Annotated in this window: 101 protein-coding genes (2 of these 101 cut by a window edge); 55 read left to right on the forward strand and 46 right to left on the reverse strand. The window is 61.9% G+C overall.

Translation table 11 applies throughout. The features are described 5' to 3' along the window. A protein-coding gene (locus TERRO_RS00460) for an LssY C-terminal domain-containing protein (RefSeq protein WP_014784016.1) crosses the window boundary here: on the forward strand, positions 1 to 662 show its 3' portion. It extends 1717 nt beyond the left edge of the window; only the last 662 of its 2379 coding nucleotides appear in the window; its start codon lies beyond the left edge, outside the window; it ends in the stop codon at positions 660 to 662. A 54-nt stretch (positions 663 to 716) separates the two neighbouring features. Here the strand turns inward: TERRO_RS00460 and TERRO_RS00465 are convergent, their stop codons facing one another. The 7 genes from TERRO_RS00465 to TERRO_RS00500 form a co-directional block, all read right to left on the reverse strand. Next, positions 717 to 1553, reverse strand: coding sequence for a TIGR03435 family protein (locus tag TERRO_RS00465; RefSeq protein WP_014784017.1), 837 nt, complete (start codon positions 1551 to 1553; stop codon positions 717 to 719). Between the two features lie 3 nt (positions 1554 to 1556). Continuing rightward, positions 1557 to 2330, reverse strand: a complete 774-nt coding sequence (locus TERRO_RS22970; protein WP_014784018.1) for a hypothetical protein — start codon at positions 2328 to 2330, stop codon at positions 1557 to 1559. Next, positions 2327 to 2677: a PadR family transcriptional regulator gene (locus TERRO_RS00480; protein ID WP_014784019.1), complete on the reverse strand. Its 351-nt coding sequence runs from the start codon at positions 2675 to 2677 to the stop codon at positions 2327 to 2329. Before TERRO_RS00480 ends, TERRO_RS22970 begins: the two co-directional genes overlap by 4 nt. Positions 2678 to 2863: 186 nt before the next feature. Continuing rightward, positions 2864 to 3643 (reverse strand): hypothetical protein, encoded by a 780-nt coding sequence (locus tag TERRO_RS00485; RefSeq protein WP_157178207.1) that lies wholly within the window; start codon positions 3641 to 3643, stop codon positions 2864 to 2866. A 125-nt stretch (positions 3644 to 3768) separates the two neighbouring features. Continuing rightward, positions 3769 to 4497 (reverse strand): LutC/YkgG family protein, encoded by a 729-nt coding sequence (locus TERRO_RS00490; RefSeq protein WP_014784021.1) that lies wholly within the window; start codon positions 4495 to 4497, stop codon positions 3769 to 3771. Further along, a complete protein-coding gene (locus TERRO_RS00495) occupies positions 4494 to 6023 on the reverse strand; it encodes a lactate utilization protein B (RefSeq protein WP_014784022.1) in 1530 nt (509 codons plus the stop codon). Before TERRO_RS00495 ends, TERRO_RS00490 begins: the two co-directional genes overlap by 4 nt. Next, positions 6020 to 6814, reverse strand: coding sequence for a (Fe-S)-binding protein (locus tag TERRO_RS00500; RefSeq protein WP_014784023.1), 795 nt, complete (start codon positions 6812 to 6814; stop codon positions 6020 to 6022). The genes TERRO_RS00495 and TERRO_RS00500 overlap by 4 nt, the downstream gene beginning before the upstream one ends. A gap of 157 nt (positions 6815 to 6971) precedes the next feature. On the opposite strand from TERRO_RS00500, the gene TERRO_RS00505 reads away from it, so the two are divergent. From TERRO_RS00505 to TERRO_RS00530, 6 genes are all read left to right on the forward strand, one after another. Beyond that, positions 6972 to 7739 (forward strand): SDR family NAD(P)-dependent oxidoreductase, encoded by a 768-nt coding sequence (locus TERRO_RS00505; RefSeq protein WP_014784024.1) that lies wholly within the window; start codon positions 6972 to 6974, stop codon positions 7737 to 7739. Between the two features lie 106 nt (positions 7740 to 7845). Then, complete coding sequence (locus tag TERRO_RS00510) at positions 7846 to 8697, forward strand: acyl-CoA desaturase (protein ID WP_014784025.1); 852 nt, start codon at positions 7846 to 7848, stop codon at positions 8695 to 8697. 150 nt (positions 8698 to 8847) lie between these two features. Then, entirely contained in the window at positions 8848 to 10470 is a 1623-nt protein-coding gene (locus TERRO_RS00515) for a TIGR03435 family protein (protein ID WP_014784026.1), read from the forward strand. Positions 10471 to 10926: 456 nt separating this feature from the next. Then, on the forward strand, positions 10927 to 11277 hold the full coding sequence (locus tag TERRO_RS00520) for a response regulator (protein WP_245536178.1): 351 nt from the start codon (positions 10927 to 10929) through the stop codon (positions 11275 to 11277). A 126-nt stretch (positions 11278 to 11403) separates the two neighbouring features. Continuing rightward, the gene (locus tag TERRO_RS00525) at positions 11404 to 12222 is read left to right on the forward strand and encodes a hypothetical protein (protein ID WP_174277922.1); all 819 of its coding nucleotides are present in this window, start codon (positions 11404 to 11406) and stop codon (positions 12220 to 12222) included. Between the two features lie 88 nt (positions 12223 to 12310). Then, entirely contained in the window at positions 12311 to 13276 is a 966-nt protein-coding gene (locus TERRO_RS00530) for a 3-keto-disaccharide hydrolase (protein ID WP_014784029.1), read from the forward strand. Positions 13277 to 13335: 59 nt separating this feature from the next. On the opposite strand, the gene TERRO_RS00535 is transcribed toward TERRO_RS00530, so the two are convergent. Beyond that, entirely contained in the window at positions 13336 to 14850 is a 1515-nt protein-coding gene (locus TERRO_RS00535) for a SulP family inorganic anion transporter (protein WP_014784030.1), read from the reverse strand. A gap of 311 nt (positions 14851 to 15161) precedes the next feature. Further along, positions 15162 to 16016, reverse strand: a complete 855-nt coding sequence (locus TERRO_RS00540; RefSeq protein WP_014784031.1) for a fumarylacetoacetate hydrolase family protein — start codon at positions 16014 to 16016, stop codon at positions 15162 to 15164. A 261-nt stretch (positions 16017 to 16277) separates the two neighbouring features. Between TERRO_RS00540 and TERRO_RS00545 the strand changes: the two genes are divergently transcribed. The 4 genes from TERRO_RS00545 to TERRO_RS21680 all read left to right on the forward strand — a co-directional run bounded on the left by TERRO_RS00545 (position 16278) and on the right by TERRO_RS21680 (position 22398). Beyond that, complete coding sequence (locus tag TERRO_RS00545) at positions 16278 to 18485, forward strand: bifunctional rhamnulose-1-phosphate aldolase/short-chain dehydrogenase (RefSeq protein ID WP_014784032.1); 2208 nt, start codon at positions 16278 to 16280, stop codon at positions 18483 to 18485. 478 nt (positions 18486 to 18963) lie between these two features. Then, positions 18964 to 20382 (forward strand): rhamnulokinase, encoded by a 1419-nt coding sequence (locus tag TERRO_RS00550; RefSeq protein WP_014784033.1) that lies wholly within the window; start codon positions 18964 to 18966, stop codon positions 20380 to 20382. 206 nt (positions 20383 to 20588) lie between these two features. After that, positions 20589 to 21653 (forward strand): LacI family DNA-binding transcriptional regulator, encoded by a 1065-nt coding sequence (locus tag TERRO_RS00555; protein WP_014784034.1) that lies wholly within the window; start codon positions 20589 to 20591, stop codon positions 21651 to 21653. A 181-nt stretch (positions 21654 to 21834) separates the two neighbouring features. Beyond that, positions 21835 to 22398 carry a helix-hairpin-helix domain-containing protein gene (locus TERRO_RS21680; RefSeq protein WP_014784035.1) on the forward strand — a complete coding sequence of 188 codons (564 nt, stop codon included), beginning with the start codon at positions 21835 to 21837 and terminating at the stop codon, positions 22396 to 22398. A 68-nt stretch (positions 22399 to 22466) separates the two neighbouring features. On the opposite strand, the gene TERRO_RS00565 is transcribed toward TERRO_RS21680, so the two are convergent. From TERRO_RS00565 to TERRO_RS00585, 5 genes are all read right to left on the reverse strand, one after another. Then, positions 22467 to 23522 (reverse strand): aldose epimerase family protein, encoded by a 1056-nt coding sequence (locus tag TERRO_RS00565; RefSeq protein WP_014784036.1) that lies wholly within the window; start codon positions 23520 to 23522, stop codon positions 22467 to 22469. Positions 23523 to 23614: 92 nt separating this feature from the next. Then, positions 23615 to 24535 carry a 3-keto-disaccharide hydrolase gene (locus tag TERRO_RS00570; RefSeq protein WP_014784037.1) on the reverse strand — a complete coding sequence of 307 codons (921 nt, stop codon included), beginning with the start codon at positions 24533 to 24535 and terminating at the stop codon, positions 23615 to 23617. A gap of 39 nt (positions 24536 to 24574) precedes the next feature. After that, a complete protein-coding gene (locus TERRO_RS00575; protein WP_014784038.1) occupies positions 24575 to 25720 on the reverse strand; it encodes a Gfo/Idh/MocA family protein in 1146 nt (381 codons plus the stop codon). Between the two features lie 358 nt (positions 25721 to 26078). Beyond that, a complete protein-coding gene (locus TERRO_RS00580; protein WP_014784039.1) occupies positions 26079 to 27116 on the reverse strand; it encodes a sugar phosphate isomerase/epimerase family protein in 1038 nt (345 codons plus the stop codon). A 168-nt stretch (positions 27117 to 27284) separates the two neighbouring features. Next, positions 27285 to 28517: a cupin domain-containing protein gene (locus tag TERRO_RS00585; protein ID WP_014784040.1), complete on the reverse strand. Its 1233-nt coding sequence runs from the start codon at positions 28515 to 28517 to the stop codon at positions 27285 to 27287. 257 nt (positions 28518 to 28774) lie between these two features. Between TERRO_RS00585 and TERRO_RS00590 the strand changes: the two genes are divergently transcribed. Then, positions 28775 to 29395 carry an HAD family hydrolase gene (locus tag TERRO_RS00590; RefSeq protein ID WP_014784041.1) on the forward strand — a complete coding sequence of 207 codons (621 nt, stop codon included), beginning with the start codon at positions 28775 to 28777 and terminating at the stop codon, positions 29393 to 29395. 38 nt (positions 29396 to 29433) lie between these two features. On the opposite strand, the gene TERRO_RS21685 is transcribed toward TERRO_RS00590, so the two are convergent. Continuing rightward, positions 29434 to 30315: a sugar transferase gene (locus TERRO_RS21685; protein ID WP_052313243.1), complete on the reverse strand. Its 882-nt coding sequence runs from the start codon at positions 30313 to 30315 to the stop codon at positions 29434 to 29436. A gap of 164 nt (positions 30316 to 30479) precedes the next feature. Between TERRO_RS21685 and TERRO_RS00600 the strand changes: the two genes are divergently transcribed. Then, positions 30480 to 32591, forward strand: a complete 2112-nt coding sequence (locus tag TERRO_RS00600; RefSeq protein ID WP_014784043.1) for an alpha-glucuronidase family glycosyl hydrolase — start codon at positions 30480 to 30482, stop codon at positions 32589 to 32591. A 159-nt stretch (positions 32592 to 32750) separates the two neighbouring features. Further along, complete coding sequence (locus tag TERRO_RS21690; RefSeq protein WP_014784044.1) at positions 32751 to 33341, forward strand: hypothetical protein; 591 nt, start codon at positions 32751 to 32753, stop codon at positions 33339 to 33341. A 40-nt stretch (positions 33342 to 33381) separates the two neighbouring features. Here TERRO_RS21690 and TERRO_RS00610 read toward each other — a convergent pair whose 3' ends face one another. The 3 genes from TERRO_RS00610 to mltG all read right to left on the reverse strand — a co-directional run bounded on the left by TERRO_RS00610 (position 33382) and on the right by mltG (position 36417). Beyond that, complete coding sequence (locus TERRO_RS00610; RefSeq protein ID WP_014784045.1) at positions 33382 to 34125, reverse strand: Crp/Fnr family transcriptional regulator; 744 nt, start codon at positions 34123 to 34125, stop codon at positions 33382 to 33384. 121 nt (positions 34126 to 34246) lie between these two features. After that, entirely contained in the window at positions 34247 to 35146 is a 900-nt protein-coding gene (locus tag TERRO_RS00615) for a hypothetical protein (RefSeq protein WP_014784046.1), read from the reverse strand. A 296-nt stretch (positions 35147 to 35442) separates the two neighbouring features. After that, complete coding sequence (gene mltG, locus TERRO_RS00620; protein WP_014784047.1) at positions 35443 to 36417, reverse strand: endolytic transglycosylase MltG; 975 nt, start codon at positions 36415 to 36417, stop codon at positions 35443 to 35445. Positions 36418 to 37218: 801 nt separating this feature from the next. Here mltG and TERRO_RS23550 point away from each other — a divergent pair. The 21 genes from TERRO_RS23550 (at position 37219) to TERRO_RS00725 (ending at position 58343) form a co-directional block, all read left to right on the forward strand. Beyond that, positions 37219 to 37923 (forward strand): sigma factor-like helix-turn-helix DNA-binding protein, encoded by a 705-nt coding sequence (locus TERRO_RS23550; protein ID WP_014784048.1) that lies wholly within the window; start codon positions 37219 to 37221, stop codon positions 37921 to 37923. 341 nt (positions 37924 to 38264) lie between these two features. Further along, entirely contained in the window at positions 38265 to 38579 is a 315-nt protein-coding gene (locus TERRO_RS22980; RefSeq protein ID WP_157178208.1) for a hypothetical protein, read from the forward strand. 99 nt (positions 38580 to 38678) lie between these two features. After that, on the forward strand, positions 38679 to 41978 hold the full coding sequence (locus tag TERRO_RS00635; protein WP_157178209.1) for a hypothetical protein: 3300 nt from the start codon (positions 38679 to 38681) through the stop codon (positions 41976 to 41978). Then, positions 41971 to 42960: a hypothetical protein gene (locus TERRO_RS00640; RefSeq protein ID WP_014784051.1), complete on the forward strand. Its 990-nt coding sequence runs from the start codon at positions 41971 to 41973 to the stop codon at positions 42958 to 42960. The genes TERRO_RS00635 and TERRO_RS00640 overlap by 8 nt, the downstream gene beginning before the upstream one ends. A gap of 47 nt (positions 42961 to 43007) precedes the next feature. Next, a complete protein-coding gene (locus tag TERRO_RS00645) occupies positions 43008 to 44420 on the forward strand; it encodes a phage terminase large subunit family protein (protein ID WP_157178210.1) in 1413 nt (470 codons plus the stop codon). 62 nt (positions 44421 to 44482) lie between these two features. Continuing rightward, positions 44483 to 45349 carry a HipA domain-containing protein gene (locus TERRO_RS00650; RefSeq protein WP_245536179.1) on the forward strand — a complete coding sequence of 289 codons (867 nt, stop codon included), beginning with the start codon at positions 44483 to 44485 and terminating at the stop codon, positions 45347 to 45349. A 67-nt stretch (positions 45350 to 45416) separates the two neighbouring features. Continuing rightward, positions 45417 to 46244, forward strand: coding sequence for a DUF3037 domain-containing protein (locus tag TERRO_RS00655; RefSeq protein ID WP_014784054.1), 828 nt, complete (start codon positions 45417 to 45419; stop codon positions 46242 to 46244). A gap of 143 nt (positions 46245 to 46387) precedes the next feature. Further along, a complete protein-coding gene (locus TERRO_RS00660) occupies positions 46388 to 47770 on the forward strand; it encodes a phage portal protein (protein WP_014784055.1) in 1383 nt (460 codons plus the stop codon). Continuing rightward, positions 47718 to 48311: a hypothetical protein gene (locus tag TERRO_RS00665; RefSeq protein WP_014784056.1), complete on the forward strand. Its 594-nt coding sequence runs from the start codon at positions 47718 to 47720 to the stop codon at positions 48309 to 48311. Before TERRO_RS00660 ends, TERRO_RS00665 begins: the two co-directional genes overlap by 53 nt. Positions 48312 to 48322: 11 nt before the next feature. Further along, complete coding sequence (locus TERRO_RS00670; RefSeq protein ID WP_014784057.1) at positions 48323 to 48619, forward strand: hypothetical protein; 297 nt, start codon at positions 48323 to 48325, stop codon at positions 48617 to 48619. Positions 48620 to 48939: 320 nt separating this feature from the next. Then, positions 48940 to 49911: a hypothetical protein gene (locus TERRO_RS00675; protein WP_014784058.1), complete on the forward strand. Its 972-nt coding sequence runs from the start codon at positions 48940 to 48942 to the stop codon at positions 49909 to 49911. Positions 49912 to 50062: 151 nt separating this feature from the next. Further along, positions 50063 to 50665, forward strand: a complete 603-nt coding sequence (locus TERRO_RS00680) for a hypothetical protein (RefSeq protein ID WP_014784059.1) — start codon at positions 50063 to 50065, stop codon at positions 50663 to 50665. Position 50666: 1 nt separating this feature from the next. Then, on the forward strand, positions 50667 to 51068 hold the full coding sequence (locus tag TERRO_RS00685) for a hypothetical protein (protein WP_014784060.1): 402 nt from the start codon (positions 50667 to 50669) through the stop codon (positions 51066 to 51068). 2 nt (positions 51069 to 51070) lie between these two features. After that, the gene (locus TERRO_RS00690) at positions 51071 to 51562 is read left to right on the forward strand and encodes a hypothetical protein (protein ID WP_014784061.1); all 492 of its coding nucleotides are present in this window, start codon (positions 51071 to 51073) and stop codon (positions 51560 to 51562) included. Then, entirely contained in the window at positions 51559 to 52524 is a 966-nt protein-coding gene (locus tag TERRO_RS00695) for a hypothetical protein (RefSeq protein WP_014784062.1), read from the forward strand. The genes TERRO_RS00690 and TERRO_RS00695 overlap by 4 nt, the downstream gene beginning before the upstream one ends. Before the next feature lie 9 nt (positions 52525 to 52533). Then, complete coding sequence (locus TERRO_RS00700; protein ID WP_014784063.1) at positions 52534 to 54639, forward strand: hypothetical protein; 2106 nt, start codon at positions 52534 to 52536, stop codon at positions 54637 to 54639. A gap of 32 nt (positions 54640 to 54671) precedes the next feature. Further along, positions 54672 to 54887 carry a hypothetical protein gene (locus tag TERRO_RS00705; protein ID WP_014784064.1) on the forward strand — a complete coding sequence of 72 codons (216 nt, stop codon included), beginning with the start codon at positions 54672 to 54674 and terminating at the stop codon, positions 54885 to 54887. Between the two features lie 155 nt (positions 54888 to 55042). Next, positions 55043 to 55300 (forward strand): hypothetical protein, encoded by a 258-nt coding sequence (locus TERRO_RS00710; RefSeq protein WP_014784065.1) that lies wholly within the window; start codon positions 55043 to 55045, stop codon positions 55298 to 55300. A gap of 48 nt (positions 55301 to 55348) precedes the next feature. Further along, positions 55349 to 55852, forward strand: a complete 504-nt coding sequence (gene purE, locus TERRO_RS00715; protein WP_014784066.1) for a 5-(carboxyamino)imidazole ribonucleotide mutase — start codon at positions 55349 to 55351, stop codon at positions 55850 to 55852. Then, entirely contained in the window at positions 55849 to 57045 is a 1197-nt protein-coding gene (gene purK / locus TERRO_RS00720) for a 5-(carboxyamino)imidazole ribonucleotide synthase (protein ID WP_014784067.1), read from the forward strand. The genes purE and purK overlap by 4 nt, the downstream gene beginning before the upstream one ends. Positions 57046 to 57050: 5 nt before the next feature. Further along, the gene (locus TERRO_RS00725; RefSeq protein ID WP_014784068.1) at positions 57051 to 58343 is read left to right on the forward strand and encodes an Hsp70 family protein; all 1293 of its coding nucleotides are present in this window, start codon (positions 57051 to 57053) and stop codon (positions 58341 to 58343) included. A 49-nt stretch (positions 58344 to 58392) separates the two neighbouring features. On the opposite strand, the gene TERRO_RS23480 is transcribed toward TERRO_RS00725, so the two are convergent. Continuing rightward, entirely contained in the window at positions 58393 to 58695 is a 303-nt protein-coding gene (locus TERRO_RS23480) for a hypothetical protein (RefSeq protein ID WP_014784069.1), read from the reverse strand. Positions 58696 to 58932: 237 nt separating this feature from the next. On the opposite strand from TERRO_RS23480, the gene TERRO_RS00735 reads away from it, so the two are divergent. Beyond that, positions 58933 to 59688 (forward strand): bestrophin-like domain, encoded by a 756-nt coding sequence (locus TERRO_RS00735; RefSeq protein ID WP_014784070.1) that lies wholly within the window; start codon positions 58933 to 58935, stop codon positions 59686 to 59688. 167 nt (positions 59689 to 59855) lie between these two features. On the opposite strand, the gene TERRO_RS00740 is transcribed toward TERRO_RS00735, so the two are convergent. From TERRO_RS00740 to hemB, 7 genes are all read right to left on the reverse strand, one after another. Continuing rightward, a complete protein-coding gene (locus tag TERRO_RS00740) occupies positions 59856 to 61829 on the reverse strand; it encodes a 2-oxo acid dehydrogenase subunit E2 (protein WP_014784071.1) in 1974 nt (657 codons plus the stop codon). Positions 61830 to 61978: 149 nt separating this feature from the next. Beyond that, positions 61979 to 62731 carry a lipoyl(octanoyl) transferase LipB gene (lipB, locus tag TERRO_RS00745; RefSeq protein ID WP_014784072.1) on the reverse strand — a complete coding sequence of 251 codons (753 nt, stop codon included), beginning with the start codon at positions 62729 to 62731 and terminating at the stop codon, positions 61979 to 61981. After that, a complete protein-coding gene (locus TERRO_RS00750; RefSeq protein ID WP_014784073.1) occupies positions 62728 to 62940 on the reverse strand; it encodes a type II toxin-antitoxin system HicA family toxin in 213 nt (70 codons plus the stop codon). The genes lipB and TERRO_RS00750 overlap by 4 nt, the downstream gene beginning before the upstream one ends. Next, positions 62940 to 63140 (reverse strand): type II toxin-antitoxin system HicB family antitoxin, encoded by a 201-nt coding sequence (locus TERRO_RS00755; RefSeq protein ID WP_014784074.1) that lies wholly within the window; start codon positions 63138 to 63140, stop codon positions 62940 to 62942. Before TERRO_RS00755 ends, TERRO_RS00750 begins: the two co-directional genes overlap by 1 nt. 51 nt (positions 63141 to 63191) lie before the next feature. Next, positions 63192 to 64613, reverse strand: coding sequence for a dihydrolipoyl dehydrogenase (lpdA, locus tag TERRO_RS00760; RefSeq protein WP_041592384.1), 1422 nt, complete (start codon positions 64611 to 64613; stop codon positions 63192 to 63194). A 150-nt stretch (positions 64614 to 64763) separates the two neighbouring features. Continuing rightward, positions 64764 to 67241: a putative bifunctional diguanylate cyclase/phosphodiesterase gene (locus tag TERRO_RS21695; protein WP_169315268.1), complete on the reverse strand. Its 2478-nt coding sequence runs from the start codon at positions 67239 to 67241 to the stop codon at positions 64764 to 64766. Positions 67242 to 67423: 182 nt separating this feature from the next. Then, positions 67424 to 68413 (reverse strand): porphobilinogen synthase, encoded by a 990-nt coding sequence (gene hemB, locus TERRO_RS00770; RefSeq protein ID WP_014784077.1) that lies wholly within the window; start codon positions 68411 to 68413, stop codon positions 67424 to 67426. 96 nt (positions 68414 to 68509) lie between these two features. Between hemB and TERRO_RS00775 the strand changes: the two genes are divergently transcribed. Further along, positions 68510 to 70966 carry an endonuclease MutS2 gene (locus TERRO_RS00775; protein ID WP_014784078.1) on the forward strand — a complete coding sequence of 819 codons (2457 nt, stop codon included), beginning with the start codon at positions 68510 to 68512 and terminating at the stop codon, positions 70964 to 70966. Here TERRO_RS00775 and TERRO_RS00780 read toward each other — a convergent pair. Further along, positions 70963 to 72024 carry a DUF2235 domain-containing protein gene (locus TERRO_RS00780; RefSeq protein WP_014784079.1) on the reverse strand — a complete coding sequence of 354 codons (1062 nt, stop codon included), beginning with the start codon at positions 72022 to 72024 and terminating at the stop codon, positions 70963 to 70965. The genes TERRO_RS00775 and TERRO_RS00780 overlap by 4 nt on opposite strands. Positions 72025 to 72183: 159 nt before the next feature. Between TERRO_RS00780 and TERRO_RS00785 the strand changes: the two genes are divergently transcribed. From TERRO_RS00785 to TERRO_RS00800, 4 genes are all read left to right on the forward strand, one after another. Continuing rightward, on the forward strand, positions 72184 to 72447 hold the full coding sequence (locus tag TERRO_RS00785) for a UBP-type zinc finger domain-containing protein (RefSeq protein ID WP_014784080.1): 264 nt from the start codon (positions 72184 to 72186) through the stop codon (positions 72445 to 72447). 84 nt (positions 72448 to 72531) lie between these two features. Next, positions 72532 to 72936 (forward strand): hypothetical protein, encoded by a 405-nt coding sequence (locus tag TERRO_RS00790; RefSeq protein WP_014784081.1) that lies wholly within the window; start codon positions 72532 to 72534, stop codon positions 72934 to 72936. A 67-nt stretch (positions 72937 to 73003) separates the two neighbouring features. Beyond that, entirely contained in the window at positions 73004 to 73411 is a 408-nt protein-coding gene (locus tag TERRO_RS00795; protein WP_014784082.1) for a MarR family winged helix-turn-helix transcriptional regulator, read from the forward strand. A 28-nt stretch (positions 73412 to 73439) separates the two neighbouring features. Continuing rightward, positions 73440 to 74606 carry a pyridoxal phosphate-dependent aminotransferase gene (locus TERRO_RS00800; protein ID WP_014784083.1) on the forward strand — a complete coding sequence of 389 codons (1167 nt, stop codon included), beginning with the start codon at positions 73440 to 73442 and terminating at the stop codon, positions 74604 to 74606. Positions 74607 to 74623: 17 nt separating this feature from the next. Here the strand turns inward: TERRO_RS00800 and TERRO_RS00805 are convergent, their stop codons facing one another. Both TERRO_RS00805 and TERRO_RS00810 read right to left on the reverse strand, forming a co-directional pair. After that, the gene (locus TERRO_RS00805; RefSeq protein WP_014784084.1) at positions 74624 to 76018 is read right to left on the reverse strand and encodes a hypothetical protein; all 1395 of its coding nucleotides are present in this window, start codon (positions 76016 to 76018) and stop codon (positions 74624 to 74626) included. Positions 76019 to 76492: 474 nt separating this feature from the next. Next, positions 76493 to 77551 (reverse strand): M20/M25/M40 family metallo-hydrolase, encoded by a 1059-nt coding sequence (locus tag TERRO_RS00810; protein ID WP_014784085.1) that lies wholly within the window; start codon positions 77549 to 77551, stop codon positions 76493 to 76495. A 247-nt stretch (positions 77552 to 77798) separates the two neighbouring features. Here TERRO_RS00810 and TERRO_RS00815 point away from each other — a divergent pair, with 247 nt between their 5' ends. From TERRO_RS00815 to cobO, 7 genes are read left to right on the forward strand one after another with little or no spacing between them, the layout of a single operon-like run. Further along, positions 77799 to 78665 carry an STAS domain-containing protein gene (locus tag TERRO_RS00815; RefSeq protein WP_041592386.1) on the forward strand — a complete coding sequence of 289 codons (867 nt, stop codon included), beginning with the start codon at positions 77799 to 77801 and terminating at the stop codon, positions 78663 to 78665. Positions 78666 to 78669: 4 nt separating this feature from the next. Then, complete coding sequence (locus TERRO_RS00820) at positions 78670 to 79065, forward strand: STAS domain-containing protein (RefSeq protein ID WP_014784087.1); 396 nt, start codon at positions 78670 to 78672, stop codon at positions 79063 to 79065. After that, a complete protein-coding gene (locus TERRO_RS00825; RefSeq protein WP_014784088.1) occupies positions 79049 to 79450 on the forward strand; it encodes an anti-sigma regulatory factor in 402 nt (133 codons plus the stop codon). The genes TERRO_RS00820 and TERRO_RS00825 overlap by 17 nt, the downstream gene beginning before the upstream one ends. Positions 79451 to 79461: 11 nt before the next feature. After that, a complete protein-coding gene (locus TERRO_RS00830; protein ID WP_157178211.1) occupies positions 79462 to 80484 on the forward strand; it encodes an ATP-binding SpoIIE family protein phosphatase in 1023 nt (340 codons plus the stop codon). Next, entirely contained in the window at positions 80481 to 82619 is a 2139-nt protein-coding gene (locus tag TERRO_RS00835; RefSeq protein ID WP_014784090.1) for an ATP-binding protein, read from the forward strand. The genes TERRO_RS00830 and TERRO_RS00835 overlap by 4 nt, the downstream gene beginning before the upstream one ends. Further along, positions 82612 to 84081: an ATP-binding response regulator gene (locus TERRO_RS21700; RefSeq protein ID WP_014784091.1), complete on the forward strand. Its 1470-nt coding sequence runs from the start codon at positions 82612 to 82614 to the stop codon at positions 84079 to 84081. The genes TERRO_RS00835 and TERRO_RS21700 overlap by 8 nt, the downstream gene beginning before the upstream one ends. Positions 84082 to 84090: 9 nt before the next feature. After that, entirely contained in the window at positions 84091 to 84645 is a 555-nt protein-coding gene (gene cobO, locus TERRO_RS00845; RefSeq protein WP_014784092.1) for a cob(I)yrinic acid a,c-diamide adenosyltransferase, read from the forward strand. Between the two features lie 7 nt (positions 84646 to 84652). On the opposite strand, the gene TERRO_RS00850 is transcribed toward cobO, so the two are convergent. After that, positions 84653 to 85105 (reverse strand): 23S rRNA (pseudouridine(1915)-N(3))-methyltransferase RlmH, encoded by a 453-nt coding sequence (locus TERRO_RS00850; protein ID WP_014784093.1) that lies wholly within the window; start codon positions 85103 to 85105, stop codon positions 84653 to 84655. A gap of 270 nt (positions 85106 to 85375) precedes the next feature. On the opposite strand from TERRO_RS00850, the gene TERRO_RS00855 reads away from it, so the two are divergent. Together TERRO_RS00855 and TERRO_RS21705 are read left to right on the forward strand one after the other, a co-directional pair. Next, on the forward strand, positions 85376 to 88792 hold the full coding sequence (locus TERRO_RS00855; RefSeq protein ID WP_014784094.1) for a TonB-dependent receptor: 3417 nt from the start codon (positions 85376 to 85378) through the stop codon (positions 88790 to 88792). Positions 88793 to 88916: 124 nt separating this feature from the next. Continuing rightward, positions 88917 to 90980: a GWxTD domain-containing protein gene (locus TERRO_RS21705; protein ID WP_014784095.1), complete on the forward strand. Its 2064-nt coding sequence runs from the start codon at positions 88917 to 88919 to the stop codon at positions 90978 to 90980. Positions 90981 to 91047: 67 nt separating this feature from the next. On the opposite strand, the gene rsfS is transcribed toward TERRO_RS21705, so the two are convergent. The 5 genes from rsfS to TERRO_RS00885 form a co-directional block, all read right to left on the reverse strand. Next, entirely contained in the window at positions 91048 to 91815 is a 768-nt protein-coding gene (gene rsfS / locus TERRO_RS00865) for a ribosome silencing factor (protein WP_014784096.1), read from the reverse strand. 122 nt (positions 91816 to 91937) lie between these two features. After that, complete coding sequence (locus tag TERRO_RS00870) at positions 91938 to 92429, reverse strand: carboxymuconolactone decarboxylase family protein (protein WP_014784097.1); 492 nt, start codon at positions 92427 to 92429, stop codon at positions 91938 to 91940. A 21-nt stretch (positions 92430 to 92450) separates the two neighbouring features. Beyond that, positions 92451 to 93083: a nicotinate (nicotinamide) nucleotide adenylyltransferase gene (gene nadD / locus TERRO_RS00875; RefSeq protein WP_014784098.1), complete on the reverse strand. Its 633-nt coding sequence runs from the start codon at positions 93081 to 93083 to the stop codon at positions 92451 to 92453. Between the two features lie 23 nt (positions 93084 to 93106). Continuing rightward, positions 93107 to 93493 carry a DoxX family protein gene (locus TERRO_RS00880; RefSeq protein ID WP_014784099.1) on the reverse strand — a complete coding sequence of 129 codons (387 nt, stop codon included), beginning with the start codon at positions 93491 to 93493 and terminating at the stop codon, positions 93107 to 93109. Positions 93494 to 93650: 157 nt separating this feature from the next. Then, entirely contained in the window at positions 93651 to 94247 is a 597-nt protein-coding gene (locus tag TERRO_RS00885) for a TetR/AcrR family transcriptional regulator (protein ID WP_014784100.1), read from the reverse strand. Positions 94248 to 94356: 109 nt separating this feature from the next. Here TERRO_RS00885 and TERRO_RS00890 point away from each other — a divergent pair, with 109 nt between their 5' ends. Further along, the gene (locus TERRO_RS00890) at positions 94357 to 94992 is read left to right on the forward strand and encodes an FMN-dependent NADH-azoreductase (RefSeq protein ID WP_014784101.1); all 636 of its coding nucleotides are present in this window, start codon (positions 94357 to 94359) and stop codon (positions 94990 to 94992) included. A gap of 74 nt (positions 94993 to 95066) precedes the next feature. On the opposite strand, the gene TERRO_RS00895 is transcribed toward TERRO_RS00890, so the two are convergent. The 5 genes from TERRO_RS00895 to TERRO_RS00915 form a co-directional block, all read right to left on the reverse strand. After that, positions 95067 to 96515: a serine hydrolase domain-containing protein gene (locus tag TERRO_RS00895; protein WP_157178212.1), complete on the reverse strand. Its 1449-nt coding sequence runs from the start codon at positions 96513 to 96515 to the stop codon at positions 95067 to 95069. 150 nt (positions 96516 to 96665) lie between these two features. After that, positions 96666 to 97430, reverse strand: coding sequence for a TIGR00266 family protein (locus tag TERRO_RS00900; RefSeq protein WP_014784103.1), 765 nt, complete (start codon positions 97428 to 97430; stop codon positions 96666 to 96668). A gap of 515 nt (positions 97431 to 97945) precedes the next feature. After that, on the reverse strand, positions 97946 to 98671 hold the full coding sequence (locus TERRO_RS00905; protein WP_081490564.1) for an SOS response-associated peptidase: 726 nt from the start codon (positions 98669 to 98671) through the stop codon (positions 97946 to 97948). Positions 98672 to 98686: 15 nt separating this feature from the next. Beyond that, a complete protein-coding gene (locus tag TERRO_RS00910) occupies positions 98687 to 99664 on the reverse strand; it encodes a VWA domain-containing protein (RefSeq protein WP_014784105.1) in 978 nt (325 codons plus the stop codon). An 81-nt stretch (positions 99665 to 99745) separates the two neighbouring features. Beyond that, positions 99746 to 101998 carry a molybdopterin-containing oxidoreductase family protein gene (locus tag TERRO_RS00915; RefSeq protein ID WP_245536180.1) on the reverse strand — a complete coding sequence of 751 codons (2253 nt, stop codon included), beginning with the start codon at positions 101996 to 101998 and terminating at the stop codon, positions 99746 to 99748. Positions 101999 to 102061: 63 nt separating this feature from the next. Between TERRO_RS00915 and TERRO_RS00920 the strand changes: the two genes are divergently transcribed. After that, positions 102062 to 102550, forward strand: a complete 489-nt coding sequence (locus TERRO_RS00920; RefSeq protein ID WP_014784107.1) for a YybH family protein — start codon at positions 102062 to 102064, stop codon at positions 102548 to 102550. A 23-nt stretch (positions 102551 to 102573) separates the two neighbouring features. On the opposite strand, the gene TERRO_RS00925 is transcribed toward TERRO_RS00920, so the two are convergent. Beyond that, positions 102574 to 104796: a DUF4139 domain-containing protein gene (locus tag TERRO_RS00925; RefSeq protein WP_014784108.1), complete on the reverse strand. Its 2223-nt coding sequence runs from the start codon at positions 104794 to 104796 to the stop codon at positions 102574 to 102576. Between the two features lie 150 nt (positions 104797 to 104946). Here TERRO_RS00925 and TERRO_RS00930 point away from each other — a divergent pair, with 150 nt between their 5' ends. Then, on the forward strand, positions 104947 to 105969 hold the full coding sequence (locus tag TERRO_RS00930) for a DsbA family protein (RefSeq protein ID WP_014784109.1): 1023 nt from the start codon (positions 104947 to 104949) through the stop codon (positions 105967 to 105969). 64 nt (positions 105970 to 106033) lie between these two features. After that, complete coding sequence (locus TERRO_RS00935) at positions 106034 to 107119, forward strand: SurA N-terminal domain-containing protein (RefSeq protein WP_014784110.1); 1086 nt, start codon at positions 106034 to 106036, stop codon at positions 107117 to 107119. Positions 107120 to 107151: 32 nt separating this feature from the next. On the opposite strand, the gene hpnI is transcribed toward TERRO_RS00935, so the two are convergent. The 3 genes from hpnI to TERRO_RS00950 are packed head-to-tail and all read right to left on the reverse strand — an operon-like array spanning position 107152 to position 110872. Beyond that, a complete protein-coding gene (hpnI, locus tag TERRO_RS00940; RefSeq protein ID WP_014784111.1) occupies positions 107152 to 108312 on the reverse strand; it encodes a bacteriohopanetetrol glucosamine biosynthesis glycosyltransferase HpnI in 1161 nt (386 codons plus the stop codon). A 29-nt stretch (positions 108313 to 108341) separates the two neighbouring features. Then, positions 108342 to 109592, reverse strand: a complete 1251-nt coding sequence (locus TERRO_RS00945; RefSeq protein WP_014784112.1) for an ABC transporter permease — start codon at positions 109590 to 109592, stop codon at positions 108342 to 108344. 56 nt (positions 109593 to 109648) lie between these two features. Continuing rightward, a complete protein-coding gene (locus TERRO_RS00950; RefSeq protein ID WP_014784113.1) occupies positions 109649 to 110872 on the reverse strand; it encodes an ABC transporter permease in 1224 nt (407 codons plus the stop codon). 103 nt (positions 110873 to 110975) lie between these two features. Between TERRO_RS00950 and TERRO_RS00955 the strand changes: the two genes are divergently transcribed. Then, positions 110976 to 112049 (forward strand): MBL fold metallo-hydrolase, encoded by a 1074-nt coding sequence (locus TERRO_RS00955; protein ID WP_052313246.1) that lies wholly within the window; start codon positions 110976 to 110978, stop codon positions 112047 to 112049. 28 nt (positions 112050 to 112077) lie between these two features. Here TERRO_RS00955 and TERRO_RS00960 read toward each other — a convergent pair whose 3' ends face one another. Beyond that, positions 112078 to 114696 (reverse strand): M1 family metallopeptidase, encoded by a 2619-nt coding sequence (locus tag TERRO_RS00960; protein WP_014784115.1) that lies wholly within the window; start codon positions 114694 to 114696, stop codon positions 112078 to 112080. Between the two features lie 59 nt (positions 114697 to 114755). Next, positions 114756 to 115343: the end of an ABC transporter permease gene (locus tag TERRO_RS00965; protein WP_014784116.1), read on the reverse strand. It continues 648 nt past the right edge of the window; only the last 588 of its 1236 coding nucleotides appear in the window; the start codon falls outside the window, past its right edge — the gene reads right to left on this strand; it ends in the stop codon at positions 114756 to 114758.

Genomic DNA, 115343 nt, shown 5'->3' on the forward strand with positions numbered 1-115343 from the left:
TGGTTCTGGGCAATGAGCACAACAACGGCTTCAACCTCGGCGGGTCCGTCACGCTCAACTCGCATCAGCACCTCTCGCACGAGTTCTCCTTCGACTACAACCGCACCGGCTTCATGCTGGGCTTTGCCGATCTCAACCTGTTGCCCGGTCCGGACACCGACCCCACCACGCAATCCGACTTCGCATTTGAAGAGGCCACGCTCTCCACAACCGAGGTCGCCTACAACCTGCAATACCTGCCCCTGCGTCGCGAGTCGCGCTGGCGCCCCTATGTTTCGGCAGGCCCATCGCTGCGGCTCATGCACCTCACCGAAGCACCCATCACCCGCGCCTCGCCATGGTTCAAACTCGGCCTCAGCACCGTCGGCGCCATCACTGCTGCCTACCGGTTTGCATCCATACCGCCGCTCGAAGGTGGCGGCATCTTTCAGGTCGGCCTCCAGTACGGTGGCGGAGTGAAATACCGCGCATCCCGCCGCATCCTCCTGCGCGCCGATTACAAAGAAACACTCTCTGCCCAGCCGGACTTCTGGTCAAAGTCAAAGGATGACATCTTCGACGCAGCCGATCTGCCGGGCTACGGCCTCACCGTCATCGGACCCATCATGGACGGAGTCATGCGCCAGCAACGCGCCACCATGGGCATCTCTTTCGTCTTCTAACGACGTTCGAGATCGCTGGCGGATGTAGCGACCTACCTCTGTGCCTTCTTGCGATCAGTTGGCCGAGGGGCGCTCAAGACGGTCGATCACAAGAACCTGCACGGGCGCCTTCGTACGTTCCAGCTTCAATCCAAGCTGCTCCTGCAGCGCTGTAAAGATGGAAGGCGCAGCATTTTCTTCCAGAGCACTATTCGTTGGTGTCGCACCTTCATCTGGAGTCCATCGCAACGTGAAGTTATAGAAGCCTGTCAGTTCGGTCCTGTCGACCACGGCACGCTTAAGTTCGATGGTGAGTTGATTGATCAGCGGCTTCATCGGCTGACCCATGCTCCGGATCTGCCCGCGCCTCACCTCTCTTGTACCGCCATCCTTCATTCCATTCGGGCCAATCGCAGGCTCGATCTCCGTCATGCGACTGCCGCCCTTGGACACCACCAGCGCGTACACTGGCAACTCTTTTGTCTCGTAGTGGAACTTCATCGCAAAGCGGTCGATCAGTATCTTCTGCAACATCGGTGCGCGTCGGATGGGGTCAGTAACATTGCGATAGGTCTCAAGCTCCGCATCGTCAACCTTCGCCGTCACATCGAAACGCTCCTGCTTCGCCCAGTTCGGCAGTCCTGCAATCTGATCACTTAGGAAGATACCGAATGCCCACTGAACGATATTTTCTGGCGGCATATTCGTTATCTCGAAGCCGCCGCTCATCAGCGGAGAACCGATCCTCATACCGGTGGCGCCGGGATTGCTCGGCTTCACCGAAACCACATCAAACTCCAACGGCTTGCCGTCCAACGCCATCAATCGTGGCGTCGTGTACTGCGCACACATGCTAAGTGGATACGCAAACATCGTCAACCCTGAGAAAAGCAGGCTGTAAGTAAGTCGCATAAACTATCGCTCGCTCATTGTGAAAAGTAGCAAAGACTTCGTGGCCGTTTCATGTGGCCTGCGAATCGCCCTAGGCACATCCGGAGGGGCCATTGACCCAAAGCGTCTTGCAATGCGTTGCACCATAGATCGCATCGCGACATGCGAAGGTTTGCGGCGACGTGGTTGATCCGTGCGCGGCAATATCAGCACAGCACCAAACAAACTCAGAAACAGCAGCACACTGAATCGGCCATGTACCAGCGGATAGTAGAAATCTGCACGCGACAGAAGGCGGAGATCATTGTGCAGCACATGCAGCCGTACCAGCATTGCTACAAACAGCAGGCATGCGCCGACATTTAACGAAAGCAATGTTGCAACGGGATGGGATTGCAACGAACGATGCCGCAGAAGCGAATAAACAAAAACTCCCACATACAGGAACAAAAATGCTGGCAACAGACCTGCGATCATCTCCAGCACCGCCGAACCCGGCCATTGGATCGCGCCGCGGTATTTCGTGAGCAGGCCGGCAACAGAGGGCGTGTAGAGTTGCTGCCAAAGCGGATGCAGAAGGACAAAGACGGCACAGTAGCAAAGTGGAACCAGCGAAGCCCGGAGGCGTTGCTCGGTGACAGATCCGCTGCGAAGGAGCGCTTGCCGCAGGCACCACCAACGGCTGCATCCCGCGTGAAATAACTCCAGCAGATCGCCTGCAAATGCCTCCGCATCTCGACCGGAAGAGCTAACAGTCAGCAGCCAAAGCGCAACGCCCAACACCGGATCTTGTCTCATCGCGACTTCTCCTTCTGCGCAATGGAGCCGTAAACCGGGACGTCTCTCCAAAGGTCATTCAACGCTGCTCTGGTTTCATCGATCGCGCGCAAACCCTTCGCTGTGACGCGGACTAGCCGCTTGGCGCGGCCTCCGCGCTCTGGACTTGGCTCACCCATGCGACTCACCACCAATCCGGACTGCTCAAGACGATCGAGCGCCTTGTAAACGCTGGCCAGGGCAGCGCCCGTTCCTGTAATCGACCCAATCTCCTTGCACAGCGACACACCGTACGCTTCGTCGCCCAACCGAAGAATCGCGAGCAGTGTTACCAGGTCGGAATCGTTGAGAGGAAGGCGTTCGCTCATTTCCTCCACACAGTAGAAGAAATCATGCTGGTTTGTAAAGCCTGAGTTTTTCCGCCATTTGTGGTGTCGTTTCACAGCGCGCGCCAAATGGATAGCTGCCCTGCATGGGCATCCACATCTCGTGCATCGGGCGCGAACGTTACAAGAAGGATGGGCAGCAAGTGCCTTGGACACGGTGGCAAGGAATCAGTGGAAACCGACAAGCGACACCGACACCAGCACGACCTCGCTGTAGGGCCTGCCAACGCCCATACCAAATCCCGTCTGCACCGACCCGTTCAATGAGCCGCCCATCATCCTGCGCAGGCCGCGTCCGTAGCTGACGGTTGTTGTTGATGACAGACTGTTGCGGTTCGCCTCGTCCACCCGAAGGTTCACGTCTCCGTTGATCCACCAGCGTTGGCTGGCCGAACTGTACACGCCATACAGGTCCAGATCCGTTCGGTTGATCCGGTCCCGGTCAGCCGCGCCCGCAAACGAAAACTCCTGTTGCACAAACTGTGCCAGCAGAAAACGCGGTCCCCAGAAGCGCGCATACGCTCCGCTCGGAGTGCATCTCCACTTGCCAGACCCTCCACTCTTGCCGCCGGTCGGCATCGTGAACGTTCCCGTCAGAAGCACACCGTCATGGAGCGTCTCATACGGAATCCATTGGCCTCGTACGCTCATGTCACCCAGGCCAAACGATTCGCCTGCTGGCCCGATCACGCTCTTCGCAATCGGTACCGAGACGCCAACCGCCGTGGCCGCATCGTGGAAGGGTTCCGTATATTCAACGCTCGTCGTCAGCGTATCGTCCGCTGCATGATCCCACTCCTCACTGACGGAGACAGACCGGAACAAATACGTCGGGTTCTTCGACACCGCGGGTCGTTCCGCCACCGACTCCCGCTGCGCGGCGGAAGGACGCTGAGCGCAGGCAGGCGTCAAAGCCGGCAACAAAAGGATCGGCAAAAGCAGCTTCAAGGCGCTCACAGTAAAACAAGGATTATCGACATGCCGCACGCATGGATCATAATGCGAGATCCACCTAACAAGGCCGCCAGAGAACCTGGCGGCCTTGCTGGTTGCTCTTATACGTTCTATAGCCGCTACAGAATAATCGCAGTTAAACGTCGCGGACCATGCACGCCACGAATCCGCGTCATCTCGATATCACTCGTAGCCGATGGACCGGCGATCGTCGTGATGGGCGCGGTCCGCTTGGTGATGCGCTGCATCGCTTCGCTCAACGTCTCTACCACCTGGTCCCGCCAGAGTACACACAGGTGATGATCCGGCAGCAGCGTTGCCGCACGTCGGCCTTGCTCGTCACCATGCTCCAGGATGATCGTGCCACTCATCGCCACACACGCAGTGCAGCCAGTCAGCACAACACGCGGCTGATCCAGCGCTGATGTCGTAAGCTGCTCGTCCCGCAGAATACTGATGCCCGAGGAGGGAAGCCATGCATCCGGCACGCCCGTAGGCACCAGCAGCAGTGTCTCGTTTGCCTCGCTCATCGCCTGCAGAACGGCATCCGCAATGCCCGCTTCGTCCGTAAAGATCAGCTCGGAATCATAGTCGCGCAGACGATCGTAGAAGAGTTCCAAAATCTCCTCACGATCAAGCTGCGCCGAGCGCTGGTACGTCCGCTGAATCCGCGCGTACGCTGCCTCCGGCGATTCAATCAGCTCGTCCTTGATATCCGGATCGGCTGCAAGCTGACGGCGAATCGTATCAAGCACCGTGAAGCGGGCATCCTCCCGTTGGCGGTCTTCCTCGTGCCAACGTGCATCCTCGTGAAAACGGGCATCATCATGCAAACGAGATTCGCTCATGCGTCCCCGCCCTTCTGACCGTTCGCGCGATTCTTCTTCCACCACTCACGGAACGTCTGTTCCGGCAGTGCGCGCAGGTCGCGGAACTGCGTCCATCCGCCGGCCATACCGGGCAGGTTAACCAGCTTGCCGTCCTTCTCAAAGATGCCTTGGCCCGTGCGCGCCATGCGCTGCGCCGCCTCGTACTGGCGTGGATGTTCGAACAGGTGCGCGGCCATCTTCATGCCCATGCTCTCCTGCGAGAACTTGCCGGTGATGCTGTTCTGATCAGCCGCCACAATCTTGCCGCGCAGATGGATCAGCGTCTCCGGAATGTTGATCTTCACCGGGCAAACTTCATAGCAGGCACCGCACAACGACGATGCATAAGGCAGCGATCGCGAATGCTTCATGCCGTTCAACTGCGGTGAAAGGATCGCGCCGATCGGGCCGCTGTAGATCGAGCCATACGCATGGCCGCCCGTCTCGCGATACACAGGGCAGGCATTCAGGCACGCGCCGCAACGAATGCAGTTCAACGTCTCACGTTCGCGCACGTTCGCCATCATGCGTGTCCGGCCGTTATCCAGCAGGATCACGTGGAACTCGGCCGGGCCGTCGTTCGCCGTGGTGCCCGTCCAGATGCTGTTGTACGGATTCATGCGCTCGCCGGTAGCAGAGCGGGGGAGCAGTTGCAGAAAGACCTCAAGGTCATCGAACTTCGGGATGACCTTCTCAATGCCCACCAGAGTGATCAGAGTCTTCGGCATCGTCACACACATGCGGCCATTGCCTTCGGACTCCACGACAACCACGCCGCCCGTCTCGGCAATCGCAAAGTTCGCACCGCTCACGCCGATGCCCACTTCCAGAAACTTCTTTCGCAGATAGTGACGCGCTGCCTGCGTCAGGTCTTCGGCCTCGGTGCCAAGCTCCGTGAGCTTCATGTTCTCGAGGAACAGCTCACGCACCTGGTGCCGGTTCTTGTGCAACGCAGGCACCACGATGTGTGACGGCTCGTCATGGCCCATCTGCACAATCATGTCCGCCAGGTCCGTCTCCCACGGCGTGATGTTGTTCTTCTCCAGCGCGGCATTCATGCCGATCTCATCGCTGGTCATTGTCTTCACTTTGATGACCTCAGGACGAAGCGGAACATGCGTCCCTGCCGTTTCGCTCTTCACTTTGATGACTTCAGGATGAGCATTCGCCTGTTGCTTCGCGGCGGCATTGATCAAACGAATCGCAATCGCATTCGCTTCATCGGCATCGCGAGCCCAATGCACCTGCCCGCCCGCCGCAACGCAGTTGCGCTCAAACATCTCCAGGTAATGCGGCAGATGTAGCAGGGTATGCGTCTTGATGGCATGGCCAGCCGTGCGCAAATCCTGCCAGTCCGGCATCTCTTCCACGCGCAACGCGCGCTTGTTGCGGATGACGTCCGTCGCGTGCCGCACATTGCGCCGCGTCTGGTCGTCCTGCAGAATGTCGTGCGCCAGGATAGGGAACGAAGCCTTCTCAGCCGTATGGCCTACGCGAACGCTCATGCCGTTGCCCCTTCCCACGCCAGCGACTCGGCAGTCAGCGGTTTCTCCCTCGTACTGTTCAGAATCTCCGCAAGATGCACCGGCCGTATGCGACCCTCGGCACCCTTGCCATTCGACTCACGATGCAGCCCGCCATCGATCTGCATCAGGCACGAGTTATCCAGCGCCGCAACAAACTCCGCGCTCGTCTTCCGAACGCAGCCAATCTTGTCTGCCAGCATGGCCGACGAGACCTCGGCATTCTTCACGGCAAACGTCCCGCCGAAGCCGCAGCACTGGTCCGCGCCTTCCATGGGCGTGTAATCCAGACCTTCCACACCCTGCAGCAGTCGGATCGGCCGGTCACCCACATGCAACAGCCGCAGCGAGTGGCAGCTCGGGTGGTACGTCACCTTGTGCGGGAAGTAGGCACCCACGTCCGTAAGGCCAAGCTTGTCCGTAATCAGCTCACTGAACTCGAAGACACGCGGCAGAAACTCTTTCACGTCCTCCATCATGCGAAGGTCGTTGGCGTTGTGCGCCATCAGCTCATAGTGGTCGCGCATCATCGCAACGCAGCTCGCACTCGGGACGACGATCGTCTCGGCGTCGCGGAACTCGTCGATCAGCCGCTTCACCAGGGGCATCGCCTCTTGGTGGTAGCCGGTGTTGTAGTGCATCTGGCCGCAGCAGGTCTGCGCCATGGGAAACACAACGTCGTGCCCTAAGCGCTCCAGCAGGTTGACAACTGCCATGCCGGTCCGAGGGAAAAGCGTGTCGTTGTAGCAGGCGATGAACAGATGTATGCGCAAGCGGTGCCTCGTGAGACTGAGACGATTCATTACTGCATCTTTTCGTCCCCAGCCATGCTACTACCCGCCTCCCGGCGAACGCCATTCCAGGCTTTTACCGGGGCAACACACAAGCGCCCTTTTTACGGAAAACCCCGCAAAGCTTAGAATCGGCGCCATGTCTCAGCCCAAACAATTTGCCACCTACCCAAGCCTCCGCGGACGCGTCGTCGTCGTAAGCGGCGGCGCCAGCGGCATCGGTGAAGCCATCGTCGAAGCCTTCGCGGAACAGGGCGCCCAAGTGGCCTTCCTCGACATCCTCGACGACGCTGCAAACGCGCTAGTGGCGCGGCTTTCCGGCCATTCCGTGAAGTTCTATCGTTGCGATCTACTCAATATCAGCGCAATCCAGCAGACGTGCATGCAGATCGCCGAGGATCTCGGCACGGTCGACGTGCTCGTAAATAACGCAGGCAACGACACCCGGCACGACCTCGAAACGGTCACAGAAGAGATGTGGGACGGCGCGCTGAACCTGAATCTGCGGCATCAGTTCTTCCTCGCGCAGGCGCTCCTACCGGGCATGCGAGCACAAAAGCGTGGCTCCATCATCAATCTCAGCTCGATCGCCTGGATGATCCCATCAACAGATCTGCCGGTCTACGTCACGTCAAAGTCAGCGATCATCGGCATGACGCGCGCCATGGCGCATCGCGTAGGCATGGACGGCGTACGTGTCAACGCAGTGCTGCCGGGCTCCATTGCAACTGAGCGCCAGCGCAGACTATGGCTCACGCCGGAGTACACCGCGCAAATCCTCGCGCGACAGGCGCTCAAGTTTGAGCTGCAACCCGCTGACGTTGCGCGCATGATTCTCTTTCTCGCAGCAGACGACAGCGCCGGCATCACGAATCAAAGCTTCGTGGTCGACGGTGGGTGGGTGTAACCGCGCTGTAACGATCCGAAGAACTGCTCTCAGCTTCCTGACACAAGTATTACGCTGCGCGACCTGCGCCGACCGTGGCCTGAGCGTCCTAAGCATTGAGGACACCATGCCAGCATCCGAACTAACCGCCCGCGACCGTACTTTTTCGCAACCCATCGCGTGGACGACCAGCATTGTCCTGGTCGCGTTTCACCTGGGTGCCATTGCCGCACTGTTCTTCTTCACCTGGAAGGCATTCTTCGTCGCCATGGTGCTGTGGTGGGTCGCTGGCGGACTCGGCATTGGTGTCGGGTACCACCGTTTGCTGACGCATCGCGGGTATAAGACGCCGAAGTGGGTGGAGTATCTGCTGACCATCTTCGCCACGCTCACGCTTGAGGGTGGGCCAATCTTCTGGGTTGCCACGCATCGCAAACATCATCAGAACACCGATAAGGAAGGCGACCCGCACTCGCCCAACGAGGGTGGTTTCTGGTCGCACGTCGGCTGGCTTGTCACCGGCAAGACCATGCACAACGACGCGGCCGAGCTGCTCCCGTACGTTCCCGACCTACGCAAGGACAAGTTCCACGTCTGGATCAGCCGCTGGCACTGGGTGCCGCTCACGACTCTTGGGCTCGTCCTGCTCGCTGTGGGTGGCCTGCCGTTCCTGCTGTGGGGCATCTTTTTCCGTACTGTGCTCGGTCTGCACTCCACCTGGCTTGTGAACTCTGCAACGCATATGTGGGGTTCGCGCCGCTTTGCTACCGGCGACTCGTCCCGCAACAGCTTCTGGGTTGCCATGCTGACTTTCGGCGAGGGCTGGCACAACAACCACCACGCACATCCCCAGTCGTCGCGGCACGGACTTGCCTGGTATGAGATCGACTTCAACTGGTATGGCATCTGCGCGTTGCGTGCGCTTGGACTCGCGTGGGATGTGAAGGCGCGGTCCCTTTCGGAAGGCAATGCGCACTAATCGGACTGAGCCGGGGAAGCGCGATTATTCCGAAATGGGACGAGAGAAGACGGCATCTGCCGCTTACTATCGATCCAAGATCTGACATCGCGCACTCCGGCTCGTCCATCAGTTGCGGCAAATCCTTTCCAAACGAGGGCTGACCTCTCCATGAAGCGCTTGCTTCCGAAGCTAAGCATTCTCTGTGTCCTGAGTTCCGCAGCATGGGGTCAACAGCCCGCAGATATCAAACCCGCAGCCGCCAAGGCTGCATTCACCATTGCCGATGTGCACGCCAGCCCTCGCGTGTCATTCCCGAACTCTGACAGCGGGCAACTACGCGGAGAGCGGTACAGCCTGCATCAGGCCACCCTTGTGGACATGATTGCGCTTGCTTACGGCGTGAAACCGGAGATGGTGCAGGGTGGCCCCAGTTGGTTAGAGCTGCCGCGCTTCGACGTCACGGCAAAGGCCGATCCGAAGACCTCCGATGCAGAGTTGAAGCGCATGCTGCAGGCGCTGCTGGCAGACCGATTCAAGCTTGTGGTGCACAAGGGCGAGGCTCCGATGCCGGCCTTTCTGCTGACAGCGCCCAGCGGCAAGCCGAAAATGCAGCAGAGCAAAGATGGCGAAACGAAATCCTGCAAGGCCGACACCACTCCGCCGGCTCCAGGCGAAGTGCCTCTCTTCGTCCTCGCTTGCACGCATATGAGCTCGGAAGAGATCGCAACTTTCCTAAGCCAGGCGGCCGGGAACTTTCTCACCGAGCCCGTTCTGGACCAGACAGGTCTAGAGGGAGCTTGGGACTTCACGCTGAGCTTTACTGGCCCGCGCGAGCGTGCCAAGGCAGGGGCCGCGGCGGTCTCGATCTTCGACGCGGTGGAGAAAGACCTGGGGCTGAAGCTGGAACTGAAGACCGCGCCACGCCTGGTGTGGATCGTCGATAGCGTGACGGAGAAGCCGACGCCGAATTCACCTGCCGTTGTCAAAGAGTTGCCGACGCTTGCACCGACTGAGTTCGAGGTCTCCACCATCAAGCCCGCCAAGCCCGACGCACAGCCGGGCGGACGTGTGGCCAATGGCCAGATGAACATAACCGCCACAACGCTGAAGAATCTGTTTTCCTTCGTGTGGGACTTTAATTCGAACGACCCACAGTTATTGGCGAACGCTCCTGCCTGGCTGGATAAGGACAAGTTCGACTTCTTCGCGAAAGCTGTCATGCCGGAGCAGATCCCCGGACGCCCGCCGGTCCAGTTCTACGAAGTTGAGTTCCGGCAGATGCTTCAGACACTCCTGATGGATCGGTTCCAGATGAAAGTCCACAGGGAAGACCGGCCCATCTTCGCGTATAAGATGGTGGCCGATCATCCGAAGTTGACGAAGGCCGACCCGACGAAGCGGACTCACTGCAAGCAGGGGCCGGGCCCGGATGGCAAGGATCCGCGCGTTGTAAATCCGATGCTCACCGCGCTTCTAACCTGCCAGAACATCACGATGAAGCAACTGGGGGAACAACTGACCCAGTTCGCGACGGGCTACATCTACACCCCCGTGCTGGATGAAACCGGACTGACGGGCGGGTATGACCTTACGCTGGCGTGGAGCTCGGCGGCCCTGACGATCCTGCGGCCGCCGCCGCCCCCGGGCCAGCCAGAGGAAGCCCTCTCAGCGGATGCAGTGACACTGTACGACGCGATGCAGAAGCAGCTTGGCATCCGGATGGTTAAGGAGAAGCGCCCTGTTTCGGTGCTTGTCATTGATCACATCGAAGAGACACCCACGCCGAATTGAAGTTCATGCGTCCTGTAACTCAGTAGGTGGTTGAGCCATGTTGAGAGACGGTTTAGCGTGCCGCCAGAATCCCTGGAACTTTGCTGGACGTTTACTACGTCCGGGACTATCCTGATTCGACTTATCGCACTGCGACGCGTGAAGTTCGCAGTGAACAGAAAAGGCTCATGAATGTGCCAGATTTCGATGAGTTACAACAGCTCTTTGCATTGATGGATGTTTGCGGATGTATCGGTTGAGCGCGCGGCGTTAAGTGCGGCCGTCACCGTGTGTCACCCGGGCGTGATTCCAATCACAACGAAACGTCCGCAGTCGCGCGACGCTTGTCCGCTCGTTCTTTGAGCGGGCCCGGCGTCTGCAACGAGGAACAGGTGACAAGCGGAGGTCGGGGCCACCACTTTCAACGACCGGCGTGAGGAGACCGCCATGCAGTTCACAGGAGTTCGGGCTTTTGTCGTGGACGATGATGTCATCGTCGCCTCTACGTTAGCTGCGATTCTGCGTCTGCATGGATTTGCGGTGAGATACTACATCGACCCGACAGAAGCATTGGCAGACGCGCTGGTGGACCCTCCCAACTTACTGGTATCCGACGTCATCATGCCCATCCTCTCGGGGATCGATCTTGCCTTGCAGATCAAGGCCCTCTGTCCTGATTGCAAGATTCTTTTGTTTTCCGGCCAGGCTGACACTGTCGATTTTGTTCAGGACGCGCAACGAGTCGATGCCAATCTCCACATCATGCCGAAGCCGATGAAGCCTTCCATGCTGTTGGAGGTCATTTCGCAGAAACTGATGCAGAACTAAGTCGAGCAGAATAGCGACAAGAACGCTTGCCTCCATCAAAAGAAGTCCTGCCGTTTTGAGCCTGCCAACGTTTGCCAATCAGAACTGCTTCCCAGCAAGACCAGCGTGCCGTCTAGACTGAAATTGGTGGCGACGCCGCCGGACTTCTTCAGCCCGGTTGTGCCGGACGCATTAGGAGCACTCCGCAATATGCAGCCTACGGTGGCCACTGGCGCTCCTGCACGACGCGCTCCCAGCTTCCAGATCATTGAGCGTAAGCCGCCACGGCCTGCGGCAATTCTGCTTGCATTCGTCATGGCTGCGAGCGTTGCGTCGGCGGTCGCCTACGGGCTCAATCACAGCAAGGCAGCGCGTCTCGCGGACGGAAGATCCAGCGCCGCACGCGACCCGAACGAGAAGCCGGGCGACACTCCTCACGAAGACGACAAGGATGACGATCCATCGCAGGTAGACACCATCGTGTTGGGCGACGCGGCTGACGCGCCGGTTCCGGCTCGTCGCAAGGACCACATCAGCCCTGTTCACGCGACCATCCTCGTCCACTTGCCACGCTTCGGACCGCAGGCGGGGCTGATCCCGGACACGCCGTCCGGTCGTCTTCTCTACAGCTGGCTTGCGGCTTTCAACCAGGGCAGCGATACGGCGTTGGAGCAAGCCGTGCCCAATGTCGCGCCGGTGTATTCGGCCGCGGCGCAGATGGTGTTGCGGGCACAGACTGGTGGTTTTAACCTGCTGTCGGCGAAGGAAGTGCAGCCGGGCGTGCTCGTCTTCCGGCTGCGCGACCAGACGCCCGCTGGGAATGAAGTGCTTGGAACGCTGCAGATGCGGGCCAAGTCCGATCCGCCGGCGATCGCAAGCCTGAGCCTTCGCGCTGTGCCTTCTACCAAGCCGAATGCCGTGGCGGCAACGGCCCAGTCCACGCCGACAAATCCGCAGCGAAACTAGGGTTGCCGGCGCCGGGTGCCACATCTTTTGAAGAGCCCTTAACGGCTCCCTACGACATGCCCAGGGTGAAAACCGTTACACTCAACGCGTGAAAACCAAGATACTGTTCGCCTCGCTCCTGGCCACCGCATTTGTCTCCACCATGGCCGCGCAAGACTCCAAAGCCTTTCTGGGCCGCTGGGATCTGACCGTAACTCCCTCCACCGGCAAAGCCTATCCGCAATGGATTGAGCTGAAAGAGAACGGCGGCAAGATGGAAGGCCGCGTACAGCCCAGAGGCGGTGGATGGCACCCGATTGCAGGCGCGCATCTCGAGTCTGGCAAACTGATCGTCGACCTGGGCGAGACCGGTGCAGCCGCCTCAACCACCTGGGAGCTCACCACCCCGTCCGCAGGCAAGCTGACGGGCATTGAGAAGCGTGGCGACGCCGCCGATGGACTGACCATCGCCGGTGCCAAGGCGCCTTCGCTGGATCGCCCGATGCCGAAGGCATGGACCAAGCCGCGGCCTCTCTTCGACGGCAAGGATCTCAAGGGCTGGGAGCCCATCGGCAACGTCGAGAACAACAAGTGGATTGCCCGCAATGGCGAACTGGTCAACGACAATCCCGAGACACCCGGTCGCAGAGGACCTGGCGCCGCAAACATCAAAACCACCGAGAAGTTCCAGGACTTCAAGCTGCACATCGAAGTGAACTGCCCCGAGGGCGGAAACAGCGGCATCTATCTGCGCGGCCGCTATGAGCTTCAGGTGGGTACCGAAGGTGGCAAGCTGCCGTCGCACGAGATGGGAGCGATCTACAGCCACTATCCGCCGCCTGCTGGCTCTGAGCTGGGTCTCGGTAAGTGGACGAGCTTCGACGTCACCTTCGTCGGTCGCCATGTAACCGTCCTGCGCGACGGCAAGATGTACCACGACAACGTTGAGATCCCCGGCCCGACTGGCGGCGCTCTTGATAGCAATGAGTCCGAGCCCGGACCGTTCTTCCTGCAGGGAGATCACCATGGTGTGATCGCATACCGCAACATCACCATCTCCGTCCCAAAGAAGTAGGTTTACGCAATGTCGCGCGGCTGCGGGTTGTTCTTCTGCCTACAGCCGCGCGATTCGCGTTAGGACAAGACCTGTGTTGAGCTGGCGGCGGGCTCTCTTGATACGAGAAGGATCGCGCCATCTTTACGGCGAAGAAGGCGATCGCAACTCTCGCTCAGTCCGTGGATGTGGAGTGCCTTACCGGCCTCACGATACCGTTTCGCAATGGACTCAATGACTTCGAGGGCAGAGGAGTCCATGATGCGAGCGTGGTCGAACTCGAGGTAGGTTTCGACCGGGTCCGTCTTCGGGCTGAAGAACGCTGTGAACTGCGCAGCAGAGGCGAAGAAGAGACTGCCGTGCAGCCGATAGGTCTTTCGACCGTTGGCTTCCAGTACATCAACTTCAAGCTGCTGTGCGTGATCCCACGCGAAGACAAGAGCAGCAATCACGATGCCCGCGACGACCGCTACGGCAAGATTGGTCAGTACCGTGACGAGCGTGACAAGCAGCATCACCAGCGTGTCATGCCTGGGAATGCGGCCTGGGAAGCTGAAGGCATTGCGCAGGCTCTGCCAGTTGAAGGTCTCCGCCGCCACCACGAACATCACGCCGACGAGTGCGGCGAGTGGGATGCGTTCAATCAGGCGCGATCCAACAAGAATGAAGGACAGCAGGAAACCACCGGCCGCAACTCCGGAAAGTCGGCGCTTGCCGCCAGCGTTCAGATTGATGATGGACTGCCCGATCATGGCGCAGCCGCCAATACCCGTAAAGAACGCGCCAACGATATTGCCAATGCCCTGCGCCATGGACTCGCGGTTCGGCTCGCCTGTTGTGTCCGTCAGTTCATCGATCAGGTTCAGGGTGAGCAGCGTCTCGACAAGTCCAATCGTCGCCAGCACAAGTGCGTACGGCAGCGTGATGCGCAGCGTCTCCCAGGTGTATGGAACGGCGGGCAGATGGAAGTGGGGAAGCGTACCTCGGATCGATGAGAGGTCTCCAACGGTTCTGGTGTGAATGCCGAAGGCAAGTGCGCATGCTGTTGCCGCAAGTATGCCCGCAAGTGCCGACGGGAATGCCTTGGTCAGCTTCGGAAGTAGAACGGTTACAGCGACAGTGACCGCGATCAACCCGAGCATCGTAAGCAGGGCGGATGAGGGTAGCCAATGTTCCGTGCCGTCTGGCATGCGCTGTCGCAGATGCTGGAACTGAGCGGAAGCAATGATGATCGCCAGACCATTCACGAAGCCAAGCATCACGGAATGCGGCACCATGCGGATCAGCTTGCCAAGGCGGAAGACAGCAAAAAGGAGCTGGAGAATACCCGTGAGAACGATGGTGGCAAAGAGATAGTCGATGCCGTGCTGGACGACGAGCGCAGCGGAAACCACGGCCATCGAACCTGCAGCGCCCGAGATCATACCGGGGCGCCCACCGAAGATTGCTGCGATGAGGCAGAGGATGAAGGCGGCGTACAGGCCGTTCAAGGGGTTGACGTGCGCGACCAGCGCGAAGCCGACGACTTCCGGCACGAGAGAAAGCGCTGCCGTAAGGCCCGCGAGGACCTCCGACCGGAGGGTTTGGATGTTCAAGATACTGCTTTCCGCAAAATAGGCGCGGCTTCCGCGCGCGGGCGGAAGCTTACCATTCTGCTTTTGTTAGTTTGTGTTGCTCTTCTCGTCGGCTGCGGTATCCGTGAAGGGTCGCGCTCGTACTTATAGAGTACCGCTCCAAAGCCTCCTTGAGGGGCTCTGGACATTCAGCTGAATGTCTTAAAGTCGTCTTGTCTTGAATTGGCCAAGGCAGAGCGCTCGTCTGTTCCCCGAAAAAAAGCCGAGCCCGACGCATAAGCGTCGGGCTCGGTGCTGATGAATTGCCGCAGGTTGGAGAGCGTGAACTCTCGTTACAGCGTGCTTTCGTAGGTCACAACCTTCTGGGTCTGTTCGCCAAGACCGTCGATGCCCAGACGTACGACCTGACCGGGCTTCAGGTAGATCGGGGGCTTCTGGCCAAGGCCTACACCAGGCGGCGTCCCGGTGCTGATGATGTCGCCGGGCTGCAGCGTCATGAACTTGCTGAGGTACGCGACAAGGTAGGCGACGCCGAAGACCATCGTCTCTGTCGATCCATCCTGGAAGCGGTGGCCGTCGACTTCGAGCCACAGGTGCAGGTTCTGCGGATCAGCCACTTCATCCTTGGTGACGAGCCACGGGCCCATGGGGCCGAAGTTGTCGGCGCTCTTGCCTTTGACCCACTGGCCTGTTCCCTCTAACTGGAAGGCGCGCTCGGAGAGGTCGTTTGCCACGCAGTAACCTGCCACGTAGTCCATGGCATTCGCTTCGTCGATGTAGCGCGCTTCGAGGCCGATGACGACTGCGAGCTCGACCTCCCAGTCGGTCTTCTGCGAGTCCTTCGGGATGATGATGCCGTCGTCCGGTCCGCAGAGCGCTGATGTTGCTTTCATGAAGACGATGGGCTCAACGGGAACGGCTGCGCCCGATTCCGCTGCGTGGTCTGCGTAGTTCAGGCCGATGCAGATGACCTTGCCGACGCCGCCAACGCAGGCGCCAATGCGTTCGCCTGCAGGAACTTCGGGCAGTGTAGAGAGGTCGAGCGCGGCGATGCGTGCGAGTGATTCTGGCGCCAGTGCTGCGCCGGCGACGTCGGCAATCACGTTGGAGAGGTCGCGCAGTTTACCTGCGGAGTCCAGGACGCCTGGGCGTTCGCTGCCACGTTGTCCGTATCGAAAAAGCTTCATATGAGAAAAGTCCCCAAATCCTTACGCCGGATGCGTGAAACCACTGTATCGCGTGAGGTGTTGGGGAGGGAGAGTGATGTGTTAAGTGTCAGTTGTGCGTGCCAGAGAAAGGGAATTGCGCTTAGAATGAGACGTCTCAGTTTCTCGCCTCGCAGCGCGGCCAGACGTCTCCCCGCTATGCAATAATTCCGGCGAATCACCCAGAGGCAAAACCGCCACGGTCCGGCCCATCCGCCGGCTGGGCTGCAATGGAAGGATTTCATGGCAACTGCAAAGCTCAAGTTTCTGGAAGATCGCTGGGACGACGCAGTCGCCTCCAAGCTGGACGCCCCGGAGCTGCTCCGTTACCGTTCGAACCTGCTGGGTTCCGACCTTCGCCTGACCAACTTTGGCGGCGGCAATACCTCCTCCAAGCTGGACGAAGTCGATCCCCTAACGGGCGAGACTGTTAAGGTGCTGTGGGTCAAGGGATCCGGCGGCGACCTGGGTTCCATCAAGCGCAGTGGTTTTGCAACGCTGTACCTGGACAAGGTGCTGTCGCTGACCAAGCGTTACCGCGGTGTTGAGAACGAAGACGAGATGGTTGCCATGTACCCTCTCTGCACGTTCAACAACAATCCGACGGCTGCTTCGATCGATACGCCCTTGCATGGCTATCTGCCCTTCCCGCACGTTGACCACCTGCACCCGGACTGGGGCATTGCCCTTGCCGCTTCGGCCAATGGCCTGGAGAAGATGGAGCAGTTCAATAAGGAGTTCGGCCACAAGATCGTCTGGGTTCCGTGGCAGCGTCCCGGCTTTGAGCTGGGCATGATGCTGAAGCGCGCGGTGGAAGCGAACCCCGGCTGCGATGGCATCGTCCTGGGCGGCCATGGTTTGTTCACGTGGGGCGAGACGCAGCGTGAGAGCTACCTGAATACCGTCACGATCATCGACCAGATCGGCCAGTTTATTGAAGCGCACAACCTGAAGAAGGCTCTGACTGCCTTTGGTGGCGTGAAGCACACGAACCACGCGGAGCGCGAGACGCTGGCAGCGCAGTTGATGCCGGTGATCCGTGGCGGCGTGTCGCAGAAGCAGCGCCTGATTGGTACCTTCAGCGATCACGACGATGTGCTGGAGTTTGTGAATTCGCAGTACGCGAAGACGCTGGCGCACCTCGGTACCTCGTGCCCTGACCACTTCATCCGCACCAAGATTCGGCCCATGTACGTGGAGTGGGATCCGAAGACGGACGTGAGCGAGTTGAAGGCGAAGATCACCTCGGCGCTCGCGACGTATCGCGAGGAGTACGCGGCTTACTACAGCAACCACGCTCTGCCGGAGTCGCCGAAGATGCGCGACCCGAATCCGACGGTCGTTCTGGTTCCCGGCGTTGGCATGTTCTCGTTCGGCAAGAACAAGGCAGAGTCGCGCATCACGGGTGAGTTTTATCTGAATGCCATTCACGTGATGAACGGCGCTGGTCAACTGGGCGATGGAACCTGCCCGGCTGAGCTGCCCCAGGCTGGTCCTGCTGCTCCTACGTCGGCGTTTGCGACGGAAGAGAACTACGTGGCATTGCCGCCCTCCGAGGCCTTCCGCATTGAATACTGGGCTCTTGAAGAGGCCAAGATTCAGCGTCAGCCACCTGAGAAGGAGCTGAGCCGCCGCATCGTGATGGTGGTCGGTGGAGCTTCCGGCATCGGTCGTGAGACGGTGCTGCTGGCTGCATCGCGCGGCGCACACATTGTTGTCGCCGACCTGACGCAGGACGGTGCGGACAAGGTTGTCGCCGAGGCGCAGGCTATCGGTGGCAAGGAGTGCGCGATCGGCACCACGATCGACATCCGCAACCGCGAGAAGATCAAGGCAGCGCTCGACAAGTGCGTTGCTGCGTTCGGTGGTCTCGACATCCTGATCAATACGGCGGCTATCTTCCCGACGTCGCCAACCGGCGCAATCAGTGACGCACAGTGGGGCACGACGTTAGAGATCAACGTGACGGCCAACTGGCTGCTGAGCGATGAAGCGAACAAGGTCTTCGCCGCACAGGCGCTGCCGGGTTCGTCGATTGTGCTGACGAGTTCTGCGAATGCCGTTGTGCCGAAGAAGGGCACCGAGGTGTACGACATCTCGAAGGCAGCGCTGAGCCACCTGGTGCGCGAACTTGCCATCACCTTCTCGCCCGATGTGCGTGTGAACGGCATCAGCCCGGCGACGGTGGTGAAGGGTTCGACGATGTTCCCGCGTGATCGCGTGAAGGCGTCGTTGTCGAAGTACAACCTGCCGTTCGAGGAGAGCGAGAGCGACGACGAGCTGCGCAACAAGCTGGCGCACTTCTACGCAAAGCGCACGTTGACGCATATCCCGATCGATCCGAAGGACAACGCGGAGGCCATCCTGTTTATCGGTGGACCGAAGGCGCCTGTGACCAGTGGCCACCTGATCCCGGTGGATGGTGGTTTGCCGGAAGCTTTCCTGCGGTAGTTGGGAACGGTTCAACGGTGGGCGCGGCTTTGGCTGCGCCCATCGTTGATTGACGTGGATGCTTGTCGTGAAAGACCTAGCCCTTTGTGAAGGTTATGGCCAGCCTTTGAGTCAGCTTTCCTGATGGCTCGGAAGAAAGCTGACCTCAGCGGCTAAAGCCGAGTTGGATTTGAGGGTTATTGGCACAGCTGAAGCTGTGCCCTTCCGAGCAATGGGCATCGGTGGCCTTAGTTTCATTGCAAGGGTTCCTTGGCATGGCAAAGCTGTAGCGTTCCGGTCGGAGGGTTTTGTGCCGCGTTGGTGGCGGGCTTGAGCGGAGTTAGCTGGCCTGGCACCGCGGTCGCTCCTTCGGAGCGATCCCACCTTAGCTTCGCGAAGATGGGGCACCCGGTTTTCATGCCCATTCTTCGATTCGACGACGAGAGAAGAACCGGGCTGCAATCTATGAACATCGCAACGAACACCAGGAGAAACAGCTTTGACACCGACTGACACACGCGCACTGGTAGCTATCGATCTTGGTGCGGAGAGCTGCCGCGTCTCACTGTTGCGCTGGCTGCCGACGGGACCGCAGTGCACGCTGGTGCATCGCTTTCTGAACAATGCCGTCGAGACAGAGAACGGCCTGCGCTGGAAGATCGATGCGATTGAAGCGGGTCTGATGGAAGGTCTGCACAGGTGTGCGGCGATTGCGACGGAAGGTGTGCGCTCGATCGCTGTGGATGGCTGGGCTGTGGACTATGCGCGACTCGATGACGATGGCAAGGCCATGGAAGATCCGTACTGCTATCGCGATGTACGTAACATCACCAGCGAAGAGAGTGTGCACGCGATTATCCCTGCTGCGCAGATGCGTGTGCTGACGGCCATCGGGATCATGCGGATCAATACGCTCTATCAGCTCTATGCGGACAAGCTCGCAGGCCGGCCCCAGGCGCCGTGGCTGAATCTGCCGGAGTACATCCTGGAACGGCTGGGTGGCCGCCGCGTCAGCGAGTATACGAACGCGACGCACACGCAGTTGATCGACATGCACACGGGAACGTGGGCGACGGGCATCTTCGAGCGGCTGGAGCTTGATCCGGAGATGGCTGCGCCGCTGGTGCTGCCGGGTTCCATTGTCGGTAAGGTGACGGGTGAGCTTGCGACGCTGCCGGCCTTTGCGGATACGCAGCTTGTTGCGCCTTGCTGCCATGACACTGCTTCGGCCATTGCCGGGATCCCGGATGCTGCGGATGACTGGGCTTACATCAGCAGCGGTACGTGGTCGCTGGTGGGGACGCTGCTGCAGGAGGCGATCAACACGCAGCCTGCGCGCGAAGAGAACCTGACAAACTTTGGTGGTGCGGGCGGCCGCATCCTGTTCCACAAGAACGTCAATGGCATGTGGCTGCTGCGTGGCTGCCTGGATGTGTGGCGGGCCGCGGGCAAGGACTGGAGCTTTGACGAGCTGCTGCCGCTGGCCGAGGCGCAGCATACGCCGCACCATCTGTTGGATGTGGATGACCCCGATCTGCTGCTGCCGGGAGACATGCCGAATCGCATCAATCGGCAGTTGCTGGAGCGCGGCTTTGGCGAGATCTCGACGAAGCCTGAGGATGCACCCGCGATGACGGCGCTGATCCTGCATAGCCTGGCTGCTCGTTATGCACAGGTGCTGGGTGCGATTGCGGATATCACGGGTAAGAAGCTGAAGAAGCTGTACATCGTGGGTGGCGGCAGTCGCAATGCGTTGCTGAACCGATTGACGGCGCAGGCTACGGGGCTTGAGGTTGTTGTGGGTGCGTCCGAGTCTTCTACGCTGGGGAACTTTGCAGTGCAGATGGCGGCGGTGGAGAGCTCGGCGGATGCGGAGACGATTGCGGAGTGGGCCGGGGTTTTGCGGACTGCGTTTTAGATCCCTACAGACCTGAACCCATGTCTCAGGAGCGAGACATGGGGCACCCGGCACGATGTGTGAACCTTCCTTGTTGTGCCGCCGGTTCCAGTCAGGATCTGCGCGTGACGATCGCAAAGAATGGGGCACGCATCCTGCGAGCTGGGCCGGAGTGACATCGGTGAGTTGCAGTTTTCCTGTCACTTACCGCTACAATCATCTGCACCATGGCACCAACCCAGAAAGAACTCGCGAAACTCGCTGGCGTCTCGGCGGGTACGGTGTCGAATGTTGTTAACGGCATCCCTGGCGTGAGCGAAACCGCTCGTCAGAAGGTGTTGACGGCGATCCGCCAGCTTAACTATCAGCCCAACCTGATCGCGCGCAGCCTTCGCACCAATCGCACGCAGACACTGGGCATCATTGTGCCGGACATCACGGTGCCGTTCTTCCCGAAGATCATTCGTGGAGCGGAGTCGGCAGCGCGTGAGGCCGGGTACTACCTGATGGTGCTGGACAGCGAAAACGACCAAGGTCGTGAGGCGGCCATGCTGGAGCTGCTGCGGTCGCAGCGCAGTGAGGGCACGCTGCTGGTGGCGGCGGGTGGTCATGGCTGGACGAAGGAGACTGCTGCTTCCGTCACGGCACAGGCGCCGCTGGTCTGCCTGGATCGTCTGCCGGAGGGGCTTGCAGTCGATTCGGTCTGTGTGGACGATCCTCGGGCTGCTGCCATGGCCGTGTCGCATCTTGTCGAGCGTGGACATCGTGAGATCGCGGTTGTGACCGGGCCGCTGACGCTGCGGAATGAGCAGGCGCGTCTGCGCGGCTATCGCACGGCGATGCAGCATCACGGCCTGCAGGTGCGGGAGCGTCTGGTGTGGCAGGCAGGCTTTCAGCCGGCGGAGATTGCGCGTGTTTGCCAGGAGGGAATGCTGGGGGGACGGGACCGTCCGACCGCTGTCTTCGCGACAAATGGCGTCACCGGGCTGAGCATGTTGAAGAGTTTGTACGCGTTAGGACTGGAGACGCCGCGTGACGTGGCTGTCGTCTGCTTCGACGAGTTGAATGGCGAAGAGTTCTTCCGGCCCGGCATTACGACGGTGGTGCAGCCGGCGTTTGAAATTGGCGCGCGCGCGCTGCAGGTTCTGCTGCGCCGGATTCGTGGCAAAGGCGATGCGGCACCGCTGGAAACGGTACGTCTTCCCGCGACACTTGTGGTGCGTGAATCGTCGAGCGAGCCAGTTTCCGCAGGGTCGCATACGGCGCGGCCTCGGGCAAAAAAACGTAGCTGACACGATATACTTAGATACGGACGCCGCTTCGGCCAACGCACGGTTTTGTCCCTCGTGTACAGGCAGAAACATTGGTGCAGCGACCGGAATCTCGGCCTTCGTCAGACCCAGGGCGCAGCAACTATCGCCGCCCTTCAGGGTTTTATTCGACAGGCGCATACCACGGGTGACGAAAGAAGATATGAGACACGCGAAACAGGTTTTGGCTTCTCTTACGGTCGGTCTTCCCCTGCTGGTCTGGGGTGTTTCCGCAGGCAGTGCGGTTGCCGCTGCTGCTCCTGCGGCGTACGCGCAGGATGCGCATCCGGAGCTGCCCGCAGGTCCGGGACGCGATGTCACGCTGGCGACCTGCACTAAGTGTCACGCGATCAGCAACGTGACCGGCCAGCACAAGGACCGTGACGGATGGACCGCAACCATCACGAAGATGGTTGGTTATGGCGCGACGGGCACCGATGACGACTTCGGCCTGATCCTGGATTATGTGACGAAGAACTTCGGCCTGGATTCGCCGCCGGCTGCTGCCGGCGCCGCTGCGGATGCAGCCCACCCGAAGATCGTCGTCAACAAGGAGACGGCGGCGCAGTTGACCACGGATCTTGGACTGACGGATGACGAGGCGAAGGCTGTTGTGAGCTATCGCGAGAAGAACGGCGACTACAAGACGATCGACGACCTGAAGAAGGTGCCGAACGTGGATGCGAAGAAGTTTGACGCGAAGAAGGACGATCTTCTTTTTTCGTAGTTGAGTCAGTAGTAAGTCAAAAGGGGATGCGCTCGTGCGCATCCCCTTTTGTCTGCCTGAGTGTCTCGCTACTTTACGGACGGCATCGAGACCGTCTCTGGGATGCTGTCGGTTACGGCGGTTCGTATCCAGTAGGTTGCGGTAAGTTCGCCGCGTGCCGGCAGCCACTTGTACGTGGGGGTGTCGAGCAGGCGACCGCGTTCGATCATGGCGCGGCGAGACTCGGGGAAGGGCGATGTACCGAACTCCATGCCGCGGGCGACGCCGGTGTTGTTCCATGGCTTGAACGAGCGGCTGCGGTTCTCTTCCCAGATGCCGAGCCAGGGGAAGTCTCCGGGCTGCCAGACGTAGGAAAATGCCAGGCGCGAGACGGGGGACCACGCGGTCCAACTGACAGCCTTGGCTGCTGAGATCATGCGCGCTGCCACGTAGCTGCTGGCGGGGGCGTCGGGCTTCATGTCCTGCAGGTTCTGCGTGCCCTTGCCGTCGGCGAGAGGAGCGTGCGGCCATGCGAACTTTTTACCCGCTTCCAGGTATGGCGCTTCGCCGAGATCGGATTCGATGACGGCGGCGCGATCGGCGGTCGTGCGGAACTGCGTGGTTGCGGGGTCAAGGAAGGGTGGGCTCAGCGTGACGTGCTGCGTCCATGCGAGCGGCCGTTCCATCGCGGTGCGGTTGATGACCTTCTCGTGGATGAGGACGTCGGCTCCGTGGAGAGTGATGGTGCGCTCGAAGTCCAGTTCTGCGAGCGGCATGGGAAGGCGGCAGTGAAGGGTGTTGCCGTCTTCTGTGATCTCGTAGGGCAGGATCGAGGCTTCGCCGTGGGCGGTCATGCCGGCGGCCGCTTCAGCAGGGCTGGGGCCGCCGAAGAGGTCGAGGCAGGTGTTATGCCCGAGGATGCCACAGAGCAGCGTGGCTTCAACGCCGTTGCCGAAGAGCTCTTCCTGGGCGGGGCCGAACTCGCTCGGCTCGCTGGTGGTCCAGTGGGGTGTCCAGAGCGGGTTGACGCCGGCGGCCTTGCTGAAGACTTCGGCTATGTGGCCGCCTTCGACGGTCACGGTGACGCGGAGGTCGTCGTTCTCAATGCTGAATGCTTTGCGGTTGAGGTAAGTCGTCTTCGGCATGGGTTGAGTTTAGCTTTTCGTGTGTGAGTCAGGCGTGATGGCGTTGCACCCCACGCCTCCGATGCGAGACGTGGGGCGCCGCGTGTCGGCTATTAGAGCTTCTTGATGGAGATGTTGCGGACCCACAGGTCGCCGAAGGATTCGGACTCGACGCCGATCTTGCCGGCAGCGCGGAAGTACTTCGGGTCGATGTCGACGATCTGCGTGACCAGGTGGCCGTTCATGTAGATGGAGACGGAGTGACCGAGGGCGACGACGACGAACTGGTTCCAGTCGTCCTTGTGGAACCAGGAGTCGTGCGTTGCCTTGTCGGCGATCTGAGCCATAGCCCAGCTGCCGGTGGCGTCGGCGTACATGCTGTAGCCGGGTGTTGCGATGACGGCGCGACCGCTCTGCTCATAGAACATGCCGCTGTAGTGATTGGCCTGGTCGAAGTCGGCCTGCGGGCCGGCCATGTCGTACTTGGCCTGGGATTCCTTGCTGGGCGCGGTGCCGGGGGTGGCGCAGGCTGCGGGGCGTGGCGCACGCGGCGCTGCTGCGCCTGCGGCTGCGGGACGTGGTGGTGCGGCGGGGCGCGGGGCCGGGACCATCTTGGGGCCGCCGGTCACGTTGCTGTCCGACGTGATGTAGCTGCGGAACTGCATGCCGCCGTTAATGTTGCCGGTGCCCTTCATCTCGTACTTGAGGACGAAGTCGCCGAACTCGCCCGCGGTGGAGACGGCGTAGACGGTGCCGGTGGGTTTCTCGCAGGTGGCGGTCAGGTGGATGGCGCCGTCCTGGATGTTCCAGAGTGCCGGGTCGTAGCTGAAACCCTTGAGCGTGCCGTCGAAGAGTGGCGTGAAGCCGGTGTTGTCGGCGAAGTTGTTCATGGGCGGCGGCGTGCCGATGCGCTGGAAGCCGGCCTGGAGCGGGTTGGGTGCTGCGGCTGCCGGCGGTGCCTGGGCCACGGCTGCGGCAGAGGTCGCGAGCAGGGCTGCGGTCAGTGCAAAGGTGATGCGATTCTTGCAGAACATCGTACGTGCCTCCAAAGGTGAAGTGCGCTTGCCGCGTGGTTATGCGGTTTCTACTGGTTCCCACTTCCTGGTCTGCGCCGACTTGAGGACGGCGTCGGTGACGTACTCGGTTGCGAGTCCGTCGCGGAAGCTGGGTGCTGCGGGCTTGCCGCTGCCGAGGCCTGTGAGGAAGTCTGCGACCTGGTGGATGAAGGTGTGCTCGTAGCCGATCTGCAGGCCGGGCACCCACCAGTTCTTCATGTAGGGGTGGTCGCCGTCGGTCATCTGGATGTCGGTCCAGCCGCGGAGCTTGCCTTCGTTTTTGTAGTCGAAGTACTGCAGGTGATGCAGGTCATGCAGATCCCACGATGCAGAGGCCTTCTCGCCGTTGATCTCGAGCGTGAAGAGCGCCTTGTGTCCGCGGGCGTAGCGCGTGGCCTCGAAGAGTGCGAGCGAGCCGTTTTCAAAGCGGCCGATGAAGGCGCTGGCGTCGTCGATGGTGATGGTCTTCTTCTCGCCGGTCGCGGTGTCCTTGCGTTCCTTGATGAAGGTCTCGGTCGCTGCGCTGACTTCGACGATGGGGCCGTTGAGCCAGAGCGCCATGTCGATGTTGTGTGCGAGCAGATCGCCGGTGACGCCGCTGCCGGAGATGGATGCATCCAGGCGCCACAGACCTTCGCCACCTACGGGCAGATCGGTGGAGATGGTCCAGTCCTGCAGGAACTGAGAGCGGTAGTGGAAGATGCGGCCGAAGCGGCCTTCGTCGATCAGATCCTTCAGCATGGTGACTGCGGGTACGCGGCGGTAGTTGTACCAGACCATGTTGGCTACGCCGGCTTCTTCCACGGCGTCAACCATCTTCTTCGCTTCTTCGGCGGTGCGGCCCAGCGGCTTCTCGCACATCACCATCTTGCCGGCCTTCGCAGCTGCAATGGCGATCTCGGCGTGCGTGTCGTTGGGGCTGGCGATGTCGATGAGGTCGATGTCGTCGCGCTCGATCAGCTTCTTCCAATCGGTCTCGACAGACTCCCATCCCCAGTTGTCCGCGAACTTCTGTGCCTTGTCTGCGTTACGTGCGGAGACCGCCTTCATGACGGGCTTGTAGGGCAGGTCGAAAAACTGAGGTGCCTGGCGGAAGGCGTTGGAGTGCGTGCGGCCCATGAAGCCGTAACCGACCAGGCCGATGTTGAGTTCTTTCTTGGACACGATCAATTTCTCCTGGGAATCGATCTCTTTGTGGAGATTCAACTCGTGAGGGCATGGCTTTCGCCGTGCCGATATTTCTTCGAGGCTAACGCCCTTGTTGCCCTAGCTCGTATGCGGCACGGCTGAAGCCGTGCCCTTACGATTCGTGCCATTCATGCGGTTTCGCGTGCGGTCCGAAAAAGCCAAACCTCAGCGGCTAAAGCCGTACCTGCTTTGTTGCATTTCCCGGCACAGCTGAAGCTGTACCCTTCCGATCCATGAAGTCTGTTGCCAATCTGAAGTTCCAACGTTGCAGCGTCTCGATTCGACTTGACTAACTCGGCTATCTACAGCCTGATGACTTACTACCTCGACTTACTTAGTCCCAGCCGTGTGCGTTGCGGACTTCGATCATGGTTGCGAGGATCTTGTTCCAGGTCTGCGGGTTGGTCATGGTTTCGTTAGTGAACATGCAGCCGTCCCAGCAGATGTGCTCGAACTTGCGTGTGGGTTCGCCCTTCTCGTCGCGCATCCACAAGCCTGCGACTTGCACGATGTTCATCAGGCCATTGGGATCATCGGCAGCGCAGTGGCGGCCGGTCTTGTCATGCGAGCCCTGGCCCTTTACTGTGCCGTCGTTCTGCGCGACGTGGAAGTCGAAGGTCCACGGGCGGAGAGCGCTCGTCACCTTCTTCAAGGCATCGAAGATCTGCGACTTATCTGTTTCCTGAGCGATGCGGCTCTCGGGCGAGTTATAGCCGAGCGTGTAGAGCATGGTGTGCGCCATGTCGGCCTGGAAGCCGACGACGTTAGGCATGTTGACCTCTTCCAGCAGGCGGACCATGTGGTCCCATCCATGCATGCCGGCCCAGCAGATCTCACCCTCTGCAGCCAGGCGCTGACCTTCGGCTGCGGCGATCTCGCCGGCTTCGCGGAAGGTCTTTGCGATACGGCTGGTGCCTGCCTTGGGGTCCTTGTACCACTCGTCCGGACCGACCGCAGAGTCGATGCGAATGACACCACTGGGACGCACGCCGAGGGCGGTCATCTTGCGGCCGATGACGCAGGCCTTGCGCACCTGCTCCAGGAACTTGCGGACTTCCATCTCATTGCCCATCGCGGATCCACCGCCGAGCGGCGCCCACACGGGTGCGACGAACGAACCGCAGACGAGGTTGCGCGCAGCGAGCTTGTCGGCGAGCACCTTCAGGTCGTCATCCGTGGAGTCGATGGAGGTATGCGGATCCGACATGAAGAGGTCAACGCCATCGAACTTCACACCATCGACTTCGGCCGCAGCGGTCAGGTCGAGCATGGTGTCCAGATCGATGAAGGGTTCGGGTGTATCCGGACCTTTGCCGACGATGCCCGGCCACATTGCATTGTGAAGACGGGGCTTGCTGTGCGTGGTTGCCATGGTGTTCCTCGGGTGCTGGTGGGAGTTTCTTGTTTCTCGTTTCGTAGTTTCTAGTAACTGCTCGTTATCTGCGATCCGACGAGAAACTAGAAGCAAGCAACTAAAAACTTCTTCACTGGCGTAAGAATGGGCCGCTGTACAAGCCGGCCCACTCTACGCGATAAGTACTTACTTTTTCCAGCTTGTCGGTCCGGTCTTTTCCTTGATGAGCTTGGCTGCGTCCGGATTGCCGGGGCCGAAGTGCTTCAGGATGACCAGCGGATCGGTGGTGCTGGGGTTTTTGATGACGACGCCCTTCTGCGCGGCTGCGGCGGTGACGAAGAGTTCGTCTTCCGTGAGGTCGCCGAATCGGATCATGCTGGGTGTGGAGACGGGCGTGCCGCCGAAGTCGCCATAGCCCTGCACGACGATGAGGCCGTAGGCTTCTACGTCCGTGATGGTGACGGTTGCGCCGGGCTTCACGGTCAACTCCTTCGCGGAGTAGAACTTGGTGCCGTAGACGATCCACTTCTCTTCATAGCCTTCGCCGGTGCTCGCAACGATGGGGAAAACCTTGTTGTTTGCGGCGAAGTTGGGATCGACGTTTGCTTCCCAGTCGAGCATGGAGATGATGTAGTCGATGTCGTGCTTCTTGCCTTCGGGGACGTCCTTGACGAGCAACTCCCATGGCACGATGCGGCCTTCAACTTCGGACTGGAACATGCCGAAGACGTCGGAGTTTACCTGTGGCTCATAGGTGCAGAGCGAGCCCGGTGCGTGCAGGATGCCGGGATTGATCTGCCATCCGGCGCCCGGCTCGAGGCGATAGGCGCTCGTCAGGAAGGTGATGCCGTTGTCGCCCTGCTCCCACTTCTGCAGGCATTCGCGGATCTGTTCCTTCGTCGTGCCGGGGGTCAGGCCCATGAAGGTGAAGGGGAAGTTATTGAAGGTCTGGTTGTACTGCGGCGGGAAGTAATAAGCTTCGGGCTTGCCCTTGAATCCGACCGCGGATGCATGCTCGTCGTTCTGGTGCATGTGGTGCGGGATGGGGCCTTCGTTGTCGAAGAACTTGCAGAGGATGTTCCATCCCTGCTCGCGATCGAAGACTTCCTTGCTGAGCAAGAGGTCGCCTGCGACTTCGACGGCGTCCTTCAGCAGGAACTGTTCGCCGCTGTCTGTGACGACGAAGGAGAGACCTTCAAACTCGCTTGTTTCGGGGCCGTTTGCTGCTTTTGTGGTCGAGGAGAACCAGCGTTCGTTGATGCCGCCGCGCGATCCGCCATAGGCGTAGATGTCATCGGGATGAAGCTTGAGCCGGCGGCCGGGGATCATGAAAGAACGGGGCACCCACGACGGTGCGAGCTTGAGAATGCCGTTGCCAGCTTCGACTGCCTGCTGGACTTTATTGCGATCCAATGCCATGTAGCTTCCTCTTACTGTGTCTCGGGATTGCGCGAAGTTGCGGTGCGAAGCGGGTTTTTGGGTGCGGCAAAGCGTGCAGCGCGACTTCCGTTGAGACGTCTCAGTCAGGGAAGCGTATGGGATGGGAAGCGCGCGTGTCAATACTCGTTCCACGTAGCTGCAGCAACGGCAATCGCGCCGAGAGCATGAGGTTTTGAAGGTAGATTTCGGGTGCACTGAAAATGGTGCAGCAACATTCCTGGCTTACGATCGACGCTATGGACCTTCCTGTTCTGCCGGATGATTTTCGCGGGCTGATCTTCGACTGTGACGGCACGCTGGTGGAGACGCTGCGGGCGCACGTGCAGGCGCTAGGGGATGCGCTGGCTCCGTACGGTGTGCGACCGACGATGGAGTGGGCTCGATCGAAGTATGGGCAGTCTCCGGCGACGGTGCTGCTGGCGGTGGACAACGAGGTGGGCAGAATCCCGGTGCCGCACAGCGAGGTGTTGCGCGCGTGGGCGATGAACTATGGCAGGAACCTGCACCTGCTGGAGCAGATCGCGCCGGTGTGCGACGTGGCACGGCACTGGCGCGGGCGTGTGCCGATGGCGGTGGCTTCGAATGGGCATCGCAGCAGCGTGCTGGCAACGCTGGAGGCAGTAGGACTGACGCCGCTGTTCGACGCGGTGGCGACGATCGAGGATGTGAACGAGGGGAAACCTGCCCCGGACCTGTTCCTGGCGGCGGCGCGGAAGATTGGCGTCAGTCCGGAAGATTGCGTGGTCTTTGAGGATTCCGAGGAGGGACTTGAGGCGGCGGCACGCGCCGGCATGCGGGCGGTGCGTGTTCCTGCGTATGGCGCCGTAGCGTCTACGCAATTGGAGCGACCGGCCTGATATGCGCAGGGACCTGGTCAGCGAAGCAAACCGGTTCGCTAGGCTACCTGGTTGACCGCGATGGGATCTTTGTGGGGGAATGCATCCGGCTTGGCGATGGGAGTTGCGACGGCCCGCTTTAGGAGCTCTTCCGGGTGTGCTTCGACGAGATCCGAGAGGTCGGCCATGCGCTTGTCCCACTGCAGGCGGAAGACCGTGGCGGCGATGAGGCCGAAGTCGGTGCCGAAGGTGGCGTGCTCGGCGTAACGTGCGTCCAGCTTTGCCTTGACGGGGTTGAGCACCTGCACGGTGAAGCGCTCGACCAGATCGGCCGGCACCTTGGCGAGCAGTTCTTCCTCGCGGGTGAAGAGGAGGGTGGCAGCGCCGGTGATACCGGGACGGCAGGGCAGGGGGCCGCACTCGTGGGAGACAAGTTTGGGGCGTGGGCCGACGAGGCTCATGTCGCCGCGGACGACGTTGTAGAGCTGCGGCAGCTCGTCGAGCTTGATGGAGCGGAGCCAGCGGCCGACGGTGGTGACGCGCGGGTCGCCTTCGCAGGTGACGGAGGGGCCGCAGAACTCGGCACCGTCGCACATGGTTCGGAACTTATAGATCGTGAAAGTCTGTTCGCCGCGCCCGACGCGCTCCTGTGTGAAGAGGGCCTCGCCCTCGGAGGTGCAGACGATGGCGACCGCAGCGACGAGGAGCAAGGGTGACAGGAGGATGAGACCGAGGGATGCTGCAACGAAATCGAAGCATCGCTTTGCTGTGCCGTTAGTCCAGGATGAGACCGTGCGACGTTCTTCGCCGCAATATGCGGGGAAGGTGGAACGGCGCTCAGGGCCTTTTTTTGTTGCGGCGTGCTGCAGAGCTTCCATGCCCGAGACCGTCTCCGTGTTTGTCGCCAGCCGAGCATACGCCGCTACGCCAGTTGCTGCCAATTGTATGTTTTCGTCCGCCCTTCCCGGGAGTTTTTCTTCTCTCGGGTGGTTGCTCCGGTGGTACAGGCAAGTGTCGCGGAAACCGCATAACATCGCAAGGAGTTCCCGGCGCTACGCTTCTGCGTGGTGAGGGTGAGTGCCAAATTGGGAAGAGCAAGGGATTGATGCAGCGGTTGGTTCAGCGTGGACGGGTCGCGGCAGTGTGTGTGGCATGGCTGATGGCTGCGACGAGTTGTCTGTCGCAGGCAGCGCAGACGTCCGTACAGGCGTCGTTGCCATCGGCCCCGGTGGGGTGGCTGCGCTATGCGATTCCGCCGGATCCTCCGCGTTATCACGACATGCCGCATGCCGTGGTGGTGCTGGGCGACGCGGCCGGGCAGCCCGCGCTGGAGGAGACCGAGGCGGCGGATGAGCTGGATCGCGGCCTGGGTCATATGGTCGCGGGGACGGATATGTTGCTGCACCGGTTCGATCCTCGAGTGGACGCGATCGTTCTGGGGACGACGGATGCGGTGCACCGGGCGCGGCTGGGCCGGCTGCCGGGATGGACGGAGAAGGCGCTGCCGGAGGAGGGTTTCCGGATCGTGCATCTGCGGCGAGGGATCCGGCACTGGTGGATTCTGCAGGGAGGATCGCCGCGTGCGGAGCTTTGGGCGGCGTATCGCTTCGCCGCACTGGTGGCGGCGGATCAGCAGTTGCCGGACGAGTTGGTGGAGTCACCGAAGATTGCGAACCGCATCCTGGGCATGGACTGGCAGAGCGGGCGGCTGGCCGGTGAGGTTCGAGAGACGGCGCGGCTGATGGCTTCGGTGGGTCTGAATGGGCTGTCGGTGCGCGGCACGGATGACCGTGCACTGGAGCCGCTGGCGCGGACGATGCGGAGCTTTGGCATCCATGTGTGGGCCGAGACCGCTGCGCGAGAGTTGATGCCGATTGGGCGTGGGGCCTCGGAGCTGGGTGTTGTCCGTGAGGCGGTTGTGCCCTGGTCGCCGATGTCGGGGCTTGGTTCGCCGGAGTTTGGGCGAGGCGGCGCGCAAGTTGCGGAGTTCCCGCTTGCGCCGGGTGGTGTGCGGATGCCGGTGTTGCCGATGGAGTCTTGGCAGCAGGCGCTGCAGACGCCGGAGCGGCCTGCCGGGACGCTGCTGGATGCTGTTGCGGGAACCGGTGTGGTGGGGCGATTGGAGCCGGGCGCTGCGGATGTGCTGCTTGCGAATCCTCTGTTGCAGGCGAACCTGTATGCGTTTGGGCGGATGGCGTGGGCGCCGTCGTTGACGCCGGAGCGCGCGATGGATGAATGGGCGCGGCAGACCTGGGGTAACGATGCCCGTGTGTTTGCGGTGGCGAAGAGCGTTGTGCTGGAGAGTGCGGCGGCGTACGTCGCGCTGGTGTCGCCGTTTGGGCTGACGCCGCTGGTGAACGCGGCGGGGGATGGGCCTCGGATGACGGATGCTGCCGCGCTGGCGGACGGTCGTGGAATCGGAGCGGAGCGCGAAGGCGCGGTCAAGGGATATCCCGAGGTGTTCGCGGCGGAGCTGGGCGATGCTGCCCGCGTGCCGGACCGGTGGCTGCTTGCGGTGCATCGTGTTCCTTATACGGCGACGTTGCGCAGTGGCAAGACGGTGGCGCAGGGTTTCTACGATGCGCACTTTGCGGGCGCGTCACAGGCGGCGAATGCTCTGGATGCGTGGGAGCAGACGCGTGAGCTGGTGGAGCGGGGCTTGCTGGATGGGGAACGCTACGGCGTGATGCACGGCCTGCTGGAAGAGGCTGCGCGGCGTGCGGAGATCTGGCGAGAGGCCGGGACGGAGTGGCTGCTGCGGGTGAGCGGCGTGCCCGATGCTTCGGGTTTTGTAGGCAGCCATCCGTCACGCGTGGAGGCGGAGGCGATGGAGAGTATCCGGTATGCGGCTCGGCGTGCGCAGGTGCCGGAGGACGCATCGGGTGGGAGTGCTTCGGTGTGCCATGCGACGGAGTGCTCGGTGTCCACGCACTTTCGCGGTGAGGAAAATGTCTACCGGGTCGAGGTTGGGTACTTCGACGAGACGTCTGCCGTGTCGCAGTTTGAGCTGCGTGTGAATGGGAAGTCGCGGGCGCACTGGGAGAACCGGCGGCTTGCGGGGAGCGGCGGTGCATGGGAGCCGAGCGGCGCGCTGGCGGACCGGTTTGTAGTGAACGGGATCCGTTTGAAGTCGGGCGACGTGGTGGAGGTTCGGGGTATGGGGGGCGAGGCTCCGCTGGATTTTGTGGAGATTACCCGGGATCCGCGTTGGAACTGAGTTGGGATGACAACTGGGAGGACGGGGCCGATCATAAGTGCCGACGACGATCCTAGAGACGTTCGTGACGTCTGTCACCCACGTCTCAGAAGCGAGACGTGGGGCACCCGCTTGAGAGCTAATGGTTCGGCAGACGCGGTGTAAGCTTTTGGAATCCCTATGAGTAAGGTTCGCAGTATCGTGACGGCCGGTCAGGCCCGGGGACGTGCCATGGGCGCGTTGTTCTTTGTTGGCTTTGGCGAGTTGTGGCTGTTGCTGGGATTGGGCTCGGTGGCTGGGGCGCATCGAGTTGCGCAGATGGTTGCCGTGGTTGTGGGTGTGGTTTGCCTGGTGGCGGCCCTGGGGCTGTTGCGACGCGCGAAGGCACTGCCTGCGGGTGTGCCGGATGCTGTTGAGGACGAGCGTGCGCGACGGATGTTCCGGGCGGTGAATATTATCCAGTGGGTGTCGGTTGGGACAGCCGTTGCGATCCTGAGCATCCTTCATCTGCGGGAGTACGTGGTGACGGCGATTGCTGTCATTGTCGGGCTGCATCTGTTCCCGTTGGCGGGGACCTTTCGCAATCCGCAGCATTACGTAACGGGAGCGCTGCTGGTGCTTTGGCCGCTGGGCTGCCTGGCGTTGCTGCCGCGCGGGCAGGTGTCGGGTGTGACGGCGCTGGGCGCTGGCGTGATCCTGATGTTGAGCGCGATCGCTACGCTGGCGCGGAACGTGGGGCTTTGGCACGAGGGTGCTCTGGCAGAACGGTAGTAGGCCTGGGAGTCGACTTCTTTGGCCACTGCTTTTTGGCCTAAGCTGCGGGAATTGCCCTGTGATTCAGTGACCAGCCGGTGTTGGCGGCTGGGAGCATCTCCGGGTGCATGGAGCGGCGGCAGATCTCGTAGCACTCGCAGGCTGCTGCTTTGAGGCCGGGGCGATCGAGGATACGGACGGTTCCGCGTGTGACGCTAATGAGGCCCTGGGCTCGGAGCGGCTGGACGATGGCGGAGATGGTGGTGCGTCGGGTTCCCAGCATCTCTGAGAGGAACTCCTGGGTCATGATGAGGGTTGGGGATTCGATGAGGTCGGAGGCGGTGAGCAGCCATCGGGCGAATCGGCCTTCTGCTTCATGGCGCAGGTTGCATGCCGAGAGCTGTGCGGAGATATTGAGCTGCCGCTGAACGACCTCGAGGATCTTGTTCTGGAACTCGAGCGAGGTGGTGAAGAGGTTGTACAGCAGCTGACGGGGCACCTGTAGTCCCTGGCCGGGAATCTGCACGATGCACTGGGGGTGATTGACGTCTGGACCGATGAGCGTCGAGGAACCGGTCATGTCATCGCGTCCGAGCATGCCGACTTCGGAGGCTCCACCGTCGATCATGGAGACGACGAGCGATGCCATGCCAGAGGTGAGGAAGACGAGGCTGGTGGGCGCCTTGCCGGCGCGCACTAGGATGGTCTTGAGTTCGAGCTCGCAAGGCCGGGCTACCGCGAGAATTGCGCTGCGTAGCGGTAGAGAGAGACTGTCGAGCAGGTAGTTGCCGGTTGGGAGCATTGCTCCTCACAATCCGTCGCAAAAAGCGCCTGAGGGCGCGCCGTCACGGCTATGTTCGCTAACAGACTTACATGCACGATAGCAAGTCTTATGTAGCGCAGCCGACATAGCGTGAAGAAAACTAGGGAAGTTTTTCGACCTTGTAGGTGGCGGGAATGCGGGGCACTTCAAACTGCTCGTCATCCAGCTTTGCGTTGAGGGCGAGCTGGGTGATGGTGACGCGAAGGGTCAGGCCGTCGATGGGGCGACGGATGGTGATCTTCGAGGCAAAGGTCTCTTCGCCGAAGAGTTTGTAGTCGTCGTAGTTGACGACGGTGACGAGCTGTCCCTTTTCGTCATAGACGTCCTGCTGGTAGGGCATGAGGGTCGAGCGGCCGATGTGGATGACTCGCTGGGTCTTGAGTTCGGTGCTGTTGGGAACGGTGCGATAGATGCCGAGGTCGTACTCTGGCTCGTCGACGACGTACTTCCTGGTGGGATCGGGCTGGTAGATGCGGTCGTCGGAGACGAGTGAGACCATCTCATCGGGCTGAGCGCTGCGGATGAGAAGCGAGTCGGTGAAGAACTGGGGGCGCAGGTTCTTGAGCTTGTTGGTCTCTTTGCCGGGCGCGTCGTTCGATCCGGTGGTGGCCTGGCTGATGGGCGGAATGACGAGCGTGAAGGTCTTGCCGTCGGTCACCATGTCGACCATGCGGGTGCGGATGGCCGGAGCGAGGCCGACGAAGTGGAAGTCGCCAGGCTTGCGCATGAGGATGTAGCCGGTGAAGGAGGCGTAGTCGACGACCTTACCTTCTTTGCCGCCGCCGGTGGAGGCGGACATTTCGACGGATGCTTTCAGCGTCTGGATGTGGTCGTAGCGCTGCGTGGTGGCCTTGACGATGTCTTCCAACGACGATGAGAGCACCTGCGCGGGTGGGTGGGTCTGAATGACCGACCGCGTGCTGCGCAGGCACCCGCCGAGTGCGGGCAGAAGGCAGAGGAGTAGAAATGCCTTCGCTCGATGTTTGAGTGTCTTTTCCAAACTTCCAGTCTAGTCGAGAGGTATTCCGGAGAGGTTGCGGCGGTCTGCGATGTCTCGGGCTCATAGGTCAGATGGCGGTAGCGGCCTCTGCGATGGATTTTTCTTGTGTTTGTGTTCTTTAGGGGCCGGGGCTGAAGCCCCTTTTCTTGTTTGGTGTGGTTCCGTGGCCTGAAGGCCACTGCCTTCTCCGGTTCGCGCTTTCGCGCGAAGAACCCACTCATGACGATGGAGCCGTCATGAATGGGGCACACGGTTTTGGTACGGCTTGAGGCTTTCTCGTTAGCACCCGGAGCTATTTACTGGAGGCTTTTGCGGTAGTTGGCTACCTGGTCGGCGTGCTCTTTGAGACCGGCTGAGAACTGGGTGTGTCCGGTGGCGTCGGCGACAAAGTAGAGATTCTCAGTGGTTGCGGGGTGCATGGCGGCGCGGAGGGCGGCAGCGCCGGGCGAGCAGATGGGGCCGGGCGGCAGGCCGGTGTGGCGATAGGTGTTGTAGGGCGAGTCGAAGTCGAGGTCGCTGCGGTGGATGACGCCGGTCCATCGGCCGGCCTGGAGCGCGGCGTAGATGACGGTGGGGTCGGTCTGCAGGGGCATGTTGCGGGCGAGGCGGTTGGTGAAGACGCCTGCGGCCTCGGTGCGTTCGTTGTCGAAGTGGACTTCCTTCTCGACGAGTGAGGCAAGGATGACGGTGCGGGCGATGTCGGGCGTGGTGAGGAGGCCGAGGGTAGCGGCCTGCTTGCGGAAGCGGCGGACCATGGTGTCCTGCATGTTGCGCAGGGTGGTGTGGCGGCTGAAGCGGTAGGTGTCGGGGTAGAGGTAGCCCTCGAGCGATTTGGCGGAGGGGGCGAAGGCGCTTACGAGGTCGGCGTTGGTGTGGGCGGCTTCGAGGAAGGCGGCGCGGCTGCCGAGGCCTGCGGCTTCGATGGCGGAGGCGATGTCGTAGAGGTTGAAGCCCTCGGGGATGGTGACGGCGCGGGTGTGGACGTCGCCGCGGGCGATGCGGGCGTAAACGACGGCGGCGCTTTCGGGGTCGGCGAAGCGGTATTCGCCTGCTTTGAGGCTGCCGCCCTTCCAGGCGCGCAGGAGCAGGAAGGCGTACCGATTGCGGATGATGTGGCCGTCCTGGAGCTTCTGCGCCATCTCTGAGGAGCTGGTGCCGGTGGGCAGGTCGAGGAAGACTTCGCCGGGAGGCGTTAGGGGCGCGTAGACCAGGAAGCCGACGGTGCCGGCGGCGATCAGGAGCAAGAGGAGGAGGACGCCGAGGAACTTCACAGAGACAATCTCTCACAACCGAAGCGGAGGAGCAGGAAAAGGGCGGGTCCGACGTGGAGTTGCGGAGGATCTTCTCTTGGGCTGGATGAGGTTTACGGATTCGGGTGGTGATTGCACAGGGCTTGGTGCCGAATCGGGAAATCCTCATGGTGCGGGAGGAATAAGGCTTGCCAAGTGCGGAGTGAAAAGCGAAGATAAGGCGAAGAAAAAGGCGTTAAGATACGAGCTATACCACCGCCGCCCTTTGCCAGTCGGGCGTAGGACTTTCGGGTGAGATTCCCATAAAAATCGCGTTGACTTGAGGTTTTTGCCCGCATAGGTTTTGGGAACTCAAGGAGACGATCAAGACCCCGCACGCGGTGCGGACTGACCTGCAGGACCTGCGCAGGCGTAAGCCCCCTTATGCCCAATCCCAGACGCGCGGGTGCTGTGCAACCGAGGCAACGTTCCTTCCGGATGAGAGGCCGCAGAGCCGATCGATGGAGGGGGCACAACCAGCCTGGAGACCGACCTGGCAGAGCTCTCGCGATTTGGGGGCGGACTGGGCGGGCACCGGCGGCAAAGGTGAGACACAAAGATGGAGTACTTGCGAAGGGACTTGAAGGTATGTGAAGGCTGCGGTGGTTTGTGGGTCCGCACCGGAGCGTCTGCGGGCATTTACTGCCGGCACTGCAGCCCGCGGATGGCGGATTTGCCGCCACGGCGCAGGCTGCGGCCGGGCAGACCGTGTCGCGGTGTTCGTCAGGCGTCGGGCGAGCAGGAGATGGCAGTGAACCAGCAGGGTAGCCAGGGGGGTGCGCAGTGAAGATTCTTCAGATGCCGGTACGGAATGTTGGAAGTACAGCAGTGGCAGGTACGGCGGACGGTGAGGGTGGTGTCTTGCCCCAGGTGTGGGCCACGGACGGCAACCTTGCGCGTACGGTAGCGCTGATCCATGCGGAGGCGGATCTGTCGCAGACGGCGGCTTCGGTGGGGCCGCAGGCGGTTCCTTCGCCAGCCCTGACGCTTGAGACGGGTGCGGCTGAGGCTGGTGCGGAGCAGGAAAGGGAACGGGCAGCGACGGTCTTCCGGACGGTACTCGCTCCGGGCACGGCGTTTTATCGGACTTATACGGAGGCGATGCTGCGGCGGTATGGCGTGCTTTCGCTGGAGAGCGGGCGTGTGCCGTCGTTGCTGGGCCGGGAGATGTTCCGGGGAAAGGTGACGAGCTACCGGGTGCATGCGTTCGACGACGTGGTGATCTTTGTCCACGATGTGGAGCGTTGTATCCAGCAGCTGACGGCGGAGCAGCAGCGACTGATCCTTCGGATCGGTGTGCAGGAGTACACCTTTCAGGAGGCGGCCTCGATGCTGCGGCTGAGTCTGCGTTCGACGGAGCGGCGTTACCTGCAGGCGCTGGATGAGCTGACGGGGATCTTCCTGGAGCGGAGGCTGATGGAACGGATCGGTGGAAATCGCTGTCAAGAGGGAGCGGTGTCGCCGAAGATCGTAAGTCATACGCCTTAAACGAGTTACGAGCTGAAAATAGTTGGCGGGTTATTTCCATGCCAATTGCTATCCTGAATAGGCGAGTTGAGACACGGGGCTTTTCGCCCCGGTCGGATGGCTCGGACAAACTGGCAGAACCGGCACGGGAGGCGCGCAAGCGTCTCCCGTGTTTTGTTTTTGCGGACGTGAAGGGTGGGCCTATGGCGGTGAAGGCGGTTGCGGGAAGGGCGAGGAGATCTCGTGCCAAGCCGACGATTGCGGGGGAGGCGGGATGCGCGGTGGAGACAGACCGGTCAGTGGGTGCGGTGCTTCGGCGGTGTGCCGAGGCCCGTGCGATGCCGGTGCCGGAGGGACCTGTGATGCCGCCGCCTCCACCGATCCGTCGGCCGCGGGGCAGTTCTGCGGAGCAGTGCGGAAAGCGGATCCAGCGCGAGATGTCGCGGGCGTTGGAGCCGATCTGCGAGATGCTGCTGGAAGAGACGATCCAGAAAAGAAACCTGATGGCGCTGCGGGTGATGCTGCAGATGGCGGTTCTGTATGGCGTGAACCGTCTGCCGGGGAAGACGGGTAAGGCTGCCCGGGCGGATGTGGGATTCGCGCGGCGGATGGTGGAGAAGTTCCGGGAGCGGAGTGCGGGTGCGGCGGATGGAGTGGAGGCGGAAGCCGGTTCCTGAGGTCCGGGCTATGGGCGATGAGGGTTGCAGGTTTTGCAGACGGCTGGGGATGACGCCGGGGGGAACAACGTTTTGAGTAAACGAGGAGAGTGGATGCGCATGAGAGCGAGCGGAGGGCGTTGCAGACCGTCGCGACTGGCGGCGGGTCTGCTGCTGTGGCTGCTGGCGGCAGTGTGTGCGGGTGTGAGCCTGCCGGCGGAGGCGCAGGTGGCCGTGACGGCGGTGAGCGACACGGTGTATCACGCGGACGGAAGCGCGGCGGCGGGTATGGTGCTGATCAGTTGGCCTGGGTTCGCTACGTCGACGGGTCAGACGGTGGCGAAGGGCAGTACGTCGGTGACGCTGGGTGCGGGCGGCAGTTTCAGTGTGTCGCTGGCGCCGAATGTAGGAGCGACGCCGGCCGGAACGTATTACACGGCGGTGTATCACCTGGATGACGGCACGGTGAGCCGGGAGTACTGGACGGTGCCGGTGAGCTCCTCTGCGGTAAAGCTGACGGCGGTGCGCACGAGTGTGCTGCCGACCAGTGTGGCGATGCAGACGGTGACGAAGCAGTATGTGGACCAGGCGATTTCGCGCGCGGTCCTTACGGGAGCTGCACCGGCGGATGCGTCGCCGTACGTGGAGAAGGCGGGCGATACGATGACGGGTCCGCTGACGCTGCCGGGCGATCCTTTGTCGGGCCTGCAGGCGACGACGAAGAACTATGTCGACGCCGGAACTGCGGGTGTGCAGGCTGGGCTGGGGCAGAAGGTGAGCACGATTCCGCAGGCATCGCAGACGGTGATGCAGCCGACGGGAACGCAATTGCAGACGAGCCGTTTGAACGGCCAATTGTTTGCGAAGGAGTACCTGTCGCAGGGCGGTAACGACGGCATCGCGAACGCATTCGCAAGCAGCGACTGCGCGGCGGGGTGCAGCGTGGTGGCCGACCAGACGTACCCGGGGAGCGATGTCTTTTCCTTTCGTGCGGACAAGACGCGGCTGACGGACGAGCGCGGCGGCGTGCAGGTGGATACCTCTCTGAATCCACTGAATGGCGGACCGGTGCAGGGTGTGACGAGTTATATGACGACGCCTGCTTATCTGCTGTACGGTGCGCATGCCGTGGCGAATACGACGACGGAGGTGGCGCTGGCGGGCGGCAACAACCTGTTTCCGGAGGATCTTGGCGCGGCCTTCCCGTACTTCAAGACGACGTATGCGGCGCAGTCGTTTCTTGGCCTGAACTACACACCGGGGCAACACGTTCTGACGGGCTTTCAGCAGAAGTGCTATGGCGTTGGCGACTGTCTGATTGGAGGACAGTTCATCACGAGTTCGGGTGGCACTCGGGATAACGCGGATGAGGGCGCGCATCCGTTCGACATCTCGGTTGCAGAGGACACGGCGGTCTTTCAGGGTACGTGTGCGACGGGATGCAGCACGGGTTCGACGCAGATCGTTGTGACTGCTACGTCGGGTGCGGGGACGCAGGGCGAGGGCCGGTTTGTGATCAACAAGGCTCTCTCCAAGACGATTGCGACGGGAGCGATTACGGGCGGCAGTGTGGGGACGCTGCATGCGACGGCGCAGTTTTCTGGAACGTCGTTTCCGGTGAGTACGTTGTTCCGTACGGCGTCGCTGGCGGTGCCGCAGAGCACGAGGATGGCTCCCGGCACGGTGACGCTGGCAATTGCGACGAGTGGTGTGCCGGGCGGTTACTCGACGAACACGGCGAGCGCGCCGGCGGCGTCGGGCATTGCATGTCTTGCGAATACGCAGGGTGCTTCGGATTACTTTGAGACGGCGCCGTACACGGTGGTGGACGGCAGCCACATCCAGTTCACGCTGACGAAGCCGCACAGCATGGCGACGACGATTGCGATCGGCGGTCTTTGCGGTTACGGCATCGAGCAGACGGTGGACACGGTGAACGGGATCCGGCAGGTGTTTCCGGTGATTGCGTCGACGTCGCCGACGTCGCTGTTCTATTCGTCGCTGATGTCGACGAACCTGGGACAGTCGCTGCAGACGAGCGCCTATACCAACCTGTCTTCGGCGATTACGAGTATGCAGCGTGCGGGTAATGTGGTGACGGTGAACCTGGCGACGAATCTGCCGGGGGACGTCAACGGCTTACAGGTAACGGTGAGCGGTGCGGCGGATGCGAGTTTTAATGGCAGGTTTACTGCAACGACGAATGCAGCGAATCAATTTACGTTTTCGCAGACAGGAGCGAATGCTTCCACCACGGGCGGTACGGCTGCGGTGCTGACGGGTGACTTTGTGCTGTACCCGATGGTCGAGGTGGTGGGTGTTGTGAACGCCTCGACGACGCAGGTGGACGGCACGCTGAAGCTTGCTCCGAACAATGTGGCGTGGGCTGCGGGTGATCCCGTGGAGGAGCCGCACTTCTATGCGCAGCGGATCAGCGGTGACACGACCTACCTGACGCAGTACATGCCTCGTGGCAGCAAGGCGCTGGGCGCGGGGATTGTGTTCAACGGGACGACGGGGCTTGGCGTTACGGGCTGGACTGTGCAGAACAATGCGCCGGCGAGCCAGTACTACGGCAATGGCGGGACGCATGTGGCGCCGACTGTGGGCATGTCGGTGAAGGGGCCCTGGCTTTCTTCGCTGGATCTGCAGGCGGGCGATCAGAACGGGATCGTGATGCGATGCAATTCGCACGGCTGCAACCGGTGGAACTCGGCGTACAACCTGTTTACGTTGCAGTCGAACGGATCGCAGTATGACACGGTGAATTACGTGCCTTCGACCTCGACGATGACGTTCAATCTGAACGGGGCGCAGTACACGATGTCGCCGACGGCGTTGTCTGCCGGGACGATCAATGCGACGACACTGAATGTGGCTCGCATCAACGGCCTGCAGGCGGCGACATCGGCGAGTATCGGCGGTGTGACGCTGGGACCTGCGGCGACCGCGTCCGTGCTGGCGAATGTGGCATCGAGCGGAAGCGCGGCGGACCTGACGGGGCTGGCACCGTCAGCGACGGTGGACACCACGAATGCTTCGAACATTACCAGCGGCACGCTGGATGCGGCTCGTCTGCCTGCGGGCTACGGCGTGTGCGCGAGCAATGTGGCGTACAGCGCGACACCTACGTTTGCCGTGACGTGTGCGAACGCCACCTTCCACGTGCCGTTGAACGGCAACGTTACGTCGGAGAACTTTACCGGTCTGGCGGCGGGACAACACATCACGCTGATCTTTCAGGTGGGTGCTACGGCGGGGTACACGGTGGGCTGGAGTGCCAATGTGCATGGCGGCTTTCTTACAAGCAGCACCAGTGGCGCGGCGGGATACACGCTGGCGGGCAAGTACCTGGTGCAGCAACTGGTGGTGGACACGGACGGTACCACTCTTCTGAATCCGGGAGCGATCAATGAGTAAGTTGGGGACAGGCGCCACAGGCGCGATCTTGAGGGCAGCCATATGGCTGCCCTTTTGTTTTGGGGTGGCGGTGATCGCAGGGCAGCCGGCGTCGGCGCAGACGACGGGTCTGCCACCAGTGGTGTCGGGCGATTGCAGCGCGAGTAATGCGGGTGTGTTGACGTGTACGAAGTCGGCAGGCGCTGCCTTTGCGGCGTCGGCGACGGTGGATGCGACGAACGCAGCGAACATCAGCAGCGGGAATCTGCCGGTGGCGCGACTTGCTACGGCTCTTGCTTCGCCGACGGCGATTGGTGTGACTGCGCCGAACGTTGCGCGCATTGCCGCGGATACCAACAGCACGCAGAACTTTACGCAGTGGTTTACGGCGACGAACGCGGCCGGGACGGGGACGCAGCCCGGCTCGACCGGTATCTCGCCGGGGCTGAGCTGCGAGGGGTTCTGGACGGTGGTGAGTGGGACGACCGTTCGTGCGAGCGCGACGTGCGTGGATGGTGCGACGAACTTCTATTGGTTCTCCGCTGCGGCGGCGGCCTTCGGAAGCGAGGCGTGGACGCAGCGGGCGAGTCTGAATGCATCGGGAACGCTTGCGCTGAGTGGGGCTTCGGCGAACTTTCTGGGACGAACGATCTCGGTTGCGAATGGGACGGCGTCGGCCGGGGCGAATACGGCGTCGGTCGACTTCAGCAGCGGTGCGCGGTTGCGAGGGGGCGGTGCTACGTCGACGACTTATGGCTCGTCGATGCTGTTGTCGGAGACGAGTACGGGTGTGGCGGGAGCTTCGTTTGCGTGCTCGGGCAGCAGCGGGACGGGGACCACTGCGGGAAGCTGCACGAGCAGTGTGAACCTGGTGCAGCCGCTGTACACACCGGCTTCCTCGACGGAGAGCTGCACTGCCGGGAAGTCGTGGGACGATGCGAACTTTCACTACGTCTGTACGGCGACCAACACCATCAAGCGTGCCGCACTGGCTGCCTTTTAGAAAGGTGGACGGCGATGGACGCGGATGGGTTGGAGGAGTTGCGCAGGGTGCTCGATGACCCGATCGGCAGCGTGCTGTTTGCGGAGGAGTGCATCGTGGTGCGGGATAAATGCGGCGGTGCGGTGCCGCTGATCGCGAATCGCGCTCAGCGATCGTTTGCGAGGCGTCGCGGCACGGAAAACATCGTGCTGAAGGCGCGGCAGATGGGGATGAGCACGTGGATCGCGGCGCGGTTTCTGTTGCGGACGATGCTGGTGCCAGGGACGACGACGCTGATGGTGGCGCATACGCGGGAGAGTGCGGAGGCACTGTTTGCGGTGGTCGCGCGGATGTGGGAGAACCTGCCCACGGATCTGCGCGAGAGTGTCGGCGTGCGCGGCCGCGCGCGGCTGGGGCAGTTTACGTTTCCGGCGGTGGATTCGGAGTTCCGAATTGCAAGTGCGGCGGAGCCGAATGCGGGTCGCGGACTGACGGTGCATCACCTGCACTGCAGTGAGGTGGCGCGATGGACGGGCGATGCGGCGGAGACGCTGGCGGGGCTTCGGGCGGCGCTGGCTCCGGGGGGTGAGCTGGTGCTGGAGAGTACGCCGAATGGTGCGTACGGCTGCTTCTACGAGCAGTGGCAGCAGGCGGAGGCGAGCGGCATGGTGCGGCACTTCTTTCCGTGGTGGTGGGAGCCGGCGTATGTGGGTACGCCGGTTGCGGAGACCACGGAGGAGGAAGCCGTGCTGGCTGCGCAGCATCGTCTGTCGGCGAGGCAGATCGGATTTCGACGGGAGCTGGCGCGGCGGTTTGGGGCGATGCGGCCGCAGGAGTTTGCGGAGGATGCGGTGAGCTGCTTTCGCGAGAGTGGTGCGTGTTTCTTTGACCGGGAGGTGCTGGTGGAACGAATGAAAGAGGTGGCCGCACCGGTGGAGTTGCGCCGCGGAAAGGCGCTGCAGGTGTGGCTGCCGGCGGTGCCTGGAAGGAAGTATGTTGCGGGTGTGGATTCAGCGGGTGGTGGGAGCGAGGGGGATTACAGCGCGGTGCAGGTGATCGATCTTGCGACGGGGATGCAGTGTGCGGAGTTGCAGGCCCGGATGCCGACGCGCGACCTGGCTAAGGCTGCGGCAGATCTCGCTCGTGAGTACAACGGCGCGACGCTGGTGGTGGAGCGGAACAGTATCGGTTCGGCGGTGCTGGCTTACCTGGAGCAGGAGCTCGGCGTGACAGTGTATGCGGGGCGGGATGGTCTGCCGGGCTGGTCTACGGATGCGGCTTCGCGGCCGCGCATGTTGAGTGAGCTGGCGGTACTGCTGTCGCAGCGGCCGGAGCTGTTTCGGAGCGAGCGGCTGCTGGCGGAGTGTCGGAGTTTTGTGGCGGATGAACGGGGGCGGGCGGCGGCCGCTCGTGGGTCGCATGATGACCTGGTGATGAGTATGGCGATGGCACAGGCGGTGCGCGGAATGAATGCTGCATAGCGATTCGCATCGGGCAGATGGATGGCGTGTGCGTTGCTATGCTGCCGGTGAGGATTTTCGATTTGGCCGTTCAGGCAGTGCAGGCGATACGCAGAATGCGCGGTGGGGCGCAGAGCCAGTTGATGCTGGGAGCGGATGGCAAGCTGTGGGTGGTGAAGTTTCGGAACAATCCGCAGGGGTCGCGGGTGCTGGCGAATGAGCTGATCGCTACGCGGCTGGCGGAGGCGGCGGGACTGTCCGTGCCTGCGTGCGATGCGGTGGATGTGAGCGGATGGCTGATTCGAAACTCGCCGGAGATGTGGGTGGATGTGGGTCGCGGGGAACGTACGTTGTGTGCGGAGGGGTTGGCGTTTGGGTCGCAGTTTGTGGGTGGGCTGATGCCGGGGCAGGTGGTGGACTATCTGCCGGCAGAGCAGGTGAGCGAGCTGCGCAATGTGCGGGAGTTCGCGGGGATGTTATGCATCGATAAGTGGACTGGGAACAGCAATGGGCGGCAAGCTGTGTTTGCGCGTGGGCCGCGGGAACGGAAGTATCGGGCGGTGTTTATCGACCAGGGATATTGTTTTCATGCGAATGAGTGGCGGTTTCCGGATTCGCCGCTGCGTGGGGTGTATGCGTCGAATGCGGTGTATGAGGCGGTGACTGGATGGGAGAGTTTTGAGCCGTGGATCTCGCGCGTTGAAGAGATGGAGCCGGGGATCCTGTGGAGCATTGCGGAGGTGGTTCCTCCGGAGTGGTATGGTGGCGATCCTGCTGAGTTGGAAGTGTTGATGGAGCAGATGTTGAAGCGGCGCGGGCGTGTGCGAGAGTTGATCACGGCGTTTCGGGAGTCGGCGCGGATGCCATTCCCGAATTGGGGATCGGTTGGGCGGGTGGTTGTGCCGGTTGGGTTTGGGGTGGGTGGTGTGGAGTCTAAGTTTGTTATGTAGGCACTTCGTGCTGTTCTCGACGCCCTTCGGGCGTGATGGACACCGCACACTTGATTTGGGGTGATGTTTGCCGGAACGGATTCAGTGCGAGTTTCACCTGCTGCGGTATGTGCCGGATGCGGTGAAGAACGAGTTCGTGAACATTGGCGTGATGCTTCGCGAGGCGGGGCGCACGGAGACGACTCGCGTGCGGTTTACGCGGGACTGGTCGCGTGTTCGTTGCATGGATCCGGATGCGGACACTGCTCTGCTGGAGGCGATGGAGGGCGAACTGGCAGCGCGGGTGCGCGATGGTGGCTCGGGGTCGAAGCCGGTGCTGCAGATGCTGGAGGAGTCGCTTTCTACCTCCGTGCAGATGACGGAGAGTCGCGGTGCTCTGGCGGAGAGCGTGCCTGCCGAGATGGAGCAGTTAATGCGGCTGTATGTGGAGCCGATGCGGGAGCGGGTGGTCCGGCGTAAGTCTGGGCGTGCTGGGATTGCGGCGCAGATGCGGTCGACGTTTGAGCGTGCGGGTGTTTGGGAGCTGATGCGGAAGCGCATTGCTGCCAGCCAGTACACGCGGCCTGGTGATCCGTTGAAGATCGATTGTGGCTATCGACCCAATGGGGTGATCCGCATGTTCCAGGCGGTGTCGCTGGAGGGCGATCTGGAGGCGGCCAAGGTGCTGGCTTATTCGGCGGATCGTCTGCGCGCGGGAGTGCGGCGGGTGGAGGATGCTTCGCTGGATCTGGCGGCGGTTGTGGAGCCACTGCGTGGGGTCGTTGAAGGCAGTGGTGAGGCGGAAGATCGGTATCGGTTTGGTGTGGAGACGATGGAGGAGCAGGGGTTGCGGGTGCTGACGGTGGCGCAGTTGGCGGGCGCGGCGGAGACGGCTCGTAAGGAGTTGCGGGTTTAGGGATTTGTATTGGGTTATCGCGCTTCGCGCGATAACCCACCCTTTGCTTCGCAAAAGAATGGGGCACCCGATTTTGTGGACCGAGAGTTTGTACGAGGCGTGGCCATGGGCTGCGCCTTTTTGTTTTGGAAGGGAGGTTCCGAGTGGGGGTAGTGGACCGGATGCGTGGTGCGCTGCGCGGTTGGAAGAGTGATGGGTTGGAGGCGGCAGTAGCGGAGGGAGTGCGGAAGACGGCGATGTTGCCGTCAATGCTGACGCCCTTGGCGCGAAGCGCATGGCGGCCTGCGGGTAACGTGCATGCGCTGCCGAAGGCTACGCCGCAGAACCTGCGGCGCTTTGCGGAGATGCCGATGGCTCGCCGTGCGATCAACGTGGTGAAGGATCGCATCAGCAGCATGGACTGGCAGGTGCGGGCGAAGCGTGATGTGGCTGTTACGGAGGAGGTGGCGGCGCGGATCAGGGCTCTGCGCTGTGCGCTGGAGCAGCCGAATCCGCAGGACAGTTTTCGCACGTTGCTGGAGCCGGTGCTGGAGGACATCCTGGTGGGTGGCTTTGGTGCGGCGGAGGTGGAGCCGACGGGCGACGCGCTGCAGCCGGTGCGGCTGTGGCCGGTGGATGGCGCGACCGTTGCCATGGATGTGGCCTGGAATGGGGACAGCGATGCGCCGCGGTATGTGCAGACGGCGTTGGGAGCGGCTGCAGGTGTGCCGTTGCTGGATCGCGAGTTGATGTATGTGCGGCTGAATCCGCGGACACATACGCCGTTTGGCCTGGGGAGGCTGGAGGTTGCGTTTGAGACGCTGAACCAGTTCCTGACGGCGAATCGTTATGCGGGCAAGCTTGCCTCGAACAGTGTGGTGCAGTATGCGCTTTGGCTGGATGAGGCGACGCCGCAGCAGCATGAGCGGCTGATTCACTGGTGGCAGGACGAGGTGGAAGGTACGGGGCAGGTGCCGATTCTTTCGACCGCGAAGAAGCCTGAGGTGTTGCGCTTTGCCGGCGGTACCGACGCAGACCTGCGGCTGCAGTGGCAGACCTTTCTGCTGCGCATTGTGGCGAATGCGTTTGATCTGCCGCCGATGCTGCTGGGCCTGGAGCACGATGTGAATCGCAGCACCGCGAGTGAGATGGCCGAGCAGGCGTTTCAGTCGGCGATTGTGCCGGTTGCGAAGCTGCTGGCGGAGCACATAACGCGCGACGTCATCGGCAAGGCGCTGGGTTGGGACGATGTTGAGTTTGTCTTCAGCGATCTGTTGACGCGTGACTCGACCGAAGAGGCGGATCTGCAGATCAAGCTGCTACAGGCGGGCGTGCTCACGGTTGCGGAGGTTCGTGCGATGCGTGGGCTGGAGGCGTCGACGGTTGGTCCCAATGGTTCAGGAGATGGGGGAATGAGTGCAGCTACAGGCGATGGCGACTCTTTCCGTAACAACAACGAAAACGGCGAAGGGAGCAGCAGTGCAGCTACGCGGAATGGCAGTGGAGTTTCCGGCGGTGAACAATCATCCGAATCGGGTGCCGTTTGAGGGTGTGTTGACGCTGGTGGATTCGCCGAGTGACAAAGCGCCGAGTGGTGCACGTGGACATCGCGTGGTGTTGACGCGGGATGCTGCGGAGACGGCGTTGCCGAGTCTGATGGGCATGGCTGTCGACTTCAAGACGGGATGGGATGGGCATGATGCGAAGCAGAAGTGCGGCATCATCACGGCGGCACACATTGAGGGCAATGCCGTACATGTGAGCGGTTACCTGTTTGCGCGGGACTTCGCCGAGATGATGACGGAGATGCGTGCGCATGGGGATGAGGCGTTGGGCATGAGCTATGAGCTGGCCGATGCGCATGTGGAGAACATGCGTGCGGAGACCTGGCGGCTAACGCGCGCAACGTTTACGGGCGCGGCGATTCTGCTGCGGACGAAGGCGGCGTATCGGAACACGAGCTTTCGCGTGGCGCGTGCGGGGAGTGTGGCTGCAACGTGTTCGACGCGACGGATGCGGCCGCGTGAGGATCGTGCGCCGGCGATGCGGCCTGTGCCCGTATTGACAGAACGCAGCGCAACAAGATGAGGGAGATCGAGATGGAAGAGGAGATCAGGATGGAAGTTCTTGGGCCGATTGTGGCGACGGAGTCGACGCCGACAGAAGATGCGATTGCGGAGCTGGATCGCCGGATTCGTGCGATGGAGTCGGCGATTGGGGATCTGCGTAGTGTGAAGGCGCAGGAGGGTTCGGTGGGTCGGAAGACCATGGCAGCCTTCGCGGCTAAGGGTATCGAAGCGCAAGCGGGTTCGGTGGATGAGGCTTTGCGGAGTTTGAGTCTGGAGCAGCGGATTGCGGTGAAGAGCGGGCTCATGCGCGCTGGGATGCTGGTGTAAGTCGCGCTTCGCGCGATAACCCACGTCTCAAACGCGAGACGTGGGGCACCCGCTAAGTCAGGTCGCGCTTTGCGCGATTAACCCACCCTTTGCTTCGCAAAGAATGGGGCACCCGGGGTAAGGTAGGTCGCGCTTTGCGCGAGACCCACACATCCGCTTTGCGTATGTATGGGGCACCCGATGTTTAAGGGTCGCGCCGTGCGCGATACCCACCTCTCAGGTGCGAGACGTGGGGCACCCGGTTTGGGTGGTTAGTAGTACGAGGTGCGGCTTTTGGCTGCGCCTTTTTTGTTGTTCGAGATAAGGGAGATAGGAAGAGCATGATCGCACAGTTCAAGGACATTCACGCAGCGGCGGACTACATCGGACCTGGCGCTTTGGAAGTACCGCATTTTCAGACGGAGATTACGGACATTGTTCGTCGTCGGGGCGTCTTCGGTCAGCGGATCAAGCAGGTGCCGGCTACGGGGCATCCTTCGCGCTTTTTTGAGGAGATGGGTATCCCGGCGCCTTCGGCCTCCGCTGGGTTTGTCGACCCTCGCAACATTGTTGCTCCGGTGGTTGCGCCCACGCGTGTGGAGCGTTCGGTGCCGTTGAAGGCGCTGGTCGCGCAGTTGAACTACAACCTGTTCGATATGGAGATTGGCGCGCAGCAGAGCCAGTTTGCGTATCTGCAGGCGAAGGACCTGGCGGACACGGTGGAGGGCGTCATGCGCACGCATGACCTGGCGCTTTGGAATGGCGCCGACACCAGTCTGAGTACGCCGACGAGCACGCAGTACTTCGGTGCCGCGGCGCAGATCGTGGCGGGTGGCAACACGACCACCATCGGCACGACGGCGAGCATTGTGGACGGCCTGAAGAGCGCCGTGGCGCAGATGGTTGCGAACAGCAACTATGCCGTGCGGCCCACGGCCATCTATGCGAACCCGGTGCTGCTGGACCTGATCGACCGCGAGATGAAGGCGGAGTTCAACGTAGTGCTGAGCAGCAAAGAGGTGCAGGGCGGCGTGACGGTGAAGACACTGTCGACGCAGGCGGGTGACCTGCCGCTGATTCCGGAGTGGACGCTGGGTTATACGGGCACGCCGGGTTCCGGGTCGGCTGTGCTGCCGGCGTACATCGTGACGGAAGACATGATCGAGTACCACTGGCTGACCGACCCGAATCCGCGTGTCTTTCAGCTTGGTACGCCGGGTTCGCTGGCTTCGCAGTATGTCGTGTGCAAGTTTGGCGGCCTGGTGGTGAAGGGCGCGGGCTATGCGCACTACCAGGTGCTGGTCGATCGCTAGGAGTCGCGTGAAGGACAAGGGGGAGTGGTTTGATGCCGCTCCCCTTTTTCTTTTTTCGCTCGGCTTTCATTTCGATCTTTATGGAAATGAATGCAGCTTCGTTTTGATGTATATGGAAATGAGTCTTCGGGCTCAGGAAGGGTTGTGAGCGATGCAGTATCTGAACGCGGCGGAGTATGTGCCGTTCGGGCTGGGGGAGGAGACGGGCGATGACCTGATCACGGCTGCGTCTGCCATGATCGACGCCTTCTGCCGCAGGCCTTCCCTTGGCGTGACGCAGTATGTGGAGCGGCTGCGGTTTGCGCGTGGCCGGTATGAGATCCAGTTGAGCAACCTGCCGCTGACGGATGGTGCTGCTGCCATTGTGTCGGCGCGTGTGCGCTTTGGCAGGCTTGGTTCGGATGTGAGCCCGTGGTCCGCTGAGGTGCTTGCCTTTGCGCCGACTGGGACGTGGAGCAGCGTGGATGCTTCGACGCTGGATGTGTCCGCAACGGGGGCGGTCACTTTTACGCCGCATTTGCTGGGTGTGCCGTTCGATGAGGCAGAGGTGACGTACACGGCCGGCTATGCGGCGATACCGGTGCCGGTGAAGGTGGCGTGTGCGCAGATAGTGCGGAATGCGCAGGCGATGCCCGCGCTGAATGTGAAGCGGCAGGCGCTGGACAGTATGGCGATGGAGTACTTCAGCGGCGCGCTGGTCGATGCAGAAGTGCAGCGGCTGCTGGCGCCCTACGTGGCAGAGAGGATGGGCTGAGATGCGGAGCGATCTTGCAGAGGCGGCTCGTCGTGGTGCGGAGGCGATGGTGCGATCGATGGGTGCGTCGGCGGTAGTGCTGATGATCCCGGCGCCGCCGATCGCGGGTGATGCGGGCGAGGAACTTGGTCTGCGATCCCCGGAGTTTCAGCGTTTGACGTTGTCGCCGGTGGCCGTTCGGTTGAAGGCGAAGCGTGCTGAGGTGACGGTGCCTGCGGACGCGCTTGAGCTACTGCTGGGCGTGCAGGGCGATGGTGCGGTGGAGACGGCGATCCGTGCCGTGACCACGGTGCTGGTGGGCGACGAGGCATATGTGCTGATGGCGACGGAAGCTGTTGCAAGCATGGGGCGGGCTTGCCTGTACCGGTTGTTGCTGCGACTGCCGCCGACGGAGGTGGTGTAGTCATGCAGAACGCAAAGGATACGTTTTACGTCACGCTGCGGGATCGACTGGCTGCGCTAAACCCGTCGCGGGAGGTGCAGGTGCGCGGTGCGTTGCGGCCTGCGGTGGTGGTTGCGGAGAACGAGCTGGAGCAGACAGACTCTGCGTTGGTCGAGGCGTTTGTCATGACGTGGAAGGCGACGGCGTTCGATGAGTCGGAGCCGATGGGACTGTGCAGTGCCGTGTGCGAGATCGAGTATGCAAAGCGTGGCACGCCGGAGCTTTCGGGGATGGATCGCGGCCGTGTGCTGGATGCGATGGATGGGGAGTTGCGGCGGATGCTGCAGCCTTCGGCGGTGGCGAAGCGGCGGTTCGATGTGAGTCCAGAGGTCGTGATGGCGACACAGATCTTCTGGTCTGCACCGGTGTTTGGAGCAGTCGGGATGGAGGCAGATCGGATTCGCAGGACGGCGACGGTGACGCTCTTCGCGTTGCAGGAAGCGGGGGAGGCATGAGCGAGAGCGTGTTGGCGGCGGGGTCGTTGTTTGGCGGTGCTGTCCGGCTGTATGTTTCGCCGGTGGATCGTGCGAGTGCGTGGCCGTGGCCGTTTGATCCGGCGTCGATGGGGCGTTTCGCAGCGGGAGTGCCTGCTGCGGGATGGCTGGATGCAGGCGTCGTGGCAGGGTTTGTGCGGTCGCCCGAGCAGGGTCTGACGCCGGTGTTGAGCGGTGCTCCGGCGACGGTGAAGACTCAGGCGCGGAGCCTGTTGCAGGAGACGGTGCAGTGGACGTTTCCGGCGTGGACGCGGGTGGCGATGGCGCTGTCTTCCGGCGCGCCGACGCTGAACCTGTTGCGGACGACTGCGGATGGCCGTGCGAACTATTCCGGCGGCACTGCGGCTGCTTCGATCCCGGTGCTTGCCGGGTCTACGGCGTCGGTGTTGCAGGTGGCTGCGGGATCGGCGCTGAGCGTGGGCGATGTGGTGGTGGTGGATGTGGACTATGCCGGGACGACGGGGTACCTGGGGAGCGGTGCGCCGGGTGCGTTTGTGCAGGACGTTCCGGAGGTAGTCGATGCGCACTACACGCGGCGTGTGAGCTTCAACGTGGGTGTGGTGGCGGAGGTGACGGGTGGTGCGGTGACGCTGGCGCAGCCGTTGCCTGCGGGCGTTCCCACGACGGCGATGAAGGTGGATGTGGTGATGGGATTTGTGGATCGCGCCGGTGGCGGCTTTGTGCCGGAGTGGTCGGCGTTGCTGGTGATCGATGGTGTGCAGGGCGATCGGCTTCTGCTGCATTATCCGCGGCTGCAACCAGCGGGCGATGCGGCGGCCGAGGTGGTGACGCAGTTGGCGCCGGGTGTGGATCGGTGGCGGCCGACGGCAAAGTTTCGTGCGCTGCCGGTGACGGACACGAATGGTGGCGACGCCGCGGTGTGCTTCCGGACGTATCTGCCGGCACCGATGCGTGCGGTGTAAGGGAGGCGTATGAATCTTTTCATCGATAACAACGACGGGCTTGGCGGACTGGATTACACGCGGGCGATCCTGCTCGATGCGCCGCTGACGATCACTCGCCGACGCGGTGCGTGGACGAGCTGCGATGTGGGGCTGGATCTGCTGGGCAGTGGTCTGCCGATGCCGGTGACGCGCGCGCGTGTGCTGGTGCTGGATGCGGCGCAGTCCGTGCTCTTTCAGGGCTTCGTGGAAGGCGACGCACAGGCGGCTGTTTCGGCTGCTTCGAGTGAGGGTGCGGAAGAACGGCCGAGGATGCATGCGCTGGAGTCAAAGTGGCTGACGGAGGCTGCGCCGGAAGAGGCTCTGCAGCCGGTTACGGCAGTGCAGAGCAGCGTGGATTTACGGGATGTTCTGTTGAAGTCTGTGGCGACGTTGGCGACGCAGGATCTGGCTATGGACGTGATGCTGACCGGCGAGACGGAGGCTGGGGCGTATGTGACGGAGTTGTTCCGCGGCGATGGGACGACGGCGAGCTTTTCGCTCCTGCATGCGCCCTTTCGTGAGGCAGGGAGTGGGGCGATTCTGCGGGAGCAGTTCGATGACAGCGCACTGAATGCGGCGCTGTGGACGCGGACGGACACGGGTGGGTATCTGTCGCTGGGCGGTGGCGGACTGCGGATGAGTGGCGGTTCGGGGTATGACGGCGCGACGGTGCTGGCCTTTGCGAAGCCGGTGGAGATGGGCGGAACGCTGGTTGCCGAGGCGCAGGGCGTGATGCTTGGGACGGGCAGCGATGGCTTGTTGATGGGCTTCTACGAGACGTCGGTCGGACATGCGCACTGTGTCGCGGGTGTTCGCGTGCAGGGGGCTGCGGGTGCACATGCGCTGGTGGCGGTGGTGAATGGTGTGGAACAGCCGACGACTTATAGCTTCAGCGAAGGGCACAGCTATGCCTTGCGCGTGCGGCTGCACTGTGCGGAGATGCAGCGGGTTCGTGCGCGTTACGAGGTGCTGGTGGATGGCGTGCTGCAGCAGTTTGGCGGTGGCACGGTCGATGCCGCGATGCAGGTGGTGATTGAGGTTGCGGATCCTGGCCTAGCGTCGAGCACGCTGCCGACTGTTCTGTATGACGGCGCGATGGCGGTGTCACCGGCGCAGTGCGTCTTTGCACCGGTCAACAGCACGTCGCTGGTCGGCAGCGTGGCGAGTGTCGGTCTTTCGCAGACGGGATCGGCGTGGGTGGTGAGCACGGCGACGGATGGTTCGCGGACGACGCGTCGCGAGGGTGCGGTGGGTACGGGCGCGGACTATGCGACGACTTCGGCGGGTACGCTGACGTTCGATCCTGGCCGTGTGCCGCAGCCGGGGGAACTGCTTACCGTGCGCTATCGCCGGCCGCGGCGATCGGTGGCGCGCGCGCAGGATGCTGCGGCTGTGACGCTGCGCAGTGACCTGGGATTGCCGGGACTGCCGCAGTGGAGTGGTCATGTGCTGCGGCCGGCTGCGCGTAGCTCGGCGGATTGTCTTGCGGCGGCACAGGCTTTGCTGGCGCTTGCTACGGGTGCTGCAACGGGCACGCGTGGCAGCGTGGCGTGGCATCGCGGCGCTGGTATTGCGGCGGATGTGCAGCCCCGCGATACGTTGGTCGTGCAGAGTGGTGGCGCCGCACGGATGTTGCCGGTGCAGTCGGTGACGGTGGTTGCCGGCAACTGTGCACCGGAGCTGCTGCATTACACGGCGACCTTCGGGCAGAGCCGCGCGGAGTCGATGTCGTTCACGGTCGGCAGCGGGCTGGCTGAGGATGTGCCGCAGCCGATTGCTGTGACGGTCGATGGTGCTTCGTTGCCTGAGAGATTGCGAGGGCTGCAGGTGCTGATTGCGACGGGTAGCGCACTGCAGGTGGATAGTGGCGTGGATGCGCCACTTGGCGGCGGATTTGAGGTGCGTCGCAGCGATGCGAACTTCGGTTCGGCGAGCACGGCGGACCTGGTGCTGCGGAGCCCGGTGCGGAGCTTCTCGGTGCCGCGTGCGGCGTTTGCGGAGCGCTTTTATGTGCGGATGTATGACGGCTCGACCCCGGCGAGGTATTCGGCGGTGTCGAGCGTGGTGTTGACCAGCCTGCCCGATGGTTCGTAGCGGCGTGCGCGATACACCGAATGGAGATGAGTATGACGGACTTTGAAGCAAAGGTGCTGAGTGAGCTGAGCGCCCTGAAGAGCCAGATGGACGCCCTTCTGGGCGTCGGCCAGCCGGGCCGGCTGCACCTGCTGGAAGAGCGCGTGGAGCGGCATGAGCGAGCGGTGCAGCGGATGAAGGGGATTGGTGGCGGGTTGAGTGTGTTGCTGACGCTGTTTCATCTTGCGCTGGATTTTGTGCGGCGCTGAGAGCGGTTGCGCATGGCGCGATTCCCACCCATGACGATGGAACTGTCATGAATGGGGCACCCGTTCCACCGCTCGCTTGAGGCTGGGATGAGGAAACGAAAGACAACCAGGAGCTGCGCCGAGAGGGCGCGGCTCCTAACTATTTAGGAGAGGAAATGAATTTCTTGAAGCTGTTTTTACGCGGTATTGCGATCCTGCCGAGCCTGATCCAGGGCGTTGAGTCTATCTATGGAGCGAAGACGGGCGACCAGAAGAAGTCGGCCGCGTTGGAGGTTGTGTCGGCTGCGGTCAAGATGACGGATGCCATTGCGAACAAGACGATTCTGGACGCAGACAGCTTTTCCGCCGGGTTGGGCACCATCATCGATGGTGTTGTGGCGTGCCTGAATGCAAGCCTCTGGTCGAAGTCGTAGGTTGACGTGCGGTGCGTCGTCATAAGTCGCCGATATAATCGAAACCTTATGGCGACGTCTCCCCTTGTGGGCGTGGTGATGGGCTCGAAGAGTGACTACAGTTGCATGGGCGCGGCGGTGCGCACGTTGCAGGAGTTTGGTGTAGCGCATGAGGCGCGTGTGGTGTCCGCACATCGCACGCCGGATCTGCTGTGGATGTATGCCACGGAGGCACGCGGCCGTGGTCTGCGCGCGATTATCGCGGGAGCGGGCGGCGCGGCACATCTGCCGGGCATGCTGGCGGCGAAGACGATTGTGCCGGTGTTTGGTGTTCCAGTGAATGCGACGTCGCTGAATGGTCTGGATGCGTTGCTGTCGATCGTGCAGATGCCGAAGGGCATCCCCGTGGGTACGCTTGCGATTGGCGAGGCGGGCGCTGTGAATGCTGCCCTGCTGGCGATTGCGGTGCTTGCGACGACGGACCCTGCGCTGGGCGACAAGCTGGAGCGGTGGCGTGCTGCGCGGGAGCAACTGGTGCTGGCCGAGACGCTGGATGAGGGTGGGAACGCGTGATCGATACGCCTGCAGACCTTTTGGAAAAATTGAGTGGACCGGTACTGCCGGGCGGCACGATCGGTATCTTCGGTGGCGGTCAGCTTGGCCGCATGATGGGCATTGCAGCGCGCTCCATGGGCTACAAGGTGCATGTGCTGGACCCCGATCCTGCGTGCTCCGCCGGCTATATCGCGGACACGGTGATTGAGGCTGGTTGGAACGATCGCTGGGCCGCGGCGAACCTTGCGCGGGAGTCGTCGACGGTAACGCTTGAGATTGAGCAGGTCTCGATTCTGAGTCTGGATGAGGCCGCGCGATGGGCGCCGATGCGTCCCGGAGCGGCGATGCTGGCCATCATCCAGGATCGTGTGGAGCAGAAGGACTGGCTGAACAAGCATGGCTTTCCGACGGGACCTTACCGCGCCGTGCGCTCGCAAGAGCAGCTCGGAGAGGCTGTGAAGGAGCTTGCCGGGCCGGTGTTCGTGAAGTCGGCGCGCGGCGGATATGACGGTCGCGGACAGGCGAAGCTGGGCTTTGGCGGCGACGTAGTGGACGATGCCGCGATCCTGCAGGCGTGGCAGGATGTGGGCGCTACAGATTGCGTTGCGGAACGCGCACTGGACCTGGCGAAAGAGATCAGTGTGATGGTGGCGCGGGCGCCGAACGGCGAGGTGAGGGTCTATCCGCCGGCGGAAAACTTCCATGAAAACCAGATCCTTAGCTGGAGCGTGATTCCTGCCAGCGTGCCGGACGAGCTGGCGGCGCGTGCGCAGAACATTGCCGGCGAGATCGCGGATACGTTTGCACTGGAAGGCCTGCTGGCTGTGGAGATGTTCATCACGACCGATGGGCAGTTGCTGGTGAATGAGCTGGCACCGCGGCCGCACAACAGCTATCACGGCAGCGAACGCGCTTGCACCACGGGCCAGTTTGAACAGGCGATCCGCGCGGCGTGCGACCTGCCGCTGGGCGATGTTTCGATGGTGCAGCCGACCGCTATTGCAAACCTGCTGGGCGATGTCTGGCTGAACGACGACGGTACGGAGAAGCAGCCGGCGTTCGACCAGGCGCTGGCGATCCCCGGCGTCCGCCTGACGCTGTACGAGAAGCTGAAGCCGCGCAAGGGCCGCAAGATGGGTCACCTGAGTGCGGTGGGCGCCACGGCGGATGAGGCGCGCGAACGCGTGCTGGCCGCGAAGGCTCGGCTGTAACGAACGTGGCAGCTGCAGAACAAAGCCCGGTCGTCGGTATCGACTTTGGAACGACGAACAGTTCGGTCGCCCTGCGGCTGCCGGACGGTTCGGTGCGTCTGGCGGAGTTTCCCTCGGCGGGCAGCACGACGCGTTCGTCGCGGTCGGTGCTGTACCTGCAGCGCAAGGTGGAGTCGCGCAAGCCGGCAGCGGTGTGGAGCGGGCCGGAGGCGATCGACCGCTACCTGGATACCGACTCGCACGAGGACGAGGTACAGGGCCGACTGATTCAGTCGCTGAAGAGTTACCTGTCTTCGCGGACCTTCACGGGCACGGAGATCTTCGGCCGCAACTACCGTGTGGAAGACCTGGTTGCGAAGATGCTGCTCGACCTGCGTACGCGCGCGAGCGCCTCGCTGGGTGTGGAGATTACGCGCGCTGTTGCAGGGCGGCCGGTGCACTTTGTCGGAGCGGATGTGGATGCCGACAATGACTTTGCCGAGGCGCGGTTGCGTGCGTCGTTCCTGCAGGCCGGCTTTACCGATGTGACCTTTGCCATGGAGCCGGTGGCCGCGGCGTATGCGTATGCGGCGGACGTCAGCGAGCCGCAGAATGTGCTGATCGGCGACTTCGGTGGCGGCACCACGGACTTCTCACTGCTGAAGCTGGGGCCGGGCGAACGCACGGTGCTGGGCACCACCGGCGTTGGGCTGGCGGGCGATGCGTTTGACGCAAAGATCGTGCGCTACCTGATCTCGCCCGCACTGGGTGCGGATACGATGGGTCGCGAGCTGAACAAGCTGCTGCCTGCGCTGCCGGCGTGGATCTATGCAAATCTTGAGCGCTGGCACACGCTGTCGTTCCTGCGTACACGCAATGTGACGGAGCTGCTGCGCACCGCGCTGAAGCGGGCTGTAGAGCCGGAGAAGATTGCGCTGCTGCAGGCTGTGGTGGAGCACGATCTTGGCTATCGTTTGCACCAGGCGGTGCAGCGCGTGAAGATCGATCTATCGTCTGCGATGGAGACGGAGTTTGTACTGAATGCGGAGACAGTGCACCTGCGAGCGCCGGTGACGCGTGCGGAGTTTGAAGGCTGGATCGCGCCCGAGCTGCAGCGCATTCGCGTGAGCCTGGATGATCTGCTGGAGAAGACGAAGACCGGAGCGGATGCCGTGGATCGCGTCTTTCTGACCGGCGGAACGTCGCTGGTGCCGGCGGTGCGGCAGGTCTTTACGGAGCGCTTCGGGGCGGATCGCGTAATTGGTGGTGAGGCGTTTACGAGCGTCGCGCATGGCCTGGCGTTAATGGCTGCGGAGTAGGCCGTTCGAAGCTGAGGCGCGTAGGGCGCCCCAGCCTTGATCCGGTGAACTAGTTGCGGGTTGCGGTGGGAGGAACGCCGACCTCTTCGTCGTCATCTTCTTCCTCGTCATCCTCATCCTCATCCTCGTCATCGGCGTCTTCGTCGATCTCTTCGCCTTCTTCTTCTTCGTCGTCTTCCTCGTCGTCCTCATCCTCGTCGTCGTCTTCGAACTCTTCGTCGTCGTCTTCGACATCGTCGTCCGCGGCTGGATCGGCGGACGGATCGACAGCAGCTTCGGGCAGCGTGTTGTCTTCGTCATCCTGCAGCAGGTTCATCGGCACGGTCTCGGTCTCTTCGATGGTGTTGATCATGGCTGTCTGAAGCTCCTCTTTTTACCTGTTCACAGGTTGTTCGTTTGGATGGTCTGCGCGCGCAGACATGACCCTAGATTCGAGGCCAAATGGCGTCATGTGGTGTGAATCTTCCATGACATGTGTGCGGGATGAATGTGACTTCGCTCTCCCACATTTGTGCGACACCGGGCTTAGGAAGACCCTGCACAAGGAAAAGGGCGATGCAGGTCGAGCGGTACGCAATACACTGCCTGCATGTCACGTGTGGCTCCCGGTCTGTTCTTCGTCTTCGTGCTCTGCCTACTGGTGGGTGCGACGTTTGCGGGACTCTGGATCCGTCGACGACACGGTGATGCGATTGAGCGTGAGAGTGGATCGCTGAAGACGCTGGAGGGTGCGGTGCTGGCGCTGCTGGGGCTGTTGCTTGGCTTCACATTTTCCATGGCGGTCTCGCGGTACGACCATCGCAAGGAGCTTGAGATTGCCGAGGCGAACAACCTTGGCACGCTTTGGCTGCGGACTTCCTTGCTGAGCGAGAGTGGCCGTGAGGCAGAGCGCGATCTGATGCGGCGCTATGTGCCGGTGCGCATAAACTTTCTTGCAGCGGGTACGTCCGAGCTGCTCCTGAGTCGGGATCAACAGCAGACGAGTGCTCTGCAGGCTGAGATGTGGCGGATTGCCAGCGCGGAGGCGACCATGCGGCGCGATCCAGAGACGGCGTTGTTCTTCAGCGCGCTGAACGACAGCATCGATGTGACGGAGAAGCGGACGGCTGCACTGGAAGATCGGATCCCCACAACGGCGTGGGCGATGCTGCTGTTCCTGGGATCGGTGGCGAGTCTGATCGTTGGGACCAGCCTGCAGTCACGGTCGATTGTGCTGAGGGTTGTGTTGCCGGTGGTGCTGGCAGCGGCGCTGGCGCTGGTCTATGACCTGGATAGTCCTCGGTCGGGTTTGATTCGTGTGCAGCAGCAGAGTATGGAGCGGCTGTTGCAAGGCATCCGGTCCTAGAAGCCGTAAACCCAGGGCGTTGCTCTGGGCTGGGACAGCGCGGGCTTTCGGCCTGCCCCGGAAAGTTTTCGCCTTGCTGCGGGTCTGGATTCGAGGAGAGAGGTGCAAGAGAAAGGCGGCAGACTCGATTGAGTCTGCCGCCTTCTTTTGTGCGTTGAAGCTGTTGCTTAGCCGATGTCTTCGGTCCAGTTTTCCAGGATGTTCTTGAAGTCGCTCATGAACTTACCGGCGTCGGAACCGTCGATGAGGCGGTGATCGTAGCCGAGGGTGAACCACTGTACCGAACGGATGGCGATGACGTCGTTGCCGTCCGAGTCGGGGATGACCATGGCTTCCTTGGTCAGGCCGCCGATGCTCAGGATGGCCGACTGCGGCTGGTTGATGATGGGGGTGCCAAAGACGCCGCCGAAGATACCTGCGTTGGTGATGGTGAAGGTGCCGCCGGAGGTGTCGTCGGGAGCGAGCTTCTTATTGCGTGCGCGGTTGGCGATGTCGACGATGCCGCGTGCGACGCCGAGGAAGTTCTTCTCCTCGGTCTGCTTGATGACGGGGACGATCAGGCCCCAGTCGAGCGAGACGGCAATGCCGATGTTGATGTTCTTGTTGTACTGGATGGCATCGCCCTTGATGGCGGCATTGACGACGGGGTGCTTGCGCAGCGCCTCGATGGTGGCGCGGGTGATGAAGGGCATGAAGGTGAGCTTCACGCCGTTGCGCTGCTCGTACTTGTTCTTTTCCTTCTCGCGCAGCTTTACGATGCGGGTCATGTCGATACGGAAGGTGGAGTGAACGTGCGGCGCGGTCGCCTTCGATTCCACCATGCGCTTCGCGATGATCGCGCGCATCTTGGTCATCGGTACGAGCTCGCCGAGTGCGGGAGCAGATGCCGGTGCGGCTGCGGACGCGGTGGGCTGGACCGCTGGGGTGGCCGGAGCTGTGGCTGGTGTCGCGACCGGTGCGCTGGGAGCCGGTGCGCTTGCAGCAGCGGCAGGCTTGGCGCCGCCCTGGATGTAGCCGACCATGTCGTTCTTCGTGATGCGGCCTGCGGAACCCGAGCCAGAGATACCGGCGGCGGCGAGGTCGATGCCGTTGTCGCTTGCCATCTTGCGGACGAGCGGCGAGGAACGTGGCGTTTCGCCGGTTGGCGTTGCGGGCGCAGCGGCTGCGGCAGCCGGTGCAGCTGCGGCGGGTGTTGCTGCGGGAGCGGATGTTCCGGTGGATCCAGCAGCGCCGCCGATGATGGCGACGACGGTGTTAATGGAGACGGTGGTGCCTTCCGCGGCCTTGATCTCGGTGAGTGTGCCGGCGACGGGCGAGGGAATCTCGGCGTCGACCTTGTCGGTGGAGATCTCGAAGATGGGCTCGTCACGCTGAACGCTGTCGCCGACCTTCTTGAGCCACTTGGTGATGGTGCCTTCGGTGATGGACTCGCCCATCTGAGGCATCAGGACTTCGGTGGATGCTCCGCCGGAGGCAGCGGGTGCGGCGGCTGCCGGGGCAGCGGTGGCAGCAGGAGCGGCAGCGCCGGGTGTAGGCGAGGAACCGGCTGCGGTGCCGCCGATGACGGCGACGATTGTGTTGATGCTGACGGTGGTGCCCTCAGCGGACTTGATCTCGGTGAGGACGCCGGTCGCGGGCGAGGGGATCTCTGCGTCGACCTTGTCGGTGGAGATCTCGAAGAGGGGCTCGTCGCGCTGGACGGTATCGCCGACCTTCTTGAGCCACTTGGTGATGGTGCCTTCGGTGATGGACTCGCCCATCTGGGGCATCGGTACTTCCGTGGAGCTTGCGGCGGGAGCAGCGGGAGGAGCGGCGGCAGGGGCCGGAGCGGGTGCCGCTTCAACCTTCGGTGCTTCTGCGGCAGGTGCTTCCGCTGCGGCGGGAGCCGGGGCGGAGCCGCCAGCCTCGCCACCCAGAACGGCGACGACAGCGTTGATGGAGACGGTCGCGCCTTCCTGGACCTTGATCTCGGTCAGAATGCCCGCGGCGGGCGATGGGATCTCCGCGTCCACCTTGTCGGTGGAGATTTCAAACAAAGGCTCGTCGCGCGCAACGGTGTCGCCGACCTGCTTCAACCACTTGGTGAGTGTGCCTTCGGTGATGGATTCGCCCATCTGGGGCATGACGACTTCGGTTGCCATGAGATTCCTTCGCGCAGAGTTTGTAGTGATGACCGGCCGCGTTCGCCGTCGTTACAGCCCGTGCGAGCCGGTTCAGGGCGGCGCAGACGGGCCTTTTGCAGACCAGAAGATTATAGAGCGGATGGCGTAAACCGACGGAACCAGAACGGTTATCGCACAGTCGCGCCGAGTATCGCCGGATGTAAGATGCTCTCCATCGACTCGGCGAAGATCATCTGCCGTTCGAAAACGGTGCCAAAGTTTCGGGAGATCGCGTTGCTCGCGTTTTCCATGGTCGGGGCGAGCGCGGGTGGGTCGTCGACCTCAAGCTCGAGCGAGGTTGCGGCGCGGTCGGTGATGCCGCAGGGGACGATCCAGTCGAAGTCGCGCAGGTCCGTTGTGACGTTCAGGGCGAAGCCGTGTGAGGTCACGCCCTGTGAGACGTGCACGCCGATGGCAGCGACCTTTTTCTCAAGCACGGAGCCGCCCGCGAGGGTCCAGACGCCGGTGCGTCCGCAGATGCGCTGGGCCTGCACGCCGAAGTTGCGGCAGGCGCGGATGATGGCTTCTTCCATCAGACGGACGAAGTCGACCGGGCCGAGGTGCGGACCCTTCTTGCCGGGCAGGTCGCCACGGAGATCGACGATGGGATAGCCGACGAGCTGGCCGGGACCATGATAGGTCACGTCGCCGCCGCGGTTGACCTCATGGATTTCCACGCCCTTACTTGCAAGGAACTCGTCCGAGGCGAGGATGTTGTCGCGGCGGGCGTTACGGCCCAGCGTGAGGACGGGTGGATGCTCCAGCAGGACGAGTGTGTCGCCGATGGTGCCCGCCTTGCGCGCGGCGATGAGTTCGGCCTGGATGCGCAGGCCTTCTGTGTAGGGGACACGGCCGAGTTGGAGGAGATGGATGTAGTTCATAGAAGCTCTCGAAACTGGTCCACGGTAAGTCCCGCGTCCTTGATGATTCCGAACATAGTGAAGGCATTGATGGGGTTGTTTCTGGGAATCACGATCGTTCGTCGGCCATCGGACATGACCACATGGCCGCTCTGGCGTGTGATTTCAAAGCCGGCGCGTTGCAATGCACGGATCGCCTGCTGGTGCTGGATGCCCGGGAGCTTGCCCATCAGGAGGCGAGGACGTCCACGTAGCGGGTTTCCTTGCGCGCTTCCATCTCTGCGACGGAAGCGAGGTACTCGCTGATTGCTTCCTTGATGTTGGCAAGGGCCTGTTCTTCTGTCTCGCCCTGCGACCAGCAGCCGGGCAGATCCGGGCAGCTCACGGCATAGCCTTCTTCTGACTTGATCAGTTCGACTTTGTATCGCATCGAACCTCCTTAAAAGTTTTGGGGAGAGGCGATCGCCTCTCCCCAAGTTGTCTACGCGTTCAGCGCCATGCCGTACACCGCGGAGTAGCCGTCCAGCAGGCTTTCCGACAGTGTGGGATGCGGGTGAACCGTGTACATCATCTCTTCCACGGTCATCTCGCTCTGCATGGCGACGACGGCTGCGGAGATCAGTTCGGTCGCCTGCGGTCCAATCATGTGCACGCCGAGGATTTCACCGTACTGCTCGTCCGCGATGACCTTTACGAAGCCGTCGTGGGCGTTCAGGATGGTGGCCTTGCTGTTGCCGGCCAGCGGGAACTTGCCGACCTTGATCTTCAGGCCCTTCTCGCGCGCCATGGCCTCGGTCAGGCCTACGGAACCGATCTGCGGCTCGCAGTAGGTGCAGCCCGGGATCAGGTTGCGCTGGATGGGCTTGGCGTACTTGCCGGCGATGTGCGCAGCCGCAATGGCGCCGCACATGGAACCGCTGTGTGCGAGCAACGGCAGACCTGCAACGATGTCGCCGACGGCGTAGATGCCGGGCTCAGCGGTCTGCTGGTACTCGTCGACCTTGATGGAGGTGCGATCGAGCTCGATCTTGGTCGATTCGAGGTTCAGGGCCGCGGTGCGCGGTGCACGACCGATGGCGATGAGGACCTTGTCTGCCTCGAGGATGTTGTCCTTGCCGTCGCTGGTCTTGAAGTGGACCTTGACGCCTTCGGCGGTCTCCTCGATCTTGTCCATTTTTGCGGACAGGTGGCAGTCGATGCCCTTCTTCTTGTACTGCCGCAGGAATTCCTTGGAGATGTCTGCATCTTCCGCAGGCACCATGCGGTCGGCCATCTCGATGATGGTGACCTTGGACTTGAAGCTGTTGAAGACGTTCGCGAACTCGACGCCCACTGCACCCGAGCCGATGATGACGAGAGACTGCGGGATCTTGTCGAGTGACAGGATCTCTACGTTGGTCAGGATCTTGTCGTTGGGCTGGTAGCCCGGGATCATGCGCGCATCGCTGCCGGTGGCGAGCACGATCTTCTTGGCCTTGACCTGCGATGCTGTGCCGTCGACGCCAGCGACGTCCAGGGTGTGAACGCCGTCCTTTGCGGGGCCAGTCAGCTTGCCGGTGCCGCGCACCAGCGTGACCTTGTTCTTCTTCACGAGGTATTGCAGGCCACCCACGTGCTTGTTGATGATGTCGTTCTTGCGCTTCAACACGTTGGGCCAGTTCACGGTGCCGCCGCCGATGCCGTCGATGCCGTACATGGTGGCTTCGTTCGCGTGGTCAAAGATGTCGGCGGAGTGCAGCATCGCCTTGGTGGGAACGCAGCCCACGTGCAGGCAGGTGCCGCCCAGCTTGTCGCTGGTCTCGACCAGTGCGACCTTCAGTCCATACTGTGCAGCGCGGAAGGCGCAGGAATAACCGGCGGGGCCGCCGCCAACGACGGCCACATCAAAGATCGTATCTGCCACAAAACCCTTTCCAAATTGCAAGCCTGGTTGGTTCTACGGGGCCGGCCTGCAGGCGCGGACCTTAGCCCGCACATCCCTTAAAGGATACGCCCAACGTCAAGATGCTTGCGATTATCGAACGATGCATCCGGAACCCGGCGACGTCCTTCGTTAGGCCGAAACGATCGCATCCAGATCCTCCACGGGGACATACCCGCGGAAGGGTGATGGGTCGAAGGCGGTGTCGCCAGCGAAGGCAGCTGCTTCCAGCGCTTCCGGCGAGAGGGGACGACTGAGGTAGAAGCCCTGGAATTTGTGGCATCCCAGGGCCAGCAGCAGCTTGATATGTTCGGGCCGCTCGACGCCCTCTGCAACCACTTCCAGCCGCAGATGCCGGGACATGTTGACGATGGCTCGAACGATGCCGACGGCTGCCTCACTCTCCAGCAGTTTCATCACGAACGAGCGATCGATCTTCAGCGTGGAGATGGGCAGTTCGCTGAGGCGGGCGAGCGACGAGTAACCGGTGCCGAAGTCGTCGATGGAGAAGAGCACTCCTGCCTCGGACAGGCGCTTCATGATCCGCGCCATCGCGCTGAAGTCGCCCATCAGGGTGGTTTCCGTCAACTCGAGGTGGAGAAGTGCTGGCGGTATACCGTACCTCTCGAGAGTCTGCAGTACCGAATCGGTGTAGTCGGCCTGGACGAGCTGGCGTGCCGAGATGTTGACGGCGAAGTCGAAGACCGGCAGGTTGCGCTCGCGCCAATCCGCCATCTGCCGGCATGCCTCTTCCAGAACCCAGCGGCCCAGTGAGACGATCAGACCGCTCTCCTCCGCGACCGGGATGAAAGCTCCGGGGCCCACTTTGCGCAGATAGTCTCCCCGGCCACGGACGAGAGCCTCCACCCGTGCGAAGCGGCCGGTGGCGTCAAAGATGGGCTGATAGACGAGTTCTAGGCCGCCCGTCTGCAGGGCGTCGCGGAGAGCGGATTCGATATTGACGGCGGACTCCTCCTCGCCGGCCTGCTCGTCCGTGGTCATCAAGGCGCGACCGCCGCCCATGCGCTTGGCCGCGTAGAGGGCCTTGTCGGAACGTTTCCGGATGGTCTCGAGATCGGCTCCGTCATCCGGGTACACTGCAACGCCGATGCTGACGGAGACGGCGATCTCGTTGTCGGACAGCGTTAGCGGCTTCACGAGTGTGCCGAGCAGCGATGCTGCCGCCGCCTGCGCACCGCGTGTGGAGGTAAGTCCTCCAATCAGGACCGTAAACTCCTCCCCGCCGGTGCGAGCCAGAGTATCGGCTTCGCGTACGCGGGTCATCAGTCGTGCTGCGATGCCCTTCAGGCACTCATCGCCTACCATGTGGCCGTAGGTATCGTTGACCTGTTTGAAGCGGTCGACGTCGATGGTCAGGATTGCCATCTTGCTGCCGTCACGAGCGGCGCGGGCCAGAGCCTGCTGCGCGCGTTCCTCCAGCAGGAGACGGTTGGCAAGACCGGTCAGTACGTCGTGCTGTGCGCTGTAGATCAGTTCCCGGTTCAGCCGTTCACGTTCCGTGATGTCGATGCACATGGAAAAGCGCGCCTTGGTCCCGCCGAAGGAAACGTCGTGCCCCGTGATCTCAACCTCGAATACTTCGCCATTCTTCCGGCGATGGCGCCATATCTGTCTCCCACCATGTAACTGGGCCAGCTCCAGGGCCAGCTTCTGGTGATCCTCGGTGGGTCGAATGTCGAAGAGCGTCATGGTGAGGAACTCTTCCAGCTTGTAGCCATATGCGGCGGCCGCCGCATCATTTGCGGAGAGAAAGCGGGCCGTTGCAGGATCGAAGATGAACATCGGATGGGGGTTGCTCTCGTACAGCAGCCGATACTCTTCGCTGAGGCTGGAGATTCGTTCCGTGTCATCTTCCACGACCATCAGGATCATGCCGAATCCCACCATGTACTTCGGCAGACTCCACGTATGGCCGAGAACGATGGAGACTGAAGGCCAGATGTCGGTCATCTGATAGATCGCATACAGCACGCCCCATGCGACGAACCCGGAGACGCTCGTCCATTTTCCGGCGCCATCACTGTTGCGGCTTACCGAAAGAAGGATGGCGCAGGCGATGAAAACCTCGGCCAGCACCACGCTCAGAGCCATGCTGGGGTTTCCTGACCAGACCGCTACCAATAAAGCGACCGTGCCCAACAGGCCTTCCAGACGGATCAGCTGTCGCGGCAGGCCTTCCGGGACGAGCTGCTCCGCCAGGTACATCACAACGGTTTCGCCAGCCAGAATGACGGCAACGCAGAGCCACGGATAAGCCACAGAGATGGAGAGAAGGTTGAGTAGAACGCAGCAGGGAACCCAAAGAAGGGCAATATCCCGGATCAGGCGGTTTCGGCTCGTCTGCTGCTCGACGAATGAGAGAAGAAAGACGAGACCGCCAAGCACAAGCAGATCGACCCGCATGCACTCCGTGACCATCTGCCAGCCTGTCGAACGGAGCGCCGGCGAGTAGACAAGCATGCTCGCCATCACCACGATCCAGGCGACGAGCCACATTCGATATTCGCGTTGAGAACGATGCGACTGCAGAATCCCAAAGAACAGGATCAAGACCGACAGCAACGCCAGATCGAAGAGGTTCGCTTCCACTTGTACCAATTTTCCAGATACAAAAACGATGCCGATGACCTGCAAGTTCGCGGGCAGGCCCAAGCTATCCGAACCAGCATAGGGAGCTCGGACTCTCACGGGCATCCCACGTCAGAGTCATGGCGGAATCGCCAGCATACTCCCACGCAACAGTGCGAACCATTGGAATCTTGCGCTGGAAGCTAACCTAAGAGTTTTGCGGCGTCTTTCGCGAAATACGTGACGATGAAGTCGGCACCAGCGCGGCGGATTGCAAAGAGGCTCTCAAGCGTGGCGCGGTCGCGATCAAGCCAGCCGCGCTCGAAAGCTGCGTGCAGCATGCTGTATTCGCCGCTGACCTGGTAGGCGCCCAGCGGCAGGTCGAAGCGCTCCCGTGTTGCGCGGATCACGTCGAGGTACGGGCCGGCCGGCTTGGCGAGCAACATGTCTGCGCCCTCTGCGACGTCCAGTTCGATCTCGCGCATTGCCTCCCGGATGTTGGCGCTCTGCATCTGGTAGCCACGGCGATCGCCTGCCTGTGGCGTGGAGTCTGCTGCTTCGCGGAATGGTCCGTAGAAAGCGCTGGCGAACTTTGCGGCGTAGCTCATGATGGGTGTCTCGGCGAAGCCGGCTTCGTCCATCGCGTCACGCATGGCGGCCACGCGGCCGTCCATCATGTCGCTGGGTGCCACGATATCGGCGCCGGCGCGCGCTTGCGAGACGGCCGTGCGTGCAAGCAGCGGCAGTGTGGCGTCGTTGTTCACGGTGCAGTCCACGCCCTCGCCCTCCAGCGGGCCGCAGTGGCCGTGGCTGGTGTATTCGCACAGGCAGGTGTCGGCGATGAGGACGAGTGACCGCAGCGATGCGTCTGCCTTCAGCGCACGGAGTCCCCGCTGCACAATGCCATCTTCGGCCCAGGCGCCGCTGCCCTCGGCATCCTTGCTCTCCGGCAGGCCAAAGAGCAGCAGTCCGCCAATGCCCAATGCCGCACATTCGGCTGCTTCCTTTACCGCCTCATCGATCGACAGATTAAAGACCCCCGGCATGCTGCTGATGGGCTTTCTCACACCTTCGCCTGGACACAGGAAAAGCGGGTAAATGAGTTGCGACGGCTGCAGGAAGGTCTCCTGCGTCAGCGAGCGCATCGCGCTGGTTTTGCGGAGACGACGCATGCGTGTGACGGGAAAGTGCATGGCACCAGTGTAAGCCGCATGGCCCGCGTCGCCGCGGCGGTGGCGAGCGTCTAATGCACTGTGCCTGTGCAAGCGAATACCATCTCCCCTGTGACCATGAATTACACCCCGCTCCGCGAGACCAGCGCCGCCGCCCTGGAATGGACGCGCCTGCGCGACCATTTGGCCGGCCGTACCCAGTCGCCACTGGGCCGCGCCCGCGTCCTTGCGCTTGAGCCATCCCGCGACATCCAGGGCATCGAACGTGCCCAAAACCTGACTGCGGAGCTCCGCACTTATCTGGCCGGCGGCGGCACGCTTGGATTTCAGGGCCTCTTCGACGCCGATGTTCTGCTCGATAAGGCCCGTATTCCGAACGCCGCGCTTGAGCCGCTGGAGTTGCGCCGGATCGCGGAGCTGGCGGAGTTAATTGCCGATTGGCGGAATGTCGTTACGGAGCCACCCGACTACATTGCCGGCAAGTGGCCCGCGATCACGGCGCTCTCGCACCCGGTGCTGATCGCGAACTACTACAAGCTGCTGCAGGCGATCAGCGGCAAGATTGAGGCGGACGGCACGCTTGCCGACTCCGCATCGCCGGAATTGGCGCGGATTCGCAAGGCGATGGATCGCCAGCACAAAGCCATTGAAGAGAGCCTGCGGCGGCAGCTGCGCGCGGTCAGCGACGCCGGCGGAACGCAGGAAGACCTGATCACCATCCGCGGCGAACGCTTCGTGATCCCGGTGAAGGCGGAGTTTCGTCGCAAGGTGCCGGGCGTCATCCATGGTTCGTCGTCGTCGGGACAGACTGTCTTCGTGGAGCCGATGGAGACCATCGAGTTTAACAACGAACTTGTGCGCCTGATGGACGAGGAGCAGTCTGAGATCCACCGCATCCTCATTTCCATGACGCAGGCGGTTGGGGAGCAGGCCGGCTCGCTCTCGCGGGGCACCGAGGTTCTTGCGGAGGTCGAAGCGCACTTTGCTTATGCCAAGTTTGCGCAGGACCTGGATTGCGTTCGGCCAATCTTCACCGACGGCAAGCCGCATGGCGACGATGCTGCCTTGAGCCTGGAAGCCGCGCGCCATCCCATGTTGGAACTGCGTATGCGGTCGGAGAAGGCGAAGATTGTGCCACTGACTCTGGGACTGCCAGGCGTTGCGAAGCAGCTCATCATCAGTGGTCCGAATACGGGCGGTAAGACCGTTGCGCTTAAGACCGTTGGTCTGCTGGCGCTGATGGCGCAGGCTGGCCTGCCCGTTCCGGCGAAGCTGGCGCGGCTTCCCATCTTTGCCGCTGTGTATGCGGACATTGGCGATGCGCAGTCGATCGAGCGCAACCTGTCGACGTTCTCTGCGCATATTTCGCATGTGAATCAGATCGCGCGTGAGGCCGATCCTCGTTCGCTGGTGCTGCTGGATGAGCTTGGTTCGGCGACCGATCCGGAAGAGGGCGCAGCGTTGGCCGTGGCCATCAGCGAGCGCTTCCTGACGATGGGTGCGTGGAGCATGATCACGACGCACCTTACGTCGCTGAAGATCTACGCGGCCAAGCACGATGGCGTGGTGAACGCGGCCGTAGGATTCGACGAACGGACACTGGCGCCTACTTACGAACTGCGTATGGGCGTTCCAGGTGCTTCGAGCGGTATCAACATCGCTGAGCGACTTGGACTTGACGCGGGGATGATTAGCGCCGCGCGCGCGTCCGTGACGACGCAATCTGCCGACATCGCACGCTTTCTGGACGAGCTGCATACGCAGCTCACGGCTGTCGGGAAGGAACGCGCTGAGATTCGCGCGCGTGAGATTGCGGTAGATCGCGAACGCCAGCGCCTGGAGTCCGAGGGCAAGGTGGAACAGCGGCAGCGAGCGCGCGAGCTGGAAGTGAAGCTGGGCTCGCTGATGAAGGAGTTCGAGTTCCAGATGCGCGAGAGCGTGAAGGGCATCGAGGACAAGAGTGCGCAGCGTAAGGCAAGTGCCGAGGCCGACCGCCGCATTGCGCGGTTGAAACGTGAGTTCCAGGAGAGCTTCAACCAGGTTGTGGTCGCACACGTCTCCGGTGCGGACAAGAAGGATCCCGCAGCGCAGCCGCATGTGGTGCGCGAGGTCTCCGTTGGAGATACGGTCCTGCTCAAGTCCATGGGGCGCGAGGCGAAGGTGGAGCGCGTCATCGATGCCAAGACCTTCGAGGTCTCTATCGGTCCTATGAAGATGCGTGTGCCCAAGGATGACATCGCAAAGGTGACGGTGCCCGCTCCGAAGCAGTCTCCGATTCAGGCGGCAAGCAAACGCGGGATCAACGTCGTCGCACGCGAGCCGGACATGGTGCCGGGCGAGATCAACGTGATCGGGCGCACGGCGGACGAGGCTCGCGATGAGGTCGAGCGGTTTCTCGACCAGGCATTTCTTGCGGGCCGTGGGACGATCCGCGTCGTCCATGGAACCGGCATGGGTATCCTGCGCCGCAGTTTGCGCGAGTACCTGAAGAAGCATCCGCATGTCATCGGCGTCACGGAGCCGCCGTATAACGAAGGCGGCCAGGGCGCGACGCTGGTGGAGTTGAGAAACTAGCCCCAGGCGGGTTTTTTGTAAGGCATGACCTGCGTGATTTCATAACCGGACAGGGTATTGTTAGTCCACTTCAGGTTTTGAGGCCGGTACTTTGGATCGGTGCAGCGGAGATAGACGCTGTTGGCCAGATGTGCTCCTTCGGGAACCTCGCGGTGTTTCGCGAGCCCCCAGGGTACGAGCTTCCACTCGTCGTGCGCAGGACCGGCGTGGTGCGGCACATCGACCTTAAGGTATTTGTCAGCGCTCGTCAGCAGCTCGATCCCGTTTTCGATGGCCTTGTGCATCATCCATCCCAAGGTGATGTCGGCGAGTTGTGCCTCCGGGTAGCTGCCGCCGACATCGCAGTGAACGCCGGTGAACCACACCTGTTCGACACGTTCGTTGTTCTTTAGAAATCCGCCGGCCGGGTCGGTCCATAGAGTCGGCTGAAACGCTGCGCGCCGTTCGTCGATGCTGATGGCATGGTAGGCCCTTGAGACGCAGTCGCTGAGCTTCGTATCCAGGAAGCCATACTCGTTATCGTTGAGAAAGTGGAACATCACGCCCGGGATGCCAAGGGCGCCAACCGTATCCCACACGCCGACCATGGCGATGGTGACTGGCTGCAGGCCGTAATCCTCGGTCACCTTCGCCTTCAGGGCGGCACGCTTTTGCGGATCGCGCTCTCGGTAAGCAGCGAAGATCTCCGATGTAGTGGCGTTGGACAGGTTCTTTGTGGGAACACCAAAGCCGGCAATCATGCCGCCAACACTGCGTGCGGTGTAGGCGCCGCGACTGAAACCGAAGAGGTAGATGCTGTCGCCGGGGTCGTGGACATGGGACAGGTAGGAGTAACAGTCCTGCACCTTCTCAAACAGACCCTGCCCCATGGCGCCGCCGGTAATGTGGTCGATGGGATTGCCCTTGGTGCCTACGCCACTGTCATAGAACTTCAACTGGTCGGGCGTGTCCGGGATGGCACAGTAGAGCTTCCAGACGTTGGTGCCGCCACCTGTGTCATCCACTCCTGCCGGAGCGTTCCAGGTACCGTCCGCACAAAGAATGATCTTCTTCGCCATAAGAACTCCTGAGTCTGCAACTTAGAAACGTGGAGATGAATTTCGGCCAATTATGTTCCTGAGCCGGCGCGCAACGCCAGCAAAAACTTCCGGGTGTCTTGGGAGACCCGCTCCGGCTTCCGTTATCCCTCTTACGCTAGAGTGAATCAGGGGCACCTTATGGCACGCTGCACGCACACCGACCAGATCAACGATGTATCGCCGAAGACGAATGGCTGTGAAGAGTGCCTGAAGATTGGCGGCTCATGGGTACACCTGCGGCTTTGCCTGACGTGCGGCCATGTCGGCTGTTGCGATGCTTCGGTCGGCAAGCACGCGACGAAGCACTTCCGCGCGACGGAGCACCCGATCATGCAGTCCATTGAGCCCGGCGAAAGCTGGGGCTGGTGCTACATCGACGAGGTCGGCCTCGAGTTTGAATAGATCGCCGATCGATTTTTGTTGCGCTCACATCTCGCTTCCTGTAATTAGTTGCATATGCAACTAGTTTGTCGAAGGAGATCTCTGATGCGTCTCGTTCTTGCTTTACTTGCTGGCTCACTTGCTTTGCCTGCGGCTGTCGCGCAGGCACCTGCTAAGGCTCTGCCGGGTATGGCAGCCGTGCCCACCACGAAAGTACTTGCGATCGGCAGTATGACGACCGCCGAGGCGGGACCTGCCGCGACGAAGATGATGTCGCAGGAGGTTCCAGCTACGGTGCGGCTGTATCTCGCGGGGAAGATCGATTCCTGGTACGTGCGTAAGGACACGCGCGGTGTTGTGTTCCTGATGAATGTCTCGACTGTGGACGAAGCGCATGAGCTGCTGGAGAAGTTGCCGCTTGGCGTTGCTGGACTGATGAAGTTCGATCTCATCCCGATCGGTCCGTTGAGTCCGCTTAACTATTTGCTGCCGAATTCGCAGGCGAAGTAATGTCTTGACCGTTGGCAACCCGCTGTCAGGCGCGGGATGACAGGATAGAGACAGGAGATCCGCCAACATGTTCTGCTTCTGCGCACAATCGCGTCGTCTGGCGCGCGCTCTGACTGCTCGTTACGATGCGGCGCTGGCGCCGGCCGGCCTGACCGCGACGCAGTTTGAGACGCTGGCGATGCTGCAAGGCATGGGCCCGAGCGCTGGCCGCGCCTTGGCCGAGGGGCTGGCCCTGGACAAGACAACGCTCTCGCGGAATGTGCGGCCGCTGATTGATGCAGGGCTGCTGGCGGCTCGACCCAATGAGGACGATGCGCGGCAGACGATCTATGCAATCACGGCCGCGGGCGCGCGGCGGCTGGCGAAGGCCATGCCGCTTTGGCAGGTCGCGCATGACGAATCGCTGGCGATGCTTGGCGACACTGCCAGTTCGTCTCGGAAGGCGTTGCAACGGATGGTGCAGGCGCTGCACTGAGTTCGCTTACCGCAGTAAGATGGCCTGCATGAGTAAGCTGCGAACCAGTGCGCTTGCGCCGGGGTCGGTGCAGAGCGAGATCCGGGCGATGAGTCTGCTGGCTGATGAGGTCGGCGGCATCAACATGGCGCAGGGCATCTGCGATACAGAAGTTCCACTTGTCGTGCGTGAGGCTGCGAAGGCTGCGATCGATGAGGGCCACAACATCTATACGCGACAGGATGGCATCCTGCGGCTGCGTAAAGCGATCGCTGGTGACTGGCAGCGACGGAATGCGATCACGCTCGATCCGGAGCGTGAGGTGATGGTGACCAGCGGTGCGACGGGCGCGTTCTATTCTGCTGCGCTGGCGCTGCTGGATGCGGGCGATGAGGCAATCCTGTTCGAGCCTCTCTACGGCTATCACGCTGGCACGCTGCGCAGCATGAGTGTCACGCCGGTTATTGTGCCGCTTGTGTATGGCTCGTGGGCGCTGGATATCGATGTGGTGCGCGCGGCGATTACGCCGAAGACGCGGTTGATCGTCATCAACACACCGTCGAATCCTGCGGGCAAGGTCTTCACACGCACGGAGCTTGAGGCGCTGGCCGAGCTTGCCATTGAGCATGATCTGTTCGTCTTCTCGGACGAGATCTACGAGCACTTCGTCTATCCCGGCCACGAGCACATCAGTATGGCGACGCTGCCTGGCATGCGCGCTCGCACGATTACGCTGTCGGGGTTCTCGAAGACCTTCAGCGTTACCGGGTGGCGTGTTGGATCGGTGGTGGCGGATGCTAAGTGGACGCCGTCGATTGGCTACTTCCACGACCTGACGTATGTCTGCGCGCCGGCGCCGTTTCAACACGGTTGCGCTGCGGGGCTGGAGCAGTTACCGCCGAGCTTCTACACCGATATGGCTCGCGACCATGAGGTGAAGCGTGCGAAGACACTTGCTGCGCTGACCGATGCTGGTCTCACGCCGCATACGCCAGATGGAGCGTATTACATCCTGGCTGATGCGACGCCGCTCAACGGAACGACATCGGCGGAGAAGGCACGTGATCTTCTGCGGCGCACTGGCGTTGCGTCGGTCGCCGGTTCAGCGTTCTTCCGCAAAGGCGGTGGCGAGAACCTGCTTCGCTTCTGCTTTGCGAAGCGCGATGGTGATCTGGATGAGGCGTGCGCGCGGCTGCGCCGGTTGAAGGACTCTTAACGCGCACTGCGGCTGGTCTAGAGCACGCTCATGAAGTTCACCAGGTCCTGCTTCTCCTGCTCGGTGTACCTGGCGCGGAAGCGTCGGTCGTAGAAGTCGATGACGGCGCGCAGGTCCTTGGCCGAGCCGCCGGTGAAGTAGGGCGCGCGTGCGGCGAGGCCGCGTAACTGCTGCATGACCAGCGAGCCTACGTCGGCACACTTGCCGGTGACCAGGGCGCGACCGGGGTCGTTGGTGTAGATCACGCGGCCGAGGTAGGGATGCGGTGCTGCGTTGGCGGCGCAGGTGACCTTGAAGAGCGGCAGATCCTTCTGGTCGCCTGACCATGGCAGCGACGTGGTGCCGATGTCCATCCACGGCTGCTGGGCGTTTGCTCCGGTCATGCGTTCGCTGTGGCAGGTGGCGCAGGTGCCTTCTACCGGTGTCCGGCCGTTGCCACGATGCAGGTTCGCTGTCTCTGTGATGGCGAAGGTGCGTGTGCTGAAGAGGACGCTGCCGCGTTCGACGGAGCGGCGGAAGTCGGTCTCTGCCGAGGGCTTGTTGCCGGCCCAGTTTGCGACGGTCATCATACCGGAGGCCGATGAGTCCGGTTTGGTGCGGCCGAGACTCCATGCGCCGAGGAGCGGGGGCGCGCCGAAGGTGCTTAGATCTCCTGCGGTCTCATCGCGGCCCTGCGCGACGTAGATCTCGCGCTCGAAGTCCACGATGCGCTTGATGTCTTCCGGCGCGATGGCTGCTCCCTGCTCGTGCTTCTGGATGGCGTCGAGTACCTGCGCTTCCAGCGTGGTGGCTCGGCTGTCTGCGGTGAAGGCTGCGCCTGCGTCGAGGTACTTGAGGTTGCCGGTGATGCGTGGGCGGCGATAGACGCTGATGGTCGGCGTTGCGGCGTGCAGGCCGTACTTCGCGCTGGTGTTGCAGCCGGTTGGGTCGCGCACGACCTCGATGGTGAAGTCTGGCGTGACGCCTGCCGCGGGCCAATGCTGGTCGATGCGGAAGACACCGCGTTCCAGAAGGAGCGAGTGCGAGGCGCGTTCGCGTTGCGGCAGATCGGGGCAGTTGGCGCCGTCGATGGTGTCGAAGACGGCGTCGCGGCCGCCGGTGGTGGCCCAGCGCTCCTGCATGCGGTCGGTCGAGACGCTCATGGCGTTGGAGAGCTGGTGGCAGGTGATGCAGCCTCGGCCGTTGGAGCCGAGCGGGGTGAAGAAGGGGTGGGTGCCTGCTGTGGTCTCGCCGCCTGCGTTGTAGACGAGGAGGTCGCCTGCGTTGTTTTTGAAGACAGAGGAGAAGGGCATGCGTTCATTGCTGCCTGCTTCCCACCAGATGGGTGCCCCACCGTACTGGCCCATTAGACCGGCGGCTGCGGCAACGACGGCAAGTGCGCCAGCGGCGCGTGTGGCGAACCGGAACGGCATACGTCACTCCAGAGAAGCGAAGATGCACAGCAGAAACGGGGGATGAGTTAGATATACCACTCACTCGTTCTACACGTCCGGTGGGGGGTACCCCTCCCCCCTTGGTTTCGCAAAAATTAGATAACAAAGGACTTAGGTTTTGCGGTGCCCGTAAAAATTAGATTCGATTGGGGTTACGGGCAAAAATTAGATAACAAAGGACTTACGCGACGCCGATGGTTGCGGGTTGTTTGGGCCTACTTCTATTGTAGTGAGTCGCGGGTAATTACCCGCCAACTTTATGTCGTTTGGAATGAGTTGGTTAGGCGGTTTCGGGGCTTGACAGGGTTTGAAGTTGAGGAGTTTCAAGACCTACGGTGCGTGCCGTACGGGCTGGAACCCACGTCTCAGAGGCGAGACGTGGGGCACCCGATTTCCTGGCCGCTTCAAGATGTGGGGTTCTTCACGCGCTCTGATATGTGGGCTGTGTCTGACTTACTGGTTCGCTGCTGGTACGGGTGCCGCCGGTCTGGGTGTTGTTGGCGCGGGTGGGTTGGGGTCTGGTTTGCCGTTGGGGAGCCAGTCTGGTTTCCAGTTGGTGTCGGTGAGCCAGTGGATGCTGGACTCCATGCCTGCGATGGCGCTGGTCATGTAGGGGAAGTCGATGGTTTTCAGCTCGTCGGTGACGTGGTGGTAGTCGGTGTGCAGGCCGAAGCTTGAGACGGTCTGGGCGATGATGCCTTTGCGTGCGAGGGCGATGTTGTCGCTGCGCATGAAGAAGTTTTCTTTGGGGTGCGGGTCTGCGACGATCTTTGCGCCGTGCTTTGCGAGTTCGGGGCCGAGGTTGCTGCGTTCGTAGCCGGTGAGCCAGAGGGTGCCGTTGGGGACGAGCGGGTCGGGGCGGCCGATCATTTCGAATTCGAGGTTGGCCACGAGACTGGTGAGCGGTACGGGCGGTTTGGCGAGGAAGCCCCTTGCGCCGTAGCCGCCCATTTCTTCACTGCCGAAGAGTGCGAAGACTACGGTGCGCTTGGGCGCTTTGCCTGCGGCTAGTTCGCGGGCGAGGTTGAGGACTGCGGTGGTGCCGCTGGCGTCGTCGTCGGCACCGTTGTTGACGGCGTCGCCGTTGACCGGGGTCTTCAGCACGCCCAGGTGATCGAGATGCGCGGTGAGGAGAATGACCTCGTCCTTGAGTTTCGGATCGGTGCCAGGAAGGATGGCGATGGCGTTCCAGGTCTCGGTGCGGGGCGCGTCTTCATAGACGGCAAGACGCTGTTTGCTGCGGGGGCCCATGTTGGATAGGTCAACGGGGATCTTCTGGAGATAGGTGCCGTTGTCGCCGGCGGGCTTGAGGCCCAGGCCTTCGAAGACGGTGGCACAGTACTGCGCAGCCAGGTGTTCATCGCGGGTGAGTGAGCCGCGGCCGTGGAGTTCGTCGGAGGCGAGGAAGTCCATGTCGGCGCGGACGTGCGCGGCGAGGGCCGGGTCGGGTTTCTGTGCGTGGAGGCTTGTGACGAGAAGGGCCGCAGCGGCCAGGGACAGGATGCGTCGCATAGCCGGACTTTACCTGTGGTGAGGTCGGATCACAAGGGTGGTGCTGGAGTGTTTCGGTGTGCAGTTGTCCGCGTGGCACCGATGGATCAGAAGCGGGACGTGGTGCACCCGCTTCTTCTGCATCTCTGGACGGGACTTTCGTGCGGGAATGGAAGGTACAGGTGTGCCGTTGGGAACGGCGCCGTCGATTCTGCGGCGCTACAATACGGACTGCAATTCCCAAGATATTTTCAGAGGCAGGGCCTACGTGAGCGCATTTCAGCAGGTGATCCAGACGAATGAAACTGCCATCCTTTCCGGTTGGCTGGATGAGATGGCCAGCGCTACGCGGCGCGGCGACCTGATGAACAACACGGATCTGAAGCAGCAGGCGGGTGAGTTGCTGCGGTTATTTGGCGAGGCGTCGGCTAAGAGTCAGGATATTCAGTCTGAGGCGTTTGCTCCGATCCGGGCCTTCCTGCAGGACATTGCGAAGTCGCGCATGGAGCGTGGGTTTACGCCGGCTGAGACGGCGATGTTTGTGCTGTCGCTGAAGCAGCCCATCTTCCATGCCCTGCGGGATGCCTTGAAGGCAAACCCTGCGGAGTTGCTGAATGAGAACTGGGCTGTGGGCAATCTGCTGGATAAGCTGTCGATGCTGACGGTGGATACGGCGATTGGCTATCGCGAACAGACGATCGCGCGGCAGCAGGAAGAGATGCTGGAGCTGTCGACGCCGGTGGTGAAGCTTTGGGATGGCGTACTGGCACTGCCGCTGATCGGAACGCTGGACTCCGCACGGACGCAGGTGGTGATGGAGTCGCTGCTGTCAGCCATTGTGGAGACGAACAGCCAGGTTGCGATCATCGACATTACGGGTGTGCCGACGGTGGATACGCTGGTCGCGCAGCACCTGATCAAGACGATTACGGCGGCGCGGCTGATGGGTGCGGACTGTTTCCTGAGCGGTATCCGTCCGGCGATTGCGCAGACGATCGTTCACCTGGGCATCGATCTGGCGGACATCCAGACGAAGGCGAAGCTCTCGGATGCCTTTGCCGTTGCGTTGCAGCGGGTTGGTAAAGCGGTGGTTTCGCTGAAGTCTGTCGCGAAGCCAGAGAAGAAGGAAGCTTAGGCCTATGGACCGTATCCCGATCCTGAAGGTTGGCGAGTGTCTGCTGGTGACGATCCAGGTGGACATGCACGACGAGCTGGCGATGACGCTGCAGCAGGACCTGACGTCGCAGATTTCGAAGTATGCGTCGCGCGGTGTGCTGATCGATATCTCGTCGCTGGAGATCGTGGATTCGTTCATTGGGCGGATGCTGGCGAACATTGCGGCGATGTCACGCGTGCTGGATGCGCAGACGGTGCTGACGGGCATGCAGCCGGCAGTTGCGATCACGCTGGTGGAGCTTGGCATGTCGTTGCCGGGCATCAAAACCGCGCTGAATGTGGAGCGCGGGATGCAGTTGCTGGCTGAGTACATCGGCGAAAACCGCGAGCTGGAAGAGGCCGATGGCGTTGAAGTCTGAGACGTTTCCGGTGCGGACGTCCGATGATGTGGTGCGTGTCCGGCAGATCGTGCGGGCGTGGGCCGGCGAGCTGAAGTTCAGCCTGGTGGATATGACGAAGTTTGTCACGGCCACGAGTGAACTGGCGCGGAACACGCTGGAGCATGGCGGCGGCGGCAGCATGACGGCGCACATGGTGGAGAACGGCGCGAGGAAGGGCATCAAGCTGGTCTTTCAGGATGAAGGACCAGGCATTCCGAATATGGAACTGGCGTTGCGCGACGGCTACACGACGGGCGGCGGCATGGGTTTGGGCTTGAGCGGCAGCAAGCGGCTGGTGAACGAATTCGACATTCAGAGTGAGCCCGGCCACGGAACGACTGTGACGATCATTCGCTGGAAGTAAGAGAGAGACGTTTGCCGCAGATACATAGCTCCACGATGATCACGGATCAAAGCTCTGTGGGTGAGGCACGCCGCGTGGCTGTGCAGCATGCGCAGGCACTGGGTTTTGACGAAGAGCGGCGCAGCAATATTGGCATTGCCGTTACGGAGATGGCGACGAACGTCCTGCTCCACGGGCGTGGTGGCGAGGTTTTGCTGTGTCCGTTTGGCGAGGACGGCGGCCCGGTATGGCTGGATGTGCTGGCGCTGGATGCAGGGCCGGGCATACGCGATATGGCTCGTGCGATGGAGGATGGCTTCTCGACCGCAGGGACTGCCGGGCAGGGTCTGGGTGCGGTGCAGCGGCTGGCGGATGAGAGTTCAGTCTTCTCTCCGGTGGGGAAGGGTACGGTGAGCTGGAGCCGGTTCCGGCTGGGTCGGCCGCCGGTTGTTTCGGAGTTGGGTGTGGTCAGCATCCCGGTAAAGGGCGAGACGAAGTGCGGGGATGGATACCTGCTGCGGCCGGAGGCGACGCGATCGCTGTACATGGTGGTGGACGGCCTGGGCCATGGTGTGGGTGCGAACGAGGCTGCGCTGGAGGCGATCGAAACCGTGCGCCAGTACTCCGGTGAGACAGCGACGGAGATGGTGCAGCGCTCGCACGATGCGTTGAAGAAGACGCGTGGTGCGGCGATGTCGGTTGCGATTGTGGATCATGACCGGAAGATCTGTACGTATGCAGGCGTGGGAAATGTGACGGCGATGCTGGTCTCAGGGACGAGCAGCCGCACGATGGTTTCTCAGAACGGTACGCTGGGTGCGGTGCTGCCGCGTGTTGTGCAGGAGTACACGTATCCCATTGAGCCGAATGCGTTGCTGCTGATGTTTTCGGACGGTCTGAATACGCGCGCAGAGCTGGGGAGTTACGCCGGTGTGCAGCATCGGCATCCCATGCTAATGGCTGGTTTGTTGTACCGGGATTTCACGCGCCGTCGTGACGATGCGACGGTGTTGGTGGCGCCAGTGGGCGCTGCCCTGGAGGGGACGCCCGCATGACGCAGCAACTGCATCGGTTGATGTTGGCGAGTGAGCGTGACGTTGTGAGCGCACGGCAGCGTGGGCGTTCGATCGCGGAGGCGCTGGGCTTCGATCACCATGACCAGATCCGCATTGCGACGGCTGTCAGCGAGATTGCGCGGAATGCGTTTCGTTATGCGAAGGGCGGCGCCGTGGAGTTTGCGGTGGACCCTGATGCTGCGATGTTTCGCGTGGGTGTGACGGACACGGGCGGTGGTATTCCTCACCTGGACCAGGTGCTGGGCGGTGGTTATAAGTCGAGCACCGGCATGGGGATGGGGCTGCTGGGTACGAAGCGGCTGATGGACGAGTTCAACGTTGCGACGACGCCTGCGGGAACGTCGGTGCAGTTTGGGAAGTCGCTGCCGGCGCATCGTCGCGGTATGGATGGCTCCGATCTGCAGAAGTTGCAGGGCGTGCTGGCTCGCCAGCATCCGGCGACAGCGGTGGAAGAGCTGCAGACGCAGAACCGCGAGTTGATGAAGACTCTGAATGAGCTTCGCGAACGCAAGGAAGAGTTGTTGCAGTTGAACTCAGAGCTACAGGACACGAACCGCGGTGTTGTGGCGCTGTATGCGGAGCTGGATGAGCGTGCGGATTATCTGCGACGCGCTTCGGAGTTGAAGACAAGCTTTCTGTCGAATATGTCGCACGAGTTCCGGACGCCGCTGAACTCGATTGTGGCGCTGACGCGCATGTTGCTGGACCGCATGGACGGCGAGCTGAATGGCGACCAGGAGCAGCAGGTGCGGTTCATCCAGCGCTCGGCACGTGAGCTGAGTGAGATGGTGGATGACCTGCTGGACCTGGCGAAGGTAGAGGCCGGGCGGCTTGAGGTGAAGGCTAAGAGCTTCCGCGTGGATGAGCTGTTTGGCGCGCTGCGCGGCATGCTGCGGCCACTGCTTGCGGACAGTTCGCTGAACCTGGTGTTTCAGGAGCCGGAAGAGTTGCCGGTGCTGTTCACGGACGAGCAGAAGGTTTCGCAGATCCTGCGGAACTTTATCTCGAACGCGATCAAGTTCACGCCGCGGGGTGAGGTTCGGGTTTTGGCTCGGGCTTGTGCGAATGGTGAGATTGAGTTCGATGTGGCGGATACGGGCATCGGGATCTCGCCGACGGACATGAACATCATCTTCGAGGAGTTCGGTCAGATCGAGAGCAGTCTGCAGAAGCGGGTGAAGGGCACGGGGCTGGGGCTGCCGTTGTCGCGCAAGCTGGCGGAGCTGCTGGGCGGTTCGGTTCGGGTGACGAGTTCCGTGGGCGAGGGGTCCGTCTTTACGCTGACGCTGCCGGGCGTTTATGGCGGACTGGCGCCGGATCCGGAGATTGAGCTGCCGGATTTTGAGCCGGGTAAGAAGCTGATTTTGATTGTTGAGGACAACGCCGAGACTTCGTTTATCTATGCGCGTTATTTGGCGAATGCTGGTTACCAGGCCTATGCTGCGCCGTCGGTGGAGTATGCGAAGAACATCCTGGCGAAGGTGCAGCCGTCTGCCGTGATTCTGGATGTGATGTTGCGGGCGGAGACGACGTGGGATTTTCTGCGGGAGTTGAAGTCGGGGCCGCAGCCGTTGCCGGTGCTGGTGATCAGCATTGTGGATGACGAGCGGCGGATCTTCGGCGCGGGTGCGGATGCTTACCTGAGCAAGCCGTTTGCGCCGGATGAGATGATCGCCGTGATTTCGCGGCTGACGTCGCCGGCGGGGCGCGTGCCGATCCTGATGATCGATGACAACGAAGTCTCACGGTACGTGCTGCGCGGGCAGATTGCGGATACGGAGTATGAGGTGCATGAGGCTCGGGACGGCCGTGAGGGGATCCGCATGGCCGCGACGGTGCAGCCGGCGATGATCTTCCTGGACTTCTACATGCCGGGGTTGAACGGCATGGAGGTGCTGAAGGATCTGCGCAGCAATGATGCGTTGAAGGACATCCCGGTGGTGCTGCATTCGACGAAGATGCTGGAGCCGGCGGAGCAGGAGTTCTTTCGGGCGAATGGTGTGACCGTCTTTCCGAAGCAGATGTTGACGACGCCGGATGCAGCGGAGCGTGTGACCGAGCTGATCCAGACGGTGACCGCGCACTATCCCCGGCCGGGCGGCGTGCATGTCTAGCGATCGCGGTTCCGGCCGGATTCTGCTGATCGATGATCAGGAGGCGACGCGGTATGTGTTTCGGCGGATTCTGACTCGTGCGGGTTACACCGTGGAGGAGGCGGAGACGGGTCGCGAGGGTATGGCGAAGGCGATGATGCTGCCGGACCTGGTTATCTGCGATGTGAATCTGCCGGACATGCTGGGGTACGACGTCAGCCGCAGATTGAAGTCGAATCCGCTGACGCTGAACATCCCGGTGCTGCAGATCTCTGCGGCGTTTGTGAGTGATGAGAGCCGTGTGCAGGCGCTGGATGGTGGCGCGGACAGTTACCTGACGCAGCCCGTAGAGGCGACGGTCCTGGTGGCGCAGGTGAATGCGCTGCTGCGGATGCGTCGGGCGGAGAGCCTGTCGTCGCTTTCGGCGCTGCAGTGGAAGACGACGTTCGACGCGCTGAGCGATGGCGTGGCGCTGGCAAATGCGGATGGCGTGCTGGTGCGGGTGAACAGTACGTTTCTTTCGCTGATGGAGATGGTGTCTTCCGATGCGGAAGGGACTCTGCTGGCGAAGATCTTCGAGGAGAAATTTACGCACCCGTTTGCGGAATTTTTGCAGAAGGGTGCGCTGGGTGCACCGACGGAGATCGTGTATCGCGACCGTTGGTTGCGTGTGCGCTATGACCGCATCCGTACCGACGCGAATATTGAGAGCGGTCTGATCCTGCTGGTTACCGACATCACGGACCAGAAGAAGTTGCAGGAGACGCTGAAGCTGAGCGAGCGGCTGGCGGCTACGGGGCGGCTGGCGCATGTGATCGCGCACGAGATCAACAATCCTCTGGAGGCGATGCAGAACCTCCTGTACCTGGCGCAGATGGAGTCGACACCGCCTGAGGATGTGCAGGACTATGTGCACCAGGCTTCCTCGGAGTTGACGCGTATCAGCCAGATCACCAAGCAGGTGCTGGCGTATCACCGCGGATCGTCGCAGCCTGTGATGGCGCGTTCGGACGAGATTTTGCAGAGCGTTCTGGCGATCTTCCGCTCGATGTTCCTGAACGGGCGTGTGGATCTGGATGCGAAGACGGGATGCGCGGTTTCGCTGATGGTGCATCCGGGCGAGATCCGGCAGGTGCTGAGCAATATCATTTCGAATGCGCTGGATGCCCTGGGCGGGACACGCGGCAGCCGGCTGTGCGCTCGCTGCATTCAATCGACGGAAGTGAGTACGGGGCGCCGCGGTGTGCGCTTTCTGTTCAGCGACAACGGTCCCGGGATTCCGGAAGAGATTCTGCCGCGGATCTTCGAGGCGTTCTATACGACGAAGGAGTCGAAGGGATCTGGTGTGGGGCTGTGGCTTAGCGCTGAGGTGATCGGGAAGCATCGTGGCAGCGTTCGTGTGCGCACACGGACCGCCGGCAAGTTCCATGGCACCATCTTCGATGTCTTCCTGCCGCTGCCTATGGACGACATCCAGCCGTAAGCTTTCCTTATGACAATCGACGATCCCACAGGCACACAGCGGCGCGGTCTGCTGCTGATCCACACTGGCGCAGGCAAGGGTAAGACTACGGCTGCACTCGGCACCGCGATGCGTGCTGCTGGGAATGGCATGCGCGTGCTTGTGCTGCAGTTCCTGAAGGGGTCGTGGCATTACGGCGAGCTGGATGCGGCGGAGCGGTTCGGCGGAGACCTGGTGATCCGGCAGATGGGCCGCGGATTTGTGAAGGTGGGCGGGGCAGAGACGGACCCTGAGGATCTTCGCATGGTGCAGACGGCGTGGGACGATGCCGTCGCCGCCATGCACTCCGGTGAGTGGGACCTGCTGGTGCTGGACGAGATCAACTATGCGATCGGTTACGGCATGCTGGACCCCGCGCTGGTCGCTGCGGCGCTTGAGGCCCGGCCGCCGATGCTGCACGTCATTCTGACGGGGCGCAACGCCCATGCGCTGCTGGTGGAGCTGGCGGATACTGTCACCGAGATGCGCGAGGTGAAGCATGCCTACACCAAGGGTATCCTGGCTCAGCGCGGTATCGAGTTCTAAAGCGGCGTCAGTGACCCAGGTGGTACGGGTGCCCCTGCAGGATGGTGCTGGCTCGATAGATCTGTTCGGCGAGGATTAACCAGGCCAGTTCATGCGGCAGTGTCATGGCTCCCAGCGACAGCCGCAGGTCTGCGGCTGCGCGTGCCTCCGCGCTCCATCCGCTGGCAGGTCCGATGGCCAGCACGACGTGGCGGACGCCGTTGTCGCGGGCGGAGCGCAGCTTGTCTGCGAACTGCAGACTATCCAGCGACGCTCCGCCCAAGTCCGCGATGAAGAAGAGTGTGGCGCCCGATTTCCGTTCGTCTGCCACGTTCTCGAGCAGACCTGCTTCGGTGCGAAAGGTGCGTGCTGCGGCGGGGAGCGTTCTGCCGCACCGCTTGAGATAGTCCTGTGCGAGTGATTCGACTGCCTTATCGGCAGCACCGGCGCGGACGGCCAGCAGCGAAACTTTCAGGGCCATCGATGACATCTCCGCGAACAGGTAATTAAAGGAAGATCAACAATTTTCAATAGAACCCTTGAGAATTCTATGAAAAATAAGAGGTATTTCTTCTGTCAGTGACGACAGGGAGCGTCCTGGGATGTCACATCGCGCCAAAATTCGGTTTCTTAGATTTTGGCAGAAGCATTGCATATGTGGGGGTTACTGAATACCACTTTTTGGTAATGCCGTCTTTTTGACGCACTTACCTTTGCTCACGACCAATTAGTTCTTTCCGAGGCCCCCTTGATGACTAAGCATTTCGTTCGGTTGGCGCTTGCTGCTTGCCTCGTATCTGCACCCGCGGCGTTCTACTCTCCGGTCGCCTTTGCGCAGGATCAGTCTGCGGTTACTGGCGGCTTGAATGGCACCGTGACCGATCCGAGTGGCGCAGCCATTGTGGGCGCAAAGGTCACGATCACTGGACCCCAGGGTTCCGTAACAACGACTACTGATAAGAACGGTCGCTTCGGCGCTACCACCCTGCGTCCCGGTTATTACGACGTGAAGGTTGAGCAGGCTGGTTTCAGCACTACGACCGCTGTGCATAACGAAGTAAACGTCTCGGTGTCTTCATCGCTGAGCCTGAAGATGAATGTCGGCTCTGAGAGCACCACGGTGCAGGTTACGGCCGAGGCTGTTCCCGTGGATACGGAAAACACCGCGATCACCGCGACATTGACCGACACCTTTTATAACGCGATCCCCATGCCGCGTAACGTGTCGGCAATCTTTTATGCTGCGCCGGGCGTGCAGGCCGGTCAAGTAAACAGCGTGGCGAACCAAAATGGTCCTGGTGCGAACAACCCGTCGATCGGAGGCGCCTCCGGTCTTGAGAATTTGTACGTTGTGGACGGCGTGACCATCACAGACCAGGCGTTCGGATCTATTGGCACATTCAACCGCTATCACGGCTCGCTTGGCACTGGCATCAATCTTGCCTTTATTAAGGAAGTCGACGTCAAGACCTACGCCTTTGAGCCGCAGTACGGCAAGGCCACCGGCGGAATCATCCAGATTGTTACCAAGTCCGGTGGCAACACCTTCCATGGTGCTGTGTCGGCATACTTCGCGCCGGGCGTCTTTTACGCGCCTCGCTACCAGTTCTACAATTTTGGCTACAAGCTTTCGGCGCCTTCGCAGACGCTTTCGAGCCCTGCGTTCGACGCGGCAATCGAAATCGGTGGCTATATTCCACACCTGAAAGACAAGCTGTTTTTCTTTGGCGCCTTTGATCCATCCCTCACTCGCAGCATGATCCAGGCAAATCCCAATGCGCCCGCGCAGTCGGTCGCTCTGGGTGCTTTCGCGACAACGGCCAGCAGCATGAACTACGCTGGCAAACTGACCTATAGAATTAACGACCGTTCGACGTTGGAACTTACTGCGTTTGGTGATCCGTCGCGTCACAACACCGTTCCGTCGTCTCTGTCCAGCGCGAACCCGAACTCGACGAAGAGCTCCTGGAATTACGGTTCGCAGGATGAACTGGCACGTTTGGACACCGCCATCACGAACTCGTGGACGGTGGATCTTGCTTACTCCTACAATCACAACCACTTCTCTGAGGCCCCAGCCTTCAATCAGTACGCTGTGACGAATACGGTGCCTACCTTCTTCGGCGGAGCTTCTGTGACCACGGGCCTGGGCGCATACGAGCCTTCGAAGAACAACACGTACAGCATCGCGGCTAATACGTCGAAGATCGTCCATCTGCTCGGCACCCATACCTTCGCAGTGGGTTACGGCTATGACCATACGAACTTCGTTGATCTGCCGACGCGTTCGGGCAATCTGTTTCCGGTAGTCCAGACGAATTACCTAGGAGGCGCTGTCGCTGCGAAGAGCTATGTGCCGAACGGCGTCCTGACGGACGGTCAGTTCTCGATCGCGCCAATCAACAGCGCTAATCTCGCGGACCACACCTGCACAGCGTGCCCGATTGTGAATGGTGTCAGCGTGTACGCCATCTCCACGCGCGGCCAGTACGCCGGCCGCAATATCCTCGCACTCGGTCGTTATCACCAGGCCTTCGGCGAAGATGTCTACCAGATGAACAAGTACATGACGTTCAATCTGGGTGTTCGCTGGGAGCAGCAGCGTATGACGGCACCCGTGCAGAGCTATAACTACGGCGCAAGCTGGTCGCCGCGCATCGGTGTCAACATCGATCCGATGGGCGATCGGAAGAGCAAGCTCTTCTTTAACTTCGGCCGGAACTTCTGGGCAGCCCCGCTGGATGCCGCCATCCGCTCGCTGGGCGGTGAAGTCGACTCTTACGGTATGGCATTTGCGCCAGTGGTCAACGCAGATGGCAGCTTCACCATTGTGCCGGATCAGGCACACGCACTAAACGGAACTCCGCGCCGCACAACTGCCGATGGCGTGGGAAACTTTGCCCCACCGACTTACCAGCTCGGTGGAGAGGGGGTTCTCTCCGGCACGAAGCAAGAGTACGAGGATGAGTACGTCATCGGTTACGAGCGCAACATCGGTAAGGACTTTGTCTTCAAGGCGCGTTACACGGATCGTCGCCTTGGTCGCATCATCGAGGACGTCGGTTCGCAGTCTCCAGAAGGCTCGACTCTTCCGCAGATTGGATTTAATGGTGGTATCACTAACCCCGGCCCATCGACGGATATCGCGGTCAACGAGCAGGTAGTTACCTATACCGCAGCGCAGTACCAGGCGGCCCAGGCTCGGTCAATTGGTGGGGCGTACGTTGCTCCAGTCGCAGGTTGCATCGGCACGATAACGGATGCGACCACAGGCAAGACCACCCAGTACAGCAACGACACCTCGGTTGCAACTGGTGGCCTGTTTGTCGACGGCAAGAACAATACAATTGGCGGTGCCTGCGTTACGAATATGGCAAATATCGGTACCTCAGGAAACGCAGCGAACCCGTCTGACAACCCCGTGAACAACAACGGTGGTGACGGTATTCCTGACGGCTTCGTGAAGCCTATCCGTCGCTTCAACTCGGTCGAGTTCGAGGTGGACAAGCGTTTCAGCAATCACTGGCTTGCCGTTGCGAATTTCCGCTGGGGCAATCTGTACGGTAACTACGAGGGTGCCTACCGCAACGACAACGGTCAGTCCGATCCTGGTATCAGTTCGTTGTTTGACTTCACCTCGGGCAAGCTCGGTCTGTTGGGTAGCCAGTTCGAGCCGGGACCTCTCAGCACGGATCGCCGCGCGGTTGGCAACATCTTCCTGAGCTATAACTTCGCTGGTGGCTCAAGAAACAGCTTCGTCAGCAACGCGTTGAAGGGGCTTACGCTTGGCCTTGGTGCCCGCGGACAGTCTGGTGTGCCGCTCAGCGTTTTGGGCGATCACCCGGTCTACTGGAATACCGGTGAAGTGCCGATCGGCGGCCGTGGTGCGGCAGGCCGTACGGCAGCCAGCAACCAGCTCGATCTGCACGCAGAGTATGCTGCACCACTTGGCCACATTGCAGGTGAAGCAAGCCGTCTCCGCGTCACCTGGGACATGTTCAACGTAGCGAACAGCCAGTTTCAGAGCTCAAGCGTCCAGACCTCGCAGCTGACCGCATCTGGCTACCTGGTAGTCGGATCTACACCACCGATTAACACGGATTACGGTCGTCCAACAGCCTTCCAGGCACCGTTCTACGCCCGCGGTTCGGTTCGGTTCGAGTTCTAACTAAGGTGCACATTGAAACGTCAAAACGGGAGGGCCCCTGGGCTCTCCCGCTTTGTTTGCCGCGTCTTTAGCGGCCTATAATTTTCTTTGAGCCCTGGGCTTTGCAGCCCGGCCAGGAGTGCCCTTGTTCCGTCTTCGCTCCGTTCTTCTTGTTGTTCTGGCCTTCCTTCTGGCCGGCCAGTCGATGCGTGCTGTCAGTGTGAAGCAGCTGCCGCCGGTCTATCGGCACTGGCTGACGCAGGAGGTGAATTACATCATCGAGAGCCCGGAGCGGGAGGAGTTTCTTTCGCTGAAGACGGATGCTGAGCGGGATGCTTTTATGAAGAGCTTCTGGGATTCCAGAAATCCCGATCCCGGCTCGGAGATCAACACTTACAAGGAAGAGCATTACAAGCGGCTCGCCTATGCGAACGAGCACTTTGGAAACTATGAAGCGCGCGATGGCTGGGCTACCGATCAGGGCATGATCTGGATCACGCTGGGTGAGCCGAAGCAGAAGATCACGTATCCCAACCGGGCGAATGTTCGGCCGATCATTATCTGGTTCTATCAGTCGCCGACGCCGGCGTTGCAGAGTTACTTCTCTGTGATGTTTTACCAGCGGAGTACGGGCGAGGAGTATGCGTTGTACTCGCCGTATCAGGATGGTCCAAACCGGCTGGTCACGGGACTGGAGACTGGCAATGAGCAGGCGCGGAGTCTGCAGCAGTTGCGGAAGGCGCTTGGGAGTGAGGTGGCGCGGACGGCGGTTTCTCTGATTCCTACCGAGCCGGTGAATCTTTCGGAGTTTTCGCCGAGCATGATGTCGGACGCGTTGCTGGCGAATATTCGCGGTCTTGCGGATAATCCGCTGGAGATTGCGCGGGTCAACCGCAATCGCCGGGAGAAGGTGACGACGAGCATCCTGTCCAGCGATGCTCCTCCCGAGGTGAAGTACGCCATTGTGCGGGATGAGAACGGTCATGCGACGGCGGATGTGTTTGTGCGTCTTTCGCATCTGGATGTGGGGATTGCGGGCGCGCGTAAGTCGGGCGGCAGCGGCTATGACCTGACGCTGCAGCAGCACATTACTACGGCAGATGGCCGGGCGGTGTATGACACGGTGAGCACGATTGCTGCTCCGTTGCCGCCTGCTGCGCTGGATGTTGCGCGGCATAAGGTGTTTGCAGCAGAGGACCAGTTGCCGCTGGAGCCGGGTAAGTACCTGGTGCAGACGACGTTGACGAACAACATCAACCTGCAGGCGTATCGCGTGAACAGCACGCTCACGGTGCCGCCTCGGAGCAAGTCGCTTGCGGTGTCGGATCCGGTGGCGTTTGCGGGGCATCCTGCGCAGGTTGCCGGACAGCGTTTGCCGTTTACCTATGCGGGTGTGCGGTTTGCGCCGGTGGGTGTGGGGACGATCTCGCTGCATGCGGGTGACCCGTTGCAGGCGGTGTTTCAACTCTGGCTGCCGCGCAATGCGGACGGCACCTGGAACAAGCAGCCGGTGGCGATGCACTTCTATTACGGATCTGCTGCGTCCGGTGCAAAGCCGATGGACGAGGCGGATGAGACGGTCGATCCGGCGAATGCGGATGCGGGTGGTAACTTTGCCAGCGGTCACACCTTTCACACGGACGGGCTGGAGCCGGGGAACTATCGCGTGATTATTCGTGCGACGCAGCCGGGCAGTCCTGCTGCGTTTGGGACGATGACGCTGCGGGTGGAACCGACTGGCGTTCCGACTGCGGGCTGGTCTGCGTACGGCCCGCCGGAGCCGCAGCAGGAAGAGATGAAGCGTGCGTTGTCAGCCGAGGCGAGTGGAGCGAATCAGGATGCGATTGCTTATCTGACGAAGGATCTGGATCTGCATCCGCAGAATATTCGGAGCCTGGGGCGGCTTGCGACGTTGCTGGCAGAGCAGCACAAGGTCCATGAGACGGCGCAGTTGGCAGAGCGTCCTGCGTTCCGGGATGCCGTGGATATGGCGACGCTGACGCTGGTTTCAGAGGCTCTGGTCACGACCGGGCAGCCGGGGCAGGCGATTGCTTTGCTGGATCGGCAGAGCAAGTTGCAGCCCCTGAACGTGATGCTCTATACCGAACTGGCGAAGCTGGATGACCAGGCGGGGAAGCACACGGAGGGGGATGTCGCACGCAAGCAGGCGATGGCGATCCGTCCGAAGGCTGCGACGCCGGAGAAGTAATGTGTAAGAGGCATGAGAAGGGGCCCGGCTGTTGCCGGGCCCCTTCTGTTTGTCGCGTTTGCGGATCTTACTTCTTTGCAGTTTTCTTTGCGGTCTTTTTGGGGGTGGCAGCCTTCTTCGCGGCGACAGCTTTCTTCACGGCGACAGCTTTCTTTGGTGCGGCTGTCTTCGCGGGCTTTGCGGCGGCTTTCGTTACTGCCTTCTTCACGACAGCCTTGGCGGCCTTCGCAGGTGCGGCTTTCTTGGCGACTGCTTTCCTGGCGACTGCTTTCCTGGCGACCGTCTTCTTTGCCGCAGTTTTGGTTGCGACTGTCTTCGTCTCGGCTGCCTTGGTCGCGATTGGCTTTGCTGCCGGGCGTTTGCCGGAGGCGGAGCCGCTGCTGGCTTCGGCGTAGTCGTCGACGGGTTCGGGCTTTGCGGCCTTCTTCGCGGACTTGGCGCGGGTCTTGGAGAGGGCTGCCTTGATCTCGTCGTTGAGGTCGTCCATGGTCATGGTCTTTGCGGAGCGGCGCAGGCGTTCGAGGCCGTAGTAGGCACGCTTTTCCGGCATGAAGATGTGGACGACGAAGTCGACGTAGTCCATGAGGACCCACTCGCCCTGGCGTCGGCCTTCGACGGAGTTGGGATAGACGCCGAAGTCGTTCTTGAGACGGAACTCAATCTCGTCGGCGATGGCGGCGTTCTGTCTTTCGTTGGTGCCGCTGCAGATGAGGAAGTAATCCGTCAGCGAGCTTTCCGAGGGGTCCAGCGCCAGGATGGTGATGTCTTCTGCTTTTTTGCTATCGCAGGCATCGACCGCGGCGCGGAGAAGCTGGTTGGATTCCAGTGAGGGCATTGATCTCCTTCGAAGAGCGCGCCACGGGGTTACCGGGCGAACGTTCTCTCCGTCAGCCTAAGGATAGGCCAATGACGGCGCTGCGCCTAGTCTGGTCTGCAGCAACCTGGCAGAGATCACCGTCAGGCGGTCTCTGCGACGGGCGCCTTTGAGGCGGCGGGGGCGCGGTAAGTGCCTGCGGTTGGTTTGCGGAAGGCGAGTGCGACGCGGTTCCAGGAGTTGATGACGACGATGGCAAAGGTGAGCTTTACGGCTTCCTCCGGCGAGTAGTTGGCGAGGACTTCGTTGTAGGCGTAGTCGGGGGCGTGGCCGTCGGATAGGTCGGTGAGGCTCTCAGTCCACTGGAGTGCGGCGCGTTCGCGTGGGGTGAAGAAGGGGGTCTCGCGCCAGGCGGTGACGCCGAAGAGGCGTTCGGTGGTTTCGCCGGCCGCCAGTGCGTCTTTGGTGTGCATGTCGATGCAGAAGGCGCAGCCGTTCATCTGCGACGCGCGCAGCTTGACCAGCTCCATCAGTGAGGATTCGAGGCCGGACTGGTTGACTGCCTTGCCCATGGCTGTGAGCGCCTCGACGCCCTCAGGCCAGATTTTCCAGTAGTCGATTCGTTTTTCGCTCATGAGTGCTCTCCGTAGTGGGGGTTACGTGGCGTGGTAGAGGTGCATGCGTGCGATGTACAGGCCGACGGTGGGTGTCAGCGATTTACCGCAGGAGACGCCGACGCGCAGGCGTTCGCGAATGCCGCTGGCGGAGATGTCTTCGTCGAGAGTCTCGACGAGGTGGACGCGTGCGCGCTGTTCTGATGTGAGATTGAGCGCTGCGATGCCGTCGCCGCTGTGGTCGGGGTCGATGCTATTCAGATCGAAGCCGGGCCTTGAGAGAACGATCCATTCGGCCGCGGCGAGCAGCTTTTCCGGATCGCGCCAACGCGGCAGCGAGAGGAAGCTGTCGGCGCCGACGATGACGAAGAGATCCGCGGAGGGGTACTCCGCCCGCAGCCGAGCGAGGGCGTCGATGGTGTAGTTAGGCGAGCCGTCGGGATGCGGCGCGTCGATCTCGGAGACTTCCAGGCGTGGGTCATCGCTGCAGAGCAGGCGCGTCATGGCCAGGCGATCGTCAAAGCTGGCGTGCGGGCCGGCATCTTTCAATGGCTGGACGCCGGTAGGCGCTAGGAGGACGCGGTCCAGGCGCAAAGCATCGGCCGCGGCCTGTGCGGCAAGCAGGTGCGCCCGGTGCGGTGGATCGAAGGTGCCGCCGAAATAACCAATGCGCATCTGTCTAAGTATCACCCGAGAGGTCAGACGCCCAGCATTTGCTGACGAAGCGCTGGGCGCCGGAGCCACAGACCCAGCCAGATGACGGCGGCAAAGACGATAGGGACGATCCACTGCGGTTCGCCAGCGCGCAGATGCGTGAGGACTGCCCCACCCATGTAGGCGGTGAGCAGGATGGCACCGATCGTTGCGGTGCGCGGGATGAGGAGCAACACGGGGCAAGCCAACTCGAGGGCTGCGAAGACGGGCAGCAGGGCAGGGTTGATGCCGTACTTGCCCAGGCCTTCTTTGACCATGGGCAGTTGCAGGGCGGCGGTAACGCCACCGCTGAGCAGAAAGAGTGCAGGCAGCACTGTCAGTACCCAGCCGATCCAGAACATAGGCTTTGAGGGTTGGGCATCCGTGGCCATCTGGGAACTCTCCGTTGGGGTGGAATTGGAACCCTACGAGGATGCCTGTACGGAATGGCTCGTGCAATAGAAATTTCGTGGATGTTGAAGCTGGCGATGCTAAGCCGACGGGGGCGCCGCGCTATCGCGGGAGTTCCCTTGCTTCTGGAATTAACACTCAGTGCGCCCGGCCGGCAGTGATGCTCTGCCAGAGCGGATTCACGAGCGAGTCGATGATGTCTGCCATTTGTTCTGCGGGGATGCGGTCTGGTGTCTTTGCCCAACGGGTTGCCGCGCCGAAGATGGCCCAAGCGACTGTCGTTGCGAAGATCTCCGGATCGATGCCGGAGGCCATGTGGAACTTCCGTAAGCCGTCATGAATGATTCCCTCGATGACGGGGATCACGGAGCGCTCGAGCGACATCTTGCTCAGGCTGCTGGGGCAGCTGGTGGCGCGGGAGAGGTATTCGCAGACGCCTAATGCGATCGTCCGGAGACCGCCTGCGCAGTCCGGTGAGGAATCAAGACGCTTGCGCAGCGATTCGCCGAAACGAACGGCTGTCATGGCCTGGAGCAGGGCGTCCTTGTCCGGGTAGTGCAGGTAGAAGGTCGCGCGGGTCAGATTTGCTTCGTCGGCGATCTCCTGGATGGAGATGTCGTTGAAGTCCTTCTTCCTGAGCACCTTGCCGAGTGCGTCCATCAGCGACTGGCGGCTGCGGAGGGCTCGCCGATCCGTCGGTTCCGCAACTTCGGGTTGTGCGGACGGGGCTGCCATCTTTCTAGGATAGCTTTTCTGAACCCTCGGGACGAGGTAGACATCTGTCTATTATCGTTAGAAGACACTTGTCCATTAATGGTCATATGTCCACCAAGGAGAATGCCGAATGTCCACACTGCTTCATGTCGATTCCAGTCCGCTGTACGGCGGTTCCATCTCTCGTGAACTTACGAGCGCGTTTGCCGCCCGATGGAAGGCCTCACGCCCAGAAGGCAAGGTGATCGTGCGCGATCTCAATGCCACCACGATTCCGCCGCTGGATGCCGCGTGGGTCGGATCTGTCTTTACCCCCGAAGAGTCCCGTAGCGCAGAGCAGAGGCAGACGCTGGCTCTCTCCGACACTCTGCTGGCTGAGTTATTCGAGGCCGACGAGTATGTGGTCGGCGTGCCGATGCATAACTTCGGCCCACCCTCGGTGCTGAAGCTCTGGGTCGATCAGATTGCGCGTGTCGGCAAGACCTTCAGCTACGCGGACGGTACGCCGAAGGGGTTGATCGTCGGGAAGAAGGCGACGTTTGTCGTGGCGACGGGCGGCATCTACGATGCGCAGACGCAGATGGCTTCCTTCAACTTTGTCGAGCCGTACCTGCGTTCGGTCTTTGGCTTTCTGGGCGTGACGGATACCACCTTCCTTACGGCCGGCGGTGTCCAGGCGGTGAACCATGGCAAGGTAGACCGTGCGACGTTCCTCGCGCCACACCTTCAGGCAGTCCAGGCGCACGCGAACCAGCAGGCGGTTTGAACGCGTGACAGCATCATCGGTTCCGCGACCGGTGGTGCTGTCACCTGGTTTAGGTCCGCGCCGGTCTGAGTGGATTACGGCTTCGCCGCGTCCTTCACCCGCTCGAAGGGATCCCGACGTTCTCCGAAGATCACTACGCCGTGGTCCGGCCCGTCGAAGGTTAGTTGCATGATGTCGTCGGTCACGAAGAAGGAGGCGGGCGATGAGGGGAACAGGGAATTGGGGGCACTGCCGTACATCGACAACTGCAGGGAATCTTTCGCTGGAGTGATTGCCATGGCCGGACCGTCCTTGATCTGGAAGTTGCCGGTGAACTGAAGTTGCTGGGCGAGCGGAACGGTTGCGAGTGTGCGCTCCTGAGGACGGTAGTCGGGCCAGCCGTACACGCGGGCGATGCTGCCGAGAAGCTCGCCGTAGAGCGCCCCGCCGTTTTCGCTGTTGGTCATGATGACCGCGCCGTCACCGTCCTGGTAGGCAAAGTAGATGCAACGGTAGCCTTCATTGCCACCGCCGTGGGACATGGCGGGCTTGTGGCTGGGGGATTCTGCGCCGACACCCAGCCCGTATCCTTCTTTGATTGGCGTGAGCATGGTTCGCGCCATCTCCGCGGAGATGACGTGGTTCGCCTTGCCAGTGAGCGAGCGCTGCAGTTCGATGACCCAACGCGCGACGTCGGATGGTGTGGTCCAGAGACCGGCTGCCGCCATCTCGGGATAGGTGTGTGGGCCGCCGGGGATGGGCTTGCCCTGGCTGTCGACGGGCATTGCGACCTTGTTCCGCTTGGCCGGGTCGAGCGGCTGCTGGAAGGTACTGCTGCTCATGCCGACGGGGCCGAGGACGGACTCTTTCATGAGTTGCGGAAAGGCTTTGCCGGACTGGTCGATCATCATCTGCTGCACGATCGAGTAGCCGCCGCCGGAGTAGCTGTAGTGCGTACCGGGAACCTCTGCGACGACGACTGGATCGGAGTTGGCAGGTTTTGTACCGTTGAGGACCTGCGTCAGTGTCGGCACCGGCTCGCCTGCCGCATAGCCTCGGAAGCCGTGCACGGTTGTGCCGGCGGTGTGTGAGAGCAGCTTGCGCAGTGTGACGGGTGACTGCGCAGCGAAGCTTGTCTGCGGGAGAATCCAGCTCTTGAGTTCGGTTTCGACGGGCGCGTCGAGGGAGAGTTTGCGCTGTTCCACGAGCCTGAGCGCAGCCATCGACGTGAGGGATTTGCTGAGAGATGCGGCCTGGAAGAGGGTGCCGGTTGTGACCGGAGCGCCGCTTTCGCTCTGCGTGCCGTAGCCTTTTGCCCACTCGATCTTGCCGCCGTGGATTACGGCGATGCTGACGGCAGGGACGTGGAGGCGCTGCATCTCCGCGAGGATCTCCCGATGGTCGACGGGACGGCCGACGATGGTGACGACGGGACCCAGGCCTGACTCGACGGCGCGAATATGCGATTGCGTGCTCTGTGCCGGAAGAGCGGTGTAGACAAGGGCGAAGGCCAGGAGGGCTAGGGCTGGGCGACGAGTCGACATGCCGTAGTTACGCATTAGACCACTCCCGGTTCGATCAATTCTTGCCACAATCTCACTCGATAAAGCTGGAAGATCCGGGCGCGAGGCCCGGATCATTCCTACCGTCTGCGCCGGGAAGACGCCGAAGGCGTCGAGTACGGTACGAAGTGCCTAGCGGTCGTCGAACATGCTTCCGATGACACCGCCTACGAGGCCGCCGCCGAGGCCAACGCGGGTCTCGCGGTCGGGGCCGGGCAGGTACTCCTGCAGTTTGTGGGCGAGGTTGCTGATGGGCAGCGTCTGCAGCCAGATGCGGCCGGGGCCGGTGAGCGCGGCGAGGAAGATGCCGTCGCCACCGAAGAACATGTTGCGAATGCCGGGGACGCGTGTGATCTGGAAGCTGACACCGGCGTGGAAGGCGCCGACGTGGCCGGGATGGACACGGAGTGTTTCGCCGGGCTGCAGATCACGGACGATGACTTCGCCGGAGAGCTCGAGCCATGCGGTGCCGTGACCGTAGATCTTCTGCAGCAGGAAGCCCTCGCCGCCGAAGATGCCGGCGCCCAGCGACTGCTGGAAGCCCAGACCGATGCCGACGTTGGGCGTGGCGCAGAGGAAGCCGTGGCGATGGACCATGTACTCGTCGCCGTTACCGTGCAGTTCAACAGGCACGATGTGGCCGGGGACCTTGGTGGCGAATGCGACTTCGCCGGGGTAGCCCTGCGCTGTGTACTCCGTCATGAAGAGGGTGCCGCCGCCAGCCATGCGCTTGATGGCTCCGAGGAAGCCACCGCCGCCGCCCGCCTGGGTATGTGTGTGCATGCCGATTGAGGCGGACATCCAGCTGAGTTCGCCGGCTTCCGAGATGACGGTTTCGCCGGGCTGCAGAAGGAATTCAATGGCGGGCATGGTGGTGCCGTGGATGCGTGACTGCATGGTGTGTTTCTTGCCTCCGTGGCGGTGTTCTGCCTCGAATCGAAGATACGACAGTGCGGTGGTTGTGGTTCCGTTTGCATTCCGTTGCGCCCCCCAAGAACTTGTCATCCTGAGCGAAGCGCATTCGAACCCTTCCCCCAGCTTTGGAATGCCTTCCTCAAAGCTTGTGGAATGGACGTGCGCTTTGTTCCAGGCTGCAGAAGTCTTCCGTTCGGAAGCGCGCAGCTTCAGCTGTGCCAATGACGCACGTGTCGAAGATGGGCTTTGCCCTGAGGTCGAGCTTCTTGCCTGTCGCGGCGCAAAGCTAAACCTCGGCGGCTAAAGCCATTTGAGTATTGGAGGCTTTTGGCACAGCTGAAGCTGTGCCCTTCCTCTCAATTCATATTTGCAGTGGCATAAGCAGAATGCAGGTCCTTCGACTGCACTTCGACTGCACTTCGACTGCACTTCGCTGCGCTGCGTCCCGCTCAGGATGACAGGCTTCGGAGGCGGAACAGAGACGATCTGCTGAGGCTCTACAGCGAATCCCCGAACAACCCCGGCTGGTCGGCATCTGCGCCCTTCGTGGGAATGTCTTTTTGTGCGATTGGATTCGTCGCCATGCCCGGTTCGTTCTCGACGGGTTCGCAATGCAGGCCTTCCGGGAGGGGGCGCAGCAGGTCGAGGGGCGGCTGCGCGGATTCGTCGCGGGAGAGCCAGCGGGCGTAGTCCTTTGGCTGCAGGATGACGGGCATGCGGGTGTGGATGGGCTGCATGGTCTCGTTGGCGTCGGTGGTGAGGACGGTGAAGCTTTGCAGCCAGTGGCCGTTGGCGGGGTCTTTCCATGCGCTCCACAGGCCGGCGAAGGCGAAGGGCGCGGTGCCGTCTAGGGTGAAGGCGAACTTGGGATTGTTGCGCGGGCGGATTTTCTGCCACTCGAAGAAGGCGTCGGCTGGGACGAGGCAGCGATGCCGCTCAAAGGCGCGCTTCCACATGCCGGCTTTTTCGACGCCCTCGCTGCGTGCGTTGAAGGTGGTGGGCGGCGGCTTTTCGCCGGGTTTCTGCCAGGGCGGGATGAAGCCCCAGCGCGCGAGCACAAGGTCGCGCTGACCGGTGTCCCGGTTCTCGCGCACGATGGGTTGCATGGTGGTGGGGCGGATGTCGTCGTCGGGTGCGAGCGGGTCTTCGAAGACGTGGCCGTCGATGCGCATGGCTTCGGCGATGCGTTGCTTGTCACTTCGTCGCTGGTAGCGTCCGCACATGAATTGTGTGATGCGTTACGGCTCGAAGGTGAAGCCGTTGCGCGCCTGCACGATCTGCTTCCTGTCTTTTGTGCGGAGTTCCAGGCGGTGGAAGCTGCCGGGCTTGAGGTCGGGTGGTGGTGTGTAGCCGAGTTCGTACTGTGTGCGAAGGTCGCTGCCGATCTGTTCGTAGATGGAGCGCAGGCTCATCTTGCCGACGGTGTACATGCGTCCGCCGGTTTGTTCGGCGAGGGCTTTGAGGATCTTTGCGCCTTCGTCCACGTTGCTGCGTCGTATGCCGATGCCGCCGCTGGTAAATGCGCCCGGCGTGAAGACGCTGTACTCGATGCAGTAGATCTGCACGTTGTGCTGCTGCGCTTCGTGAATGGCTTCGTCGAGGGATTTGCGGCTGCCGTTGTCGCCGCCGTCGCTGAGGATGATCATGGCTTTGCGGCCGGTCTGCTTGGAGAGTTTGAGCCTGGCGACGTCATAGATGGCGTCCTGCAGGCGTGTGCCATTGGCAGTGGAGGAGCGGGAGTAGAGGCCCAGCAGGCCGAGGTGGAGACGGTTTGGAGAGCTGGTCATGGCGACGAGTTCGTCCACCTCTGCGTCGACGCGCAATAGCATGGCGCGGTCCTGCGGGCGGCCGAGCATGGTCTGGAAAAAGACGTCGCTGCCTAGGACTTCGTCGGAGAGGAGTGTGCGCTGGCTGCCGCTGGTGTCGACCAGGATGGCGAAGGTGAGCGGCAGCTCCGAGGCCTCAGAGAAGTAACGGATGGGGACGTCTTTGCCGTCCTGCTTCAGTTCGAAGTCGTCCTTGGTCAGGCCCTGGACGGGGATGTTGTCCTTGCCGCGCACCACGGCGGAGAGTGCGACGACGCGCGAGGCGACACGCAGTGTCAGCGTCTCCTCGGTGGGCGCAGGCGCAGGTGTTGGAGGGGGTGGGGTCTGGCTGAGTGCCGCATGCAGACTGCAGAGCAGTACCAGCGGCGCAAGAACATCGCGGTACTTCACGGCGGCTGCCTCCCAATGCCGAAAACCTACGCTTCATGGACCGGCGCGTCAACGGTATTTCGAAGTGCGAGATCTTCTGCGCTATGCCAGGGCGGCTTCTACGGGATCGCTGGACGTGGGCGTGGTTGCGGTTGTGTGCAGGCGCACCTCGACGTTGGTGGCGTAGAAGGTTGCGCCGCCGCCGAGGTCGGTGAGGCGTTCGCTGGTGAGGACGTTGACGCCGTTGCCGTCGGCAGCGAGCTTGTTCCAGCCGAGCGTAGCTGCGACGGTGCCGCGTGGGACGCGGTGCGTCAGCGAGGCGGTGAGGTTGAGTGAGCCACGATCGTTGGCGACGGCGACGGTGTCGTCCTGTGCGATGTTGCGCTCTGCGGCGTCGTCGGGATGGATCTCCAGCGTGCCGAGGCCGATGCGCGCCTGCTCCATGTTGCGGTGCTGCGGGATGTTGGCGAAGGTGGAGTTCATCCAGTGGTCGGCCTTGCGCGCCAGCATGCGCAACGGCTGCGTGGCGTCGTTGCGCTCGGGTGTGGGCGCGTAGGCGGGGAGTGGGTCGAGTCCCTGTTGCTGGAGCGATGCGGAGTAGAACTCACCGCGACCGCTTGGCGTGCGGAACCATGTGGCGTCGGCGAAGGGCAGGAACTCGCCGCGGTCGTTGCGTGGCAGGGTGAGGGCGATCATCGGCTGCTGCTTCAGGGCTTCGAGCGTGATGCCCTGATGCCAGGGATGTTGCGTGTCCAGTGCCTGTGCGAGGAGGTCTTCTTCGGTTTCGCGGAAGCAGGGTTCGGGGAAGCCCATGCGTTGAGCGAGTTGGCCGAAGAGCCGGACGTTGCTGCGGGACTCGCCCATGGGTTCCATTGCGCGCAGGGAGAGTTGGGCGAAGTAGTGGCCGTAGGCGCCCTGCACGTCGTCTTGTTCGAGGAAGCTGGGCGATGGCAGGACGATGTCCGCGTGGTCGGCGGTGTCGGTGAAGAAGCAGTCGTGGACGACGGTAAAGAGGTCGTCGCGACGCATGCCACGCAGTACGGCGGACTGGTTGGGTGCGACGGCTGCGGGGTTTGAGTTGTAGACGAAGAGCGCGTGCACCGCAGGATCGTCTACCTGCGTGAGGGCTTCGCCGAGCTGGCTCATGTTGAGGGTGCGTGCGTCGCGGCCGAGCGGGCTGGCGCGCATGAGCTCCGGCATCTGCAGCTTTGCGCTGTTGAAGCCGAAGGCGTTGGAGGTGGAGAGCATGACGCCGCCGCCGTGATGTTTCCAGGCGCCGGTCATCAGGGGCAGCATGCCCACCGCTCGGGCGGCCGTGCCGCCGTTGTCGGTGCGCTGGATGCCGTAATTCACGCGGATCACTGCGGGCTTTGTTGTCGCGTAGGCACGGGCCAGGGCGACGATGACTTCGGCGTCGATGCCGGTAGTAATGGCGACCTGTTCCGGCGCGTAGTCGGCGGTCATGACGCGGTCGCGCAGTGCTCCGAAGCCGTGCGTGCAGTCGCGGATGTAGTCGCGGTCTTCCAGGCCATCGCGGAGGATGACGTGCATCATGCCCATGGCGAGGGCAGTGTCGGTGCCGGGGCGGATGGCGATGTGTTGATCGGCGAGACGCGCGGTCTTGGTCTGGTAGGGATCGATGACGACAAGGCGGGCACCGTTGCGGCGTGCCTGTTCTACGAAGGGCCACAGGTGGATGCTGTTGCCGTGCAGGTTTGCGCCCCAGGCGAGGATCAGCTTGGCGTGTGCGAAGCTCTGTGGCTCCGGTCCAACACGCACGCCGTAGACGGAGTTGAAGGCGGCTGTGCCGGCGCTGGCGCAGATGGTGCGGTCGAGTTGCGAGGCTCCGAGGCGGTGAAAGAAGCGGCGGTCCATGGAGCCGTAGCCGAGCTGGCCGATGGTGCCCGCGTAGCTGTAGGGCAGGATCGATTCGGGGCCGTGGGTGTCGCTGATTTGCTGGAGCCGCGCGGCGATGGTGTCGAGCGCTTCGTCCCAGGAGATGCGCTCGAAGGCGAGGTGCTCTTCGCCGGGCTTCAGCGATCCCTTTGCGACGCCGGCTCGGCGGCGCATGGGATAGAGCAGACGGTCGGGGGAGTAGACGCGATCGAGATAGCGCGTGACCTTGCCGCAGAGGAAGCCGCGCGTGACCGGGTGCGCGGGATCGCCTGCGATGCGGACGACGCGATTTGTCCCGAGGTCTATGGTGGCGAGGACGCCGCAGCTATCGGGGCAGTCGAGGGAGCAGGTGGTGTGTACGACGCGTGTGCGTGGTGTTGTCTCTGCCAGCGATTGCTTCCCGTCTTCATCGTGTGAAAACGCGGTGGCACCTGCTCCGTTCGTGGTCATCGACGGCATGGGATGATTGTAGAAGTCCCAGTCAGTATTGCGTAGGCTCAAATCACAGGAGTAGCCCTGACGATGCGCCGTTCCCTTATTCGCCTTGCACTTGTTGTGGCGCTGGTCAGCCTGCCTGCTGCCACGCTGTCTCGTTCCGCCTTTGCTCAGAAGGAAGGCGAGCAGATGCGCGTTCTGCCGCAGGCCGAACTGGACGTGGTGAAGGTGCTGATGGCGCAGGAGCGCGCCTGGAACAGCGGCAACATGGAAGACTTCACGGCGAGCTACAAGAACTCGCCGGACACGTTGTTTATCGGCAACATTGTGACGCGCGGCTTTGAAGGCATGGTCGCAACCTACAAGAAGAACTATCCGGACCGCGCAACGATGGGCCGGTTGACCTTCAGCGACCTGGAGCCGCATCTGCTGGACGAGCGCTTTGCAACACTGACGGGCCGCTTCGCACTGGAGCGCGACAAGAAGCATGGCGGCAACGTCGGCGGCGTCTTCTCGCTGGTGTTGGAGAAGACACCGCAGGGTTGGAAGATCATTCTGGACCACACGACCAGCTAGGTCCGTCAGACGAACAGCCAGATCTAGGGCATGTCGGCGCTTACCTGCAGGGCGGTCACCGCTGCGTTCAACTCTTCGCGTACGGTTTGTTGTTCTGTTTGCAGAGCGGCTAACTGGGTCTTGAGTGTGTTGAGTGTGTCTTCCTGTGTGTTCAGTTCCTGTGTATAGCGCTTCACCAGGGAGCGTTCTTCTGCCGAGCCCTTCAGCGCTGCAAGGTTCTGGCGCAGGCGGTTCTGGTCGTTGATGAGGATGTTCGTAGCGCTGTCGTTTGCCGCGATCTTTCGATCGACCTCCGCGAGATGGCGCTTGGCCGTCAACACTGGCCGCAACGCTGCGACGACGCTGGGTGGATTGCCGTCGGTCTTCAGCAGCGCCTCAATCTGTCCTGCGTCGACGGTAGCAACACCGTAGCGCGTGTAGAGCGTATGGCGCTGACCCACACGCAGACGCACGGTCTGATTCGGCGCAGTCACGACGCGGAAGCGGTAGACCGTGGGCGTCGTCTCTTCGGGCTTTAGCTCGCTATCCAGGTCCCATCCGGGCAGGCGCGGTGCTTCCACGATGACGGCGCGGCTCTCGCTGGCGGCGTTGTGTACCTGGTACTCCACCTCTTCCACCTCGCCCGCCTTTTCCGTCAGGATGCCGTTGGAGACGGTGATCTGCTGGACGCGGCGGGAGCGGTTGGCACGGGCGCCTGCGGGTGATTCCCGCGTGACGCGGACGGCGGTATCGGTGGCGTAGCTCAACAGACGGCGCTCGCCGGGATGGATGGGTTCCAGCAGGCCCTGACCGCTGAAGTTGCCGCTCTCGAGGATGGAAAACGATCCGCGGTCGAGCGTCAGGTTGCTGGTGTTCTTAATCCAGAGTGCCCGCAGAGCCGTGCGGTCATTGGCGGAGAAAAGCGTCACTGGATCGACGTCGACCCTGGTCTGGAGAATCGGCACGAGGGCTGATTGGTTCTTCGCGATGGTGACCGGTTCGGTTAGTTTGTATTCGAAGAAATCGTCGAAGCCGCTGGTGGTGGTGGTGCGGGCTGCGATGGATGCTGCTGCGGAATCTTCATAGGCGATGGCGGCTGGTGCGGCGAGCGCTTGAGATCTGAGGTTTCGCCCGTTCATGGGAACGGGCGGTACGGCAGATTGTTCAGCGGCCACACCGACACCGCCCATGATGCCGCCTGCAGCGCCACCTGCGCTGCCCATACCTGCACCGACGACGCCGGCAACCCGCGATGGTGAGACCAAGGCATCTGCGGGTTCGCCTCCCTCGTGTGTCTGCGGATTCAGTTGCGCCTCCTGCGGCAGGCCGATCTCCGGACGGCGGGAGTAGTAGGGCTGCGAGATGGGTTGGATGAAGCTCTGCGGCGCGCCTGCGATGAGTGAGAGCTGTACGTTGTTCCAGTCGGCGCCGACGGTGTTGTCGACCACGGCCCAGCCCTGCAGCGTGGCCTGCTTTGGCCCGGTGCCGGCGCGATTGTCGAAGAGGATGCGGTAGGTCGACTTCCAGACCGGCACCTCGGAGATGTAGGAGACGCGGACCTCGCGCGTGCCGCTGCCATTGTCGGAGAGGGTGAGGTGGCGCAGGCCGTCCTTGTGGTTGTCGGCGAGGATCTGCAGGTAGCGATTTACGTCGTTGTGCAGGGTTACGTCGAGCATGCGCACGCTGGTCTTCGCGTTGAGTTCGAAGGTGTGGACGGTGCCTGCGTCGGAGATGACGGTGAGGAAGTGGTGCTCGACGACGGGCGAGGCTTCGCCGTTGTCTTTCCTTGAGGGAGTGCTGCGCAACTCTACGTTCAGGATGCGTCCTGTGACGGCGGCGCCCAGGCCCGTCACCTCCACACGTGCACCGCGAATGGCGGTGTAGAAGTCCGCCGCGGTCGGGTCGGCTCCCAAGGAAAGCGGAAGGCTGCGCATCTGCTGCTCGACCGGTGTGGTGCTGTTGTAGCCCGCGCCAGCGATGCGGCCTCCGCCCAGGTCGACTGCTGTCAGCGTCTGCAGGACGTCGTTGAGCTGCGCTGTTGTGAAGTCGATGGTGACGCGTCCGTCGCCGGAGACGGAGCCGATGTGTTCGAAGAAGCCGACGCCGTTCTTGTAGAGCGCGACACGGCGGATGGGCAGCGAGGCAGGGGTCTCCGGCCTGCCCTGGGAGGTCGCGCGGGCTGCGGATGGGCGTGACGGCTGGGCTGTCAGGACGAGCGGGAAGGCCATCAAAACCGCTGCCAGCGGCAAGGGAAGGGTGCGTGTCATCACAGAACCTCATGCCCGCTACCGGCGGGTGCAGCTATAGACACCGTCCGTTCTGCATTTGGCACCACGCTGCACGAAGTTGTGATGAAAACGTATGCTTCTTCCCGTTTCGGTCAGCAGGTGGGAGCCGCCTGAGATAATCGAGAGAGCATGATTCGTCCCCTTTCCAGCCATCCCCGGTCTGTACGCGCTGTTGCTTCCCTGCTGCTGGCTGCAGCGTTGTGTGTCACGGGATGCCGGGCGCAGGTGCCTGCGGCGGGTGCTGGTGGTGCGACGAATCTTTCGCCCGAGACGGCGCGGCGTGTGGCCTTGATGATCCGCACCAAGGCGGGTCTGCCGTTCAACTATGACGTGAAGGTGGGCGAGCGGAAACCGAGCCCGTACACCGGTTACGACGAGGTGACGGTTCTGCTTGGCGAATATGGCAAGCCGATGAAGCCGATGGAATTCCTCCTGAGCAAGGATGAGAAGACGCTGGCGCAGATGAACACCTTTGACATGTCGAAGGATCCTCGCGCGCTGGTGTCAGACGCGGGGCGTCCTGCGCGTGGCGCCAAGGACAAGGCTCCCGTCACGATCGTGGTCTTCGATGACCTGGAGTGCCCGTTCTGCGCCCGTATGCACCAGGCGATCTTTCCTGCGCTGCTGGCGCGGTACGGCGATAAGGTTCGCATCTCGTACAAGGACTTTCCGCTGGCGCAGATCCATCCCTGGGCGATCCACGCCGCGGTGAATGCGGACTGCCTGGCGGAGGAGAGTCCGACCGCGTACTGGAACATGGTGGACTACATGCATGCGCACCTGGATGAGATCGGTCTGGACCCGGCGACGCCTGCGGTGAAGGACAAGGCGCTGCCGGTGGCCCTGAAGCAGATCGACAAGGAGACGCTGGCTGAAGGCGCTCGTGCGAAGGTGAATACCAAGAAACTTTCGGCATGCATCGAGCGGCAGGATGAGACGGCTGTTCGCGCTTCGATGAAAGAGGGCGACGGCCTGACGGTGAGCGGTGTTCCCGCTTTGTTCGTCAACGGGCAGATGATCACGGGCGCGATTCCTATTGAATTTGTCTACCGTGCCGTGGACGATGCGCTGACGGCGCAGGGCGTTACTCCTCCTCCGCCGGTCGCGCTTCCGGACCTGCAGGCACCGCCGGCGGCCTCGCAGGCACAGTAGGGAAGAAGTCATTTCATCGTCCGGGAAGTGATCTTTCGGTCCGGGCGCGATACCATGACACGGCATGCACTTGAACACCCCCAACTCGACCCGCACCCGCGCACCCTGGCTGTTCGTTGCCGCTCTCACCGTCCTTTCGCTGGCTGCAACCGGCTGTAAGAAGGAGCATGGTGCTGACGTGGTGGCCAGCGTGAACGGCCACGCCATCATGCGGACGGATCTGGATAAGAACTTCGAAGACGCACAGCGCTCGAAGCAGGACCAGCAGCCGGAGACTGAGGAACAGGCGAAGAGCGACAAGCTCTCGATCCTGCGGACGCTGATCGACGGCGAGATCATTGAGCAGCGCGCTGCGAAGATGAATCTGACGGCTACCAATGAAGAGGTCGACAGCAAGCTGACCGAGATGAAGTCGCACTACACCGAAGAGCAGTTCAGCCAGATGCTCAAGGAGAGTGGCCGCTCCATCGACGAGGTGCGCCGCGATCTTCGCCGGTCGATCACGCTGGACAAGCTGCTGAACAAAGAGATCAACAGCAAGATCAATGTGACGGACGGCGAGGTGGGCAATTTTTACAACACCCACAAGGCTGACTTCAACCTGATCGAGAACAAGCTGCACCTGGCGCAGATCATCGTGACGGCGCAGGCTTCGCCTCAGGGCGCGCCCAATCTACAGGGCAGCAAGGCGACTACCGATGCCGACGCGCGGAAGAAGATTGCAACGCTGAAGGCACAGTTGGATAGCGGCGCGGACTTTGCGGCGGTTGCGGCGAACTACTCTGAGGATCCGCAGACGGCTACGAATGGCGGCGACATGGGCTTTGTGGCGGAGTCGCAGCTACGCCAGGATGTGCCGGTGTGGGCGGAAGTCAGCAAGCTGAAGGCTGGCGAGAACACGCCGGTGATGCCGATTACGCCGCCGGGCGCGAAGGCTCCTGTCGGATACGTGATCTACCACCTGGTGAGTCGCGAAGTGGCAGGTCAGCGTGATCTGAACAATCCGGCGGTGCAACAGAGTATTCGCGACCAGTTGCGCAACACGCGCAGCCAGTTGTTGAAGAGTGCTTACCTGGAGATGTTGCGCGATCAGGCGAAGGTTGAGAACTACTACGCGGAAGATATCTTCAAGGCTGGTTCGGCTTCGTAGGCAAAGAAAGCATTTGAGAACAAGGAATCCTGCTACGGGCGTAGCAGGATTCCGCGTTTGAGGCGGAAGTGTTCGCCGCGCCAGACGACGGTGTCGTCTGCGTAGCTCCATGCCCAGATGAGCAGGCCGAAGCAGTCGCGCAATGGGATGAGCCAGAGGTCGCGCAGGACCTGTCCATCGCGCAGGATGCCCACGCCGACACCCAGCGCCAGCGCTACGCGTGCCAGCAGTACCAGGCTAAGCAGGGTGAAGCTGGGCAGAGCGAAGCCGGTGGCGATGACATTGGCCAGCGCCCACGGGATGGCGTAGGTGATGGCGAGGCCCACATACCCCGCTCGCCGCGCGTCGCGGACGCCGCGAGCCCAGCGCAACTGGTGCTGCCAGAAGCCTTCGAAGTCGTAGGCCGGGACATACGTCTCGACGATCTCGGGGGAGAGGACGACGCGCATCCCGATGGCGTGGACGCGTGCGCCGAGTTCGTAGTCGTCGGCGAGATGTTCCAGGAGGGGAGTCATGCCGCCGATGGCTTCCAGTGTCGTGCGGCGCAGGGCCAGTGTGCTGCCCAGGCCGAAGCGGACGCCGCGGTCGAGCAGGCGGGAGGTGAGGACGCCGGGCAGGAAGTCGGTTGCGATGCCGAGGCCTTCGAGCCGGGCCCATAAGCCGGGCTTATCCGACGTGCGACCGGCATAAGGAGTTGTGACCATGCCGACGTTTGGTTGTGCGAGGTCGGCGGCGATGCGTGTCAGGTATTGCGGCCCGACGAGGATGTCCGCATCGTTGATCAGGATGACGTCGCCGAGGGCGTGCGGGACCATCTGCGAGAGCGTGCTCACCTTGCCGTTGGTGCCCAGGCGTTCGCCGCATGCGATAGCGCGGATGGCGGTTGTGGGGAACTCGGTTTTGAGGCGTTCGATCTCTGCGAGGACGTCTGCGTCGGCCGGGTCAGAGAGGCCGAGCAACAGTTCATACCGGCCGGCGTATTGCTGGGTGCAGTGGCTGGCGAAGGCCGCATAGCGCCGCGGGTCCATCCCCTTGATGGGCTTCAAGACGGATACGGTTGGCCATGCGGTCGGCTCGGGTGATCGCGGTTCGCGGCGGAAGGCACGCGCGGCCAGGAGTGCGATGAGCAGGTAAGCCAGGCCGGCGAGGGTCAGCACGGTCGTGATGAGTTCAATGATCTCTGCGGCAGTCACAACTCAAGTCTATGCGCCCTGCAGAGAACCTATTCGTAACGCAGCGCCTCGATCGGGTTCAGGCTGGCGGCCTTCCACGCGGGATAGATGCCGAAGACCAGGCCGATGCCGATGGAGATGGTGAATGCCGCGATGACCCATGCGCTGGATAGGATCGATGGCAGAAAGACGTGCAGGGTCAGCGCGATCAGTGAGCCGAGTGCGATGCCCACGATGCCGCCGATGGCACACAGCACCATGGCCTCCAGCGTGAATTGCAGCAGGATAGTTCGCTTGGTGGCACCGATGGCTTTGCGCACGCCGATCTCGCGTGTGCGTTCCGTCACGGAGACGAGCATGATGTTCATCACGCCGACGCCGCCCACCATCAGCCCGACGCTGCTCAACGCGAACATCAGCAGGAAGAGGCCGCCGGTGAGTTGCGACCACAGCCGTGTGAGTGAGTCGGAGCCGAAGATGGCGAAGTTGTCTTCCTTGTCGACGGGAACCTTGCGGCGGACGCGCAGGCGTTCGCGGACTTCTTCCTCGACGAGGGTGCGGTTCTTTGCGTCGTCGTATTTGAGGGTCACCCAGTAGTCGAGGATCTCCGGGTGGATGTAGTGGAAGGTCGTCAATGGGAAGTAGAGGAAGCTGTCGTTCGGGTTCTTGCCGGGGGTGAGGCCCTTTACGGGATCGAGGACGCCGATCACGGTGGCGGTAACGCCGGAGGTTGTGATCTCTTTGCCGATGGGATCTTCGGAGCCGAAGAGTGTTTCGGCGGTGTCATGACCCAGGATGACGATTTTCGCGTAGCGCTGCTGCTCCTGCTCGGTGAAGAAGCGACCGCGAGCGAGGTGCCAGTCATTGACGATGGCGGAGGTGAAGTTCTCACCGCCGAGGCCGACGTTCTCCTGCTTCTTGCCGCCGCCTTTGACCGTGGTCATGCCGGCGGCGCCGAAGTCGCCGAAGCTGGCGAAACGGAGTGCGGCAGAGGCGGCGACGACGTGTGGCAGGCCCTGCAGCGACATCATGTCGTCGTAGGTGAGTTGCTTGCGCGAGAGCTCTTCCAGCGTGGGGCGCGAGCCGAAGACGGGGAAGCGGAAGATGAAGAGGTTGTTCGAGCCAAGCTGGGAGATGATGCCGTTGACGCTCTCATTGAGTCCGTTGATCACGCTGGACATGATGATGACCGTGAGGACGCCGATGACGATGCCGAGCACGGTGAGGCCGCTGCGCAGCTTGTTGGCGCGCAGGGTATCGAGCGAGATGGTGATGGTCTCTTTTACGTCTGAGAAGTTCATGACTTAGTCGCTCCTCAGCGCTTGCGCGTGCGATAGACAGCTGTGGCTGCGCATGGCTAGTCGCTCCTCAGCGCAGTAATGGGATCCAGCATTGCCGCTTGGCGAGCGGGGTAGACGCCGAAGAAGACACCTACTCCGGTACTGACGAAGAGCCCGGCGGCGACGCTCCACCAGGCGATGCTCATGGGGAAGCCTGCGACGGTTGAGATGCCGAAGCCTACGGCGACTCCGAAGAGCACGCCGATTATGCCGCCTGCCGTGGCCATCAGTCCGCTTTCGATGACGAACTGCAGAAGGATGTCGCGGCGGCGGGCGCCCAGCGCCTTACGGACGCCGATCTCGCGGGTGCGTTCCGTTACCGAGACCAGCATGATGTTCATGATGACGATGCCGCCCACGATCAGCGAGATGGCAGCGACCGGGATGGCGATGGCGCCGAAGAGGTTTGTGACGGTCTTAAAGAGCGACAGGAAGGTGTTGTTCAAATCGAGAGTGAAGCTGTCGTCTTCGCCCAGCCGGTCGTGGCGCGCGTTACGCATCATGGACCGGACTTCGTCGCCCGTCTCTTCCAGCGCTGCGCCCGCGCCCGGGCCTTTGACGTAGATGGTCAGCGTCTTCGATGAGCCGTAGGTGTGCTGGTAGCTGGTGAGCGGGACGATGACGTAGTTGTCCTGGCTGCTGCCCAGCGTCTTGCCCTGTTTCTCGCCCATGCCGATGATCGTGTACGGCACGCCGTCGACGCGGATCTCCTTGTTGATGGGGTCGTCGCCCTTCAGCAGGTTTTCCTGGATATCTGTGCCCACGACGGCGACGCGCGCTCCGTGCTCCACCTCGGTTGGCGTGAAGATGCGGCCTTCCGTGATGTTGATGTTGTTCAGTTCGGGCATGCGCGCGGTCCAGCCGCGCAGGCTGACGCCGGTGACGGAGTCGGTGCCGGACTTGACGCTGACCTGCTTGCCTTGCCCCGCTCCTACCAGCTTGCAGCGCTTGCAGCCGGCTTCGATCATGCGGAAGTCTTCGGCGATGACGTTGCGACGCTTCTGATACCGGGTGTATTCCGCGAAGCTGGTGATCAGGTTGGGCATCTTCGAGACGGTGAAGACGTCGGAGCCGTAGGTGTTCAGCTTGGCGTCCACGTACGCATTGGCGCCGTTCACCAGTGTGACGACGCTGATGACCGCGGCCACGCCAATGACGACGCCCAGGAGCGTCAGCACCGTGCGCAGCTTGTTGACCCAAAGTGATTGCAGCGCCAGCTTCAGCGCCTCAGTCCAATGCATGTATCACCCGTTTCCCAAGGGTACTCTTCGTTGCGAATGCGGAGATAGATCGTTTCGTGTGAATCTTTGCGGCCCGTGCCGCTTCCGCGCATCCAACGAATCGATGTCTTTCCTGCGGCCTGCACGTTTCGAAAACGGAATCTACCTGAACCCCGTGCCCACTGAGGTGGGCGCCACGAAACACTTTCCCACGATCCTGCGCCGGTTGATCACCGGGAAGGAAGAGCGCGTGCCGCGCCGGCCGCTGGGGCCGTTCCACACCGATCCGGCGATCTTCCGCACCGCTCCCGCTTCGGGGTTGCGGATTACCTGGCTTGGGCACTCGTCGCTGTTGTTTGAGGTAGATGGCACCACTGTCCTGATCGACCCGGTCTTCTCCAAGCGTGCGTCGTTTGTGCAGTGGTTCGGGCCGGAACGCTTCTACGCGCCGCCGCTGCCGATGGCCGACCTGCCCCGGCTGGACGCCGTTTTGCTGACACACGATCACTACGATCACCTGGACTCCGCTGCGGTGCAACAACTCATAGAACGTGCGCCAGCCTTTATTTGTTCCATGGGTGTGGGCGGACACCTGCGGCGCTGGGGCGTTCCGGCGGAGAAGATCCGTGAACTGAACTGGATGGACAGCACCGTTCTGCCCGGTATCGGGAACACGCCGCTGACCGTGACGGCGCTACCGGCGCGGCATTTCTCGGGCCGGTCTTTGAAGCGGTACGGCACGCTCTGGTCGTCGTTCGCGCTGCAGACGGCAGAGCGCAGCATCTATCACGGCGCGGATTCTGGCTACTACGAGGGCTTTAAGGAGATCGGCGAACACTTTGGCCCGTTTGACCTGGTGACGCTTGAGATTGGCGCCTTCGATCCATTGTGGGACCAGATCCATCTGGGGCCAGACAATGCCATGCGCGCCGCGATGGATCTGCAGGCGAAGGTGCTGTTCCCGATTCACTGGGGCCTGTTCAACCTGGCCTTCCACGACTGGTTCCAGCCACCGGAGCGCATCACGGATCTGGCGGCCCAGGCGGGCCTTCCGCTTTGGCTGCCCGAGCCGGGCGCACCTTCGGAGTTTACGGGCGAGGCTGTGAACACCAAGTGGTGGCGCCGTTACATGAGCCCCGTCCGCGATGGCAATGAGGCTACGGACGAAGGCGTGGCGAAGATCGCGATTCGCGCTTAGATCTGCGTGATCACTGGCACTTCAACTACTACTCGGGGAACTTTGTGCGTATCCGCACGGTTCGCTCCAGCGGGTCAGCGTTCTCCAGCACCTTGCGTCGCAGGTCGGCGTCGATGCCTGGCTGTGCGAGCCATTGCTTCACCACGGCCTCTGCCTGTGGTGAGGTCTGCCCGCCGAGAAATGCACCGAGCCAGGCGCCCAGGTAGAAGATCTTGCGATCCCGCTTGATCTCCGGCAACTGATCGAGGCTGCGCTGCAGATACGGCAGTGTCAGTGACGCCTGCCGCACCTGATTGAACGAGCCCAGGCTCTGCGAGAGCCAGTCTTCCTGCTGCGCGCCGGCCGCAGTCGGAGCCTGCTGGTACATGGTGAAGTAACGTTCCTTGGTAGCTGCGTCCGGTGCGCCGGCCTGCACGGCGAAGGCGAACTTGCGGCCGTCGTCGGTGTTGTCGCGCTTGATTTCTGTTGCGAGGCGTGCGGGCCCTTCCTCGTCGTTCACGGCGATCAGCCGGCCGACCATGCTCCAACGATCCAGCGGCCGCAGATCGACGCCGGGGACGATGGTCTTGCCATCCAGCATGGACTTGAGTGTGTCGCGGGCGGCAGGTGTCTCCGCGGCTGAGGTCAGGGTGCGGAAGGCAACGATGCGCAGACCGGGTTCGGGCGCGTGCAGCATGCGGTCCGTCGCAACGGTTTCAAGCTGGGCGACCAGCGGCGTGCGCGTGTTGTCACTCATGTAGCGCTGGAGCGCGCCGCTGACGCGCGCATACTGCAGCCGAGCGAGTGTCTCGTCCTCCTGGTGCGGCAGGTTTTGCAGCGCCAGCGTGACGTAGCCACGCGGGGCGGAGCGGGCGGTGTGTACGTTCTCCCACAGTGCGCCCCATAGCATGGTCTGCAGCAGCGGATCGGACGTTGCTGCGTTGCTTTGCAGCGTGGCCTTTACCGCGGCTTCGCTCTTCGCATCGAGCAGGAAGCGGCCGTAGGCCTGGTCGCCGCCGTTCGCGAAGACATACTTCGGGCAGGCCTTGCCTGCGACGCCCGGGACATCGACGCTGGCACCGTTCCACTCCACACGCACGCGTTCGGGTGCGTGGTCTGCGTAGGCCAGCAGCACCTCATTGGTGATGGGCCAGCGATAGCCGTCGTTCAGTACGTCGGTCTGCGAGAGTGTCACACGTCGCACCCGACGGCCACTCTTGTCGCAGCTCCAGGCTGTGGTGATCTCTGGCATGCCGCGCTGCAGCACCCATGCGTTGGCCCATGCCTGCACATCCTGTTTGCTTGCTGCCTGCAAAGCACCAACGAGGTCGCTCCACTGCGCATTGCCGTAGGCGTGTTGCTTCAGGTACGCACGGAGGCCGTTTCGAAAGGCATCTGGCCCCAGCTTGAACTCCAACTGCTTCAGGATGCTTGGCGCCTTCTGATAGACGATGGCACCGTAGGCGCTCTTGGCATCCTTCAAATTTGGGATGTCCTGGAAGATGGGCGTCGTGCCCTCGGTCTCATCGATACCGTAGGCAAGCGGTTTGATGCCCTCGTACATATGCTTCCAGGGCAGTGAGGACGGCTCAAGATCGGCGAGCGCACGGTAAGCCATGTACTGGGAAAAGCCTTCCTTGAGCCACAGGTCGTCGAACCACCGCATGGTCACCAGGTCGCCGAACCACTGATGCGTGAGTTCGTGCAGAACGAGTGTGTCGCGCGTGAAGCGGTCGTTGGCCGTGGGTGCCGAGCGGAAGAGCACGCCTGACTCGTTCAGGAACGTTGCGCCCGCATGCTCCATGCCGCCGAAGGGGAAGCCAGGGATCAGGACGAGGTCGTACTTGGGGAAGGGATATGGCTGCTGGAAGTAGTCTTCGAGCCACCTGGTTCCGCGTGCGGTCATCTCCTGCACATGCGGCGCTTCGCTCTGCGCGCGGGCGAGTTGCGATTTGCGCACGTAGAGATCAGGTTCACCGGATTTGCCCTTGAGCTTTGCCCACGGACCCGCTGCGAAGGCGAAGAGGTAGGTGGAGATGGGGCGCGTCTCCTCGAAGGTTCGAGAGCCGCCAGTGCTGCTGCCTGTCTGTGCCGTGTTGGCGATGGTGACCCAGTTCGCAGGGGTGGACAGGTCGAGCGTAAAGCGTGCCTTCAGGTCCGGCTGATCGAAGCAGGGGAAGGCCATGCTCGCATCCATGGGAACGAAGAGCGAGTAGAAGTACTCGCTGCCATCTTCCTTGTCTTCGTAACGCGTGATGGCGGCGCCGGCCTTTGCAACACGCGAGGTGAACCTGGTCACCAGGGTGTTGCCGCCCTTGCGCAGATGAGACGCCGGCAGAATCAGGTGTCCGTTCACCAGCGTCGGCGTGATGCTCTGGCCGTTGAGTTGCGCAGCCGTGATGGTGCCTTCGCGATAGTCGATGGGAAGATCTGTGGACGCGTCGCGGAGCAGGAAGCGGACGGTCTCCGCGCCGGGCATGGTCTCTGCATGCGGCTGCAACGCCAGGTGCAAGTCATAGTGCAAGTCGGAGATGCGCGCGGCCCGCGACTGAGCGAGTGCGTGAGCGATACCCGCCTCTGGCTTTGCGGCTGCAGCGGTCTGTGCTGCACTGGCGAGTGTGACTGCGCTGACCATGAGCGTGATGCTCCACAGCATGCGGATCTTCATGAGAAAAGAATAAGGGCACGGATTGCTCCGTGCCCCTTCTTTGTGTGGATGTGATGTGTCTAGCTGTACTTCATCCAGCGCACGATCTCCGGCAGGTTCGGCTTCTTGCCGTACATCAGGATGCCCACGCGGTAGATGCGGCTGGCGATCCACAGGACGACGTAGATGGTGATGGCCATCAGCACGATCGATGCCGCAATCTCGTACCAGGGCACTGGTGACACGGAGATGCGCATGTACATCAGCAGCGGCGTGCAGAAGGGAATCAGCGACAGGATGCGCGCGTAGATGCTGTTGGGCGAGTTAAGTACTAGCGGCAGCGTCACCATGCATGCGGCGAGTGGCATGACCAGGAACATGTTCAGCTGTTGCAGCTCCTGCTCAGAGTTTGTCATGGCGCCCAGTGCTGCGGCGATCGACGAGTACAGCAAGTAGCCCAGCAGGAAGTAGACGATGAAGTAGCCGACCTGCGCGGCCGAGAGAGAGATATGCGTGCCGCCACCCAGGAAGTGCGTCAGCAGCGGCGTTGCCGTCAGGACTACCGCAGCAGCCATCCAGATGAAGACCTGCGTCAGGCCGACCGAGCCTACGCCGATGACCTTGCCCGCCATCATCTCAGCGGGTTTGACCGTGGCCAGCATGACCTC

It is taken from the genome of Terriglobus roseus DSM 18391 (genome assembly GCF_000265425.1).
In the GTDB taxonomy this organism is placed as follows: Bacteria; Acidobacteriota; Terriglobia; order Terriglobales; family Acidobacteriaceae; genus Terriglobus; species Terriglobus roseus.

What these genes read in the sequence shown, in the direction of transcription:
- TERRO_RS00555 (WP_014784034.1), top strand. Translation starts at nt 20,589, where the DNA reads ATGGCACCAACCCAGAAAGAACTCGCGAAACTCGCTGGCGTCTCGGCG.
- TERRO_RS00820 (WP_014784087.1), top strand. Translation starts at nt 78,670, where the DNA reads ATGGACCGTATCCCGATCCTGAAGGTTGGCGAGTGTCTGCTGGTGACG.
- TERRO_RS00945 (WP_014784112.1), bottom strand. Translation starts at nt 109,592, where the DNA reads ATGAACTTCTCAGACGTAAAAGAGACCATCACCATCTCGCTCGATACC.
- TERRO_RS00640 (WP_014784051.1), top strand. Translation starts at nt 41,971, where the DNA reads ATGAGTAAGTTGGGGACAGGCGCCACAGGCGCGATCTTGAGGGCAGCC.
- TERRO_RS00800 (WP_014784083.1), top strand. Translation starts at nt 73,440, where the DNA reads ATGAGTAAGCTGCGAACCAGTGCGCTTGCGCCGGGGTCGGTGCAGAGC.
- TERRO_RS00790 (WP_014784081.1), top strand. Translation starts at nt 72,532, where the DNA reads ATGCGTCTCGTTCTTGCTTTACTTGCTGGCTCACTTGCTTTGCCTGCG.
- TERRO_RS00895 (WP_157178212.1), bottom strand. Translation starts at nt 96,515, where the DNA reads ATGTCGACTCGTCGCCCAGCCCTAGCCCTCCTGGCCTTCGCCCTTGTC.
- TERRO_RS00905 (WP_081490564.1), bottom strand. Translation starts at nt 98,671, where the DNA reads ATGTGCGGACGCTACCAGCGACGAAGTGACAAGCAACGCATCGCCGAA.
- TERRO_RS00680 (WP_014784059.1), top strand. Translation starts at nt 50,063, where the DNA reads ATGCAGTATCTGAACGCGGCGGAGTATGTGCCGTTCGGGCTGGGGGAG.
- TERRO_RS00505 (WP_014784024.1), top strand. Translation starts at nt 6,972, where the DNA reads ATGTCTCAGCCCAAACAATTTGCCACCTACCCAAGCCTCCGCGGACGC.
- rsfS (WP_014784096.1), bottom strand. Translation starts at nt 91,815, where the DNA reads ATGCCCTCACTGGAATCCAACCAGCTTCTCCGCGCCGCGGTCGATGCC.
- TERRO_RS00685 (WP_014784060.1), top strand. Translation starts at nt 50,667, where the DNA reads ATGCGGAGCGATCTTGCAGAGGCGGCTCGTCGTGGTGCGGAGGCGATG.
- TERRO_RS00600 (WP_014784043.1), top strand. Translation starts at nt 30,480, where the DNA reads ATGCAGCGGTTGGTTCAGCGTGGACGGGTCGCGGCAGTGTGTGTGGCA.
- TERRO_RS00825 (WP_014784088.1), top strand. Translation starts at nt 79,049, where the DNA reads ATGGCGTTGAAGTCTGAGACGTTTCCGGTGCGGACGTCCGATGATGTG.
- TERRO_RS00510 (WP_014784025.1), top strand. Translation starts at nt 7,846, where the DNA reads ATGCCAGCATCCGAACTAACCGCCCGCGACCGTACTTTTTCGCAACCC.
- TERRO_RS00585 (WP_014784040.1), bottom strand. Translation starts at nt 28,517, where the DNA reads ATGGCATTGGATCGCAATAAAGTCCAGCAGGCAGTCGAAGCTGGCAAC.
- nadD (WP_014784098.1), bottom strand. Translation starts at nt 93,083, where the DNA reads ATGCGCATTGGTTATTTCGGCGGCACCTTCGATCCACCGCACCGGGCG.
- TERRO_RS00900 (WP_014784103.1), bottom strand. Translation starts at nt 97,430, where the DNA reads ATGCAGTCACGCATCCACGGCACCACCATGCCCGCCATTGAATTCCTT.
- TERRO_RS00750 (WP_014784073.1), bottom strand. Translation starts at nt 62,940, where the DNA reads ATGGGCAAGCTCCCGGGCATCCAGCACCAGCAGGCGATCCGTGCATTG.
- TERRO_RS00805 (WP_014784084.1), bottom strand. Translation starts at nt 76,018, where the DNA reads ATGCCGTTCCGGTTCGCCACACGCGCCGCTGGCGCACTTGCCGTCGTT.
- TERRO_RS00580 (WP_014784039.1), bottom strand. Translation starts at nt 27,116, where the DNA reads ATGGCAACCACGCACAGCAAGCCCCGTCTTCACAATGCAATGTGGCCG.
- TERRO_RS00880 (WP_014784099.1), bottom strand. Translation starts at nt 93,493, where the DNA reads ATGGCCACGGATGCCCAACCCTCAAAGCCTATGTTCTGGATCGGCTGG.
- TERRO_RS00775 (WP_014784078.1), top strand. Translation starts at nt 68,510, where the DNA reads ATGAATTACACCCCGCTCCGCGAGACCAGCGCCGCCGCCCTGGAATGG.
- TERRO_RS00665 (WP_014784056.1), top strand. Translation starts at nt 47,718, where the DNA reads ATGGCAGTGGAGTTTCCGGCGGTGAACAATCATCCGAATCGGGTGCCG.
- TERRO_RS21680 (WP_014784035.1), top strand. Translation starts at nt 21,835, where the DNA reads ATGAGACACGCGAAACAGGTTTTGGCTTCTCTTACGGTCGGTCTTCCC.
- TERRO_RS00675 (WP_014784058.1), top strand. Translation starts at nt 48,940, where the DNA reads ATGATCGCACAGTTCAAGGACATTCACGCAGCGGCGGACTACATCGGA.
- TERRO_RS00915 (WP_245536180.1), bottom strand. Translation starts at nt 101,998, where the DNA reads ATGCCGTCGATGACCACGAACGGAGCAGGTGCCACCGCGTTTTCACAC.
- TERRO_RS00635 (WP_157178209.1), top strand. Translation starts at nt 38,679, where the DNA reads ATGAGAGCGAGCGGAGGGCGTTGCAGACCGTCGCGACTGGCGGCGGGT.
- TERRO_RS00705 (WP_014784064.1), top strand. Translation starts at nt 54,672, where the DNA reads ATGACGGACTTTGAAGCAAAGGTGCTGAGTGAGCTGAGCGCCCTGAAG.
- TERRO_RS00490 (WP_014784021.1), bottom strand. Translation starts at nt 4,497, where the DNA reads ATGAGCGAATCTCGTTTGCATGATGATGCCCGTTTTCACGAGGATGCA.
- TERRO_RS00565 (WP_014784036.1), bottom strand. Translation starts at nt 23,522, where the DNA reads ATGCCGAAGACGACTTACCTCAACCGCAAAGCATTCAGCATTGAGAAC.
- purE (WP_014784066.1), top strand. Translation starts at nt 55,349, where the DNA reads ATGGCGACGTCTCCCCTTGTGGGCGTGGTGATGGGCTCGAAGAGTGAC.
- TERRO_RS00795 (WP_014784082.1), top strand. Translation starts at nt 73,004, where the DNA reads ATGTTCTGCTTCTGCGCACAATCGCGTCGTCTGGCGCGCGCTCTGACT.
- TERRO_RS21700 (WP_014784091.1), top strand. Translation starts at nt 82,612, where the DNA reads ATGTCTAGCGATCGCGGTTCCGGCCGGATTCTGCTGATCGATGATCAG.
- TERRO_RS00690 (WP_014784061.1), top strand. Translation starts at nt 51,071, where the DNA reads ATGCAGAACGCAAAGGATACGTTTTACGTCACGCTGCGGGATCGACTG.
- TERRO_RS00890 (WP_014784101.1), top strand. Translation starts at nt 94,357, where the DNA reads ATGTCCACACTGCTTCATGTCGATTCCAGTCCGCTGTACGGCGGTTCC.
- TERRO_RS00950 (WP_014784113.1), bottom strand. Translation starts at nt 110,872, where the DNA reads ATGCATTGGACTGAGGCGCTGAAGCTGGCGCTGCAATCACTTTGGGTC.
- TERRO_RS00960 (WP_014784115.1), bottom strand. Translation starts at nt 114,696, where the DNA reads ATGAAGATCCGCATGCTGTGGAGCATCACGCTCATGGTCAGCGCAGTC.
- TERRO_RS00610 (WP_014784045.1), bottom strand. Translation starts at nt 34,125, where the DNA reads ATGCTCCCAACCGGCAACTACCTGCTCGACAGTCTCTCTCTACCGCTA.
- TERRO_RS00935 (WP_014784110.1), top strand. Translation starts at nt 106,034, where the DNA reads ATGCACTTGAACACCCCCAACTCGACCCGCACCCGCGCACCCTGGCTG.
- TERRO_RS00955 (WP_052313246.1), top strand. Translation starts at nt 110,976, where the DNA reads ATGTCTTTCCTGCGGCCTGCACGTTTCGAAAACGGAATCTACCTGAAC.
- TERRO_RS00870 (WP_014784097.1), bottom strand. Translation starts at nt 92,429, where the DNA reads ATGAGCGAAAAACGAATCGACTACTGGAAAATCTGGCCTGAGGGCGTC.
- TERRO_RS00465 (WP_014784017.1), bottom strand. Translation starts at nt 1,553, where the DNA reads ATGCGACTTACTTACAGCCTGCTTTTCTCAGGGTTGACGATGTTTGCG.
- TERRO_RS00925 (WP_014784108.1), bottom strand. Translation starts at nt 104,796, where the DNA reads ATGACACGCACCCTTCCCTTGCCGCTGGCAGCGGTTTTGATGGCCTTC.
- TERRO_RS00545 (WP_014784032.1), top strand. Translation starts at nt 16,278, where the DNA reads ATGGCAACTGCAAAGCTCAAGTTTCTGGAAGATCGCTGGGACGACGCA.
- TERRO_RS23480 (WP_014784069.1), bottom strand. Translation starts at nt 58,695, where the DNA reads ATGATCAACACCATCGAAGAGACCGAGACCGTGCCGATGAACCTGCTG.
- TERRO_RS00835 (WP_014784090.1), top strand. Translation starts at nt 80,481, where the DNA reads ATGACGCAGCAACTGCATCGGTTGATGTTGGCGAGTGAGCGTGACGTT.
- TERRO_RS21690 (WP_014784044.1), top strand. Translation starts at nt 32,751, where the DNA reads ATGAGTAAGGTTCGCAGTATCGTGACGGCCGGTCAGGCCCGGGGACGT.
- TERRO_RS00700 (WP_014784063.1), top strand. Translation starts at nt 52,534, where the DNA reads ATGAATCTTTTCATCGATAACAACGACGGGCTTGGCGGACTGGATTAC.
- lipB (WP_014784072.1), bottom strand. Translation starts at nt 62,731, where the DNA reads ATGAACTACATCCATCTCCTCCAACTCGGCCGTGTCCCCTACACAGAA.
- TERRO_RS00480 (WP_014784019.1), bottom strand. Translation starts at nt 2,677, where the DNA reads ATGAGCGAACGCCTTCCTCTCAACGATTCCGACCTGGTAACACTGCTC.
- TERRO_RS00755 (WP_014784074.1), bottom strand. Translation starts at nt 63,140, where the DNA reads ATGCGATACAAAGTCGAACTGATCAAGTCAGAAGAAGGCTATGCCGTG.
- TERRO_RS00710 (WP_014784065.1), top strand. Translation starts at nt 55,043, where the DNA reads ATGAATTTCTTGAAGCTGTTTTTACGCGGTATTGCGATCCTGCCGAGC.
- cobO (WP_014784092.1), top strand. Translation starts at nt 84,091, where the DNA reads ATGACAATCGACGATCCCACAGGCACACAGCGGCGCGGTCTGCTGCTG.
- TERRO_RS00740 (WP_014784071.1), bottom strand. Translation starts at nt 61,829, where the DNA reads ATGGCAACCGAAGTCGTCATGCCCCAGATGGGCGAATCCATCACCGAA.
- TERRO_RS00695 (WP_014784062.1), top strand. Translation starts at nt 51,559, where the DNA reads ATGAGCGAGAGCGTGTTGGCGGCGGGGTCGTTGTTTGGCGGTGCTGTC.
- TERRO_RS00540 (WP_014784031.1), bottom strand. Translation starts at nt 16,016, where the DNA reads ATGAAGCTTTTTCGATACGGACAACGTGGCAGCGAACGCCCAGGCGTC.
- TERRO_RS00930 (WP_014784109.1), top strand. Translation starts at nt 104,947, where the DNA reads ATGATTCGTCCCCTTTCCAGCCATCCCCGGTCTGTACGCGCTGTTGCT.
- TERRO_RS00495 (WP_014784022.1), bottom strand. Translation starts at nt 6,023, where the DNA reads ATGAGCGTTCGCGTAGGCCATACGGCTGAGAAGGCTTCGTTCCCTATC.
- TERRO_RS00855 (WP_014784094.1), top strand. Translation starts at nt 85,376, where the DNA reads ATGACTAAGCATTTCGTTCGGTTGGCGCTTGCTGCTTGCCTCGTATCT.
- TERRO_RS00590 (WP_014784041.1), top strand. Translation starts at nt 28,775, where the DNA reads ATGGACCTTCCTGTTCTGCCGGATGATTTTCGCGGGCTGATCTTCGAC.
- TERRO_RS00885 (WP_014784100.1), bottom strand. Translation starts at nt 94,247, where the DNA reads ATGGCAGCCCCGTCCGCACAACCCGAAGTTGCGGAACCGACGGATCGG.
- TERRO_RS00780 (WP_014784079.1), bottom strand. Translation starts at nt 72,024, where the DNA reads ATGGCGAAGAAGATCATTCTTTGTGCGGACGGTACCTGGAACGCTCCG.
- TERRO_RS22970 (WP_014784018.1), bottom strand. Translation starts at nt 2,330, where the DNA reads ATGAGACAAGATCCGGTGTTGGGCGTTGCGCTTTGGCTGCTGACTGTT.
- TERRO_RS00570 (WP_014784037.1), bottom strand. Translation starts at nt 24,535, where the DNA reads ATGTTCTGCAAGAATCGCATCACCTTTGCACTGACCGCAGCCCTGCTC.
- TERRO_RS00850 (WP_014784093.1), bottom strand. Translation starts at nt 85,105, where the DNA reads ATGGCCCTGAAAGTTTCGCTGCTGGCCGTCCGCGCCGGTGCTGCCGAT.
- hemB (WP_014784077.1), bottom strand. Translation starts at nt 68,413, where the DNA reads ATGCACTTTCCCGTCACACGCATGCGTCGTCTCCGCAAAACCAGCGCG.
- TERRO_RS00810 (WP_014784085.1), bottom strand. Translation starts at nt 77,551, where the DNA reads ATGCGACGCATCCTGTCCCTGGCCGCTGCGGCCCTTCTCGTCACAAGC.
- TERRO_RS00670 (WP_014784057.1), top strand. Translation starts at nt 48,323, where the DNA reads ATGGAAGAGGAGATCAGGATGGAAGTTCTTGGGCCGATTGTGGCGACG.
- TERRO_RS00920 (WP_014784107.1), top strand. Translation starts at nt 102,062, where the DNA reads ATGCGCCGTTCCCTTATTCGCCTTGCACTTGTTGTGGCGCTGGTCAGC.
- TERRO_RS00735 (WP_014784070.1), top strand. Translation starts at nt 58,933, where the DNA reads ATGTCACGTGTGGCTCCCGGTCTGTTCTTCGTCTTCGTGCTCTGCCTA.
- TERRO_RS22980 (WP_157178208.1), top strand. Translation starts at nt 38,265, where the DNA reads ATGCCGCCGCCTCCACCGATCCGTCGGCCGCGGGGCAGTTCTGCGGAG.
- TERRO_RS00785 (WP_014784080.1), top strand. Translation starts at nt 72,184, where the DNA reads ATGGCACGCTGCACGCACACCGACCAGATCAACGATGTATCGCCGAAG.
- TERRO_RS00515 (WP_014784026.1), top strand. Translation starts at nt 8,848, where the DNA reads ATGAAGCGCTTGCTTCCGAAGCTAAGCATTCTCTGTGTCCTGAGTTCC.